Below are 115,343 nucleotides of genomic sequence, written 5' to 3'. Positions count from 1 at the left end.
TGCGCGCCTTGCAGATGACCATTATCCCGCTGGTTGCTGCGCTGCTTGTGCTCGGGATCACGCAGCTGGCCAGCGCGGCACGGGCCGGGGCAACTGCGCGGCGCATGCTCGCCTTCGTGGCACTGGCCCTGGTGTTCAGCGGGCTGGCGACGATCATCGCCATGCCCCTGCTGCTCCAGGCCGTCCCGCCGCCAGCCGGCGCGCAGAGCCTGCTTGCAGCGGACGTAGAGGCGCAACAGGTCCCGGGCCTGTCCGACTTTTTCCTCTCGCTCATCGCGCCCAACATCATCGCGGCGGCGGCCGAAACCGCGATGCTGCCGCTGACGATATTCTTTGCCCTGTTCGCCGTCGCCATCACGCGCCTGTCGCCCGAGCAGTCCGCGATCCTGCGCAGCTTCTTCGAAGCGGTCGCCAATGCCATGCTGCTGGTGATCGGCTGGGTCCTGTGGCTGGCCCCAGTCGGTGTGTTCGCGCTGGCCCTGGGCGTGGCGGTGCGCGCAGGCGGCGATGCGGCGTTCCTGACCCTGCTGCACTATATCCTGACCGTGTCGGCGATGGGTGGGATCGTGCTGGTCGCCGCCTATTTCGTCGGGATGCTGCGCCATGGCCCGTCGAGTTTTGCGCGCGCGATGCTTCCGGCACAGGCAGTTGCGATTTCCACCCAGAGCTCGCTCGCCAGCCTGCCTGCTATGCTGGCGACTGCACGACGTCTGGGCATCGGGGAGAACGTGGCGGACTTTGTGCTTCCGCTGTCGGTGGCGATCTTCCGTGCGACGAGCCCGGCGATGAATCTCGCCGTAGCGATCTATGTCGCGCACCTGTTCGGGATCGAACTGAGCGTGCCCGCCATGCTTGCCGGGCTGGCGGTGGCCTTCGTGATCTCCATCGGATCGGTCAGCCTGCCCGGTACGATCAGCTTCGTGGTGTCCATCGGGCCGATCGCGCTGGCGATGGGCGTACCGGTGGAACCGCTCGCGCTGCTGGTTGCGGTCGAAATGCTGCCCGACATCATGCGCACGCTCGCCAATGTCACCGCCGATGTCGCGCTAGCAGGCGCAACCGACCGCGCCGCCCCCGAAAATGGGGCAGAAAATCTTGCAACGGATAGCGCGCCCGCGCGTTCGGAAATGTGAAAGCTAACCCAAACCCAAATAACGGGAGACACCAAAAATGGCCTTCGAAGTAACCCCGCTACCCTACCCCGATACCGTTCTTGCCCCTGCGGTTTCCGCCGAGACGCTTAGCTACCATCATGGCAAGCACCACAAGGCGTATATCGACAAGACCAACGCAGCGATCGAAGGCACCGACCATGCCGACAAGTCTCTGGAAGAGGTCATCGCGGCGGCCCGCGGCAGCGACCAGGGCCTGTTCAACAATTCCGCGCAAAGCTGGAACCACGGCTTCTACTGGCATTCGATGGCAGGCGAGGAATCCGCGCCGTCGGACGAGCTCAAAAGCATGATCGACAGCGCCTTCGGCTCGCTCGATGGCCTGAAGGAGAAGCTGCAGGAACGCGGTGCCGGACACTTCGCCAGCGGCTGGGTGTGGCTGGCCGAAAAGGGCGGATCGCTGACCATCGAAGAAACGCACGATGGCGATACGCTGGCCGATCAGGACGGGGTCAACCCGCTCCTCGTGATCGACCTTTGGGAACACGCCTATTATCTCGACCACCAGAATGCGCGTCCTTCCTACCTGAAGGCGGTGACCGGGGATAAGTTGAACTGGTCCTTTGCGAGCGAGAACCTCGCCCGCGGATCGACCTGGAAATACCCGAACTAAGGCGCGAACAACCGCCACATGAAAGGGGCTCGACCGGAAGCGGTCGGGCCCTTTTGCTATCCGGGTGTGTGCTAGGCTGGCCGGGTGTCTTCGGCGGACGTTACCTCGCCTTCTTCGATCAGCGGCGTCTGGAACAGCGGCTCGCCAAAGATGAAGCCGAGCAGGTTGGGCCGCCCGACATGGTCGAAGAAGGCGGTCAGCATCAGCAGGATCGGAACCGAAAGCAGCGCACCGATCGCGCCCCAGATCCATGTGAAATAGGAAAAGGCGAGCAGGATCATCACCGGGTTCATGGTGAAGCGGCGGCCCAGGATCGCGGGCGTGATCGCGTTCGCCTCGAACACATGGAGGATCACATAGGCGACGGGCGGCACCAGCCCGAGAAATACGGTGTCCGCCGTGCCGAGCCCAAAGAGAGTGAGCAGCGCTGTCATCGCCACCGGCCCGATATAGGGGACGAAATTGAGCAGGGCGGCGAGCCCACCCCACATGATCGGCGCGGGCAGGCCCATTGCCCACGCACCCAGAGCGACGACAATGCCGACGCCCAGATTGATCCAGGCAACCGTCAGGATGTAGACCGCCACCCGATCCTGCACTTCGCGCAGGACACGCGCTGCCTTGACGCTGGTGCCGAAACTGGTGCGACCGAACAGGATATTGCGGCGCACCCGCCCACGCGCTTCGATCATGAAGAAGGCCATCAGGAAGGTCAGCATCACTTCCAGCAGCAAGACAGGCGCGCTGATCGCGACCTGCTGGAACACCGAGGGGCCGGCCAGAGTGACCTCGTTGCCGCCCGCTCCGCCGAACAATTCGGCAATACGCTGGTTGGCGTTAGCCAGCCACGCGAACTCCGCCTGCAATTCCTGGAACCGCATGCCGATCTGCTCGATCAGTTCGGGCAGGCGATCGAACAGCGAAAAGGCCGGTTGCAGGATGGCGCCGAATGCCAGCACCACGATGCCGAGAAAGATGAGCAGCGACAGCACAGAGGCCAGCATGTTCGGCACGCCCCACGAGGACAGGCGATCTGCCAACGGGGCGAGCAATACCGACAGGATTACCGCCGTCGTCACCGGCAGGAACACTACCGATCCGATCGAAAGCACGAAGGGCAGGGCGAGGAACAGACCGATGCCTAGCAGCAGGACCAGCGTGCTCAGCAGCCGCAGCTCCTGTTCGGCAAGCAGGGTACGTTTCTTGGAGGCGACGCTTTTGGGTCGACGCTGCGGCGTCGCTGCCCCCCCGGGATCGTTCACGGGGCGGCACTCCGGTTCGGGCGCGGGTCAGTTGCGCCCATTGGTCGGTTCGGCAAGGCCGTTGCCCGCGGCCACATCGTCCAGCTCTTCCAGGATGGCGCGATGCGCAGTCTCGTCTTCGATCGAGCGCTGGGGGATGTCCCCTTCGGACAGCATGGCATTGAGCGCAGCGCGAGCCCGGCCCACGCGGCTCTTGATCGTGCCGACCGCACAGCCGCAGATATTGGCCGCCTCTTCATAGGAAAAGCCGCCCGCGCCAACCAGCAGCAGCGCTTCGCGCCGTTCGGGTGGCAAGGTCAGCAAGGCGCGGTGCATGTCCGACAGGTGGATCGGCTCCTCCTGACCGGCTGGTGCCGTCAGGATGCGTTCCGCGACATTCTCGTCATATTCGCCGCGAAAGCGATTGCGGCGCATGTCGGTCAGATAGGCATTGCGTAGGATCACGAAGGTCCATGCCCGCATGCTGGTGCCAGGCTCGAACCGCTCCTGCGCGGCCCATGCCTTCATGAGTGTTTCCTGCACGAGATCGTCCGCCATGTCGGGGCGTCCGCACAGGCCGCGCGCGAACGCGCGCAGATGAGGCACGACTTCGGTCAGCTCGCGCTTGAACTCGACCGGGTCCGCTGCCGGCGCAGGGAGTGAACTCATGCTGCGCCCCCGCCAGCCGCATCGTCGTTTTTCGGCTCGTCCAGCTGCGCGAGCAAGTCCTTGAAACTGTCGGGAATTGGTTCGTCCACGACCGAGTCGTACAGATTGCGCAAGCTGTCCGCCCATTGAGGTTTGCTCATCGGGTCGTCCTTGCCGCCCACTGCCCGACCGGAGTGGGCTTTGCTATGTGAATTGTTTTTGTCGTCCATGCCTGTTGGCTACATGGGCCTTCGGTTGCCGAAACCCAAGCCTACCCTTCCCAAAATCGATCCAAGATAACAGGAACGTTGCGCGATGCTCGTGGTTCCCTAGGAAACCGAACAGATCATTCGCCGCATCGCGTGCGGGGATAGCGACAGTAGTGGGGCAGTCTTGGCGTCCGAGAACGCATTCCAGACACGGCGATTCAGGCGATGGCTGATCCACTATCCGCGCGCGGTCCCGGTGGTGATCTTCCTGCTCATCACCGCGATCACGACGCTGAGCGTGTTTGCAATCGAACGGGGCGAGCGCGAACGGGAGCGGGCGGTACTGGACGAAACCGCCCAGGTCATCGCATCCTCGCTCGACCGGCGCGTCAATACCAGCGGGTCCTACCTCATCGCCGGGGCATCGTTGATAAGCACGCTGGAACGTGTGCCTGCCGACCTGTTCCGTCGCTTCGCGACCGAATTGCGACTCGATGCGGATTATCGGGGCGCGGAAGGAATCGGCTGGGCACCGATCGTGCCGCGCAACCAGATCCCTGCGTTCGAGCGTCTGGTTTCCACCGAGATGGGCGTCGATTACACGATCGCACCACCGCCCTCGGGAGACAGCAAATTCGCGGTCCCGGTAACCTTCTTCGAGCCGATGACGCAGCTCGATCCCCGCGCGTATGGGTTCAATATGTACTCGCAGGGAGCCCGCCGCGAAGCGATGCAGGAGGCGATCCGCACCAACCGGCCCACGGCGACAGGCCCCGTCGTGCTCGTCCGCGACCGCAAATCGGGGCGCAAGGGCTTTATCGTCTACATGCCGGTCTTCGAACCCGAGACCAGTGACGAGCGTATTCGCGGCTTTGTCTACAGTCCGTTCAATGCGCAGGATTTCCTCGATTCGGTGCTGACCCGCGAGGTTGTGGGGCGACGCGGTGTGCGTCTCTTCGACGGTGACCCGGTGCCCGCGAACCTCATCGCCACCCACGCGCCGGAGAAGCCGACCGGAAATGTGACGCAGCTCGAGGTCCGCCTCGCCGACCGTCCCATGGTGGTGGAGGTGGAATCCGCGCGCGGCGATGCCTTGTCGCTGCTGTCCATGATCACTCTGCTGTTCGGGATCGCGGTCGCCAGCTTGTCAATGCTGGTGGCGCGATTGCTGACCCAGCAGGCCCATGAAGACCAGGCGGCTCTGAACTTCTATGCCGAGCAGAATTCGATCCGCAACTCGCTGACGCGCGAATTGAATCACCGCGTCAAGAACACGCTCGCCAATGTTCTCTCGATCGTCGCCCTGACCCGTCGCCGTGCCAATTCGCTGGAAGATTTCGCCACCGGACTCGATGGCCGTATCCGCGCACTGTCGGCGACGCACGATCTTTTGACCCAGTCGGAATGGGGCACCACGCCGTTGGAGGCGGTGCTGGAGGCGGAGCTGGCGCCCTATGTGGGCTCCGGGAATGCCTTGCTGGACTTCAGCGGCCCGGCAGTCGAACTCGCGCCCAATGACGCGCTGTCTTTCGGCCTTGCGATCCACGAGCTCGCAACAAATGCTTCGAAATACGGGTCCCTTTCGGTGGAAGACGGCAAGCTGTCTGTCAGCTGGACTCGGCTGCGCGACGATCTGGTCGAAGTGGTGTGGCAAGAGGCCGACGGCCCGCCGGTTGCGCAGGATCGTAGTCGCGGCTTCGGGACCGAACTGATCGAGAAAATTGTCGCGCACGAGCTGAAGCACCCGGTCGATCTCGAATTCGCATCCGCAGGTGTGCGATGCACATTGCGGGTGCCCATTCGCAAGCCGGCCGATTTCAGACTGCGCGCGCGCCGCAGCCAGTTGCGCGAAGCGCCGCCGACCCCCTGACCTTTGCCCGAGCGACAAAGAGAAAGGGCGCCGCAAACGCGACGCCCTTCGTACCTCTGCCTTGCGATTCGAGCCTATGCGGCTGCACTTTCGCTATGATTGTTGAAGAACAGCGCCTGGCTGATCGCCGCGCGTACCGTTGCTTCCTGGAAAGGCTTGGTGACCAGGTAGGTCGGCTCGGGCCGATCGCCGGTGAGCAGCCGTTCCGGATAGGCCGTGATGAAGATCACCGGCACACTGCCAATGCTGAGGATATCGTCCACCGCATCGAGGCCGGACGAACCGTCGGCCAGCTGGATATCCGCGAGCACCAGCCCCGGGGTGTTATTCGCGACAACCTCCTGCGCTTGCGTACGGGTGGCTGCCGTACCGCAGATATCGTGGCCCAACCCGCGGACGAGATCTTCAAGCTGCATCGAGATCAGCGGCTCGTCTTCGATGATGAGCACGCTGGTGGCGGACTCACGGTCGATCTCGGCGATAGCATCCTGCACCATCTTCTCCACTTCCTCTGGCGAGATTTCCATGATCTCGGCCGATTGCTCGATGGTGAAGTCTTCCAGAGTGGTCAGCAGCAATGCCTGCCGGTTGAGCGGGGTGACCGTTTGCAACCGGTCGGCCTCGACCTCGCCCGGGAGGGTGGCGTCGGCGCCGTTGTCGGACACCTCGAGATAGGCGCTCGACCAGACCTTGTTGAACGCGCGGTAGAGCGGCACTCGTCCGCCTTCCAGAGAAGCCTTCAGATCGTCATCGGCCAGTGCGGCCTCAAGCGTCGCCCGAACGAAGGCGTCGCCGGTTTGCTGCGATCCGGTCAGCGCGCGCGCGTAGCGACGCAGGTAAGGGAGATTCGCAGCGACATTTTCACCAATGGACATATATTCTTTCCCGTCTGAACCTTCCCCGCCAACGTGTGGCCTCTCGGGCGGTTCCGACACAATCGCAAGTTCTTCCGCCGACACGATGATGACGTCCGGATGAAAGCCGCGAAAATTTTTTCGATGTGCTCGGAACCCCCGCTCGGTTCGGGGCATTACCCCTATGTCACCGCCGAGACCCCCCTCCCGTCCAAGCGGCTGGTGATACGATCCCGAAGGCCTTCGTTCCGCGAGAAGCGGATCGAAGGCCTTTTTTTATGCGGTGGTCCACAATGCCGATGATCGATGCATTGCGGACGTGCGCTGCCGGCGATGCGGGATCTAGTTTCGTCTGAGCTTCTGCAGCAGCGAGCTTCGCCCACGCGTACCGACGTGCGCCAGCAGTTCCTCGAAATCATAGGGCTTGCTCAGGACCGGGCCCAGGTCGGCGATATGCTTGGGGATTTCCCCGGGCGATCCTGTGGCGAAAATGACCTTTGGCGCATCTGTGCCCAGCGCGCGAACCAGTTCGGCAATGGCCCAGCCATCGCCGCGATCTGCAAGGTGCACATCGAGGATGACGGTTTCGATCCGTCCGTCGCGCAGAGTTTCGGTCGCCTGAGCTGTGGTGGCCGCAATGGTCACGTCGCGCGCGCCCGCCGCCAGCAGGGCATCCTCCACCGCCAGCGCCAGAACGGCGTCGTCCTCTACCACCAGAACGGGGCCAATCTTGCGGGGCTTTGTGTCGGTTGCGCCATCGGGTGGCATTCAGGGTCGTCCTTCGCGAAAGCCATGCCGTGGCGGCAGGGTCAGCCTATCGAACGACGCTGGATGGCTTCGTGTTCCGCTATAAACTTTTCCGATAGATCACGTATTCGCGATTAATCCGGCTATCGATCGTGTCCGCGATGGCAACCATCCCCTGGTTGTCTTCGAGGATCCAGCCGATCTCGGCGCGTTTGGAGCCGAATTTGCCTACAGCATAACTGCGAATATCGCTGATCATCATGAAAGCGAGCTGGCTGGCGAGGCGGGAATTATGCAGCCGCTTGCGCACCCCCATCAGAGGCACACGCATGCCTGAACCTGTGGGTTTCTTCAGCCACAGGAGCGATTTTAGCCAGCCGAACGGGAACAGCTTGCCGCCGGTCTTCGCGAACAGGTCGTTCACGTCGGGCAATGTCAGCATGAAGGCGACAGGTTCGCCATCCAGTTCGGCAATCCGGTTCAGCTCCGGGTGGACCAGCGGCCTCAGGGCCTTGCCCGTATGGGCGACTTCTTCCTCGGTCAGGGGGACAAAGCCCCAGTTGTCCGACCAGGCATCGTTCAGGATTTCGAGAATGATCTCGATCTCGCTCTGATAATTGTCGAGGTCGACCTGCCGCATGCGGATGCGCGGATTGCGCTCGCCCGATTTGACGATCCGCTGTACGAGCGGCGGGAATTCCTGCGTGATGTCGAGATCGTAGGTATAAAGGCTCTTTGCCGGATCGTATCCGTGTCCGGCGATGTAGCCTTCGTATTCCGCCGGGTGATGGCCCATCAGGATCATGGGCGCATGATCCTGCCCGCGCACCAGCAGTCCGGGCTCTTCCCAGATCGACATCGAAATCGGGCCAAGCACTTGCGACATGCCTTTGGCCTTCAACCAGGCTTCGGCAGTGTCCAGCAGCGCCTTGGCCACGTCGCTGTCCTCTGCATCGAAATAGCCGAACATGCCGGTGCCCGGGCCCATACCCTGTTCGGGCGCGATGGTAAGGGCTAGCCGGTCGATATGCGCGCTGATCCTGCCGACCGGCTTTCCCGCGCGATAGGCGATGAACAGCTGGACGTCGGCATGGCTGAAGAACGGGTTCTTGTCCGGATGGACGAGTTCGATCTGCTCGGAACGCATCTGCGGCACGGAGTGCGGCACCTGCGCGGCGAAGCGGCGGCCCAAATCGACGAAAGCCGCACGATCGTGCGGTTTCGCCGCATCGAGCGACGAGACGGTAATGTCAGTCATTATATCCTTGCGATCAGGCCCCGGCTTATGCGGTGGCCTGGTCGTTTTCCTTTGTTAGGGCGCGGCGACGCGGATGGCCTGTGGCGATGCCGCCCGACAGCTCCTTCACCCACGGATAGTCTTTCGCGACCGTCTCGTCGTAACCGAGATTGAAGACGGTCTTCGAACGCTTGGCCCGATCTTTCTTCTGGTAATAGGTCCCCAGCAGGTGATCCCACCAGTAGTTGGTGATCCCGAAATTGCCGGTTTCGTCGAAATAGTGATGCTCGTTATGACGCTGCTTCATGTGCTGCACCCACTTCCACTTCGGCTTGAAGCTGAGGTGCTGGATGCAGTGCATGAATTCGTAATAGCAGGTCGTCAGCAGGCCTGCTGCAAACGCCATCGCCGCGCCACCGATGCCGCCGATCAGGAAACCGATCGGGAGGGTCGCGATCGCGATCGTAGGCAGGGTGGTGTGGAGGGCACCGAACAGCACCGAAAGGTCGTTCGGGTCCTGGTGGTGATCGTAATGGATACGCTTCCACGTCGGCGACAGCCACTTGTGCTTGTACATCCAGGTGCCGTGCAGCACGTACTGGTGCAGCAGGTGCCAGACCAGCGGATACACCATGACGCCTGCGGCAAATGCCGCGATGCTGGCGACCAGCCCCGCAGGCTGCCATGCGTAGACGCCGAAAGCAGCCAGCGCGAGCGCGAGGTAGGCCATGATCGTGTAGTGCTGGAAATAGGCCACCACCAACTCGCGCAGGGTCATGCGGTCGAGGTAATGGCGCCGTTTCCAGAACGGCAAATCGGCATCTGGTTTCGCAGTGTTCGTTTCCGACACGAGCAAAATTCCTGTTTTGCGTACTTAGAGAGCGATCCTACGCTTCTGGACGGATGATGCAATGCCGGACAACCGGCTGCTCCAACCCGAAGCAACAAGCGCGCTGCACTGCAGCATGTCGCCTGAACCGCGCGTGTACTTAGGGTTGGTTGCAAGAAAGTCAATCAAAGCGGGCGGATCATCCCGACCCGCGAACCGGCAGGCATGCCGTGCCGATATTCTTTATCGAGTTCGCTTTGGAGCCTCGGGTGGCTCGCCGGGTGGATGTCGGAAAATCCCATCCGTCGGTAAAAAGGCGCATTCCAAGGTATTTCGACAAAGGTAGTAAGCGTGATTGCGGTAAAGCCGGTGTTGTGCGCATCGATGAAGCAGGCCCGCAGCAAGGCCGAACCGACCCCTTGACCCTGCCAGTCGGGATGCACGCTGAATTCGTATACATGGAGTTCGCGCCCGAAGGGTTCGGTCACCAGAAATCCGATCAACGCGTCATTCGCTGCGGCCACCAGACAATGCCCGCGCCCGATATAACGGGTTAGGCGCTCGACCGGCACGGTGCCTTGGCCGGCAATGTCTTCAAACCCTTCAATTCGCTGGAACAAAGTACCTGCCGCATGCTCGATAGCGGGCATTGCAGGTGCGTCTTCGGGCCGGGCGAGGCGGATATGCCACGTGTCTTGCGTGGAACCACTCACTCTTCGGTGCGCACCAGCACGGTCTCGCCGATCAGCAGGAACAGGAAGAAGGGTGCCCACGCGGCGAGGAAAGGCGGATAGCCACCGAAATTGCCCATGGCGAGCGCGGCATTGTCGATCACGAAATAGGCGAAGCCAAGTGCCATCCCGATCAGGGCGCGCACGAAAAGCTGGCCCGAACGCGCAAGTCCGAAGCCTGCCACGGCGCCGAGGATCGGCATCAGCACTGCCGACAGCGGGCCGGATATCTTGTGCCAGTAATTCGCTTCCAGCTCGTCCGCATCGCGCCCGGCAGCCTTATAGGCGGCAATCGAATCGTCGAGCTGCCACAGGGGCTGCGCCGTCGGGTCGACCGATGCCAGTTCGACTTGCTGCGGCGTCACATCTGGCGCAACGACCAGCTCAAGCGGTTGCGCAACGCTTGCGGTGCCCACGGTAAAGATGCGCGGGTTCTGCATCGCCCAACCATTTGCCCCGCGAATAGCCAGGTCGGCATCGGATTGCTGCGTGATCTCGCCGCTGGGGCTGAAGCGGTAATAGGTGACATCGCGCAGGGTCGGCGCAGGCCCGCTGCTGTCGTAGCTGCGGGCAGTCAGGATATTGGGGCCATCGTCGAGGTAGATCACCCCGCTGGTTTCCGGCGTTTGCGGCAGCGCGCCGAACTCGGACTTCTCCCACACGTTGAGCTGTGCTGCGGACCGCGTCACGATGCGTTCGTTGAACGCAAAGCTGCCGAGCGCCACGACCAGAGCGGTCATGATCAGCGGCGCCAGCACCTGGTGTGCGGAGAGCCCTGCCGCCTTCATCGCAATCACCTCGCTGTTCTGGTTGAGCGTGACGAGCGTGATGATGGTCGCAAGCAGCACCGAGTAGGGCAGGAAACGCTGGATCAGGAGTGGCACCCGCAAGCTGGCATAGAGCCAAAGTTCGGCTTCGCTGTTGCCGGGGACGGCCAGGATCTCTCCGCTGGTGGAAAGCAGGTCCAGCATCATCAGCACCAGCACCAGCATCACCAGCACGGCGAGGATGCGCAGCGAAAACATCTTCGCGAGGTAGAGCGTCAGCGTGCGCGAGGGGAAAAAGTCGAGTGTCATCTAGCGGCCCGTCAACTTGCCTGCTCGGCGCGATAGGCATCGGCGCGGCGGCGGGGGCGGAGGATGCGGCCGATGCGCTTGAGGATCTTCGCAAAGGCATTTTCGAGCGCGCCGATCGGCTGCCCGCCGGGCATGTAGGCGATTTGCCAGAACCACCACAGGATCAGGCCGACAAGGACCGCGAACGGCCCCCATAGGCCCAGCACCGGGTCGATCCGGCCCAGCGCGGCGAAATCCTGCATGTACTGGTTGACCTTGTGATAGGCGACCACCAGCACCACCGCCACGAACACGCCCAGCGCGCTGGTCGATCGCTTGGGCGGGATCGCCAGTGCCACCGCGAGCAGCGGCATGAACAGCATCATCGCCAGCTCGACCATGCGATAGTTGAAGCTCGCCTGGCTGGCATTGCGCTGTGTCTCGCTCGAACTGTCACTCCACCCAATCCGCAGCAGTTCGGGCAGGATATATTCTGCCTCGCCTTCGCCACGCTGGCGGAAGCTCTGGATCGTGGGCAGGTCGATCGGCAGATCGTGCATGGAGAAACTGAGAACGCGCGGGCTCTGGCCAGCAGGGTCTTGCACGATAGTGCCATCGCTCAGGCGCAGGATGATCGTATCGGGATCGTCGTTGGTCGAAAGGAAGCGCCCCTCGCGTGCGCTGATCGAGAGGACCTGACCGTCCTCGGTCACGATCCGGGCAAAAATCCCCTCCAGCTGGCGGCCCGAATCCTCGCTCGATTCGATCCGCAGCGCCATCCGGTCGGCCAGGGTCGTGAACTCGCCGACCTTGATCGATGCGCCGAGCGCGCCCGATCGCAGATCGAACTGCAATTCCTCGTAGTAATATTTGGAGACCGGCTGGATGTAAAACACCAGCGCGGCATTGATCGCCATCAGCACGATAGTGATTGCGTAGGGCACGCGCAGCAGGCGGGTATAGCTGAGTCCGACGGCCCGCATCACGTCCAGTTCGCTGGACAAGGCGAGTTGGCGGAAAGCGAAGAGCGTACCCAGCAGCAGGCCCAGCGGGATCGCGAGGCTGGCATAGTCGGGCAGCAGCGCGCCCAGCATCTGGAACACCACGCCCACCGGGCCACCTTCGGTCGTCACGAAACGGAACAGGCGCAGCATCTGGTCGAGCACCAGCAGCGACGCAGCGAGCACGAACACGCCGAGCAGCGGAACAATGGTCAGGCGAAAAATGTATCGGTCGAGGCGCGAGTTGAAGGGCAAGAATGGTCCCGCGAGTGATTGGATGCTGTCCGGCGTCACGCCCTAGCGCCAAAGCAGGCCCGCGTCATCTGCACGTTTGTCGCTGCCCCGAACTTACGCCTTTTCGAGTGTGCACTGGAGAGGGTGCTGGTTCTGGCGCGCGAAGTCCATCACCTGGTTCACCTTGGTTTCCGCGACCTCGTAAGGGAATATCCCGCACACGCCCACGCCGCGCTGGTGCACGTGGAGCATCACCTGCGTCGCTTCGTCCAGGTCCATCCGGAAAAAGCGTTTGAGCACCATCACGACGAATTCCATCGGCGTGTAATCGTCGTTCAGCATCAGCACCTTGTACTGGCTAGGCTTCTTCGGCTTGGCGCGGGTCTTGGTTGCGATCCCGACCTCGGGCCCGTCCTCGGGAGGGCCGGAGCCGGTGCCGCCATCTTCGTCATTGCCCGCCATCGCCACGGCGCAGGCGCCGATTGCGGGCGTCTCCAAGACTGGTCGGGAAGGGGTGGCTGGTTGGCGCATCAGAAATCAATATCGCAATGCTTGGTCGATCCGCAAGGGATCGCGGTGGAGGGGCGGGCGAAAGCCGGTCTTGTACGAAACGGAAAAGAGGGCCGGACGATCCTGTCGCCCGACCCTCCTTTTTTCGTTGAACCCGACGTACGCTCTCGCTTGTCGGGAAAGCTGTCCGCAATCAGGCGGCGAGCTTGTTCATCTTGTCGACCGTTTCGCTCACGCGGCTGGTCAGCGGTGCGAAAGCTTCGTTGGTCAGCTTGATCCAGGCTTCGGTGTTCTTCGAGCCGGTCGCGATGGCGCTGTCGAACGAACGACGCACGATGTCGCCCTGCAGCTTGACGAGTTCGGTCGGCGATTTCGCGGCAGCCATCAGGCGCGCATCTTCGCTGAACTGGTCGGCAGCCTTGCGGCCTTCTTCAACGGCGTCGCGGGTCAGGTCCTGCATACCGGTGAAGAGGATCTTGCCGGCTTCGGCCATCGCTTCGGCGTTGGCGCGCTGAAAGGTGACCATTTCGCCGGTCATCTCGGTGCCCTTTTCGTACATGCCGGCGAGACGCGTCTGCATTTCGTGGGCCATGTCGGTGGCGATGTTCTTGGTGTCGGTCTTGGTAGCCATGGTGGTGTCCTTCGATACGGGGGGGGCAACGCGCTTGGCGCCGCCCGATTTGGTTGGGGTTTTCTTGAGGGTGGTCTTCTTGGTCGTCGTTTTGGCAGTGGCAGTCTTGGCCGGAGCCTTCTTCGCCAAAACCTTCTTGGCCGGTTTCGTCGCAGGCGCCTTGGTGGCGGGCTTGCCGGCGGTCGGCTTCTTGGCCGCAGCAGTGGTCGGCTTTTTCGCGACCTTCGCCTTGGCGGACTGCTTTACGGGAGGCTTCCTGGCAGGAGCTTCGGGTGCAGGAGCCGCAGCCTTCGCGGCATCCGTCCCGGCCGGAGCTGCCTTCGGCTGACTGTCGGACTTCGCGGCAACGGCGGTTTCATACGCCTTCTGCGCCGCGGCATCGCCCGTGTCGGATACTGTATCGGCCATGTGAACCTCGTGGTCTTTGCTGCAATGCACAAATACGCATAGCGACTGCGAGATTCAAGTCCTTTTTGTGCGTCGCACAAAACTGCCTTACGTTAGGGAAATCTGACCTTTAGCGCGACTTTACATAACGTCCGGGGGCAGGCTCGATAATCTTGTCCGCCTTGGTTTTACCTGGATGCCGTTTGCCGGTCGCGGTTGTTTCCTCGTCGTCGTGTGCACGGATCCAGTCGATCCAGTCGGGCCACCAGCTGCCCGGATGCTCGGTCGCGCCTGCGCGGAATTCTTCCAGCGTCTCGACGTCGTCGGCCTCGTTGATCCAGTACTGGTACTTGTTCGCACCCGGTGGATTGACCACGCCCGCGATGTGGCCCGATCCGGCGAGCACAAAGCGCATTGGCCCGCTGAAATGCTCGGTGATCTTCCAGACGCTGGTGGCCGGGGCGATATGGTCTTCCTTGCCCGCCTGCACATAGGTCGGCACCTTGACCTTGGTCAGGTCGATCGGGTGTCCCAGTGCCTTCAGCTTGCCCGGTTGCACCAGCAGGTTGTCTCGATACAGGTCCTGCAGGTAAGCGCGATGCCACTTCGCGGGCAGGTTGGTAACATCGCCGTTCCAGTGCAGCAGGTCGAAGGCGGTGTAGTCTTCCCCCAGCAGGTAGTTGCGGACAACATAATTCCAGATCAGGTCCTTGCCGCGCAGCAGGTTGAATGTGGCAGCCATGTAGCGCCCGTCGAGGAACCCGTCGCGCTCCAGACTCTGGATCGCGGCCATCTGCTGGTTGCCGATAAAGTGCAGCAGCTCGCCCGCGTCGGAGAAGTCGATCTGTGCGGTGAAGAAGGTCGCGCTCTTGACCTTGTCGATATCCTTCCTGTCGGCCAGCACCGCAAGCGTTGCGGCCAGCGTGGTCCCGGCTACGCAATAGCCGATAGTATGCACGTTTTCGACCTTGAGGCGCTTTCTCACATGGTCGATCGCCTCGATCTGGGCGGCGATGTAATCGTCCCATACCACGTCCTTCAGGGAGGCATCGGCGGACTTCCAGCTGACCATGAAGACGCTCAGCCCCTGGTCGACCGCCCATTTGACGAAGCTCTTCTTCTCGTTGAGGTCGAGGATATAGAACCGGTTGATCCACGGCGGGAAGATCACCAGCGGCACGCTCAACACTTTGTCGGTGGTGGGCGTGTACTGGATCAGCTGGAACAGGTCCGTTTCGTACACCACTTGGCCGGGCGTGGTGGCAATATTCTTGCCCACCTCGAACGCCTCCGGGTCCGAATGCGTGAGCTGCCCCTTCTGCAAATCGCGCAGCAGGTTCTCCATGCCCTTCACCAGACTCTCGCCACGCGTTTCCATGATGCGGTCGAGCACGATCGGGTTGGTTGCCGCGAAGTTGGCGGGGCTTAGCGCTTCGGCCATTGCCTGAGTGGCGAATTTCAACTGTTCGCGCTTACCCGGATCGACATGGTCCATCTTTTCGACCATCGCCATCACGCGTTCGGATAGGAGCAGGTAGGTCTGGTGAATCAGCGCGAAGACCGGCTGCTCGCGCCAGCGCGGGTCGGCAAAGCGCCGGTCTTCGCGGGGCAGTGCCGGTTCGTCTTTTTCGCCGGCCTCGTTTGCGCCCGGCAGCACCAGCGCCTGCCATAGCTGCGCACTTTCCGCCCACCAGCGCTGCTGTTCGGCAGGATCGGCGAAAGGGAGCTGCGCGGCCCAGTTCTCGAACATGGCGAACCATTTGGCAGGATCGCCCGCCATCATCTCGCCCGTCGCCTCGAGTGCATGGTTTTGGCAGAACTCGACCCACATGGTCTGCATACGGGTCGTGTTCTCGGCCCATTTCTGCAGGTCTGCCATAGGCGCCGTGGAAGACTTTTTACCGTCGCCCGATGCGTCGGCCAGCGGGGCGAACATCATCTCGGTCCAGCGCGCCTGCGCTTCCAGCATCGCGCTGAAGGGATCGTCCCCCGAAGAGCTGCCCGACGAACTGGACGAAGACTGCGTCACCGTAAGGGTCCTTTCCAAAAGCATGCCGTCCGGGTCGCGACCCCTCGAAGGCCCAGCGGGAAAATACTTCGCATCCTCTCAACAGGACCAATTGCACAGATGCGCCTACCGTTCCAGAAAGGAGCACTACGCCATCCCAGCGGGAGCCAAGATTGAGCGACGAGCAATTCTACCGGATGCGGCGCCTGCCGCCCTACGTGATCGCCGAAGTCAACGCGATGCGGCACGCCGCGCGTGCAGCGGGGCGCGACATCATCGATCTGGGGATGGGCAACCCGGACCGGCCGCCGCCCCAGCATGTGATCGACAAGCTGTGCGAGGTTGCAGGTAAGCCCAGCGCGCACGGCTATAGCCAGTCGCGCGGCATTCCGGGCCTGCGCAAGGCCCAGGCGAATTACTATGGCCGCCGCTTCGGGGTGGAGCTCGACCCCGAGCGTGAGGTGGTGGTGACGATGGGTTCGAAAGAGGGCCTGTCGTCGATGGCGACGGCAATCGTTGCACCGGGCGACGTGGTGCTCGCACCGAGCCCGTCCTACCCGATCCACACCTATGGCTTCATTATCGCCGGAGCCACCATCCGCTCCGTGCCGACCACGCCTGACGAGGCCTATTTCGAAGCGCTCGAGCAGGCGATGGCCTACACTTCTCCGCGGCCCAGCGTGCTTGTGGTCAACTATCCCTCCAACCCCACCGCAGAAACCGTCGACCTCGCCTTCTACGAACGGCTGGTCGCCTGGGCGCGCGAGAACCGGGTGTGGGTGCTGTCCGACCTCGCCTATTCCGAGCTCTATTACGACGGCAAGCCGACCCGATCGATCCTGGAAGTGCCCGGCGCAAAGGACATTGCGGTCGAGTTCACCTCCATGTCCAAGACCTATTCGATGGCCGGGTGGCGGATGGGATTCGCGGTCGGCAACCCGACGCTGATCGCGGCGCTGACCCGGGTCAAATCCTACCTCGATTACGGCGCGTTTACGCCGATCCAGGCGGCGGCCTGCGCGGCGCTCAACGGTCCGCAGGACATCGTCGAGGAAAACCGGCTGCGCTATCAGAACCGGCGCGACGTGATGGTCGAGAGTTTCGGCCGCGCCGGGTGGGACATTCCCGTGCCGCCAGCCAGCATGTTCGCGTGGGCTCCGCTGCCCCCGGGGTTCGAGGGTATGGGCAGCCTCGATTTCTCCAAACAGCTGTTGGAGCAGGCGGGCGTCGCGGTGGCGGCCGGGATCGGGTATGGCGAAGAGGGCGAAGGCTTCGTGCGGATCGCGATGGTCGAGAACGAGCAGCGCATTCGCCAGGCCGCGCGCAACATCAAGCGGTTCCTCCAACGTGCCAACGACTAGACAAGGCGCTCAGTAGCAAACTTTTATCATCCATTCCGGATTATTCTTTTTTTCCAATAACGTAGGCTTCGTGGCACTATGCTCGTCCGGGTGAAGACAGCGGGCGGCGGGGGCGCGTGCACGCAGCGCAGCAACTTATTGCGAGATGGATGGATGCGGGCCCGCTGCGGCTCGACCTGTTCCATCGCGACGCTGCCTATGAAGGGCGGTGGCTGGCGCTACATCCTCGCGAGTTCTCCTTGCTGTGGCGGCTGGCCGAAACACCGGAGCACACCGTCAGCCAGCGCGCCCTGCTGGCCGATGTGTGGCGCCTGCCTTTCGAGCCTGGCACCAACCGCGTAGCGGTCCACATCGCACGGCTGCGCCGCAAGCTGGAAGCGCACGGTCTTGACGCGATGATCGATACCGACGGACCCGGCTATCGCCTGATCCCCTGTCGAGCATCGCAAAGCGGGCTGGACAGCACGCCGGCCATGCGCAACCACGGGTGTCACCTGATCGAGGAGGATTGCGGCATGGCAACACAAGCGGATGAGAAGCGCGTCGAGAGCACGATGGGCGAGGATGGCGTGATGCATGTCCGCCTCAACCGGCCGGACAAGATGAACGCGCTCGACCCGGAAATGTTCGCCGCGATCATAGCTGCGGGCGAGGCCCTGATGGACCGCAAGGACGTGCGCGTGGTGGTGCTCTCGGGCGAGGGGCGCAGCTTTTGCGCCGGCCTCGACACCTCCAGCTTCGCGCGCACGCCCGATCCGGACGAGCCCAAGCTGACCGATCGCACGCATGGCGATTCCAACACCTACCAGCAGGTCGCCACGATTTGGCGCAAGCTGCCCATGCCGGTGATCGCTGCGCTGCACGGGGTGTGCTTCGGCGGCGGGATGCAGATTGCCAGTGGGGCGGATGTTCGCGTTGCGGCGCCCGATACACGCATGGCGATCATGGAAATGAAATGGGGCCTGGTGCCCGACATGGGCGGCTATCAGCTGTGGCGCGGGCTGGTGCGCGACGACGTGCTGCGTGAGCTGGTCTATACCAACCGTGAATTTTCGGGCGAGGAAGCAGTTCAGCTGGGCCTCGCGACCTTCGTGGCCGACGATCCGCTGGCCAAGGCGATGGAGATCGCGGCCACGATCGCTCAGCGCAACCCGGATGCGGTGCGCGCGGCCAAGCGGCTCCACAACCGGATGCATGACGAGAGCGGACCGGACCTGCTGATGGCCGAAAGTGTCGAGCAGGCGGGCGTGATCCGTCAGCCCAACCAGATCGAAGCGGTGATGGCGGGCATGGCCAAGCGCCGGCCGGAGTTCGGGGACGCGTCTTGATTTAGAAAGTTAACCCGCCGCCACGCCTCCTCATCCGGCCGCCATAGCCTGCTGGTATCTTTGGTGGCCGGGTGGGGAGGCGGGGCGGCAGGTCTGAACCGCTGTGAGGCGGAAAAGAGCCCTAACCAAAAATCGCCACGGCCTGCTGACCTGTCAGAACGAGCCGCCCATCCGCATTCCACAGGCGCAGACGCTCGCTCGAATAGCCGTGATCGGCATGATCGCTGGCGGTTTCCACGAGCCACCAGCCATCGCGTGTTTCCGCCTCCGGATCGAGGATGTTGATCGCCCAGTTCATAGAGCTCATTGGTCCGGGCCGCTCCATCACGCGCATGGCGCTGGGCGGATTGACGTCGCCCAGCAGAATCGAGCGGGCGACCGGATCGAGCCCGTCGTCATTCTTCAGGCGAACCCAGCGCCGCACGCTGGGCGCATCGCCGTGCCCCCCCGCGGGTGCGGCGCGGCGAATCTCAAGCTGGTGCTGGACAAAGGCGGGGCCCACGCCCTCCATCATCGGTTCGGCCTTTTCGACGGGGATCGGTGCCGGGCTTGCAGCCTGTGCGTGGTAGACGCCGTTGGCTTCGCGTGCGGTACCGAACAGCCAGAACGACGTCAGCGCTGGATTGCCATCGACCAACAGGTCGACGCGCACCTGAGTTACGTTGCGACCCTGCCGCATGATTTCGGTGCGAGGGGTCACTTCCGCACCCACGGGGGCCACAAAGGCGACTTGCGCAGATCGTAAGGGCGGCAATTCCGGGAAAGCTCGTATTGCAGCGGTGTAAGCCACCAGCGCGCTCGCCCCGCCATAAAGCGTTCGGCCCTGCATCCATTCCTCGGCGGGGAGAGTCACGGTCTCGCCATTCCCGGCGATCGGTTCGAGCATTGCGGTAATCGACATGCGTACGGCCTTAGACGAACCTTCCGTTAAGGGAAGCCTGCCGAGCTATAAGATGGGCCGAATGAAAAATGGAACCGAAAGACGATTGAACTGCCCCGGCCAAGCCGCTAGACGCCCCGCTTCGCGCCAAGCCCGCGCAAGTGGGGCCCGATGGCGGAGTGGTTACGCAGAGGACTGCAAATCCTTGCACGCCGGTTCGATTCCGGCTCGGGCCTCCATTTTCCCTTATACTCAGGCTGCCAGCGCCGCCGCGTCCCTGGCGCGCTCGCGGATCGCGTCGAAATCGCGCTCCCCACTGCGAACCAGCCAGCTGCCGCCGACACACAGGACCTGCGGGATCGCGAGCCAGTCTGCCGCGGTGTCCTGCTTTATCCCGCCGGTGGGGCAGAACTTCACATCGCCGAATGGCCCCGTGAGTGCCTTCAGCGCGGCGATCCCGCCATTGGCCTCTGCCGGGAAGAACTTGAAATGCGCCAGCCCCATGTCGAGCCCACGCATGATGTCGCCCGCATTGGCGATGCCCGGGAGGAAGGGAATGTCGGCCCGGATGGCTGCGCGGCCCAATTCGTCTGTCAGGCCGGGGGACACTATAAATTCGCTGCCCGCGTCGATCGCCGCGCGCAGCTGTGCCTGGTTGGTCACCGTACCGGCGCCAATGATCGCGCCTTCGACCGATTTCATGGCCCGGATCGCATCGAGCGCGGCCGGTGTTCGCAGGGTAACCTCCAGAACGCGGAGCCCGCCATCCACCAGCGCCTGCGCCAGGGGCACGGCGTCTGCCACATCCTCAACCACCAGCACCGGGATGACCGGCGCGGCGCGCATCACCTGTTCGATAGGGTTCATGCGTTATGTTCCTGCGCAAAGGCTGCCGCGGCCCCGAAGAGCCCCGGTTGCGGATGGATAAGGAGTTTGACGGGAATCGACTCCATCAGTTTCTGGAACCGCCCCTTGGCAACGAACCGCTCGGCAAAGCCGCTGGTGGTCGATAGCTGGTCGCGGATACGGTAGCCGAGCCCCCCGGCAATCACCACGGCGTTGGCCCCCTGCGCCAGCGCGAAATCGCCCGCAGCCGCACCGAGTGCGAGGCTGAACCGGTCGAATGCCGCGGCGGCGAGACTGTCGCTCCCTTCGAGGGCGCGGGTCCACAATTCACGGTCCTCGACGCTTTCCACCGCCCTGTGCTCGAGCGCGGCGAGCGCTTCGTAGATCGCGACGAGGCCGGGACCAGAGACAACCCGCTCTACCGAGACGCGGGTGAACTGCTTGCGCAGCCGCTGGAGTATAGCGTCCTCGGTGCTGTCGAGCGGCGAATACTCCATGTGTCCGCCCTCGGTTTCCACCACATGATAGCTGCCATCTGCGCGCAGCACATAGGCGACGCCGAGGCCGGTGCCGGGGCCGATGATGCTGATCACGCCCTTGTCGGGTAGCGGTTGTTGCGGGCCGCACAAATGTTCGAGCATCTCTTCGCCGCATTGCTGGACCGCGTGGCCGACCGCGCCGAAATCATTGACCAGCGTGTAGCGATCGACCCCCAGCTTCGCTTCGACCTGCGATGGCCGGATGATCCAGGGGTTATTGGTCATCTTGAGCACTTCGCCGCGGATCGGGGTCGCCAGCGCCAGCGATGCGGCCTTTGGCATTGCGCGAATCAGCTGCACGCCCGCCGCCTCCCACGCGGTCTGCAGGCTCGCATATTCGGCGCATTTGAGTGTCACCGGCTCGCCCAGCGATTTCACCTGCCGCCCTTCGATCTCGGCAATGGCGAAGCGGGCATGCGTGCCGCCGATATCGGCAACCGCGATCTCTTGGGGCGTGCTCAAAGTCCTGCCTCCGCAAGCATTGCGCTGCCGCCCTTTTCCGCCGGGTCGCTATGGTGACGCAGCATGGCGAAGAGTTCGCGCCCCGTACCCCATTCCTGCGGCGGCGGCGGTGCCTGTTCGCGCGCAGCCCATTCCGCCGCATCGACCAGCGCTTCCAGCGTGCCGGTGGTGGCGCACACGCGGACTATGTCGCCGTCGTGCAACTTGCCCAGCGGTCCGCCGTGGAAAGCCTCGGGCGAGACGTGGATCGCGGATGGCACCTTGCCACTAGCGCCGGACATGCGCCCATCGGTGACGAGCGCGACCTTGTAACCGCGATCCTGGATGACGCCCAGCGGGGAGGTCAACTTGTGCAATTCGGGCATGCCGTTGGCGGCGGGACCCTGGAAGCGCAGGACGACCACCACATCGCGGTCTAGCTCGCCCGCCTTGAAGGCTTCGGCGACGCTGTGCTGGTCGGTGAACACGCGCGCAGGCGCCTCGATCGTATGGCGTTCGGGATCGACCGCGCTCACCTTCATCGTTGCGCGCCCCAGATTGCCTTGCAGCAGCGCCAGCCCGCCATCCTTGCGGAAGGGATCGGATGCGGGCTTGAGTAGCGTGTCGTCGCGGCTCTCCTTTGCGGCCGGGTGCCAGACGAGTTCCTCGCCATCCATCACCGGCTCCTGCGCGCCTTCGGCGAGCGAGGCACCATAGACCGTGCGGATATCCCCGTGCGCGAGACCTGCATCGAGCAATTCGCGGATCACGTAAGGCATGCCGCCAGCGGCGTGGAAGTAGTTTATGTCGCCCGCGCCGTTGGGATAGACGCTGGCGATCAGCGGGACGATGTCGCTGAGTTCGTCCATGTCATCCCAGTCGAGGATGATGCCCGCCGCGCGGGCGATGGCGGGGAGGTGGATCACGTGGTTGGTCGATCCGCCCGTCGCGAGCAGGCCGACCACCGCATTCACGATGGCCTTTTCATCGATGCAATGGCCGAGCGGGCGATAGTCCGAGTTCGGTTGGCCGTCTTTGGCCCAGCCGATCTCGGTCATCCGGTGGACCGCGGCGCGGGTGAGTTCCTGCCGCAGCTTGTTGCCAGGATTGACGAAGCTGGAGCCGGGCATGTGCAGCCCCATCATCTCCATCATCATCTGGTTCGAGTTGGCGGTGCCGTAGAAAGTGCAGGTGCCCGCGCCGTGGTAGGATGCGCTTTCGGCGTCCATCAGTTCCTTTTCGCCCACCTTGCCCTCGGCATAGAGCTGGCGGACGCGGATCTTCTCCTTGTTCGCAAGGCCCGAAGGCATCGGGCCGGCGGGGACGAGGATCGTCGGCAGGTGGCCGAAGCGCAGCGTGCCGATCAGCAGGCCCGGCCCGATCGTGTCGCAATTTCCCAGCAGCAGCGCACCTTCGAACATTCCGTGTGACAGGCCGACCGCGGTACTCATCGCGATCACGTCGCGGCTGAACAGCGACAGCTCCATGCTGTCCTGCCCCTGCGTCACGCCATCGCACATAGCGGGCACTCCGCCCGCAACCTGCGCAGTCGCGCCGCGTTCGCGTGCGAAGATCTTTATCTGCTCGGGATAGCGGCCATAGGGCTGATGCGCGCTGAGCATGTCATTATAGGCGGTGACGATGCCGATGTTCATCGCCTTGCCGCTGCGAATCATGGCCTTGTCATCACCGCTCGCCGCGAAGCCGTGCGCGAGGTTGCCGCAGGAAAGGGTGGGGCGGTGAACCCCCTCGTCGCGCTGCCGGTCGATCAGGTCGAGGTAGCGCTGGCGGCTATCCTTCGAGCGCGCGACGATCCGGTCGGTGACCGTGGCGAGCGTGGGGTGCAGGCTCATGCGGGGCTCCAGTAAAATTCGGCGGGTGCCGATCCGATCACTACGCCCACCGGGAAGCGGCTCCTGTTCCCGTCGGACAGGGCTTCGAGCAGCACGTCGCGTTTGTCAGCGCCGCGTAGCGAAAGCATCCGGTGGCGGGCTGAGCGGATGGCCGCGGGGCTGAGAGTGATGCGAGGCACGGGCGCTTCGGGCGGCAGCGGATCGGGCGTAACCTTGAGCGCGCGTTCGTCGGTGGTCAGCGCTTCACGGTAATCCGGTCCGGGGAAAATCGACGCCGTATGCCCGTCTCCGCCGACACCGAGCCATACGAGGTCGAGCGGCCAGGGCAGGTCGGCAAGACGCCGGTTGGCATTTTCGGCCCTTGTCTCGTCCCCGTCGACCATCGGCACGAGCTTCGCCCCGGTGGCTCCGAAATAGCGAGAAAGCATCCCGAAGTTCGACAGTGGGTCGTCGCGATCGACCATGCGGTCGTCACCCGGCAGGATCGTCACCTTCGTCCAGGCGAGCGGACGCTTCGCGAGCAGTTCGAACGCCGGTGCCGGTGTCGAACCACCTGGGAAGGCAAGCACGGCGGTGCCTCGTTCCGCAATCGCGCCCTCGACGATTTCCGCGACCCGATCTGCGCATGCGGCAGCCATCGCCTCCCCATTATCGAAGGCGAGCCATCCCTCGGGGCGCCACTGACCGGAAGGATCATTCATGCCAGGTCACCCCGTCACGCTCGGTCAGGGCGACTGCCGCGCTCGGCCCCCAGCTGCCCGATCCGTAGGACTTGGGCTGCATGTCATTATCTCTCCAGACCTTGCGGATTGCGTCGATCCAGGTCCACTGCGCCTCTACCTCGTCGCGGCGCACGAACAGCGTCGGGTCACCGTCGATCAGGTCGAGCAGCAGTCGCTCGTAAGCGATCCGTCGCCGCGCCTTGGAGAATGCCTGCGTGAGCGAGAGGTCGAGCGGCACTTCGCGCAGGGAAACCCCGTCACGGTCCATCCCCGGCTCCTTCGCCATCACCATCAGTCGCACGTATTCTTCGGGCTGCAATCGGATGACGAGCCGGTTGGCGTGCAGCTTTCCGCCGCGCTGGGCGAAGATGTTGTGCGGCACCGGCTTGAACTGGATCACGATCTCGCTGCGACGCTCGGCCATGCGCTTGCCCGTGCGCAGGTAGAAGGGCACGCCCTGCCAGCGCCAGTTGTCGACATGCGCCTTCAGCGCGACGAATGTCTCGGCATCGGACGGTTCGCCCAGATCGTCGGCATAGGCCTGCACGGCCTCGCCCTTCACCGCGCCGCTACCATACTGGCCGCGCACCATCTCGTCCGCCCCGACCGGCCTCAGGCAGCGCAGTACCTTTACCTTCTCGTCGCGAACGCTGGTCGAATCGAAATCCGCTGGAGGCTCCATTGCGGTCAGCGCGAGCAGTTGGAGCATGTGGTTCTGCACCATGTCGCGCAACGCGCCGGTCTCGTCGTAGAAGCCGTGGCGGCCTTCGAGACCTACGGTTTCGCTGACGGTGATCTGCACATGGTCGATCCCGTTCGCGTTCCACAGCGGCTCGAACATTGCATTGGCGAAGCGCAAGGCCATCAGGTTCTGGACGGTTTCCTTGCCCAGATAGTGGTCGATGCGGAAAATCCGGCCCTCGTTGAAGGCGCTGGCAACCGCATCGTTGATGACGCGCGAACTGGCGAGATCATTGCCGAGCGGTTTTTCAAGGCCGATCCGAACGTTCTCGCCTGCCAGCCCCGCCGACTGCAGCCCGCGAATCGTGGGTTCGAACAGGAAGGGCGCGGTCGACAGGAAGATCGAGAGCCCACCCGAAATATCGCCCAGCTGCGCGGCGAGATCGTCGAAGCCCTCGATGGTGGACGCGTCGAGGGGCTGGTAATGCAGGCGCTGCAGGAAAGACGCGATCTTGCCATCATCTTTCCGGTCTTCGGGCAGGTATTCGCACAGCGCCTCGTTCGCGATGCCGCGATAATCCTCGTCGGTCAGTTCGCTGCGTGCGGTGCCGAAAATGCGCAGATCCTCCGCAATCAGCCCGTCCTCGTGCAGGGCATAGAGCGAGGGCAGGAGCATGCGCTTGGCCAGATCGCCGGTCGCCCCGAACAGCAGGAGGGTGGAAGAGGATGCCGCCATTTAGTCCGTTTCTCCTTCGAACGCACGTTCTGCGAGTATCAGCGCGCCGCAAATGCCCGAGTCCTGCCCCAATCCCGGAGCGACGACTTCTTGTCTCGAACGACCGGGAAGATATTCGGCTCCGATCGCGAAGGTTCGCTCTCGCACCCTCTCGATCAAGCCGGGAGTCTGCATCACGCCGCCGCCGAGAACGATCGTATCGACTGCCACGGTCGCGAAGGTCGTATGGCAAAGCTGCGCGAGATAGCCAGCGACATATGTATGCGCGGGATGATCGGCGGGCAGTTCCGACAGGGTCTTGCCCCAGCGCGCCTTGATCGCAGGGCCGCTGGCGAGGCCTTCCACGCAATCGCCGTGAAACGGGCAAATGCCCGGGAAATCGAAATCCTCGCCGTCGCGCCGCACGAACATGTGGCCAAGTTCGGGATGGCCCGCGCCGTGCACCGGTCTGCCATCGAGCACCAGCCCGCCGCCGATCCCGGTGCCCACTGTGATATAGGCAAGCGAGCCGTCGCCTGCCCCGGCACCAAAGGCATTTTCGGCCAATGCTGCGCCGTTCACATCGGTATCGAAGCCGACTGGGCAGGCGAGCGCGCGGCCAAGCGGGCCCACCACGTCTGTCTGCGCCCAGCCGGGCTTGGGCGTATCGGTGATATGGCCCCACCTGGGTGAGGCGCGATCGAGTTCGACCGGCCCGAAGCTGGCAATGCCGAGCGCCACGAGTGGGCCATGCTGGGAGAACCACTTCGCCGTGGTGGCCATTGTCACGTCAGGGGTCGTGGTGGGGATCGTTTCGCGCGCGACGATCTCTTGCGGCGAATGGCCGACTGCGAGGACGAACTTTGTCCCGCCAGCTTCTATCCCGCCCAGCAGCGGTCGTGCATTCCGGCTCGCCATTCGGACAACCTCCCTCGCGTGGTGCGCTATGCCACGACCGGGCGTGGCGGTGACAAGCGGCATTCGTATTCATGTTGAGGCAGATCGTCCAACCGGCACGGCGGAACGTGAAACGGCCCGCCGCGAAGTTCGCAGCGGGCCGTCCGTGATGATGGGCCTGAAAGCCCGTGCGACTAGAAGCTGGCCGAGAGTGTAAACACCGCCGCGCCGTCTTGCCCTGCTACACTGGGCAGGTCCGTATCGACATAGGCGATGCCGAAGGTCAGGATGTCGTACGAAACGCTCGCCCCCAGCGACCAGTCCATATAGCCGCCCGATCCATAATCGAGGCTGCCTTCGGAATAGCCGAGCTGGGCCGAAAGGCTGATCGGCGTGTCGGGAATCCCGGCGCCCAATCCACCGTAGACGTAGATATTGTCGCTCGCCAACGCCGTGCCCTGTTCGGGGGCATAGGCTGCACCGACGGTCGCTTCGACCGGGCCTAGCGCCGCCGTGACGGAGGCATAGGGCTCCACATAATCGCTATCGCCGACGGTATCGTCGCCATTGGGATAGATGTAGTAGAGCACACCCGCGTCGATCGAGATGTTCGGCGCGACATCGCCGGACCACCCGGCATAGATGTCTACCTCGGAGTTGCCGTAAAGCGCGCTGTCTTCGAGCGAGGACGCCCAGGTTCCGATGTAAAAGCCGCTTTCGTGACTGAGATCGAAGCCGCCCTGGATTGCGATGTCCTCGTCCGAGAACGACACCCCGCGAAAGCGATAATCGGTCGTCATGGCCACATTGGCGCTGACTTCGATCGGGCCGGCATCTTCTTCTTCCTGCGCGAGCACCGGGCTCGACACAAACATGGTGGCCAGCATGGCCAGTGGGGCAATCTTCGAAAAACGCATTGTAGTTCTCCTAAAAACTCGCCCTCTCCCCCTCGTTAGAGACCCGGGGCCGCGTCCTGATCTTGTTGGCAGGATCGTGGCTCCGGGCCGTTGTTCGCATCAATAGTTGTAGGCGCGCTCCCCATGTTCGCTGAGGTCGAGGCCGTCGCGCTCCTTCTCTTCGGAGACACGCCCGCCGGTGATCAGCTTCGCAACAAGAAAGGCGATCGAGGCACCAACGGCTGCCCATGCGATCGCCACGCCGACGCCCATCGCCTGAATGATGAACTGAGCGCCTGCGTCGTACTCCGCATCGCCCGGTCCGCCGAGGCCCGGCATCATGGTGAAGGCAGTGCCGAGCGAGCCGACGATGCCGCCGATCCCGTGGATGCCGAACACGTCCGCGGTGTCGTCCAGCCCCAGCCGCGGTTTAAGCATGGTGACGAACCAGAAACACACCAGTGCGGCGATTGCACCGATCAGGATTGCGCCGAAGGGCCCGCTATTGCCCGCCGCAGGAGTGACCGCGACGAGGCCGGCAATGGCGCCCGAGCAGCCGCCCAGCAGCGAACCCTTGCGGCCGCTGATGGTCTCGCCCAGCATCCAGAACAGCACGCCCGCTGCCGTGGCAACGAAGGTGTTGAGCACTGCGAGCGAGGCAACGCCGTCCGCTTCCAGTTCGGAGCCGCCGTTGAAGCCGAACCAGCCAACCCACAGCAGGCCGGTGCCGATCAGCGTCATCGTCAGCGAGTGCGGCGGCATAGGTTCTTTCGGATAGCCGACCCGCTTGCCCAGGATCAGGCAGCCCATCAGCGCAGAGACGCCCGCGTTGATGTGGACCACCGTGCCGCCAGCGAAGTCGAGCGCCCCCCATTCAAAGATCAGCCCGCCGGTTGCCCAAACCATGTGCGCAATCGGGAAGTAGACGATCGTCAACCAGATGGCGGCAAACACCATCATGGTAGAGAACTTGGCCCGTTCCATCGTGCCGCCCACGACCAGCGCCGCGGTGATCGCGGCGAAGGTCAGCTGGAAGGCGATGAAGATATATTCGGGAATCTCGACACCGTCGCTGAAGGTCGCCGCGCCGGAATCGGCCGTGACACCTTTCAGGAAGACCTTGCCGAAATCGGCGATGAAGGCGTTGCCGGTATCGCCGAACGCCATCGAATACCCGTACATGACCCAGATGATCATCGCGAGGCAGGCGACGCCGAGTACCTGCGTGAGCACCGAAGCCATGTTCTTGGTCCGCGCAAGCCCGCCGTAGAACAGTGCGAGGCCGGGCACGATCATCGCCATAACCAGCACGGTGGCGACGATCATCCACGCGGTATCGCCCTTGGCGATCGTGGCGGCGGCTTCGGCCGCCTCGGGCGCCGCAGCGGGCGCGGCAAAGGCGGGTGCTGCGGCAAGCATGCCGAGCCCCGCTGCGGTCAATGATTTCAAGCTAAGCTTCATGTTTCGCCCCCTCAAAGCGCGGTGTCGTCGGTTTCGCCGGTGCGGATGCGCAGCGCCGAGGAAACATCGATGGTGAAGATCTTGCCGTCGCCGATGGCGTCGGTCTTGGCAGCCGCGGCAATCGCCTCGACAGCTTTTGCTGCGACTGCGTCGTCGACCACGGTTTCGATCCGAACCTTGGGCACGAAGCTCGTGTCGTATTCGGCGCCGCGATAGACCTCCGTATGGCCTTTTTGGCGGCCGAAACCCTTGGCTTCGGACACGGTCAAGCCGGTCACGCCGACGCCGGTGAGTGCTTCCACCACCTCGTCGAGCTTGAACGGTTTTATGATGGCAATGATAAGTTTCATGCTTCCCCCTGGCAGCGAAATTACAGCGACAAGAACCATGCCGTTCAATTCTTGCTTGAACGGTCACGGATTTGTCATTTATGATGCATCGCACAAATTTCGGGGAATCGTCAATCTGGCAGGATTAGACTGGAATTAAGAACTTAAAGCTTTGATTTAGAGGGGGTTCGAAGATGAGAAACGCCGCAAATGCCACCGTGAAAAATTCACCCCGGCGCTGTGGGAGCGATTCTGTTGCCGCATCTGCGAACGCGAATGCCGAGAGCGTGCCCGATCCACTGCTGGCGTCCATGCAACCGACAGAACTGCGCGCCGCGATGGATTTACTGGGCCATTCCACCCAGGGGTCGCTAGCTCGTGAAATCGGGGTCGACCGCTCGACGGTCAGCCTTTGGCTGGAAGGGCGAGTCGGTGTCCCGCGCCCCATTGCGAAACTCGTGCGCATATTGCTGATGCACGACGTGCACGCCGCGCCCTGACAATGCGCAAACTCACGCCTGCCGGATATCTTGCGAAGGCGAGAATGATCGTAATCAAGGTCGGCTCGTCGCTGATGATCGAGCCGGAAGCGCGGGCCGTGCGGTCGGGATGGCTGGCCGGTCTTGCGCAGGATATTCATGCGCTGCGGGGGAATGGCGCGCAGGTCATCGTCGTCAGTTCGGGTGCGGTCGCGCTCGGCTGGCAACGGCTGGGGATCGCGCGCTCGACGCAGCTGGACCACCGGCAGGCGTCCGCGGCGGTCGGCCAGGGCCTGTTGATGAATGCGTGGGCGGCTGCCTTCGCGGAACAAGACATCACGGTCGGCCAGCTCCTGCTCACTTACGATGATAGCGAATCGCCTGAGCGCTCGGCAAATGCGCGCGCCACACTGGCGGTATTGCTAAGGGCGGGCGTAGTGCCCGTGGTCAACGAGAACGACAGCGTCGCAACCGAGGAGCTCAAGCTGGGCGACAACGACAGGCTGTCGGCCCGGGTAGCCGAACTGGCGGGGGCCGACCTTTTGCTCCTCCTTTCCGATGTCGACGGACTATACGACGGCGACCCAGCAGCGGCGGGGGCGCGGCATATCGATCATGTCAGCGAGGTCACGCCCGAAATCGAGGCATTGGCGCATAACGCTGCGTCGGATGGAGTGGGAACGGGCGGAATGGCGACCAAGCTGGCGGCGGCTCGCCATGCAACCGGGCTCGGTTGCCCAACGATTATCGCCAATGGTCGGAAAGACTATCCGATTGGCCGCTTGCTCGACGGAGAGCGGGCGACTCTGTTTGCACCTGCACAGGACTGAAATTGCAGAACAAATCAGTTCTCCGAGCGCTTGCAAGACCGATAAATTCTGTTTTCGGTCAATTTCAGCAATATTTTTGCTTGATCTTAATTCCCTGTGATATAAACGTCTCGCCATCGCAGCAATCGTGCTGCGCATGCGAGGAATGACGAATGCGGGCCAAGGCCGCCATCCGGACTGCCGACGAGACTGTGCTGAAAGCGCAGGGTCTTGTGCTGCTCCTTGCTGTCGTACTTGTACTTCTTATTCAGCGGGGGGGAGTGCCCATCGGCTAGCACCTAGCCAGACGGACCTCTCGAAGCCCCGCTCTCCACCAAGGACAGCGGGGTTTTTTATTGGGTCCGTCGATCGGGACGCGACACGAATGAACACGTCACCTTCCAAACGATCCGACGCGATCACCAAGGGCCCGGCCAAGGCCCCGGCGCGCGCGATGCTGCGCGGTGCGGGCTTTACCGACGCGCAGATGGCGCAGCCCATGGTCGCGGTGGTCAATACATGGTCCACCGTCACGCCATGCAACATGCATCTTGGCGATCTGGCCGAGCCGATCCGCGAAGGCTTGCGCGGTGGCGGCGCGACGCCGGTCGACTTCAACACCATCGTCGTATCCGACGGGATCACCATGGGCGGCGAAGGCATGCGCGCCTCGCTGATCAGCCGCGAGATCATCGCCGACTCGATCGAACTGGCGGTGCGCGGGCACTCGCTCGACGCGGCAATCATCCTGGTTGGCTGTGACAAGACCATCCCCGCCGCCGCGATGGCGCTGGCGCGGCTCGATATTCCCGGCCTCGTCTTCTACGGGGGGACCATCATGCCGGGCCGTCTGGGCGAGCGCGACCTGTCGATCCAGGACGTGTTCGAAGCGGTGGGCGCGCACGCCAAAGGCGACATGAGCGATGCCGAACTGGACCGGGTGGAACGCGCTGCGTGCCCCGGCGCGGGCGCGTGCGGCGGTCAGTTCACCGCCAACACGATGGCGATGGCACTGGCGATGATGGGCATCAGCCCGATGGGGTCGGGCGATCCGCCTGCTACCCATGCCGCTAAAGCTGTGGAGGCCGCGCGCTGCGGACGGCTGGCGGCCAAGCTGGCGCATGAGGGTACATCGGCGCGCAGCTTCATCACGCCCACTTCGGTCCGCAATGCGGCAACCGCGGTGGTCGCCAGCGGTGGTTCAACCAATGCTGTGCTCCACCTGCCTGCCATTGCGGCGGAGGCGGGCTTCGCCTTCCCGATCGAAACCTTCGACGAATTGTCGCGATCCGTTCCGGTCATTACGGACCTGAAGCCGGGCGGGCGCTTCCTTGCGCGCGACCTCTATCAGGCAGGCGGTGTCCCGCTGTTCGGCCAGCGGCTGGCCGATGCCGGAATGCTGGAAGACACGCCCACAGTGACCGGCAGGACGCTGTTCGCCGAGCTGGCGCAGGCCGAAGAAACGCCGGGGCAGCAGGTCGTCAAATCGCCTGCCGATCCGGTGAAGGCTACCGGCGGGCTGAGCATCCTGTACGGCGATCTCGCCCCCGAAGGCGCAGTGCTCAAGACCGCAGGCTACGGTTCGTCCTCTTTCGAAGGTCCCGCACGCGTCTTCGAAGGGGAGGAGGCGTGCTTTGCCGCGGTTTCGGAAAACCGGATCAAGGCGGGCGACGTGGTCATCATCCGTTACGAAGGACCGGCGGGTGGCCCGGGAATGCGCGAGATGCTGGCGGTGACTGCCGCGCTGGCGGGGCAGGGGCTCGCCGGCGAAGTCGCTCTGATTACCGACGGGCGCTTTTCCGGCGCGAGCCACGGCTTCGTGATCGGCCATTGTTCGCCCGAGGCGGCCAGAGGCGGCCCCATCGCGCTGATCGAAGAAGGCGACATTATCCGCATCGACGCGGAAACCCGCCGGATCGACGCCGATATCGACTGGGCCGCGCGCCGCGCCGTGCATGTGCCACGCCACGCAAATTCAATGGGGGGTGTGTTCGACAAGTTCGCCCGTCTCGTTTCGTCGGCCGCCTACGGCACCACCACCATTCCACCTGTTACCGAGTGAAGGACTGATACCATGCCCAAGACGATCAAGGTCTACACCGATGAAGATGCCAAGCCCGATCTGGTGCGGGGCAAGCCGGTCGCCATCATCGGCTATGGCAGCCAGGGCCGTGCCCACGCGATGAACCTGAAGGATAGCGGGTGCGAAGTGATCGTCGGCCTGCGCGATGGCTCGCCCACCGCCGCCAAGGCGCGCACCGACGGGTTGACCGTGATGCCGGTGGCCGAAGCTGCCAAGGCGGCGTCGCTGATCGCGCTGCTGACGCCTGACATGAGCCACGAGGCGATCTTCGCTTCCGAAATTGCGCCCAACCTGGAGCAGGGCGATGCCGTGCTCGTCGCCCATGGGTTCACCGTGTTGTACGAGCGGATCCAGCCTGCAGCCGGGATCGACGTCATTCTCGTGGCGCCCAAGGGGCCGGGCGATCTCGTCCGACGCGAATACGAGCGCGGCGCGGGCGTGCCGTGCCTGTTCGCGGTGCGGCAGGATGCGACCGGCGAAGCGCGCGAGCGGGCCCTGGCCTATGCCAGCCTCATCGGCGGGACCACCGCCGGTGCCATCGAAACGAGCTTCCGCGAGGAAACCGAGACCGACCTGTTCGGCGAACAGGCAGTGCTGTGCGGCGGTGCGACCGAGCTGGTCGCCGCCGGCTTCGAGACGCTGGTCGACGCGGGCTACCAGCCCGAGATCGCCTATTACGAATGCCTGCACGAACTGAAGCTGATCGTAGACCTACTCTACGAAGGCGGGTTCGAGAAGATGCACGAATTCGTTTCCGAAACCGCGATCTATGGCGATCTGGTTTCCGGCCCGCGGGTCATCAACGACGAGACGCGTGCGCGGATGAAGGATGTGTTGAACGACATCCAGGACGGGACTTTTGCGCGCAACTGGATCGCGGAGAACGAGGCCGGGAAGGCCAAGTACGACGCAATGCAGGCAGCCGATCTGTCTCACCCCATCGAAGCCACCGGCAAGGAACTGCGCGGCCTGATGGCGTGGTTGCAGACCGCCGAGAAGAAGAAGGAGCAGAAGGCCGCGTAAGCTGCACGCCTTCACCCGAGTGAGAGCCATGAACGCCATGACCCAGCCATTGCCAAGCCAGGAGAGCCAGCCCGCCACCCGCACGGGTGCGCAGCTGGTAGTCGACACGCTGGCCGCGCTCTGCGTCGAATGTGTGTTCGGCTACCCCGGCGGCGCGATCATGCCTGTGTACGACGCGCTGCCGCAGGGGAGCACGCGGCATATCCTGGTGCGGCACGAGCAGGCGGCTGCCTTCGCGGCCGATGCCTATGGCCGGATCACGGGCCGCGCGGGAGTGTGCCTGGCAACCTCGGGCCCCGGCGCGACCAACCTGATCACCGGGATCGCCAATGCCTATCTGGATTCTGTCCCGATGGTGGCGATCACCGGGCAGGTGCCGCAGCCGCTGATGGGCACCGACGCGTTCCAAGAAACGGATATTTTCGGCATGACCATGCCGATCGTGAAGCATTCGATGATCGTGCGCCGCCCAGAGGATATTCCCGCCGCGCTCGCCGAAGCTTTCGCGATTGCCGAGGGTGGGCGACCCGGCCCGGTGCTAGTCGACCTGCCCAAGGACGTGCAGCAAGTTTCGTGCGAGCCTGCGCCGATGCGGCCCATCTCCGCCGAAATGCTGCCCTCGCCCTCGCACGACGCCATTGCCGAGGCTGAAAAGCTGATTGCGGCTGCCAAGCGCCCGCTGTTCTACCTCGGCGGCGGGATCGCCCGCGCCAATGCCAGCGCAATGGTGCGCGGGATCGTGGAAGAGAGTGGCATTCCGGCCGTCGCGACGCTGCAAGGGCTTGGCGTGTTGCCGCCTGAGCATCCGGCGATGCTGGGAATGATCGGTATGCACGGTCACCGGCCTGCCAACATGGCGGTGCAGGAATGTGACCTGCTGATCGTGCTGGGCGCGCGGTTCGATGACCGCGCGACAGGCAAGCTGGCCGAATTCGCGCCGCATGCTTCGGTCGTTCATATCGACATCGACGCTGCCGAACTGGGCAAGTTGCGCTTCGCCCACGCGGCGGTGTGCGGCAATATCAAGGCGAGCCTCGCGACGATCGATTTCTCTGCCGGCGAGATCGAGCCATGGACCGCCGAGACCGCTGCGATCCGGGCCGAGCATGCGCCGCGATACGATGCGCCGGGCAACGGCATCTATGCGCCGGCTATGCTGAAAGCGCTGTCGGAGCGGGTGGGCGAGGAGTTCGTCGCCGCCTGCGATGTAGGCCAGCACCAGATGTGGGTGGCGCAGCATTGCCGCTTCGCGCGCCCGCAGGCGCACCTGACCAGCGGGGGACTGGGCGCGATGGGCTATGGCCTGCCCGCAGCCATTGGCGCCAAGCTGGCCGAGCCCGACAGCCACGTGTTCGCGGTCTGCGGCGATGGCGGGTTTCAGATGAATATCCAGGAACTGGCGACGCTGCGCCGCTACCAGATCCCGGTCAAAATCCTGCTGCTCGACAATGCGATGCTGGGCCTGGTGCGCCAGTGGCAGGAGCTGTTCTTCGACGGCAATTATTCGGAAGTCGACCTGTCGGACAATCCGGACTTCGTCGAAGTCGCGAACGCCTTTGGGATCGAAGCCTTCTCGATCGAGCGCCGCGAAGAGGTGGACGGAGCCATCGACCGCCTGATCGAGGCACGCGGACCGATCCTCGCACATGTCCGCATCGACCCCGAAGAGAACGTGTGGCCGCTGGTGCCACCGGGCAAGAACAACGCCGAAATGATGGAGAAACGCCATGACTCTTGAGCATATCCGCATCGAATTCGCATGCGCGGAAGGCGCACTTCGCCGGACGCTCGGCGTGATCGAAGCGCGCGGTTTTTCCGTCCGCTCGATGCAGATGGGCAGCGATGGCGATGCCGCAGTGACGACACTGGCACTCGCCCCGCTCGATCCATTCCGCAAGGTCGAGACGCTGCTGCGTCAGCTGGAGCGGCTGCACGAGGTCGAGAGCACACTGCACCTGACCAATGCTCCACCGATTGCGGAGGTACCTCATGCTGCACGAGCCTGACGTGTCGGAGGGCGACGTATCCACGCGCCCGATCGCGATTTTCGATACCAGCCTGCGCGATGGCGAGCAGGCCCCCGGCTTCTCGATGAACACCGCACAGAAGCTGAAGCTGGCGCATGCGCTGAGCAAGCTGAAGGTCGATGTGATGGAAGTCGGCTTCGCTGCCGCATCGCCCGGCGACGCCGAAGCGATCCACGCCATCGCCAGCGAGATCGGCTACCTGCCCCATGCGCCGCTGCTGTGTTCGCTCTCGCGTTGTACCGAGGGCGATATCTCCGCTGCCGAGCGCGCGCTGGGGCCTGCACGCCACAGTCGCCTTCACCTGTTCTTCGGCACGAGCGATCTCCAGCTCGCCGCGAAGCACAAGATGGAAAAGCCCGAAGCGCTCGCCACGATCGAACGCGCGGTGAAAACGGCCAGGGGCCGCTTCACCGAGATCGAGTTCTCTGCCGAGGATGCGCTGCGCACCGAACCGGCCTTCCTGAAAGAAGCGCTCGAATGCGCGGCGGGAGCGGGGGCGGATGTGCTCAACGTGCCCGACACGGTGGGCTATACCTCGCCAGAGGAAATCTACGCGCTGTTCGCGGACCTGACCGCCAATGTTGCGCGGCCCGACCACGTGATCTTCTCGACCCACAACCACAATGACCTCGGCATGGCGGTCGCCAACAGCCTTGCGGCAGTACGCGGCGGGGCCGGACAGGTCGAATGCACGATCAACGGTATTGGCGAGCGTGCGGGCAATTGTGCGCTGGAAGAAGTGGTGATGGCGCTGAAGACGCGGCCCGATCATTACCAGGCGACCAGCGGCGTCGAAACGCGCGAAATCTTCGCGGTCAGCCGCTTGCTCGGCGAAGTCACTGGCAATGCGCCGCCGCGCAACAAGGCAATCGTTGGTCGCAATGCTTTTGCGCACGAGGCGGGCATTCACCAGCACGGCGTGCTGGCCGACCGCCGCACTTATGAGATCATGAGCCCCGAAGACATCGGCCTGCCGTCCAATGCGCTGGTGCTGGGCAAGCACTCTGGCAAGCACGCATTGCGGGCAAGGCTGGAAGCGTTGGGCCACGGCGATGTGGGCGGCAACCGGTTCGAGAAGCTCTATGGCGATTTCAAGCGGCTGGCCGATACCAGGCGCGAAGTGACCGACAATGACCTGTGCGACCTGCTGGCCGAAGACGGGCGCGGGCACGCCTGGGAATTGGTCCGCGTCGAAATGCGCACCGGCACCAAAGCCAACGACCGGCCCACCGCCAAGGTTACGCTCGACCACGCGACGCGCGGGCGCTTGACCACGATCGGCCACGGCACCGGCCCGTTCGAGGCGCTGACCGATGCGTTCTGTGTTGCGGCAGAAGTGAAACAGGGCATGCTGGAAAGCGTGGATGCGCACCAGCTCAGCCGGGAAATGGAAATCGAGGTTGGCCTTTCGGTGGATGGAGTCACGATCACCGGTCGCAGCCAGCACACCGATGTGGTGATCGCTGCTGCCGAGGCGCTGCTGGCGGCGTTCAACAATTATGCGCGCATGGCGGACGCTTCGCGCCTCGCCAGTGCGGCATAGGGAGCGCGCCGTGTCCCAGCCACGATCCCTGCCGAAATCCCTGTTCGACAAGCTGTGGGATGCACATGTCGTCGTCCCCGAAAGCGAAGACGCGCCTGCGATCCTCTTCATTGATCTGCACCTGGTGCACGAGGTCACCTCGCCGCAGGCCTTTGCGGTGCTGGAGGGACGCGGTCTCAAGGTCCGCCGTCCCGACCTGACGCAGGCGACGCTCGACCATTCGACGCCTACATTGCCGCCGGGCGTGGATGGTCGTCTGCCCTATGCGACCGAAGCTGCAGAGAAGCAGGTTCACCAGCTCGAAGCGAATTGCGTCAGGCACGGCATCGACCTGCTCGGCCTCGACGATCCCCGGCGCGGGATCGTGCACGTGATAGGCCCGGAGATGGGTCTGACCCAGCCGGGCAAGACCGTCGTGTGCGGCGACAGCCACACCTCCCCGCACGGTGCGTTCGGCGCGCTGGCCTTCGGGATCGGAACGACCGAAGTCGGCCATGTTCTTGCCACCCAATGCGTGCTCCAGCGCAAGCCGAAATCGATGCGGATCACTTTCGAAGGCGCGCTCGCGCCCGGCGTCGGCGCGAAGGACATGGCGCTGGCAATGATCGCGCAGATCGGTGCCGACGGTGGGCAGGGCTACGCGGTCGAATTCACTGGCGAAGCGGTCGAGGCGCTGTCGATGGAAGGTCGCATGACCTTGTGCAACATGGCGATCGAAGCCGGCGCGCGCGTGGGCATGATCGCGCCTGACGAGACGACTTTCGCTTACCTCGAAGGTCGCGAGCGCGCTCCGCAGGGCGAGGATTGGGACGAGGCCCTCGCCCGCTGGCGTATGCTTCCGTCTGACCCGGATGCCACTTTCGATAAAGAAGTTACCGTCGATGCCGCTGCCATCCGTCCGATGATTACCTACGGCGTATCGCCCGATGCCGCAGCGCCGGTCACCGGCAATGCGCCTACCCCGGCGAACGACTCCGAGCGCGAAGCAGCGGAATACATGCGCTTCGCCGCCGACCGGCCCTTTGCCGAGGCGAAGGTGGATCGCGTCTTCATCGGCAGTTGCACCAATTCGCGACTGTCCGACTTGCGCGAAGCCGCCGAAGTCATGCGGGGGCGGCGTGTGGCAGAACGAGTGACCGCGCTGATCGTGCCAGGCTCCGAAGCAATCCGCCAGCAGGCCGAGGCGGAGGGGCTCGACGCCGTATTCACCGAGGCCGGGGCGCAATGGCGCCTGCCGGGATGCTCCATGTGCATCGCGATGAACGGCGATCAGGGCGCACCGGGCGAACTCGTAGTGTCCACATCCAACCGCAATTTCGTGGGGCGGCAGGGCAAGGGCGTGCGTACCGTGCTCGCCGGGCCCGCCACCGCCGCCGCCTGCGCCATCGCGGGCCATATCGCTGATCCTTCGGACTATTTGGACACGGAGGCGCGCGATGCAGCCTGATCCGTTTACCCGTCTGGAGGCGCGCACGTTGGTGGTGCGCCAGAGCAATATCGACACCGACCAGATCATTCCCGCGCGCTTCCTCACCACCACCACGCGCGAGGGGCTGGGCAAGAGCGCCTTCTACGACTGGCGCTACACCGCCGACGACCAGCCCAAGAATGCCTCGCCTTTCCCGGTTGCCGGAGCCGGCGACCGGCAGGTGCTGGTCGCGGGGCCGAATTTCGGCTGCGGCTCCTCGCGCGAACATGCACCTTGGGCGCTGCTCGACTACGGCTTTCGCGCGGTGGTCAGTTCGGATATTGCCGACATCTTCAAAAGCAATTCGCTCAAGAACGGCCTGCTTCCGGTGGAGGTCGATGCCGAAACCCATGCTGCATTGCTTGAGCAACCCGGCATGGCCATCGCCATCGACCTGGAGGAATGCACGCTGACGACCGAAAGCGGGATCGAAGCGGCGTTCAGCATCGAACCCTTCGCACGCCGCTGCCTGCTCGACGGAGTCGACCCGCTAGGGCACATTCTCGCACATAACGACCAGATCCTCGCTTACGAGGACGCTGCGTGACGCATAGGATCGTACTCCTCCCCGGCGACGGGATCGGCCCCGAAGTCACCGATGCCGCTCGCGCCGTGCTCGAAGCCGTCGCACATGCATATGGCCTGTCGCTCGCTTTCGAGAGCCATGATATCGGCGGCTGCGCGATAGACACGGATGGCGATCCGTTTCCCGCAGCGACGGCGCAGGCGTGCGCTGATGCGGATGCCGTGTTCCTCGGCGCGGTCGGCGGGCCCAAGTGGGACGGTGGAGGCCCGCGACCCGAAGCCGGATTGCTGGCCCTTCGCAAGACCCTCGGCGCCTTCGCCAACCTACGCCCGATCACACTGTTTCCGGGCCTCGAACATCTTTCTCCGCTGAAGGAAGATCGCGTTGCGGGCACTGATATGCTGATCGTGCGCGAGTTGACCGGCGGCATCTATTTTGGCGACAAGGTAGAGGGGGACGAAACCGCCTCCGACCTGTGCTCCTACTCGCGCCGAGAAGTAGAACGGATTTCCCGCATCGCGTTCGAGGCCGCGCGCCGGCGTTCCGGCCGCGTCACATCGGTCGACAAGGCCAATGTACTCGCGACGAGCCGCTTGTGGCGCAACACGGTGGTCGCCCTGCGCGATGCCGAGTACCCTGATGTCGAGCTCGACCACGTGCTGGTCGATGCGATGGCGATGAAGCTGATCGAGCGTCCGTCCGCCTTCGACGTCATCCTGACCGAGAACATGTTCGGCGACATCCTGAGCGACGAAGCCTCGGTGATCGCGGGTTCGATCGGGCTCGCGCCTTCGGCCTCGCTGTCGGAAAGCCACGGTGGTCTGTACGAGCCGATCCACGGCTCCGCGCCCGATATTGCCGGGCAGGGCAAGGCCAACCCGGTGGGTGCGATCCTGAGCGCGGCGATGCTGCTACGTCATGCCCTCAAGGCTAACGATGCTGCCACAGCGATTGAGCAGGCCGTCGCGGACTGCCTGAGTGAAGGGATCAGCACCGCGGATGCTGGTGGTACGGCGAGCACGGATGAAGTGAAAAGCGCCGTGTGCGACAATATCGCGAAGACGCACTGAGCATCCCCCTTGCAGACGCCGCATCGCGAGGATAAGGGGCGTGCCTCCAAGCGATAAGCCGCTTTAGCTCAGTTGGTAGAGCACATCATTCGTAATGATGGGGCCACTGGTTCGAGTCCAGTAAGCGGCACCACCCTCCTCAGCTTTTCCGCGCGCCGTTTCCGAGGTGAAAGCCTGCTGCGTTCTCAGTTAGTGTAGAGCGCCGCCATCAGGCGCCGTGCGGCGTTCCAGATCGGTCGGCGCGTTGCCTCGGGAGCCATGTCCCGAAGGAAGTCATCGAAGGACGCGCGGTCGTTCTTGGCTGCGGCAGTCGCGCAATCGACCAGCAACATCTCGTCATAACTCATGCGTGGCTGGCACGGAGGGTTGAGCGAGATCGGTTCGGGCCAAGCCCGCCCGACCTCGTCCAGAAAAACCATGAAGGGGTGGACGGCTTCGTCAGTTCCTAGTTTATCGCCCAGTTCCCGGCAGCAGAACTTGCGCCTTTGACGGGCGATATGGGTGTAACGGAGCGCACAGACCAGCCGGGCGTGGACTGGAGCGACCGTTCGGATGTCCGGCGTGCTGGTCAGCAATTCCAGATCAAAAGGCAACGCGCTGTTCTCCTGCTTGCTGGGCGAGCGGGCTGTACCGCTGCGCACCGTCATTCACTGTCGATCCTATTCCCAGCCGCTCGCAAACCTCCATGGCGGCCCAGTGCAGCCGGGCCGGAAGACCGCGCTGCGCGTCTCGTGCCGTCCGGGCCGGGCCGAGCCTGTCGGCAGCATCCAGCACGCCCAGTAGTGCCCGTTCGTCATTCGACAATCGCTGCGAGCAGAGGCATCCAGCTTCAAGCGATCGACCAAGTTCGGTTTCGGTGAGCGAAAACAGGGAGACGCATGCGGCGATGCCCTGAGGGGTTACGCCCAGCTTGATGGTTTCCATGAGCAGGCGATCGTCGGTCTCCGGGATGGCTTCGCGGCCTACCGCCCACAGCCGAAAAGCGCGCACGATGATCGCCCTGGAATAGGCTCTGCGCGCTTCGCCCATCGATTTGATCCTTCCATGCTCACAAAGCTTGCAATTGCAACGTACTCGCAATAGCAGCCGCTCCGAGTCAACACCGAATCACCAGGGATCATCCATGCGTACCAGTTTCATCGTTCTTCCGGCTCTGCTCGCCGCCACTTCGACCAGCGCCCTCGCTGCGTCCGAAACCGCTCCGAGCGAAGCCGATGCGGGCGAGGCTTATGACGAGCAACGCAACCCGACCCTCATCGTGACAGGCAAACGCAGCGAGGGCAGCGAAGAATATAGCGTCGATGAACAGAGCACCGCGACCCGCCTGCCGCTCAGCCAGCGCGAGACGCCGCAGTCGGTCAGCGTTGTGACGCGTGCCCAGATCGAGGATTTCCAGCTCAACGATGTGAACGCGCTGCTTACCACCGTTCCGGGTGTGAGCGTGCTCGCCGCCGAAACCGACCGCGTCTACTATTCCGCGCGCGGGTTCGACATCCAGACCTTCCAGGTTGACGGTATCGGCTTGCCCTTCGCTTTCGGTATCCAGACCGGGTCGCTCGACACCGCAATCTACGACCGGATTGAGGTGGTGCGGGGCGCGCCCGGCCTGCTCTCTTCCACCGGCAACCCTAGCGCGGTGATCAACTTCATCCGCAAGCGCCCCTATACGGATGTGCGCGCGGCAGGCAGCGTGCAATACGGGTCGTTCGATAACCTGCGGCTCGATGGCGATGTCAGCGTACCGCTGACCTCAAGTGGCAGCGTTCGTGCACGCGCTGTCGGCGCATACCTCGATACGGACAGCCACCTGGACCGCTACAACCTGAAGCGCTGGACGGGCTACGGGATTGTCGAGGCCGATCTGGGCCCAAACACCGTGGTGAGTGCAGGCTACGGCCACCAGGACCACCAGAGTACCGGTGCGCAGTGGGGTGCACTTCCGCTCTACTACACCGACGGCACGCGCATCGATTACGATCGCAGCGCCAGCAGCGGCACCGACTGGGCCGGCTGGAACGTGACCGATCGCCAGATCTTCGGCGATATCGCCCACGATTTTGGAGACGGATGGACTGCGCGCCTCACCGTGCTGCGCCGTGCGATCAGCGAGGATGACGAGCTGTTCTATGTCTACGGCAATCCGGACCGTGCTACGGGCGACGGCATCTTCACCTATCCGGGCAAGGTTGCGGGTGAGACCAGGAACCTGACGATCGAAGCCTATGTAGCGGGCAAGGTCGGCATCGGAGGGCGCGATCACGATATCATGATCGGCGCCAACAGGGGGGCGCAAAGCTACCTCCAGTATTCGGCTTACGACTACTCGCAGGTGGGTGTGGCACTGCCGATCGAAACGATGCTCGCGGGCACCTTCCCCCGGCCCGATTTCCCCGCATTCGATCTGAGCCTCGATCAGCATACGCGGCGTGAAACGATCTACGGGCTGTTCCGCGCCAACCCGACCGATAGCCTTAAGATCATGTTGGGGGGGAACTACACCCATGCCAGCAGCGAAGGCGTCTCCTATGGGACGCCGCAGGATTTCGATGCGAGCAAGTTCCTGCCCTTCATCGGTGCCACGCTGGACCTGTCGCAGAACATCAGCGCCTATGCGAGCTTCGCGACGATCTTCCGCCCCCAGGTAGAGCTCGATGCCGCAAACGAAGTTCTCCCACCGATCGAAGGCGACAACCTGGAAGCGGGACTGAAGGGCGAATGGAACGATGGCAAGCTTTATGCGAGCGCAGCCGTTTTCCGGGCACGCCAGAACAACACCGCATTCGGGATGTTCGACCCGGGGCTGGGTCGCACCGTTTACACGCCGGTAGACGCAACATCGACCGGGATCGAGGTCGAGATGGGCGGCATGATCGCACCCGGCCTGCAGGCCACTGGTGGCTTCACCGTCATGCGCATTCGTGATGAAAACGACCAGCCCGAACGCACCTTCGTGCCCCGCAACATCGGTCGTCTCAACCTCGTCTATTCGCCACCAGCGCTGGAAAAGCTGAAACTGGGCGTGTCCGCACAATACCAGAGCGATTTCTATTTCGAACCGGGCGGCGTCTCGGTAACGACCGGCGATCCGATCCGTATAGAACAGGGCGACTATGCCCTGGTCGACCTGCTTGCGAGCTATGATGTGACACAGAACCTTGGCCTCAGCGTCAACCTCCGCAACGTAACGAATGCCAAGTATCTCTCTTCGCTGACGTTCGACCAGAGCTTCTACGGCGCACCGCGTTCGGTGTTGGCGACGGTCCGCTTCAGCTACTGATGGCTTTGACGCTTTCCATCATCGCGCTGGCCGGGGCGGTCCTGCTAATCCGCCTCGGCTGGGGCGGACGTAGATACCTGGCTATTGCTGGCTGGGCCGTGGCCGCCTTGGCCGTGGGCTGGCTGACCTGGGCAGACGGCGCTTGGGGTATGGCGACCGGGCTGACAGCAGGCGCGATCTTCGCGCTAGTGGCCGTTGCTTATGCCGGAGCCGTTTCGCCGCAACGCCCCGTCAGGCGAGCGGTCGCGAACCCGGCGGTTCGCTTGCCCGGCAGACACCAGGGCATCTTGCGGCGCCTGCTGGTATTCCTGGCCGTCGTGCCAGTATCGTTCCTTGCAGCGCAATGGCTGGCTTTCGCGATCAACGCAGCGATGAAGGGTGATGCGGCGCTCAATGCCAATTCGGTGTCGACAATGCTGATGGTGCAGCCGGTCGCATGGGCGCTCCTGATGGTTTGGCAAATGGTATTGGACGGCCCCCGCAAGATGCTGGTGCCGCCGGTGGTGGTCGCCGGTGTGGCAAGCCTGATATGGGTCTTGGCATGACGACCGTGAAACCCGAAAAATCCTTCGTGAAGCGCGCGCTTTCCGGCCATGCCTCGATCGGGCTTTTGGCTGGCGCTTTGATTTATCTCATTGCCATCACTGGCGCGATGATCGTGGTGCATGATCGCTGGCAGCGCTGGGAGCAGCCGAATATGGTCGAAACCGGCGAGTACCTCTCGCCGCAGGCCGCACAGGCATCGCTCGATCAGGTCTTTGCGCGCGAGAGCGACCTGCCAGCAACCGCGCACTTGTATATCCGCATGCCGACCGAGGATCTGCCGCGCGCCGTCGTCACCACCGACAACAAGGCGTGGTATATCGACGATGAGGGACAGGTTGTGGAGCGCGAAGCACACACCTGGACCGAGTTTGTGATGGCGCTGCACATCAACCTGACGCTGCCGATCGTATGGGGCATGATCTTGGTCGGTGCGCTAGGTGTAGTGCTGGCCGCATTGCTTGTCACGGGTGTGCTCGCGCACCCCCGGATCATTCGCGATGCCTTTCGCCTGCGCACGCGGCACGATCCGCAACTTGCACGCGCCGACTGGCACAACCGGCTGGGGGTGTGGACGCTTGCTCCGATGCTCGCAATTACGCTCTCGGGCGCGTTCATCGGTCTGAGCTATGCCGGGGCAGGTGTCCTCGCGCAGGCTTACGAAGGGGGCGACATAGAGCCGGTCTATGCGACGATCTTCGGCGACGAACCCGAGCACGATCCTGCTCCCGCACCGGCGCCCAATATCGCCCGCGCGCTGGAAAAGATGCAGCAGGATTTCCCGGACACGTTCCCGACCTATGTCGTGGTCCACGATCCGAGAACGCAGGGTCAGTTCGTGCAGATCATTGCGGAACATCCGCGGCGGCTCATCTATGGCGATGCCTACAGCTTCGATTCCTCGGGTGAGTATCTCGGGCGCGTGGGCATTTCGGACGGAGAGATCGGGCGGCAGGCTGCGGCCTCCACTTACAAGCTCCACTTCGGCGATTTTGCCGGTCTGCCGGTCGAACTCGCCTATATCGGGTTCGGGCTAGCGCTGGCGGTGATCACGGCCACCGGCACGACGCTGTGGCTCAGGAAGCGTCAGCGCAAGGGTTTCGAGACAAGGCGGCTGCAAGCGATGTGGGTGGTTGTGGTGTGGGGGATCCCGCTCGCCCTCGTGTTGACCGCATGGCTGCGGTTCGTCGGTGGGGCGGACGTGCCTCTGGTCTCCAGCTTCTGGATTGGCCTCGGTTTAGCGCTGATCGGGGCTGCGGTACGTCCGGAATGGGCCCCTGCCAGAGGCGCGCGCAATGTGTTGGCGATTGCCATTGCGGCGACCGGGATACTGCATCTGATCGTGCTGCGCCCGAGCGATCCCGGTGTCTGGCTGATCGACCTCGCGCTGCTAGCAACCGCTGGCCTGGTCTGGCAGCGGCGAGCAGTTTCCGAGGAAGCGAGGCCCACCTCTCAGGCGCAGCCCGCCAGCGCCTGAAACTGGCGCGAGCCCGCCGGCATCTCGTGAAGGCTCGATTGCACATTGTTGCATCGCCGGAAATTCCACATAATCTTGCGCCGGGGGCAAAGGTACGGGGCGCGGGGCGATGGATTGGAGCACAGCTGGCAGCTCGCACGCTGCGCTGTTCTGGAACCCTGCGGCGATCAGCTATCTGAGCGAATTGCTGCTCGCGGTGGTTCTGGCCGCCTACCTGCTATACCGGGCATTTCAGGAATCGACCAAGGGGCGCTTTCATGCGCCAACCTGGATGCTGGCCATCCTCATGCTCGCCACCATCCCTGGCTTCCTGTCTTCGATGTTTCGCGTGCTGATCGCCGGGGGGTGGTTGAGCTACACCATGCCCTGGGCGCCGCTCGATGCGTTGACCACGCTGGCCATGCCATGGGCGCGCCCCTTCGGTGCGATCATGGCCACTGCGCTGATCCTTCTCGCCTATCTCTTCCCACGGCCTCTGCCCCGGGCTTGGCGCGAAATGCGGATCGTCGCAGTGGTGCTGGGCGCACTGATCCTGATCGAAGCTGCAATCGCCGTTAAAGCCGATCTTGCGATCCTTGCGCGCGAGGCGTGGTGGCGCCCGCAATGGCTGGCGGGCTGGATGAATATTGCGACGCTTTGGACCGCAATAGTGTTCTGGCGCCAACTCGTAGCCGCACACGGGCAGCCTCTGGTACAGCCGCACGGGTCGAGCCGGTTCACTGCGGGCCTTGCGCCGATCTGGAGCCCCGCACCCAACAGAGAAGCCCGGGTCGCGCGGGCGTTTCTGTTCTTCACCATTCTGCCCATCATACATACCATCGCGCTCCTGCTGCCCGATGAAAGCCAGCTTGCGCGCTTCCCGCTGGATATCCTGATCTGCTGGCTGGTGCTTCTGCAACTGGTCGGCCTGACACTCGTGCTGGTAGGCTACCTGCCCGAGCGGACCACGTTCCTGTTCAAGCTGACAGTGATCGGCCTCGCGATCCTGCTCGCAGCGATCAATGGTGCGGCATGGGTCGTTTCATCGCCCTACCAAGCTCAGTTCAGGGCGTCCGGCATTCCGGCGTCCGGCGATGCGCTGCTGTTTGCTCCGCGCGGCGGCGACCTGGGTTACGCTGTGCAGCCTGCTGCATTCCTTCCCGAACGGATCAGGGGCCCGGTGATGCCAGCCGGTGGTGCATGGGTCGATTTGCCTTTCGACTTCCCGTTCTACGGTCGCTCGTACGACCGCGTCTATATCGACGGGTTGGGAACCATCGCGTTCGATCGCATGCCCCGGCCGGTGGATGCCGCCTTCGAGCAAGGCGTTCAGCCGGCGATCTACCCCATGCTGGTCGATCGACCGGAGAACGGCACGCGGATCACGGCCTTCACGGATAGCGAACGGCTTATCGTGACGCGGCGCGATACCTGCGATGCCACCCAGCCCGATCGTTGCTACCGGATCCAGACGATCCTGCATGCCGATGGCCGCATCGATATCGCCTTTCTCGAAGTGCCGCCCGCGCCGCCATTTCTCATGCTCAGTCCGTTGAACGCACCGTGGCTGGTGGGGATCACACCCGGCCACGATACGAGTGCCGGGGAGGCGGTCCTGCAAGACCATTATCGCGCATTCATGCTGCACCTCGATCGCCTGTTTTCGCCTTTCGTGCTCTTCATCCTTGTGGTCACGATGGCGACATTGATTGGCCTGCCGCTGATGTTCCGCACGCTCCTGCTCGGCCCGCTGGAACGGTTGTTGAGCGGCATGCGCAGGTATCGGGACGGCGAGGTGGATACCCAGGTGCAGACCGCCTTCAGCGACGAAATCGGCTATCTGATCGAATCCTTCAACGCGCTGGCACGCGAGCAGACGGCGATGGTGCGCGAGCTCGAAAAGCGGGTCGCCGACCGTGTTTCAGAAATCGCGGACATGACAATCCGCAGTACCAAGCTGGAAGAGCGCGCCCGCCTCTCCGCCGACCTGCACGATGCCGTGGCGCAGACGCTGGCATCGGCATCGCTTCATGCAAGCGCGCTACCGGCCCGATTGGGCAACATGGCGCCGCCGCAGGTCAAGGCGGCAGAGCAGGTCGCGCGGCTGAACCGACATGCCCTGAACGAGATGCGCCTGCTGCTGATCGAACTGCGCGACGATGGCGAACACCGTTCCTTGAACGAACGCCTTGGCGAGTTGGTGCAGAGCTTTTCCGAGTTGCATTCGCTGGCCATCGATTTCCAGCCGACGGACCCCTTCCCGTTGCCGGCGGAGGTTTCTGCGATGTTCTACCGTGTGGCGCAGGAATCGCTGAACAATGTGGTCAAGCACAGCGGCACGCGCGAAGTCGAGATGACTTTCGATGCCGCGGAGGACCGCGCGATGCTGACGGTCAGCGACCATGGGCGCGGGTTCGATCAGGCGCAGGTGGACCGACACGAGAGCCTGGGCCTGTCGATCATGCGAGACCGCGCGCAGATGATCGACGCAACGCTCGAGATAGACTCCGCGCCTGAACAGGGGTGCCGGGTGACGATGATATGGATACGATAGCGCCATGAAATCAAAAATCCGCGTGCTGGTCGTCGACGATCACCTGATGGTGAGGCAGGGGATCGCCCAGCTTCTGGCCAGTGCGCCCGATGTCGAAATCGTCGGCGAAGCGGAATGCGGGGAAAGCGCACTTGCGCTATGCGATACGCTGCAGCCCGATATCGTCCTGATGGACCTGCGGATGCCGGGGATGGGCGGAATGGCCGCAACCGGGGCGCTCCGGCGCTCGCATGCCGACCTTCGGATCATAGGGCTCAGCACCTTTGCCGAAGATCACATGGTCGCCAGCATGATCGGCAGCGGCGCATCGGCACATCTGCCCAAGTCTGTCAGCTTCGAACAACTCACGGATGCGATCCGCAGGGTGGCGGCGGGTGAGATCCTTACCGGGTCAACCGGTTCGACGGCCGCGGCCCCCGCGAGCAACCTGTCCGGCGCCATCACCGGCCAGCAGCGGCGCGTGCTGGCCCTTCTGGCGAAGGGCTTCACCAATCCCGAGATTGCCAGGTATCTTGGCTTTTCGGTGTCGACCGCAAACTACCACGTTGGTGCGATCCTTGCCAAACTGGGCGTTTCGAACCGTGCGGAAGCGGCGGCCATCGCTGTGCGCGAACAGCTGATCGACGAATTCGACCTGTGACAATTCTCGCGGTCGACGCAGACTAGCAGACCTACCAGTTCCTCTGGAGGCGCGTTCGCCTACCCTCGGTACAGTTCCTTCGACTGGGGGTCTGCGGTGAAACCTTCGCTGGCGATTATCGGATTTGCCATGCTGCTGTTGTCGGCATGCAGCAACCAGCCGGACGCGCAGGCTTCGGACCGGGCGGATGGCGATGACACCCAGCGCGCGGAAACCACCTGTCCGGATGACGGGGATCGGCTCCCCATTACCGGCATATGTGCTGGTCGGGCGGTCGTTTACCTGAATGCTGCGGGAGGCGATTTACCCGAGGCGCCTGAAGGCTGCGAATGGGTGGTGCAGGAAACGCGCTTCAACGAGGATGTACTCCTTTATCGGGCGACGCAGTGCGGCGAGAAGACGACGCGGCTCACCTTTGCGGACGGGGCCGGGATAGCCGACCTGTCGTACGACACTGCTGCTTATGGCGATGCCGAGAACGCCCTCAAGGGTGAGGTCCTGGTCCGTGTGACCGGGGCCGACGAGAGCAACAAGACGGCCAATCTCCTGCGGGTGGCGCGCGGATCGATCAACGGGGCGGCAGAAAGGTCGGCCTGCAAGGTTCGCAATGCCCGGATCGATTTCTGGCCCGACGATGCGCTGGTGATCGACTCGCTGTCGCCCCGGGAAGCCGCCGAGCCGTCGGACGGTCCCCGGACGGCCTGCGGGCCTTTTGGCCTGGACGAAAACTCATCCACCTTCTGGCGCGTGTTCCAAGGGCACAGCTGGTTCTTCAGGCTCGGCCAGGATGTCTGGCAGGTCGATCCCGGCTCCTTCACGCTCATGCGCAAGGGGGAGGACGGGAAATGGATGCAGGCAGAATAGTGCAGCGCGTTGGCGTGGTGTTGGCCGACGCGCTGCATGTCGCGAGAAAATCCACGCTTGGGGCAAGACTTTCAGCGATCGCACCAAGCCATTCGGGAGTACGGGATATGAGGACCACAAGTCGTGCATTGCTTGCCATACTCGCTACCTTCGGTGCCGTCTCCTGCAGCGCGCAATCGATGCCGGGTGTACAGCCGGAACTGACCGACGGCTCGGTTCCCTTCGCCAGATACGGGCAATGGACGATCTACCAGAGCAGTTCGGAGATGTTCGACAATGCACTTTCCTGCGCAGCAGTCGCGACCCTGCCCGGCTCGTACGATGCCATCCGGGTGGAGCGCGTTGCGGATGGCTATATTTATGGCATAAACGGGTTCGATCGTGAGAGCTTCGGCCAGAACGGCGAGTATCCCATTGCGGTCTGGTTCGATGACGACACATCGCAGCGCGCTCAGATGACCGGGCGGTTCGTAAAGGACCCTGCCTTTCCCGACGACGACTGGCTGAGCGTCTATCGCGAGGCCGAGGACTACGAATCGCCGCTCGATGGCATCATTATTGCCAATACGGTCACCTTCGAGGTGGAAAATGCAGGCAACCGCACAGGCAACGACGCGGTCGAGACGAGCTTTCCCATCGGCACTTTCGAAGTCGTCCAGCGGTCGCTCGACCGTTGCTACGAGATGGGCCTGGCGTTTGCGCAGAGCAGCGAGGGTCCGATCCCTGCCTGCCGGGACGAAGCAACGCGCCTGCCGCTGAGCGGACTGTGCCAAAGCTCGGCCGCCGCATATATCAATATCGTCGACGGTCCCGAGCCTGAATTGGCCGACGATTCCTGTACCTGGGTGCTCAATGACGGCTGGCTGGCCGGATCTATCGTGCTTTATCGCGCGGTCGAATGCGATGGTCGCACTTCGCGCCTCGCCGGGTCTGTAGGCGCGCACATGGCCCAGCTCGAACTGATCGAGACCGCCTATGGCAACGCGGGCGAACCTTATGGCAAGCTGGCCGAGCCGATTATCTACGCCGACGTCTACACCCGCTACAAGGATAGCGCGGCCGCCGATGTGCAGGCGCGCGCGCTCTACGGGCGTCAGCGCGAAGTTCCGAAGAGCTGCGCCGCTCGCAAAATGACGGACGTGGCCGACGGCTATTTTGTCGATGTCTCTCCCGCAGAACGCAAGAAACAGCCTGCGGATGAGCCCCCGGCCCATCTCTGTGGCGATTACGGGTATGGCGACGATGCCGATCTGTGGCGTGTTTTCCAGGGAATGACTTGGTTCTTCCACCTCGGGCAGGACGTCCAGGAGATCGATTATCGCAGCCTTACCCTGATCGAGCCGGATGGCGAGGGCGGATGGAACCTCGTCGAGGGCTGACGGACGCAAGGATCATCCGGTCGGCAAGCACGAGGGTCGTTCCGAGCGGACGTGCACATTGGCGGCGGGAAAATCGTCGCCGGGATCGAAGCGAAATCTTGAGGAGGAAGATCAATGGCAATTCGTTTTCCAGCACTGGGCTCATCCGTCGTTCTGGCTGCGGGACTTCTCACGCTCGCGGCGTGTAACGGGGCCGAGACGGAGGCCGACGAAAACCACACCGCCGAAGTCGACGCTGGCGAGGGAGAAGCCGATTCCGACACTTCGGACGAAGCGTCATCCGTCGCATCAGACAGCAAGCCGGAGGCTACCTCCGCTGACAAAAGCAAGGCTGCAACTCCTGCCAAGACAGCTTCGAGCGAAAGTGGCGCTGGCGATTTCAAGGAAACCGTCAAGACCGCTCGCTGCAAGATTTACGATCCGGGCGGCGACTATAACGGACCGTGCCAGTTCAAGCAGTGGGGCGGCGCCAGTTTCTCGGTCGATCGCCGCGGCAACGCAGAGTTCTTCGCAGGCATCACCGAAGTGGTCGTGGAAGTCGACCGGCCGGGTATTGCTGGCGGTTCGATACGTCAGGATGGCGAACTGAATTTCCTCGGGACGATGGAGCGTCACAGCGATGATCGCGCCTGCTGGAGCAGTGAAGACTTTACCGTCTGCGCCTATTGAGGAAGAGATTTGGGCGGGGTGGCCTCCATGGCCGCTCCGCCTCCTGAGGGCGCCCTCGCATCAGGCATGCCTCATGCACTCCCTTGCACCCGCACTCCATGCAATTTACGCATCGAGGCTGGACACTTGGGGGGTGGCGTGAGGCTTTTCGCAATCTTGGCTGTCGCAGCCGTGTGGGCAGCTCCCGTAGCTGCGCAAGACCCATCGCGCGATGCAGATGCGGCAAGCGGCAGTTCGATGGATCTGCGGACCATCGCAGAGGCGATCGATCCCCTGGCGCAAGCATCTGATTCCGAAGCTGCGTGGCAGGCCGTCCTGGATGCACTGCGTGCCGAGGGTGGACCCGTCGCCGAACAGGCGGTTGCTCTCAACCGTATCGGCGATGCGCGCTATTATCAGCAGAATTTTGCCGGTGCACTGGAGACCGCGAAAGCGGCGCTCGCCCTGCTGGAGGAAACGGGTGAGACCGAGGGCGAGGCCATGGCGGAATCGCTTGCCAATGCGGCGGTCTTCTACAGCGTCAATGGTCAGTCCGAATATGAGCTGCCATACCAGGAACGCTCGCTGGCGATCCGCAAGCGGCTCTATGGCGAAGACCCGAGCGTGCTCGATCCGCCCGCGGCGAAAGCCCTCGGCCTCGGTTACGTAAACTATGCGAGCGCCCTGTACGAAAATGGTCGCTTTGCCGAAGCCGCCGACCTCGTCGAACCTTCGATCCAGGGCATGGTCCGCGGGGAAGTGACGGATGCGACGCTGTTCGTCGCGATGTCCAGCGGTGCGAACATGCTGGCGGACGCGGGCAGAGCGGCGGAATCGCTCGACCTTGCGCAGCGGGGCGTGGTCGTGGCGACCGAGCTGTTGCCACCCGACCACCCCTTCATCGGTTTTGCACAAGCGACTCTGGCCAAGATCTTGCTGCAAGCGGATCGCTACGAGGAAGCGGAAGAGCCGGCCCGCCGTGCGCTCGATATCATGACCGAGAAACTGGGCCCGGATCATCGCAACACCCTGACTGCGATGCATAACCTGGGTGTGATCGCGGCTGCTCTGGGGCGACATGAAGATGCACTGGCACTGACGCTTGGGCGTTACGAGACTATGGCCGAGGCCGATCCGGGCGAAGGCGTGATCTCGCTGGTCACGGCCTCCAATGTGGCGACCGAGATGGGCAATTCCGAACAGAGCCTTTCCTTGGCGCGCCAAGCCGCGGCACTGGCGGAGACCTTGCCGGAGGACAATGCCAAGGCTGCTCGCGGACTTGAAACCCTGGCTATGCGTCTCGACGAGATGGGCGATTATTCAGGTGCACTTGAGCTGATCGACGATGTCATCGCGAGGCGACAGAAGGCCAGCGGCGATGCGATCGATCCCGCGTCCCAACTGCACAAGGGACTGCTGTTGCTTCGGCTGGAGGACCGCGAGGCAGGGTGGCCGCTCGTCCAGCAAGGCCTTGATGTCCTCGAAGCAGACCTCGTCGAACTGGCGAGCCAAGCCGAAATCGGGGGCGAGCTGAGCAGCTATTACGAAGTCCTCACACAGGTCGCCGAAGCGGCTATCATTGCCGGCGAGCCCGATACGGCCTTGCGCGCCTTCGAACTGGCGAGCTGGGGGGTCAACGCCCGCGCAAGGCAGTTCGTCACGCTGCGGGCGCAAAGTGCCGCCGACCCCGCGCTGGCCGCGTTGGTCGACACATTCCAGAATGGGCGATCCCGCTTGCGCCTGCTCAACCGGGAGCGTGCAGCGCTGCTCGCCCGTGACGATATCGAGGCCGCTGCAGAGCGTGAGCGCGAGATCGCCACCGAGACCGAACGGGTCGCCAGTGCACGCACCCAACTGGCAGCGAATATTGACGATTTCGATCGCTGGCTGCGACCCGAGATGCCCAGCGTGGCCGACTTGCAGGCACGGATGGGATCGCAGGATGCCTTGCTCGTCGCGATGCCCGCACGTCATCGCACTTTCGTCCTCGCTATCACGCAGGACGGGGTGGCGATGCACGAGGCGACGCTTGCCCGCAGCGAGGTGAGGAGGCTCGTCGACACGTTGCGTGCCTCGCTCGAAGTGCCCAACGCACAAAGCGCCTTCCCGGTGGAAGCGGCGGTTGCGCTGCATGACGCGATCCTGCCGCCGGACATTGCCGCTCTGCTTGCCGACAAGTCGCATGTGGCCTTGGTGACGAGCGATGCCTTGTCACGGCTCCCGTTCGGAATCCTTCTGCCCGCGGCCGACCAGAAAGATTTGCGCGAGATGGATTGGCTTGCCAGGCATCACGCCTTCTCGATCGCGCTTACTCCCTCGGATGCGTTTCGCAAGGAACGGGAAATCAGCCGGATCAGGAGTTTTCTTGGCGTGGGCGCACCGATCCTTACAGTCGAAGCCGATGCGGCGATCAAAGGTGCAACGCTGTATCGCAATGGCAAGGTGGACCCTGCTGATCTGCGAACGCTCCCCGCCTTGCCGGAGACTGCGAACGAAGTTGCTCAGGTCGCCGCCAGTTTCGCGGGCACGGATGCTTCGCTCATCTTGCTGGGCGAGGATGCGACCGAGCCGAGAGTGCGGACTGCGAGCGCCACGCAGCCCGATATCATCCTGTTCGCCACGCACGGCCTGCTGGGTGGTGAGATGGGCGGGCTGCGCGAGCCAGCGCTTGTCCTGACCCCGCCAGATCTGGTCGACGATCCCACCAATGACGGACTTCTGCTGGCGAGTGAGATTGCGCAGTTGGGCTTCGCCGCACGCTTTGTGGTCCTTTCTGCCTGCAACAGTGCGGCAGGCCGTGCGGAAACATCTCCGCCTTATACGGGCTTGGCGAATGCATTCCTCGGGTCGGGCAGTGAAACGCTGATGCTCTCGCACTGGCGGGTGCGCGACGATGCGGCCGCGCGCCTTACCATCGAGACGACCCGCCGCGTCAGCGCCGGGATTGCCCCGTCGGTCGCGTTGCAGCAGGCCCAGTTGTCGCTGATGGCAGATGAGAGCATGCCGGGCAGCGCGCATCCCGCGACCTGGGCACCCTTCGTCATTATCGGTGAGTGACGGTTTCGAAGCCTAACTAAAGCTGATGAAGTAGCGCACGCGCCCACCGCGCGGATTCTTGATCCGTATCTGGTGGCGCTGGGTGTAGGGCGGCGTCCAGCGACAGCGGACGGCGCCGCCCGACGATGCGCAGACCGTGCGTTCGTCTCCGTCGACGACCTTGACGGCGATATGCCCACCACCACTGGTTTTGAGCGCGATGATCGCGCTTTGGCCCGCAAGGAAGGTCTGCTGCAGGCTGATTGTGCCGCCGGCCGGCAACTCGCCCGAGCGGTAGGCAGGCCCCAGCGTACGTCCGCGCAGAGGCGGAAGATCGCCCGAAACAGACGAGCGCCAGCCGACGACCATCAATTCGCTTTGCGGATCGTCCGGGCGTGCACCCAGCTCCGACAAGGCGAGTAGTGCGCTACGAAGTTGCCCCTCGTCACCACGTGCCAGAGCGTCAGACGCGCTTGCGAGCGTGTTAACCGTTCGCGTGGCGTCGTCCGCATAGGCTGGCGGCGGTGGCGAGGAGTCCTGCATGGCGACATCGCCCGGCGCCTGACAGGCGGTGAGGAGAAGCGAGCCGGTTATCAGTCTGCTCCAAGCCATTACATGTCCTCCCGCGATATCCTGAATGTTGCCCCTTTATCGGCAGGGACCAGCGCAATGGTCAATCCATGGCGTTCCGCAATGGCCTTCGCGAGTGCAAGACCGAGCCCGAGCCCGGTCGATCCGCCATCATTCGCGCTGCCACGGTAAAAGCGGTCAAAGATCTTTTCCGCCTGGCCCGGGGGAACGCCCGGCCCGTCATCGCTCACGGTCAGGACGGGGCCCGGCTCGATCTGGAGCGTGATGCGGCCACCTTCCGGCACGTATTTGAATGCATTGTCGAGCAGGTTCGTAACGAGTCGCGAAAGTTGCGATTCTTCGCCTTCGATCCAGACATCGGGCGCAATATGCCATTCGAAGGCGTGGCCCGATTCCTCGGCACTGTCTGCATAAAGGTTGCAGATGCGCGTCGCCAGATCGCTCAGGTTGACCGGCGCCAATCCGTGGCGGTCGCCGCGGCGCGCCTTGCTCGACGCAATATCGAGCAGCGATTCCAGCATCCCGACGATGCGGCGGATTTCTGCCCGTGCGTCGACCAGCTTCTGCGACACGCTGTCGGGCAGGGGCTCGGCGAGAGCTTTGACCAGCCGCTGGTCGAGATGCATCAGTGGCGTTCGCATTTCGTGCGCGACCTGATCGGATGTCTCTCGATAGGCCTCCAGCAGGCGCCGCACACGCTCCAGCGAGCGGGCGCTGTGATCTGCCAGCTCGTCGATCTCGTCGTTGCGGCGTGCGCTGCCGGGGGTGGCGATCATCGCCACGGTTTCGGGTGAGCGGAACGCGGCGTTTATCTGTTCGATACGCGATTGCAGGCCCATCGCGGCGTGGCGGCCAAACAGGCCCACGAGCAGCACGAAGATTGCCCCGCCAGCAAGAAATACGAGAGCCACACGCCGCAACAGCGGATCGGCGTGTTCGCTTTCATAGGCGACCACCAGCCGCAAGTCGGGGCCGAGCTGGGTCGCACGCGCGAGCACCGGCACATCGTCGAGCACGTTCACGGCACCCAGTTCGGATACCTTGGGGTCGAGACCGGGCCACTGCTGAAGGTCGCCGGTGATCTTCTGCCCGTCACCATCGGTCAGCAGGTAATGTGGCTGGCTTCGTCCGGCAGGCGTGATCGCGAGCCTGTCGGTAATTCGCTGGACCAGTTCGGCCTGACCACCGCTGGCATAGATATCGACCAGGCCTGCCAGGTCGACATCCACGGCCTCTTCCACCGACGCGCGGCTGGCGGACCTGATCGACTGATCGGTCATTGCCCACAGCCCGATTACGAGCAGGATCGAGAATCCGATCGCGAGCCATACCAGGCGCGAGAATATCGAGGTGCGAGAAACGAGCCTTACCTTCCGTCGAGCAAGCGGTAGCCGGAGCCCCAGATCGTTTCCAGTGCAGGGGTTTCGAAGCCGTCTTCCAGCTTGCGGCGCAGGCGCCCGATATTGACATCGACCACGTTGGTTTGTGGATCGAAGGAAATACCCCACACGTCGCGCAAGAGCATTTCGCGGGTCACCGTTTCGCCTGCATTTTCCATGAAGTATCGGAACAGCTCGAACTCGCGCGGGCTCAGGGCAAGATGGCGGTTCTGGCGGAACGCCGTGCGCGCCTTCACGTGGCATTCGAATGCACCAAACAGGATGACGGCGCTGTGTTCCTGCCCCTTCGAGCGGCGGTGGAGCGCCTTCACACGCGCAAACAGCTCGTCCGCTTCGAACGGCTTTGCAAGGTAATCGTCCGCCCCGGCTTCCAGCCCTTCGGCGCGGTCTGCGGTCCGGCCCAATGCCGAGAGCATCAGGATCGGCGTGCCGACGCCGCTTTCGCGCAGGCGCTGGATAACGGTAAGCCCGTCGAGATCGCCGAGCATCCGGTCCAGTATGATGACATCGAAACGTTCCATCCCGGCGCGCAGCAAACCGCTGGATCCGTTCGCCTCGCATACGATCCGGGCGCCACGGGCAATTGCCAGATCCTGCACTTCGACGGTCGCGCGTGCATCGTCCTCAACATAGAGGATCCGCATATTTTCCAAGCTAGCGCCCATGCTCCCCTCCAAGCCTCCGAGCGGCGACACCGACGGTGCCACCGCTCGGGCGGTTGGACAAGCGGCTCTTTCCTCAGCCAAGATCTTCGACCGAGACCCAGCCCTTGGTGCCGTAATTGTCTTCGACTTCGATGAAGAGGCCATTGCGCTCGCCCGTCGGGGTCAGCTCGGTGCCGGCGCGCAGCGAACGCACTTCGGCAGACGAGGCGTCGGGGCCGGAGCGCAAGATGGTATCGATCGCGGTGGTTGCGGCAGGCTCTGCCGGAGCAGCGGCAACCGCAGGCTGCATCTTGGGGACGGACTTGATCGTTTCCGCCTGCGCGGCCACTTCATTGAAGGCCATCACGAAGGCTTCGACCAGCATTTTGCCTTTCTTGCTATTTCCATAACCCGAGGCGGTCGCACCCGCATTCCAGGCGGTGGAGCCCCCGAAGCTGAGCGAGGATTTCTTCACCTCGCCGCTGCCCGTCACGATCGTGAGGCCGGAAGCGGGGCTGAGCACCTTGATGCCTGCAGCAACACGCTTCTTCTTGCCGCCGAGGCCGCCGAACATCCCGATCAGCGCGCCGCCGACAGGAATCTTGGACAGCACGGTCGACGCCGCGCCAGAGCGCCACAGGCCTTCCATCGCGGCGGACTTGGCGAGCTCGATCGACTTGTCGACTTCTTCGCTGTCACCTGCGACGACATTCATCAGGAAGTCGGCAGGTGCGCCGCCTGCTGCGTTATACGGCGTGAAGCAGCCGGATTCGATGGCGAGTGAATTGATCAGTTCGCGCGGACTGCCCAGCCCGTATTCCGACCAGCCTTGCGTATCGCCGTCGACTACCGCGATGGTCCCGAGGCTTTCCTCACACTTGGCGAGTTCGATATCGTCTTTGGCCATGGCGGGCGCGGGTGCGGCCATCGCGATGGCAAGGACGCCAGTGGTAAGTACAGAAGCGGTTTTCATCGTTCATTCCCCCTGTTGCAAGATGGTGCGAAGCATGCGCGACGCCGCTGCTCCCGCCCATTGACCATGCCTGTCAGAGATATGACAAAGCCGGTTAGGCGCGTCCGCGATCAGCGGGTTGCAGGTCCGTCGAAGGTGATCATCCCACCAAGCAGGGCCTCTGCATCGCCCACCAGCTTGCCGATCGGTACGCGGCTGCCGGGTGCCATCGGGTTCGCGTCGATGGCGATAGAAGGCGCAGCCTGCGCCGCAGCAGCGGTCCAGCGGCTCCAGTCGGGCGTGGCGACTGGCGAGGGCATAGTCATCCCTGCATTTGCGAAATCGCCCGGCATGAGTCCGAAGCTGTCGGCGGACACCGCGATGTCGGGGAGTTGCGCCGGAACGTAGGAGGTCGTGTCACGCGTGAACGATGCCGGCATTTCGACCGGGATTGCCTGTGCGCCGACCTGTGTCGTTGCGTCGATCTGGTCAAGCTCGGTCCCCACCTGTCCGAATATTGCAGATCCGGTGATGAAATAATCGTCGGAAACCGGGCCATCCAGATAATAGGTGAACCCTGCAAAAGTACCTCCCTCCCCGAACAGGGCACCGGCGATACGACCGCTGCACCCACAGCTCGATCCGTTATTGCTGATGCTCAGCCCCGGATTGTTGAAAATACCGTCGTTCTGGATCGTAAAACCACTGCCAGGGGTCGAGAAGACGATATTGCGTCCACCGAGTTCGACACGGCCCAGAAGGTCCACGACCGGGCGGGAGCTGAACCGAACGAGCAGCGAGCCTGTGAAGACACCCGTTTCGCCGGCCGTACCCCTCAGATCGGTCGGGGCTGTACCGCCGACAAGCTTGTATTCGACCGTCCCGGACTGGGCCGTCGGAACATAGGGCAAGCCAGCGATCGTGTGGATGTTGAAGTTGGAGAAGCCGCTGTCTTCGGCGCGATAGCGGCTCCAGGCTACGACATTGCCGTACCGCCCATGCTCCGAAGCAGTCAGACCCTCGGCGTCGAAATCGGACGCTGTAAAGCGGCCATTGAGGTATTCAATTCGCCCGTCGATGTCGATAACACCGCCCGTGCTGTTCGCCGATGTAGCGCCGCCACGCTGCACCACCGATCTCAGATCATAGAACTCGGTCACGGTCGGTTCGCCTGTTTCGGCAGGCGATGCCGGAATGATCGAATCCCGCTGAGGCGCTGTGGTCGACAAGATTGCAGCCCCGGAAATAGTGTCGTTCCGGCTTCCCACTCCCGGACGCGGGGCCAGCTGGTAAGTCAGCCCGACCTGATCCGGGCTCGACCCTGCGAATTGTCCCGTAAAACCGATATTGCAACCGCTGTCGCAGAATTCGGCAGTGGTCGATGTGGCAGCAGCGGTGAAATCGAAGCTGCCGGTCGATGAGATGGTCAGGCGCTCGCTTGGATTGTCGGTCCCTCCATCGGTGGCGAAGAGGAACAGATCGCTGGAGAGGCGCTGCCCGGCCATCAGAATGGCACCTTCTATGCCGATCATTTGCGTGGCGAGATCGATGGCCATCTCGGCATCAAATTCGCCGGGTGCCACACGACCGTCGGCATATGTCGGGGAGGTTGCCTGCAAGATCCGGTAGGTCAACCGGCCGCTTGCCGGCAGGGCAAAGTCCGAACGCAATGGGCGCGCGAAAATATAGTGGATCCCCTCGTTCGCGTCATATGCGGTATCATCGACCGGCGTCCCATCGGCCCAGCGACCCATCAGGAAGTTATCGTCGCCGTAGAAATCGAAAGTGGTAGCCGTTCCCTGTCCGAAATCCCGGTTGGAGTTGTTCCGGGTCGGCATTGCTGTCGCAAGAAAACCGTCTGCGTTCAGCGTGTAGGCCAGCGCATCGACTCCGCCGCGATCCACGTTGCCGGAGTTGGAGTTCGTGTTGCTGATGACCCCACGCGCATATATCAGATTACCCACGGCAGGATCGAATGCGGTGATCGGTGCAAGTACAGGGTTATCCGTACGCCCGAAGATGGCGGCGCCGCGAATACGCGATGCTGCATCCGCTGCAAGCGGAGTAACCGTGTAATTCAGACCGACGGTATCGGCATCGTCGCCTACTGTCATGTTGAAGTAGATTGGGCAGGTGCTTTGCGTGCAGCTTCCTGCACTGTCGTTGCCCTGGACGGTGAAGTTGTAGACATTCGTAGTGAACGGACTGCTCGACGCAGTATTGGCTGTGACGAAGGTCGAACGATCGGTCAGATCGCCTGTGCCGAACGTGTAGCTTAGTGGATCGCCATCCTGCGGCATCGTGATGGTGCCGTTGATCCCGACAAACAATCGGCTGGAAGCGTAGCCAACGGCAAGATCGGCATCGAAGGTGCCGGGCGCGCTCTGCCCCCCGCCAAAGGTGGGAGCAGTGGCGAAAAGAAGATCATAGTAGATCGTGGCGAACACCGGCAGTTCCGGGTTGCGCGCTGTGTTGTAGACAAAGTGCCAGCCCTGATTGGCGTTCAGGTCAAAATCGGTACCGTTGGACACACCGACAGAGCCGTTGTTCCATCGTCCTATCGCGATCGATCCAGAGTTAGCCAGCTCTCCTACATCGCCTTCGAATGAGTAATCCGTTCGCATATCGAGCGTGGTGGGCAGGCCATCGGCGCGAACATCGTCGGCACTTGCCGCACCTACGATCAGCGCTTGGCTTTGGGAGTCTCCTGCAACGGTCAGGTTCACGAAGGAACCTGCCTCGAAGTCGGGGAGATTTGAGCCCGGCGTGGGGGTAGGTGTCGGCGCCGGCGTTGGAGCAGGAGTGGGCGCGGGAGTTGGGGCTGGCGCTGGCGTGGGAGTAGGTGCTGGCGTCGGCGTCGGTGTCGGAGTGGGCGCTGGCGTCGGGGTTGGGGTAGGCGCATTGCCGGTCCCACCTTCTGCGCGGAAGCCTGCCACGCCGAACACGGATCGTTGCAGACCACCATCGTCGCGGATCATGTAGGAGAGCGCTGCGTGGGTCGCTCCCGCACCTGAGAGGAAGCCTTCGTATTCGAACCGGCAATTGCCGCTGTCGCATGCCGGACCTGCATTGTCCGGCAAGTCGATCGGGCGATTGGCGGAGCCTGACGCGAACAGATTGGTGCCGGAGAACAGGCCGCGCGGCGCGATGTTGATGCTGGGCGCAGCAAGGCCGCCGGTCGAGACGACATCATAGGTGTAGCCACCGATCGTGATGTCGAAATCCATCCCAAGCTTGGGCGAGGATCCAAACTGCACGGCCATGCTGCCTGTGAAGGTGCCGGGATCGAGGCTGCCATCCGCGATGGTCGGCTGGGTCGCGAATGCGAGCACGTAGTTCACAAGGCCCGTCTGCGGAATATCCGACGCGGGAAGCCCCCAGATGAAGTGCCGCCCGCTGCGTTCGTTCGCGGTGGTCAGCACTTGGCCCGTCCCGCCTGCTACGCGTGCTGCAGAGATGATCGCCTGATCGGCGTAGGCCTCTACCTGGAAGACGCGGTTGCCGAACGTGTCTTCGGCGTCGTCATTCGCGATGCGGGATTCGAAGCCGGTCGAACGGACATATCCGACGAAGGTGCCATCATCGGCACGCAGGATGGAGGTATCTTCGGCATAATCCGTGTCGTTACCGACTCCCGAGAGCGCGAGGCTGAGTTCATCGCTCGACTCGTCGACCGCGAACCCGTCCGAATTGGCAGTGGCGACAGGCGTCATCACTGAGCCGGGTGTGGGCGTTGGCGTCGGAGCAGGAGTAGGCGCCGGAGTGGGTGCGGGCGTCGGAGTCGGAGTAGGTGCGGGGGTCGGCGCCGGTGTTGGGGCAGGTGTGGGGGAAGGCGTCGGTGCAGGTGTTGGCGCTGGAGTAGGTGCGGGTGTTGGAGCCGGTGTGGGCGCCGGAGTTGGGGCAGGTGTGGGCGCCGGGGTTGGTGCCGGAGTAGGAGCGGGGGTCGGCGCCGGCGTTGGCGAAGGAGTGGGGCTGGCGGAGAAATCGCCCGGTTGCCCACCCTGCGCGAGAAATTCGAGGAAGGCCTGCGCAGTCGCAGCATCGCCGAACAATTGGCCGCCGGTCAGGCTCGCAATCCGGTCAAGATAGGCGAGCAGCGCGGTCAGGTCACCGGTTGGCAGGGTTCCGACAGAAGGATTGGCGAGGACCGCATCGACCCGGCCTGCCGCGGCCAGGATGTCTCCCGATGCCCCGATCGCGGCGAGCGCTTCGCCCAGTATGACTGGCACGCCATTTTGCGCCGCAGCCGAAGGGCCGCCCGTGCGCTGGCTGGCAACCGACTTCCGTGGCGTAGCCTGCGGGCCGGTTGCGATGCGCTGTTGGATCTGGCCGCTGGCGACGGTCCACTTGTCGCCCGCGCCGAAATTGCGTCCGTTATTGCCAAGCCCGATACGCACACCGCCGGTCAGCGACTGGCCATCGACCGTGCCATTCTGCGCCGAAAATCCGGCCGAAGAACCCGAGCCGAGCGATGCGATTGCGCCGCCGGGCAGGCGCACCGATGTGGCGGCCCCGGGCGGGCTCACCACCGTGATATTGCCGGAAAGTAGTTCGAACAGCCCCCCGGCACCGATGCGATAGCTTGCCGCGCCGACCACGGAGACGAGCGACCCGTCATCGAGCCGCACCTGGGTGACGCCCGAGCTCTGGGTCACCGTTTCGCCGGGTGCGGGCAGTTGCTGCGTGCTGCTGCTGGAGAAGACCACCGTCGGGTCGGCCGCGGCGTTGGCGGAAAGGCCGATGATCGAAGCCGAGACGAGAAGGGCGCGGCAGCCATTGCGAAGCGTTGAGTTGCGAACCAGCATGTCAGGGTCTCCCCTCAGAATTCGAAGCGCAACGTGGCCGAGGTGGACCAGCGTTCGTAATCGTAGAGTGCGATGTTGCTCCAGTTGCGCGCAAACGTGGCTTGCGGCTGGAGAACCAGATTGTCGGTCAGGGCGACTTTCACGCCCACGGTAGCGTCGAGCCGTTCGTCCTCGCGCTCGACCATGAAAAGGATGTCCGGCGCGTCGTATCGACGCAGGTCGAACCCGGCGCCCGCGACCAGCGCGACACGCTCTGCCACCGGGATCTCGGCTCCGGCCCCGATCTGCACAAAGGTGTTGGACTGCGCATCGCCCAGCGGGTCGCGCGTCTCTTCATGGCCGACCGACCCGTTGATCGAAGCACGCGGGGTGACATATCCCAGGCCCACGGCGTAGCGATCGGCATCGCGCAGCGGATCGGTATCATATTCCAACCGGGTCCATTGTGCGGAGGCGGCAATCGCATTCCCACCCCCGAGCAGGTGTGTGTATTGCCCGATTGCGCCATAGGCGCTGCGATAACCATCGCGCCCGAGCCACAGCTTCTGGACCTGCCCCGATATCGAGATCACGTCCGAATTGCCGAAACTGTGCGAGTATCCGAGAGTGCCCGTCGCGTTGGCGAGATCGAACGGGCGGGAATCGAAATTATCGCGCCAGTTGACGAGGGCGGATGCGAATAACCGATCCTGCCGGCCCACTGCCGACACCACGCTCACACCGCCGTTGATTTCGTAAAACCCGTCGTCCTGCGCTCGCGCCCCGGCGCCAAGATTGCCCGGGCCGAGGAAGGCGAACAGGGGGATCGTGATCTGCGTGAGGTCGGTGGCTGCGTTAATATTGGAATCATAGCCTCCACCCGCTTCGACAAAGCCCGAAACATCGGTGCCGCCCCCGTCGATCTGGCGGTCGAGCTGCCGGATCAGGCCCGTGAAGCGCTGACGGACCGGATCCGGCAGTGTCGGGTCGTCGACGACGGTCCCGAATTCCTGGCGCGCGGTATCGACATCGCCTGACAGCGCATAAGCGCGGGCCAGTTCTGCACGCGCGGGAGCATTGTTTGGCTGGACTGCGAGCACACGCTGCAGCGCCACGATGGCTTCGCCGTATTTGCCAGCGTCGATTGCGGCGACCGCGAGATCGTAATCGTACGCAGGGTCGCCAGCGCGCTCGCCTTGCTGCTGCGCAAGGGTGTCGAACCGGTTCTGATCCGATGCGTCTGCAGACTGGGCGAGAGCCGGTGCCGCCATCGCGATGGACAACAGGCAGAGCGAAGACGCCCCAATCTTCTTGAAACCAGATCGCATGTGCGCATCCCCCGAAGTTCTTGAAGAAACTCGGGTTCAGCTATCGAATAAGCTAGCGGCCATGTCCGCTGACAAGTCTGGTCATCCAGATGACAACCACGGTTAGCGGCGTGCCATCGCGCGCTATTGCTGCGGGGTTTGGAATTGTTGGCGCCTACTGGCAGGGGAGGCACAGGCTACCGCATCCTAGAACGAGCATTCCGCTCCCTCTGGCATATCCTGCCGCGCAATCCGTGCGATCTGGATCGTCAGCGGTGCGTCGGAGGTGAAGGCGATCCGATTGCCGAGGCCGGGTGCGCATTGCTCCGTGATGATCATCTCGCGCCACCCCTTGCCCGCGCTGAGGGCGAAATTGCGGGTGATGTCGATCTCGCGCTCGCCTACCGTCAGCGTGACCGGACCTGCAGGCTGGCTCGCGAGATTGTAGAGGATCCGGTAGTCGCCCGATGTATCGCCGCGCTGAGACAGCGAGAGTGTGCTGCCGGGCCCGAAGACGATCTCGCGCGCATCTTCCTGACGGTCCTTGTCGAACCCGCGCGCAACCACACCCCCGCCTTCGCCGATCAGGTTGGGAAGGCGCGTATCGCCGCCCATTGCACTGATTCCGCTATCGAGCCGCCCAAGATCGAACCATGCTGTCGATACGCCTTCGGTCAGGTAACCGCAATCTTCCGGCAAGGCGGCCATGGTGCTGCGGTCCGCCAGACTGCGACCATAGCCGAGGTTGAACAGGGCGCCCTGCGTGCCGTTCACGGGCGCGCCGCCGCAGTCCGCGGGCCAGCTGAATGAGAGACGACCTGTCGCGTCCTGCTTGCCGAACAAGATGTCCGATACGCCCGCTCCTTCGCTTCCGGGAAGCCACGACGCAAGAAATGCATCGGAGGCGTTGAGCTCGCGGTTCATCCACATCGGTCGGCCCGACAGGAACACGGCTACGGTCGGCAGTCCTGCCGCCTTGAACTTACGCAGCAGGTCGAGCCCTTCGGTATCCTCGAAGACCACCGTTTTCCGGTCGCCGACGAACTCGGCATAGGCTTCCTCTCCGAAGACCACCACGGCAACGTCGTGCGCACCTGCATCCGCAGTTCCATCAGGTGAGAGAGTCGCCGAGCCGCCCTGTGCGGAGGCTTCGCTCTCGATCGCGCGGTAGATCGAAGTGGCGTTGGGGAAGTAGCTGTTGTCCAGCTCTCCGCCACCCTGCCACGTCAGGGTCCAGCCGCCAGCGGCTTTCGCAATATCGTCTGCCGCATTGCCCGCCACGAGCACGCGGGCGCCGGCCTTGAGGGGCAGCACGCCATCATTCTTGAGGATGACCTGCGATTTCGCGACCGCTTCCCGCGCCAGGGCGCGATGATCGGCACTGGCGAGCAGCGCGTAGTCGCCCGCATTGGGGCGCGCGGAAGGTTTCGCCGCATTCGGATCGAGCAGTCCAAGCCGGAGCTTGAGCCGCAGCACCCTGCCAACCGCCTCATCCAGCTTTGCCATCGGGATCGTGCCATCCTCGACCTGTGCGACAAGGTTTTCGAGCAGCGCCTTCCAGTCGTCCGGGACCATGTAGATATCGAGCCCGGCCAGCAGTGCCTGCGGGCAATCGTCGACCGTGCATCCCGCGATCTGGCCATGCGCATTCCAGTCGCCGACCACGACGCCTTCGAAGCCCATCTCATCCCGCAGGACCCCGGTCAGGAGGTCGCGGTTGCCGTGCATCTTGACCCCGTTGATCGAGTTGAAGCTGGCCATGACCACCTCCACCCCGGCATCAATGGCTGCAGGGTAGGGCACGGCGTGGATTGCCTTCAGGCTTTCGATATCGCCATTGACGTCGCCCTGGTCGACACCCTGATCGGTGCCCCCATCGGCGAAGAAATGCTTGGCGGTTGCGGCCACGCGACCTTCGCGCAGGTAGTCTGCATCGCCGGGGGTGCCCTGCAATCCTTCGACCAGCGCAGCGCCCAGTTCAGCGACGATCCGAGGGTCTTCGGAATAGCTTTCATAGGTGCGGCCCCAGCGATCGTCACGCGCGACCGCCACCGTGGGGGAGAAATTCCAGTCGATCCCCGTCACCTCGATCTCTTTCGCGGTGGCATGGCCGATACGGCGCAGCAGGTCGGCATCGCGGGTCGCGCCAAGGCCGATATTATGCGGGAAGATCGTGGCGCCGACGATATTGGTATGACCGTGCACCGCGTCGGTGCCCCAGATGGTGGGGATCACCGGTTCATCGCCGGGGAGCGGCCCGATCGATGCGTCCCACATCCGGTCGGCATAGGCGAGCCATTTGCCCGCAGGGGCAAATTCATCGCCATCCGGGCCACCATTGCCGCCGTTGAGATAGCTGCCAAAGCGGTACCGCGCCATGTCCTCGGCAGTGAAGGAATTGATCTGCGGCTGGATGAGTTGAGCGACTTTGCGCTCAGTGCTCATCCGCGCGAGGAGGTCTGCAATCCGGGCTTGCTCGCTGTTGGGTGTGCTCGACGAGAGCGCCACGGCATCGCCTGCTTCATTGGGAGCGTGGCTGCATCCTGCTACGCCCAGCACACAGGCGACCGCCAACAAGCTCAACCGCATCCCGAACTCCCGCATGTATAATTCTTGTGAACGTTCTCAAATTTCTCGCACGGGTGTGCGGAGATTGCAAGCGGCTAGCTTTGACGGGTGAGCGTGACGAGGAGGATCGCGGCGATCGCGGCACACCCTGCGAGCGCAAAAAATAGCCCTGCGAAGCCGAATGTTGGGACCAGTCCCAGAGTTAGCCATGGCATCACCAGCGAGGGGCTGGTGTTGGTAAGGTTGAAAAAGCCAAGGTCGCGGCCGCGGTTCTTGGGCCGGGGGAGCACGCGCAGTGTCTGGCCTGTGTGTAGCGAGAGGAAGATCGAGGCGGACACCCCGAACACGACATAACCGGCAATTGCGCTTGCCAGCGATCCCGAAAGGGCCATCAGCACCAGACCGAAGGCAGCGATGATGGCCATCCCGACCAGCGGCAGGAAGGGTCTGCGGTATCGGTCGGCAAGGTGCCCGATGACGAGCGCGAGCGGAACCGAGACCAGCAGAATGATACTGAATATCTGGGCGACGCGTGCGTCCGTCATGGATGGGTCGACCGACCGGAACCAGAAATAGAGAAACGCGAACAGTGCGGCTTCGGATATCTGGATGAGGAGCCGGGCGAGCCACATGCGCACTATCTTCAGGCGCGGCGTAAGGTGCGGAGTTTCGCGAGCGCCCGGCTCGGGCGGATTTTCTTGCATCAACTCGGGGAAGGGCCTTGGCCGACCGACCACCAGCGCTGGCAGCACGCATGCCACAACAATGGCGGCGACCAGCCATAGACGTCCCTCGGGTCCGGCCAGTCCGGGAATCGTCACGAGCGTTGCGCTGACTGCACCGGCAGCGGGCGCAAAGGCGAGCATGCCGCCGAGCAAACCCTTCTGTGCGTCGGGAACATTGTCTCCGGCCCATGCCGACAGCGGGGACAGCATCATGTTGAGGCCGATCTGCCACAGGAAAAGCAGGCCAATCAGCCAACCGATGGAGTCCACTTTCCCGAATAAGATGAGCATCGCGCTGGACAGGATCAGTCCCGCGACAATCCATGGCCTGCGCATACCGGTACGGTCGCTCAGCCAACCGAACCCGATATTGGCAAGACTCGCCGCGATCGCCCCGATAAAGGTCGCGTAGGAAAGCCATGTCACATCGCGGTCGCCAACCATTGCGGTGACCATGACGGGCAGCAGGATCGTCAGGAACGGGACATATGCGATTGCGCCGCCGGCAACGGCCAGCGCGTAGAGCAGCAGATAGCGTATCGCCTGCCGATCTGGCGCCGGTTCAGCCGCCATCGGGTGCAAGCGCGGTCGATCCCCGCTCAATCAGCTTGGCGGGAATGACTTCGGTCTCCGTCGGAAGCTCTTCGCCACGGTTGGCCGCGATCAGCAATTCGACTGCGCGCGAAACGGTGGCGGCAATCGGTTGGTCGACGGCGGTCATAGGTGGCTGGCTGAAAATCGTCATGGGCGTGTTGTCGAAGCTGACGACCGAAAGGTCGAAAGGAACAGCGAGGCCACGTTCCGCAGCCACGTCCATTGCCGCCATGGCCATCTGGTCGTTGCTGGCAAGTATTGCTGTCGGCCGGGGGTCGCGCACCAACAATTTCTCGGCGGCGGCGAAGCCGGAATCATAGCTGAAATCACCGCCCGCGCTCAGTCCGTCACTCGGAATGCCGGCCTGTGCCAGCGCCTCCCGCCAGCCCTTCTCGCGCCATGAGCTGAGCTGGTACTCGCCGGACCCGGCGATAAATCCGATACGACGATGGCCCAGGTCGATCAGGTGCTGGGTGGCGAGCCGTGCTGCGCCTTCGTCATCCATGACCAGCGACAGGTTGCCTTCGTCATCGCGTACGCCGATGCGCGCAAAAGGAACGCCGCGTTCTTCAAGCAAGCCGGTAATCTGCGGATTTTCGGAATGTGGGGGAGTCAGGATAATGCCATCGGGCTGCAGCGCCAGCAGCGCGGTATTGAGTTCTCGTTCGACATGATCGGAATGGGTATCGACCAGCTCGATGATCATGCGATAGCCGAATTCGGCACATTTCAGCATTCCGCCCAGCAGCATCTGGTCGACCCAGTCCGTCCCCTGGCGGGCCTGCCAGTCCGCGATGGTGCGTTCGCGGTCGTTCAGCGCAAGGATCAGGTAGGATCGCGACCCGCTCATGCGCCGCGCCGCGATCGAAGGCACATAGCCGAGCTTGTCGATCGACGCCTCGACCCGCTCCTTCATGGCCGGGCGGACATTGGGCTCTTCGTTGATGACGCGGCTGACCGTCTGCAGGCTCACGCCCGCATCGGCTGCAACATGCTTGATCGTGACTGCCTGGCGCCGTCTCGCCATTATTCGCCCTGTCTCCGCCCGCTGGTTGATTTGCTAGCCGCGCCAACGGCTCAAGGCCAGCCTGACGCCCTGCCATCCGATATTCTTATCGGGGAAAGTGCAGGGCGCGGTCATTGGCTGCGCCCTGCCTTCCCGAGGGGCGCCAAGCAGCGCGCCCTTCGTACGAGACGGGCCCAAACCTGCTGGCAAGGGCCCGTCCGTAGAATGGTCTTCAAGCGCGTTCGATCAGAACTTGAAGCGCGCCAGGAAGGTAAAGCGACGATCGTTGCGGAAGGCGGATCGGGTCATCCGCGTTCCGTCGTAATCGACCACCTGCGAGGTTTCCGTGATCTCGTCGAGCAGGTTCACGCCCTGCACCCCGATCTTCATGAACTCGGTCACATCGTAGAAAATCGACGCGTCCAGCTGACCGCCCGCTTCCTGCCAGATCGGCGAGAACGGGTAGATGTCGTCACGCGGGGTGATCAGGAACTCCGACCGCCAGTTATACGCGGCACGCATGGCGAGCGGGCCCTTTTCGTAAAACAGCGTCGCGTTGACAGTATGCTCAGAAATGCCCGCCAACGGCTGATCGAAGGTGAAGGGGCCTCCGTTCAGAGGCGCGCCACCGCTTGCGTCCGATGGCGATCCGATGGCCGAGAGGTTCGGATTCCGGAAATCACCGCCATCGACGTAGGTGTAGGTCAGCTGGCTACCCAGACCCGCCAGGAAGCCGGGCAGGAAGTCATAGGTTTGCTGATAGGCGATTTCGAAGCCCTTGAGCGTGCCGCTCAGGTCGTTGGCAGGTCCGGTCACGACCACGTCCTGCGATACGCCACTGGGACTGGTGTAGTTCACCACGCCCGTGCCCGTTGTGACGATGCCGTCGATATCCTTGGCAAAGATCGCACCGGTGAGCGAGCCGACCCGGTCGAAATACCATTCGAGCGAAAGGTCGTAGTTCCAGGATTCGGTCGGCAGCAGGTTCCGGTTGCCGGTGGAAATGCCCAGCAGCGGCCCGTCATCGACGCGCCCGCTGAAGCCAAGCACGCCGCCAGCGCTGAACAGCTGCAGGTCGGGGCGGGAAATACCCTTCGATACGGCACCGCGAATGACCACGCCCGTGCCGCTGTCGAGCCGGAGGTTGAGGGCGGGCAGCCAGTGATCGAACACGATTTCGCGGTTGTCCGGGATCACTTCGCCGGTGAACAGCGATGCGAACTCCGCTTGGCGCGCCCCGGTCAGCAAGCAATACTGCCGCTCCTGCCCCGGAGGTGCCGGAGTGGCGCAGACGGTGTCGATCTCGGACGGCTGGACGATACCGTCGCCATTGCCGCCGACCGTGGGATCGTCGAACTCGCCCGGCTGCGGCAAGCCGACCAACGCGGATGTCTTGAGACGGGTTTCGACGTAACGCAGGCCGAGGTTGCCCGCGAAGGACCAGCCATTGTCGAAATCGCGACCGAAATCGAGCCGCGCATAGGCAGCGGCGGTCACTTCCGAAACGTCAGAGATTTCCGACGGACAGTACGGATCGCAGTTCACGGTCTGCCCGGTCACGGGATCGGTATAGGTGCGACCGTTGACGCCCAGCGTGAAGCGGTTGGGCGACTGGCTGAAAGTGCCGATTTCCTCCCACTGCTGGTCGGTGACACCGTTCAGGTATTCCTGGAGGAAATCGTCTCCGCCATAGAAATAGGCCCCTCCACCGGGGATCGGTGTGCCTGCCTCGCCACGTTGGAAATTATCCGCAAAGGGCGTGACGTATTGCGAATAGTTCGGGAACTCGTCGGTAAAGGCGCCCCCTGCGATCGCAAATTCCTGACCCGGAAGGCCGGTGTAGAGGCGGCCCGGCACGAAGGGACATCCCGGCCCCTCGTTCCACGGTGCACAGCCTGCACGCCCGGCCCAGGGTGCCGAAAGGTTGCCCCAGGTGCTGAAGTTCGTGTTGCGGGTCGTCCTGTCGCGAGCGGCCCAGCGTGCGCCGAAGCGGGCCTTCCGGAAAAAGCCTTCGTCGCTGATGTCGTATTCCAGATCGCCCTTGATGCTGAACAGGTCGCCATCATTGCGCTCACGGCTGTCGAGACCGAACCAGTAATAGGTGTAGTAGCCCGAGGTGAAATAGTCCGCCGGAGCGCCCACGGGTGCGAGGAACTGCACGTTCGGGGTTTCGCCGCTCAGGTCGACGTCGATATCGGCCCAGGTGCTCATCGCACCGAAAACCGAGTCACGTTCCAGATCCGAGGTAATGTACTGCGCTTCGACATTGCCGCGCAGGCGATCGGTAAACTGCATTTCGATGTCGTACGACATGTCCTGCGTAACGCTGCGCGTATCGCGCAGGAAGCGCAGCGAATCCATCGGTATACCGCCCCAGCCGAAGGGGGTGGCGTATTCGTCGCCGACATTGTCGGTCAGGATGCCGCTGACGAACTGCCCGTTCTGGTCGTACTGCCAGCTTTCGCCGGGGCGCGGCTCGGGCGAGGATACACCATCGTCGATCCGGCCCAGAAGCGCGTATTCCTGGGTGAAGAAGCTCGTCTTGGACCGCAGGTACTCGAAAGTCATCCGCAGGTCGCCATCGAGCGTTTCGAACTGGCCGACTGCGGAAATCGCCTCGCGATCGCGATCGAGATCGGTCGTGCGGACACCGGCATACTGCGGCACCAGCACGGAATTGGCGGGCGGGAAATTATCCGGCGTATAGTTGGGCGTATCGCCGAAGCCGCCCGAATTGACGTCGAACACCCGCAGGCAGCCGCCCGTCAAGCTGACATCGCGGTAGCACGGGTCTGCGACCTGTGAGGCATCGGTGCGGCTCTTCAGCTCCGAATAGGAATAGGCGAGTTGCAGGCCGAACGTGCCATGTGGCGTATCGAATGTATCCGAAGCCAGCACGTTGAAGGTCGGCGACCATTCGCCGCGCAAGTCACCGTAGTTGGCTTCTGCGGAACCGGCGATGTTCAGGCCCGGATTGTCGAGCGGCTTGCGCGTGACGAGGTTGACGATACCTGCGATCGCGCCTTCGGTCATGTCGGCGGTGACGTTCTTGAACACCTCGACGTGGCCAAGCAGCTCGGGCGAAATGTCGTTGAACGACAGCACCGTGCCGCCCGTGGCAGAGAAGATGTCTCGGCCGTTCAGTTCGGAACGGACGTAAGGCAGGCCGCGAATGATGACCCCGGTGCCCTCGACCGAGAAGCGGTCGGGATCGGAGGCTTTTTCGAAACGGCCGATGTTGACGCCCGGGACGCGCTGAAGCGATTCGGCAACCGAGCGATCCGGCAGGACGCCGATATCCTCGGCGGTGATCGCATCGACCACGGTATCGGCATTGCGCTTGATATTCTGGGCGCTTTCCAGCGAGGCGCGGTAACCGCTGACCACCAGCACATTACCATTATCGGTCGCGAGCTCTTCTTCGCTCTGCTCGTCTTCGTCCTCATCGGCATCCTGCGCGTAGGCAGGTTGCGCGACCAGTGCGAGCGCGAGGCTCGATGCGGTGCCAAGGGCGAGAGTGCGCCACGCACGGTGCGGCGCAAATGATTGCGATTGCTTCAAGATTTCCTCCCCAAAAGTCGCGTGCCCGGAATCAAGTCCAGATCATCGAAGCTTCGTATATCCGCCATTGTGATCGTTCACAAGAAGAAATGAACGTTCACAATTGACGCTCGATCGATAACACCTCATTCCCTGCGGCATATATAAGTGAGAGGGTTGGCCGGATGGCTATCGAGAGGATCGTGATCGTAGGCGGCGGGACTGCCGGGTGGATGGCGGCGGCGGCGCTGTCGCGCCTGTCCGACAGCAGGAAGGTCGCCATTACGCTGATCGAATCGGAACAGATCGGCACGGTGGGGGTGGGGGAGGCGACGATCCCGCCGATGGTCGAATTCAACCAGCTGCTAGGGATCGACGAGCGAGAGATGATGGCCGCCACGCAGGCGACCTTCAAGCTGGGAATCCAGTTCGCCAACTGGGGGAATCTGGGCGAAAGCTACCTTCACCCCTTCGGGACCTACGGCTACCACATTGGTGGCATAGCCTTTCACCAGGTGTGGCACCGTGCGCGGGCCGAAGGTGATCGGCGACCGTTGCAGGTCTTCAACCTGGAAACGGTGGCAGCGCACTTCGGCCGGTTCTCGCGCACGCAGGACTATCAGCGCGACGACCTGCCGCCGATGAACTATGCCTATCATATCGACGCGACACGCTACGCCGCCTTCCTGCGCGGATATTCCGAAAAGCGGGGCGTCGTGAGGCGCGAAGGCAAGGTGGTCGATACGACCCTTGATGGCGAGACGGGCTACGTTTCTTCCGTCACAATGGATGACGGCGCGACGGTGGAGGGCGATCTCTTCATCGATTGTTCGGGTTTCCGGGGCTTGCTGATCGAGCAGGCGTTGGAGACCGGTTACGAGGACTGGCGCCAATATCTGCCGTGCGATCGTGCGGTCGCACTACCTTGCCGTCGGGAAGATGGCAGCCCGCCGCCGCCGTTCACGAAGGCGATCGCCCACACTGCCGGATGGCAGTGGCAAGTGCCGCTGCAGCACCGAAACGGCAACGGCCACGTCTATTGCAGTGAGTACATGTCCGACGAGGAGGCGCACGATATCCTCGTAGCCAACATGATGGGCAAGCCCGAAGCTGAGCCGAACTTCCTGCGCTTCGTCACCGGTCGCCGCAAGAAATCCTGGAACCGGAATGTCGTTGCCCTCGGCTTGTCGTCCGGCTTCATGGAGCCACTGGAATCGACTTCGATCCATCTTATCAATTCGGGCATCAACCGCCTGATCGCCATCCTCTCTCTCGATGGCGTTACCCAGACACAGCAGGATACCTTCAACCGGCTGACCGACAAGGAATACCGGCGCATCCGCGATTTCCTCGTCCTGCATTACAACGCCACAACCCGCGACGATTCCCCGTTCTGGGACTATGTCCGCACGATGGACGTGCCCGACACGCTGACCGAGAAGATCGAACTCTTCAAGGCGAATGGCCAGATCTTCCGCGAGGAGGACGAGCTGTTCAACGAAACCAGCTGGGCTGCGGTAATGATGGGGCAGGGCATCGCCATGGGCGGGCATGGACCGATCGCCGCATCGATGGACCTGCCCGACTTCAGGGGCGAGCTGGACGAGATGGAAAGATCGATCCGCTACCTCGTCAACCACATGCCGACGCACGGCGATTATCTGGCTAAGTATTGCCCGGCGAAGGCCGCCTGACTTACCGGAAAGGCGGTTCGTTGAACGCACGCAATTTACGGCTGTGGAGCCCGGGGCCTTCTTCGCGCAGGTGGCGACAGGCGCCGATGCCGATCTGCAGGTGCGCGGCAATCGCCTCTTCGTAAAAGGTGTTGGCCTGCTTGGGCAGCTTGATCTCGCCATGAAGCGGCTTGTCCGACACGCACAGCAGCGTGCCGTAGGGCACACGGAACCGGAAGCCCTGCGCGGCAATCGTGGCGCTTTCCATGTCGATCGCGACCGCGCGGCTTAGCGAAAAACGCTTGGCAGATAGCGCGTATCGCAGTTCCCAGTTGCGGTCGTCCGTCGTCACCACCGTGCCGGTGCGCAGTCGCTGCTTGAGGTCGCTGCCATGCCGACCGGAAACGTCCTCTGCGGCCGTGGCAAGCGCCTGCTGCACCTCGGCAATCGCGGGCAGAGGGATCTCGGGCGGCAGAACCGGGTCGAGCACGTGGTCATCGCGCAGGTAGGCATGGGCGAGCACGTAGTCGCCGATCTTCTGGCTCGGGCGAAGTCCGCCGCAGTGGCCGATCATCAGCCATGCCTCGGGCCTCAGGACGGCTAGGTGATCGCAGATTGTCTTCGCATTACTGGGTCCGACGCCGATATTGACCAGCGTGATCCCGCCGCCGTCCTTGCCGATCAGGTGGTAGGCCGGCATCTGGTGCCTCCGCCATGCCGCATCGGATAGCTGGGCCTTGGCGTTCTCGGTCGGCTCGGTCAGGTACAGCCCGCCTGGCCCGGAAAGGGCCGCGCACTCATCGTCGCCCAGCCGGGCGCCCGCCCAGTCGACGAACTCGTCGACATAGCGGTGATAATTGGTGAACAGCACGAAGCGCTGGAAATGCTCCGGGTCGGTCCCGGTATAATGGGCGAGGCGTGCAAGGCTGAAATCGGTCCGCAACCCGTCGAACAGCGAGAGCGGGATCTGCTGGTCGGGATCGTCCAGTTCGATACCGTCCGCCAGTTCGTCCCCGATGTCGGCGAGGTCGGTATGCGGGAAATAACGGGCGATTTCCTGCGGGGTAATGCTGGAAAGTTGGGCGGTCGCTTCCCCGTCGAGGACATAGGGAAACGGAATCTCCTGATCGGACGGCTGCACGTCGAGGCGCACTGAATAATCGCTCGCGATCAGCTCCAGCTGTGTTTTCAGGTAGGCGCGGAACAGCCGTGGGCGCGTCACCGTGGTGGCGTAGGTGCCTGCCGTGTTCAGCCTGCCGAAGGCGCGGCTTTGGGGGCTTTCGGGCTCGCTACCGTCATAGTGCAGCAACAGGCGCGGATAGGTGTATCGGCCTGCACGCGCGCTGGCCGCGGGGAGCGCACCATCGCGTGCAAAGGTTACGATGTCGGCCCGCAGCCGCTCCACCGCGGCGTTGTAGTGCGATTCGAGTGCGTCGAGCGCTTCGTCGATTGTCATCATGCGGGGGCCTCGTCGGGCGAGGGCACGCGGATGTCAAAGACAAAAATTCTCCAGGCATCGAAACCTTCATCCCTACGCAGCGAGCCGGGGGTCCACCAAGGTCGGCTTATGCGCATTGTAACGTGCCATCGGGGCAAAAGAGGTGAGCGGGGCGATCGCGGGGCGCCAGTCGTTGAACTCGCGCACGGTCTCCGCCAGAGTGAAGGGCGGGATCCGCCGGTCTCTGGATATCACATCCTCCAGCCCGGGGCCTTCGATGCCGATCCGCTTGCGCGCCCGCAGGATCCGCCGGGGACGGATCAGCCCGCGCTCGATCAGCAGATCCTCCAGGCGCCGGTATGGCGCGCGCAGCTGGCGGCGAATATCGCTGGCCGAGCCTTCGGGGATCGGTCCATCCATCAGGCTGACTGCGATGGCCTGTTCTACCGCCATTTCCTGCGCGGTGCCGGCAAAGCGGATCGCATAGGCAATTTCGCTGAGCGGGGCGGTGCGGAAATTGGGCCGCTGCACACCCGCGCGGCGCAATGCCGTTCTGAGTGCACGCCATTCGCGTGGCGTATAATCCTCTCCGATATAGACATCGACACCGCCATCTTCCGCCCGCTGGGCAAAGGCGCAGAAGCGCTCCGCCTCATGGGTGGACAGGAAGACAGAGGCATAGGTGTCCAACGGCCCGTCGATGTGCCCGAACTCCAGCCCCAGCTTTTCGCCCAGAGCCTTCGCGATGGCCGCACCGTCGGCGAGCCGCAGGTCCTGCAGGGCAAGCAGGATCTGCCTGCGGGTGCGGCGACTATAGGCCTTGGCGAGCTTCGCCGCGTCTTTCGAGATGGCGCCCGAATGCACGAGGATATCGGTTATCTTTGGCTTGCCGGCCAGTCGGCTGGAACCCGTGGGCGAGCGCTGTTGCGCGGGCAGCTGATCTGCGTCGTTCGCGCACTGGCGGCTGGATGCGCACAGGACCGCGCGCGTCCAGATCGGGGCTGAGGTCAAAAGGTTGAGCGGCAAGAGCAGGGCCGCCAACGGACCTCGCGTTCGTGCGGTGAGCGCAATCCGCTCGACCAGTGCTGCACAGGCGAGAACGCCGTTGAATACGAGCACTGCGAGAACCCACGGCGCGTCGACTAGCGGTGGCATGCTCTCGAAGCCGGGCGTGATCCGGCCGGCCAGCAACAATGCAGCGGCCGCAATTGCCGTCAGGCCAGCGCAGGCGAGTGTCGCCGCCACCAGCACGATCCTCCGGTCGCGATAATTGAAATAACGTTCCCAAAGGCTGCTCTGCGTGCCGCCGAGCGGTTGCCGGTTGCCGAATGTGGTCAGCGACAACCGCCGCGCCTTTGCTTTTATCGCGTCGCGGAACCTGCGTGCGCTGAGTTCCTGCACACCGATGACCTGCCGATGCTCGTCGCGCTGCCATACGAAGGTGGAGAGGTGACCCCGTTCACCGATGCGCCGAACAGCGTCGAAGATCGGGGAAGGGCTGGCCTTGTCGAACACGTCCCCGTGGAGCTTGAGGGCCCAGATCGCATCGCGCCGGAAGGCCAGGCCGGTATCGAGGACGGGCACATTCTTGACGGTCTGTGCACGCAACAGCAGTTCGCGGGCACGATGTTCGCCCAGATCGTCGAGTCCGGCGCCACCTGAGAGCGGGAGCGCTCCGCGCGGCATGGTCAACACCGGCAGCTGGACGATGCTTGCAAATTCGCAGTGCCAGTTGGCCAGCCTGAGCGCCAGCGGATGTGCGATCGTCTCCGGCCCCTGCACGAAGTAAGTCTGGAAATCGACATCGTTCTGGTGCTCGAACCCGCGCACGGCGTCGAGCAGTGCGTTGAGTGCACGCGCTTGCGATGCGGCATCGCGCAGATCGTAGAGGCACAGTTGCACCCGGCTGTCGGCCCGTGCTTCACGCCGGATCGCCTCTACGGTCGGCCCGTCGATCGAACGTACACCGACAAAGATCATGTAGTTTTCATACTCGATGCTACGCTTGAGGCGCGCCAGCATCGCTCCGGCGAGCGGGGCGGAAGCCGTGATCGGAACGAGGATTGCGGTGCACCCTTCCTGCTTTCGCCGCAGCATCTCGACTGTCGGCTCTTCCCGCCGACGGCGCCAGCTCTGGATATCCGCCACGAGCTTGACGATGAGATTCTCGAGTCCGAGCACGGCAGTCACAACGGCGAGCAGCGCAACCACTCGCCCCAGGATGCCCCATCCGTCCCATAGAAACAGAACTGCGTTTTCCATGTGTCTTGCACCTTTTGCCAATCTTCCCGGACTGGTGGTGCACGGCGGTTTCTGTCTCGCGCATTAAGGCTTAAATGTGGCAATCTGCGACGAACCGTTATCCACTATCGATGAATCGACGTGAATCGGGCGAGTCGCGGTCAACAATAAGGCAAGAATAGGGCAGTTGAAAAAATCAGGATTCTTCGTCGCCCGCTTTTTGAATGGGACGAGAGATAGTCCGAATCACATCGCCAAAGACCCGAATCGGGAGAGCGATTCGGTTCGGACGTCTGCGACAAGCCAATGAAGTCGCAAGATAACCAAGCCGTTGGTTAAGCTCTGTTTTACTTTTTCGGCCTAGCGATGCCGGAAGGGAGTTTGCCTATGGTGTCGAAATCCATCCTAGAAGGTCGTGAAGGCCTCAAGCTTGTGTCGCTGTTGATCAAGGCGATGCAGGCCTTCATTTGCCTAGGCCTTGCTGCGGTTATTTCGCTGACCGTCGTCGAGGGAGGATGGCGAATCGGCATTGCGGTTGCGGCAGGTGTGGCTCTGGCCATCGTCCTTGCCGCGAGCCTCGTGAGCGAACGACTGAAGAACATCCAGGTCCGGTCCTACAAGAATCACGTCGACAGCATCAACCGCACGCAGGAGCAGATCGAAGAACTCTTCGCGATGACCGATACGCTGCAGGCGGCGGACAGCAATGCCGATGCCGCTCAGGTGCTGCGCGCGACGAGCCGCAAACTCCTCCCCGGCTGCGGGGTTGCGCTGTACGTGTTCAACAATTCGCGCGACCGGCTGGATCTGATCGACAGCTGGGACATGCCGGAAAGCTATCAGGCGACCGAAAGCCTGATCCCGGCCAATTGCTGGGCGTTGAAGCGGGGCAAGGATCACCTCAACAATCCGCACGAGCGTTCGCTGTGCTGTTCGCACTATATTGGCGATGTCGCCAGCATAGAGGTGCCGATGATGGCGCGCGGGCAGGTCTTCGGCCTGCTGGTGCTCGGCGATCGGGGTGGCAAATGCTCCAACGTCGATAATGCACGCAGGATTGCCCGGGCACTGGCGGATTCGACCTCGCTTGCGCTGTCGAACATCTCGCTGCGCGAACAACTGCGCACGCAGTCGCTCCGCGATCCGATGACCGGCCTCTACAACCGCCGCTATATGGAAGACACGCTGGAGCGGTTCATTTCGCTCGCTCAGCGGCAGAACCAGTCGACCTCGGTGCTGATGATCGACCTCGACAACTTCAAGCGGCTCAACGACGAGCACGGGCATGCGAAGGGCGATGCGGTGCTGAAGGACGTTGCCGCCCAGGTGGTCGGCGCCCTGCGCCCGTCCGATGTCGTGTGTCGCTATGGTGGCGAAGAACTGCTGGTGATCCTGCCGGATTGTGGCCTCGAAGATGCGATGATGCGGGCCGAGCAGGTTCGCGCGCGGATCGAACTCCTGTCGGAACAGCATGGCGCCAGCGTCGCCGCTTCGATCGGTGTGGCGACCATGCCCGAGACCGCGAAATCCGCTGCCGATCTTCTGTCTGCATCGGACGCCGCGCTGTACGAAGCGAAGGCTGCCGGCAAGAACCAGGTCCATGCCTCGCCGCCGATGGCCCACAAGAAGCAGGGTACCGAACCGATCAGCCCGCGCCTGGTCGCCAACGCAGGTTTCAAGGACTTAAGCTAAGAGGCGCTCTGCGTGCCAAGCGACGTGATCGGCCATAAAGCTCGATATGAAATAATAGCTGTGGTCGTATCCTTCGCGCAAATTGAGCGTCAGCGGGATGCCTGCATTCCCACACGCTTCGGATAGAAGTTCGGGCTTCAGCTGTTCCTCCAGAAACTGGTCCCCTGTGCCCTGGTCCACCAGCAGCGCGTCGGCGCGAGCGCCATCCTCGATCAGCGCGCACGCATCATAGGCACGCCATTTGGCGCGATCATTCCCAAGATAGCCGGATAGCGCTTTCTCGCCCCACGGGCAGTTCACTGGGCTGACGATCGGCGCAAACGCGCTGATCGAACGGAATATATCGGGGTTGCGCAGCCCGATGGTGAGCGCGCCATGTCCGCCCATCGAGTGTCCGGTGATCCCCTGCCGGGCCATATCGGCGGGGAAGTTCTCCGCGATAAGCGCAGGCAGTTCGTCCTCGATATAGCTGCGCATCTTGAAATGCGGCGCCCAGGGTTCCTGCGTGGCATCGACGTAGAAACCGGCGCCTTGGCCCATGTCGTAGGCCTCGTCGTCGGCCACACCTTCGCCCCGTGGCGAGGTATCGGGAGCGACGAATATGATCCCATGCTGCGCGCAGGCCGTGCGATACTCGCCCTTCTCGGTAACATTGGCATGTGTGCAGGTCAGGCCCGAAAGATACCAGAGCACGGGGCAGGGGGCCGCTTCTGCCTGCGGTGGCACGAAGACCGAGAAGGTCATCGCGGTCCCGGTCGCCTCGCTCGGATGCGAATAGACCCCCTGGATGCCGCCGAACGCCTTGTTCTCGCTGACAGTCTCCATCAATCGTACACCACCACGGACCGGATGCTCTCGCCCGCATGCATCAGGTCGAAGCCCCTGTTGATCTCTTCCAGCTTCAGCACGTGGGTGATCATCGGATCGATCTGGATCTTGCCGTCCATGTACCAGTCGACGATCTTGGGCACATCGGTGCGGCCCTTGGCGCCGCCGAAGGCAGTGCCGCGCCAGTTGCGCCCGGTGACCAGCTGGAAGGGGCGTGTCTCGATCGTCTTGCCGGCTTCGGCCACGCCGATGATGATCGAAGTACCCCAGCCCTTGTGGCAGCATTCGAGCGCCTGCCGCATCACGTCGGTATTGCCGGTGCAATCGAAGCTGTAGTCCGCTCCGCCGTCCAGCATTTCGACCAGCGTGGCGACGACATCGTCGACCTCCTTGGGATTGACGAAATCGGTCATCCCGAAATGTTCCGCGTAGGACTTCTTCTCGGGATTGATGTCGACGCCGACGATCCGGTCCGCACCCGCCATGCGGGCGCCCTGGATCACGTTGAGGCCAATGCCGCCAAGGCCGAACACGACGACATTGTCGCCCGGGCGCACATCGGCGGTGTTCACCACCGCGCCTACCCCGGTCGTCACGCCGCAACCGATGTAGCAGCTGGTGTGGAAGGGCGCGTCCTCACGGATCTTGGCGACCGCGATTTCGGGCAACACGGTGAAGTTCGAGAAGGTGGAGCAGCCCATGTAGTGGTAAATCGGCTTGCCATTGTAGCTGAAGCGCGTGGTTCCGTCGGGCATCAGGCCCTTGCCCTGCGTCTCGCGGATCGCGCTGCACAGGTTGGTCTTGCCGCTGAGGCACATCTTACACTGGCGGCATTCGGGCGTGTAGAGCGGGATAACGTGATCGCCTTCCTTCACCGATGTCACGCCCGCGCCCACTTCGCGCACGATGCCCGCACCTTCATGGCCTAGCACGCTGGGAAACAGTCCTTCGCTGTCCAACCCGTCGAGCGTGTAGGCGTCGGTATGACAGATGCCGGTCGCCTTGATTTCGATCAGCACCTCGCCCGCCTTGGGCCCTTCGAGGTCCAGTTCGACGATCTCCAGCGGCTGCTTGGCTTCGAATGCGACGGCGGCGCGGGTCTTCATAGGGAACTCTCCTCAAAGCGGGGTCTGCATTGCTGGCAACATCCCGGATCGGGCAAACGTGCCTTGCTCTTGTTCGGCTGCCTGCCTAGTCGCTTGACCCGTGATCGATCAATCCGCCTTCCGCGACGCGCTCGGCACTTTTGTGACCGGGGTTACGATCGTCACCGCCTATGATGCGCAGGGAAACCCCTCGGGGCTGACAGCAAACAGCTTCAACTCGGTGTCGCTCGACCCGCCCATGGTGTTGTGGAGCCTGTCGCTCGGCAGCCGCAACCTGCCCGTGTTTAGGGAAGCGAAGGCATGGGCCGTGCACATCCTCGCGGCCGATCAGCAGGACCTCTCCAACCGGTTCGCGCGCCAGGGCGTGGACAAGTTTGGTGGGCTCGATTGCGGAGACGGGCCCGAAGGCGCGCCGCGGATCGAGAATTGCGCTGCGCGCTTCGGCTGTACCGCCAAGTTCGAATACGAGGGCGGGGATCATGCCATCTTCCTGGGCGAGGTCGTCGATTTCGAGCGTACGACCGCCGAACCGCTGATCTATCACGGTGGCCGATATGGCCGGGTCATGCGTGGCGGCGACATCGCCGACAACGCCGATACCGCGCGGCTGCTGGCCGAGGGCCTGATCGAACGGACAGGGGAGGAAGAGCAGGCCAGCTATGTCCTGACAAAGGCAGGAGCAACGCAGCTGGATATCCTGCGCAGGTTCCAAAGCAGCTAGTCGGAACGACGCAACAAATGCGACACTTGTACATATAAGAATATCTTTATATGTCCGTCTCCATGCGGACCGAAGCAATCCTGCGCGCGCTTGGCGACCCTACCCGGCTGCGGATCATGCGCTTGCTCGGCACGATGGAGCTCGCGGTGGGCGAACTGTCCCAAGTCCTCCAGCAGAGCCAGCCGCGCGTCTCGCGCCACGCGTCGATCCTGTGCGATGCCGGGCTGGCCGTCCGGCGGCGCGAGGGTAGCTGGATATATCTGCGCGCCGCATCCGATAATGCGGGGGGATCGCCCCTGACCGCAGCCGTGATGCGCCTGCTTTCGACTGCCGAGCGGGAAGACGATGCATTCGCAGCGCAGTGCGAAGAGGATCGCCGCCAGCTTGCAGCAATCCGGGATGCCCGCGACGACAAGGCCGCGGAATGGTTCGAGGCGCATGCGGATGACTGGGACGACCTTCGCCGCCGCCACAGCCCCGATGCGCAGGTCGAGGCGGCCCTGCGCGATGCACTGGATGGCGATCCGATGGGCGAGCTGCTCGACATCGGTACCGGCACCGGGCGCATGGCAGAGATTTTTGCGGACGAGGCATCGCGCGTCGTCGCGCTCGACAAGAGCCTCGAAATGCTGCGCGTGGCGCGCGCCAAGCTGCAGAACCTCCCCGCCGACCGCGTCGAGCTGGTGCAGGGCGATTTCCTGTCCTTGCCTTTCGAGGGCGGCAGTTTCGACACCGTGCTGCTCCACCAGGTGCTGCATTGTGCGCCCGATCCGCTGGTGCCCCTGCGCGAGGCAGCGCGTGTGCTGCGCCCCAATGGACGTATCGCCATCGTGGATTTCGCCGCCCACCAGCATGAGGAGCTGCGCGAACGATTCCAGCATGCCCGCCTCGGGTTCGAGGATGCGCAGATTGCCGGGGCGTTCGAACAGGCGGGCTTTGCACCGGCGGAGCCGGTTTCACTCGAAGGAGAAGCTCTCGTCGTGAAAATCTGGGTCGCGCGGCGATCGAACCCCTTGGGCCGAACTCACGCACAGAAAAGGGCGATTTCATGAACGCGACCTCGGGCGCCCCACTCGATCCCGCACGCGAGGAATCGCGGGCGAAGAGCGATCCGCTTTTCAGCGGTTTGCCCGGCGATATCGACGTCAGCTTCGAATTCTTCCCCCCGAAGTCGGAGAAGATGGAGGCGCAGCTATGGGACGCAGTGACTGAGTTGAAGCCGCTCGATCCGGCCTTCGTATCGGTAACCTACGGTGCGGGCGGATCAACCCGCGAGCGGACTCACAAGACGGTGGCACGGATCATCGCTGAAGCGGGAATACCGGCTGCCGCGCACCTCACCTGCGTCGATGCTTCGCGCAAGGAAACGCAGCGGATTGCCGAGCAGTATTGGGAGGCAGGCGTACGCCATATCGTCGCGCTACGCGGCGATGCGGGCGAACCCGGGGCGCCGTTCAAGCCGCATCCCGAAGGCTACAATGATGCAGAAGAGCTGGTTCGCGGCCTGAAGGAGGTCGCGGATTTCGAGATTTCGGTCGCCGCCTATCCCGAATGCCACCCCGATGCGCGGAGCCCGCAGGCCGAAATCGACTACCTCAAGCGCAAGATCGATGCCGGTGCGAACCGCGCCATCACGCAGTTCTTCTTCGCGCCCGAGACCTTTTTCGCGTTTCTCGACAAGACAAAGCAGGCGGGGATCGACGTGCCGGTCGTTCCTGGCATCCTGCCGATCACCAATGTCGCCAAGGCGCGCCAGTTTGCCGGGCAGTGCGGGGCGGAAATTCCCGGCTGGATGGATTCGCTGTTCGAAGGGCTCGATGCGCGCCCGGCTGCGCGCCAGCTGATCTCGGCCACCATCGCCGCCGAGATGTGCCGCCGCCTCTACGCGGGCGGCATCCGTCATTATCACTTCTACACCTTGAACCGCGCGGACCTGGCTTATGCGATCTGCCACCTGCTCGGCATGCGACCGAAGGAGACTGCCGAATGAGCCAGCAGCAATCCGCTGCGCAGGCCCTGCGCGAAGCCGCACGCGAGCGTGTTCTGGTGTTCGATGGCGGCTACGGCACGGGCATCCAGAACCGCAAGCTGGACGAGGCCGACTACCGCGGCGACCTGCAGCTCGATGCCGACCAGAAGGGCAATAACGACCTGCTCAACCTGACCCGGCCCGACGTGATCCGTGATATCCACGCGGCCTATCTCGACGCGGGTGCCGACATGATCGAGACCAACACCTTCAGTTCCACCAGCATCGCGCTGGCCGATTACAAGGCCGAGCATCTGGTGCGCGAGGTCAACCTTGCAGGCGCCAAGGTCGCGCGCGAAGCGGCGAATGCGGCGCAGGAAAAGGATGGTCACCGGCGGTTTGTGGCAGGTGCCATCGGGCCGACCAACAAGACGCTCTCGCTCAGCCCCGATGTCGAGGACCCGGGTTTTCGCGAGGTCGATTTCGACCAGATGCTGGGCGTCTATCGCGAGCAGTGCGATGCGCTGATAGAGGGCGGGGTGGATTTCATCCTGATCGAGACGATCTTCGATACGCTCAACGCCAAGGTCGCAGCGATGGCGGCGCAACAGGCGGCGCAGGCAGCGGGTCGCGAAGTGCCGATCATGCTCAGCTTCACGATCACCGACAATTCAGGTCGCAATCTCTCGGGCCATACGGTCGAGGCGTTCTGGCACGCGGTGCGCCATGTCGATCCCATCGCGGTGGGCGTCAACTGCTCCTTCGGCGCGGACAAGCTGCGCCCGCATCTCGCTGCGCTTTCGCGGCAGGCGGACACGCTGATCCTCGCCTATCCCAACGCGGGCCTGCCCAACGATCTGGGCGAATATGACCAGGAGGCAGGCGAGACCGCCGATCTGGTCGGCGTGTGGTTCAAGGAGAACCTCGTCAACATCGTGGGCGGCTGCTGCGGCACGACGCCCGCGCATATTGCGGCCATAGCGAAGGCGGCGAAGGACGCGGCGCCGCGCCCGATCCCCGAGGTTGAGCGCAAGACGCGCCTCGCCGGGCTCGAACCTTTTACGATGGCAGCCTGATCGACATTCAATGACGACCAACGCATCATCCAGCTTCGTCAATATCGGCGAGCGCACCAACGTCACCGGGTCGGCGCGCTTCAAGAAGCTGATCATGAACGAAGATTACGAGACCGCGATCGAGGTCGCGCGCGACCAGGTCGAGAACGGCGCGCAGGTGATCGACGTTAATATGGACGAAGGCCTGCTCGATTCCGAAGCGGCGATGATCAAGTTCCTCAAGCTGATCGCCGCCGAGCCGGACATCGCGCGCGTGCCGGTGATGATCGACAGCTCGAAGTGGCCCGTGATCGAGGCCGGACTCAAATGCGTTTCGGGCAAGCCGATCGTCAATTCGATTTCGATGAAGGAGGGCGTCGAGGAGTTCCTCACGAACGCGCGCAAGTGCCGGGCCTATGGCGCGGCGGTCGTCGTGATGGCCTTCGACGAGGAAGGCCAGGCCGACACCAAGGAGCGCAAGGTCGAGATCTGCGAGCGCGCCTACAAGCTGCTCACCGAGGACGGCTTCCCGCCCGAGGACATCATCTTCGATCCCAACATTTTCGCGGTCGCAACGGGGATCGAGGAGCACGCCACCTATGGCGTGGATTTCATCGAGGCAGTGCGGCACCTCTCGCAATCCTGCCCGCACGCCCATTTTTCCGGCGGCCTCTCGAACCTCTCGTTCAGCTTCCGCGGCAATGAGCCCGTGCGCCGCGCGATGCACTCGGTTTTCCTCTACCACGCGATCCCCGCCGGGCTCGACATGGCGATCGTCAATGCCGGTCAGCTCGACATCTACGACGATATCGACCCCGAATTGCGCGAGGCATGCGAGGACGTGATCCTCAACCGCAAACCCGCAAATGGCGGCGACGCGACCGAGAACCTCATCACGCTCGCTGAAAGCTACAAGGGCAAGGACGCCAAGGCCGAGAAGGAAGCGGCCGAATGGCGCGAATACCCGGTCGAGCGCCGGGTCGAGCACGCGCTGGTCAAGGGTATCGATGCGCATATCGTCGAGGATACCGAGGAAATGCGCCTCGCAGTGAAGGAACGCGGTGGCAAGCCGATCGAAGTTATCGAGGGCCCGCTGATGGACGGCATGAATGTCGTCGGCGACCTGTTCGGTTCGGGCAAGATGTTCCTGCCGCAGGTGGTCAAATCCGCCCGCGTGATGAAGAAGGCCGTCGCCCACCTGTTCCCCTTCATCGAGGAAGAGAAGGACGAGAACGCCAAGGGCAAGGGCAAGATCGTGATGGCGACCGTGAAGGGCGACGTCCACGATATCGGCAAGAACATCGTCGGCGTCGTGCTCCAATGCAACGGCTACGAAGTGATCGACCTCGGGGTAATGGTCCCGTGGAGCGACATCCTCGAAGCCGCGAACGAGAACGATGCCGATATCATCGGCCTCTCCGGGCTGATCACACCCTCGCTCGACGAGATGGTCACCGTGGCGGAGGAGATGCAGGGGGCCGGGATGGCAATCCCGCTGCTGATCGGCGGCGCGACCACCAGCAAGGTGCACACTGCGCTCCGCATCGACCCGGCCTACGAGGGCCCTGTAATCCATGTGCTCGACGCGAGCCGCGCGGTCGGGGTGACTTCGCGCCTGCTGTCCGACACCCAGCGCGACGGCTTCGTGTTCGACACCGCAGGCGAATACGAAAAGGTACGCGAGGCGCGCGAGGGCAAGTCCAAGAGCGTGCTCCTGTCGCTCGAAGAGGCGCGCGCCAATTTCTTCGACATCTACTATCGCGACAAGCCGGGGCGGCCGGAAAAGCCGGGGCTGCACGTGTTCGAAGACTGGTCGCTGGCGGACCTGCGCGAATATATCGACTGGACGCCGTTCTTCCGCTCATGGGAATTGCACGGCACCTACCCCAAGATCCTAGACGACGAGGTGGTGGGCGAGACCGCGCGTTCGCTGTTCGACGATGCCAATGCGATGCTCGACCGGCTGATCGAGGAAAAGTGGCTGCGCGCGCGGGGCGTGTGCGGGTTGTGGCCCTGCGCGCGCGATGGCGATGACGTGACGGTCCATCTCGATGAGCGCGACGAGCATGTCGTGCTTCCCATGCTGCGCCAGCAGATCAAGAAGAGCCGCGAGCGCGCGAACATGTGCCTCGCCGATTTCATCGATCCCTCGGGCGACTGGATCGGCGGTTTCGCGGTCGGCATCCACGGGATCGACGAGCCCTCGCGCAAATTCCGCGAGGCGAAGGACGACTACTCCGATATCCTCCTCAAATCGCTGGCGGATCGCTTTGCCGAAGCCTTTGCCGAACGGCTGCACAAGCATGTCCGCACCGATCTATGGGGCTACGCGCCCGACGAGCAGCTGACCAACGAGGCGCTGATCAAGGAAGAATATCGCGGTATCCGTCCAGCTCCGGGCTATCCTGCATGCCCCGACCATAGCCTCAAGCCGATCCTGTTCGACCTGCTCGATGCAGAGGAAAATGCCGGGCTGACGCTGACCGAAAGCTTCGCCATGTGGCCCACGGCTGCGGTCAGTGGGATGTATTTCGGGCATCCGGAAGCGGAATATTTCGGTGTCGCGCGGATCGGGCGCGACCAGCTGGAAGATTACGCGCAGCGGCGCGGTGTCGATCTCGCAACGGCCGAACGATGGCTGCGGCCCAATCTCGACTGAACGCCCCGCCGCACAGGATCGTGTGGGTGGGCGCAGCCGTGCTGGCGCTTCTCTATGCGGCGATCTGGTCGTTTGCGCCAGTCGACACGGTCCTGGTGTCGAAGCTGCTGTTCCTGCCTTCGATAGGCGTGCTCGGCGCGATCATCGCCAACACCTCGGGCACCGGGGGCGGGGTGGTGTTCGTGCCCGTGTTCAACGCCCTACGCGAACTCGGGATCATGGATCTCAGCCCATTGCACGTGGTCGGGGCATCGATGGGCATCCAGAGCTTCGGCATGACGATGGGCTCGCTGCGCTGGACCGACCGGCTGCTGCACCAGCCCGCATCGCCGGAAGGATCGCAGACCGCGCCTGTGCGGGCGCGCGACTTCGTGCTGGTAATTTGCGCAGTACTCGCACTCTCGCTGCCCTCGATGCTTGCGACACAGCGGCTTGCGATGTTCGATGCGGATGCCGTGCTGACGGGCTACAAGAGCTTTTCGATCCTGCTCGGCCTCGCGCTGATCGCGACCACCTGGACGGTCAACCGCGAGCGGCCCGAACGCACAAGCCTGTCGCGGATCGACCTCATCGTGGTCATGCTGCTCGCGATCCCGGGCGGGTTCATCACCGCGCTGTTCTCTGTCGGAGTGGGCGAATTGGTCGCGCTCTACCTGTTCATCCGTCACTACCCCGTGCTGCTATGCACCGGCGCGGCTTGCGCGATTTCGGCGGTCAGCGTCATCTCGGGCAGTATCTGGCATATCGATGCGGGCACGATGCCGTGGGAAGTGGTGGTGCTGGCGGGGCCGGGTGCGGCGCTTGGCGGCTTCTTCGCCCGCCCGATTGCGCTGTGGCTCGGTGCGCGGCGGCTGAAGACTCTGGACGGGAGCTGGATCGTCCTGTCGGCAATCTACCTTTTGTGGTTGATGCGCAATTGACGCAATGCAGCGAATCGCGCAGGACTGCGGTGTTCTCTGCAGGAGCGATTCTGCGGCGGAGCGCGCGGGAGAGATCGCCAGCTTCACGGCTGGCGGCGCCGAAGGAGCAACCGCCCCGGAAACTCTCAGGCACTTGGGACCGCGCGTTTCGATAGGACACTCTGGAAAGCGCTGCGCCGGAAACGGCAAGGCCACCGAAGGGGTAAGCTCTCAGGTATTCCGACAGAGGGGGCAGGCGGCAAGGATGCGCATTCACGCGCGTCTTCCCGCGTCTGTCGGATATGTTTGAATGAGCGAAGAAACCGAAACACCGCCGGAGAAGCTGCCGCTCGATGCATGGCACCGGGCGCAGGGCGCGCGGATGGTGCCTTTCGCGGGCTACGAGATGCCCATCCAGTATGAAGGTATCGTGGCCGAGCACGAGTGGACCCGCACCAGCGCGGGCCTGTTCGATGTGTCGCACATGGGCCAGCTGCTGCTCTCGGGCCCCGATCTCGACGCCGCGGTCGAGGCGGTGCTCCCGATCGACCTGTCGACCTTGAAGCTGGGCCAGCAGCGCTATTCGCTGCTGCTCGACGAGGATGGCGGCGTGCTCGACGACCTGATGGTCTCGCGCTGGCCCAACCACCTCTACCTGGTGGTCAACGGTGCGACCAAGTGGGACGATATCGGCCACCTGCGCGAGCACCTGCCTGACGATATCACCCTCAACCACCTGGAAGATCGCGCGCTGCTGGCGCTGCAGGGCCCGAAGGCGGCAGATGCGCTGGCACGGCATGCCGAGGGGCAATACCCGCTGGCCGCGCTCACCTTCATGAAGTTCGGGCAGTTCACCCTTGCGGGCCACGACGTGACCATCGCACGCGCCGGATACACGGGCGAGGACGGGTTCGAGATTTCGATTGCCGCCGATGCGGTGGAGGAAGTCGCGACGCTGCTTTGCGGCGAGCCCGAGGTGAAGCCCATCGGGCTCGGCGCGCGCGATTCGCTGCGGCTTGAAGCGGGCCTGCCGCTCTACGGGCATGACCTCTCCCCCGAAACCTCGCCCATCGAGGCGGGGCTGGTGTTCGGCATCAACAAGCGCCGCAGGACGGAAGGCGGCTACCCTGGTGCGGACCGGATCAATCGCGAGATCGTGGAAGGCACGGCGCGCAAATGGGTTGGCCTGACGCTGGAAGATCGCTTGCCCGCGCGCGAAGGTGCCGAAGTGTTTGCTGGCGATGAGCAGGTCGGTACCGTGACCAGCGGCGGGTTCTCGCCCACGTTGGGCCATCCGATCGCGGTGGCCTATGTCGATGCGGCGCATGCCGGGATCGATACTGAACTGGAATTGCAGGTTCGCAACAAGCGCCTGCCCGCGCGCGTCGCGAAAATGCCCTTTGTCCAACACCGTTATTACCGGGGGAGCTGAGTTCATGGCCCGATACTACACCGAAGACCACGAGTGGATCGAAGTCGAAGGCGAAGCCGCCACGGTCGGCATCACCGACTATGCGCAGGAGCAGCTGGGCGACATCGTGTTCGTCGAACTGCCCGACGAAGGCGCGGAGCTGGAAAAGAGCAAGGACGCGGCGGTGGTCGAATCCGTCAAGGCCGCGAGCGACGTCTACGCGCCGATCAGCGGCACCGTGATCGAGAGCAATTCCGCGCTCGAAGACGACCCCGCGCTGGTGAACTCCTCGCCCGAGGAAGACGGCTGGTTCTTCAAGCTGACCGTCGCCGACGAGAGCGAGCTGGAAGGCCTGATGGACGAAGCCGCCTACAAGACCTTCGTCGACGGGCTTTGATGCCGTGAGCCCCCTCCCCTTCAGGGGAGGGGGTTGGGGGTGGGGGCTTCCTCGTAACTGACACCACCCCGCTGCAACTAGGCAGCAAGCTGCCAAGTTTCGCTGCCCCTCCTCTGAAGAGGAGGGGGTTAGGAGATTGAATGCGCTACCTCCCCCTGACCGATGCCGACCGTGGCGAGATGCTCGCCAGAATCGGTGTGTCCAGCATCGACGACCTGTTCGTCGACGTGCCCGAAGAAGCACGGCTGCAAGGCCCGATCCACGGCCTGCCTACGCATGCGAGCGAGATGGCGGTGGAGCGGCACATGCGTACGCTCTCCAAGAAAAACCTAGCGGCAGCCGACGCGCCCTTCTTCCTCGGCGCAGGGGCATACCGACACCATATCCCGGCAAGCGTCGATCACATCATCCAGCGCGGCGAGTTCCTGACCGCCTACACGCCCTACCAGCCGGAAATCGCGCAGGGCACGCTGCAGATGCTGTTCGAGTTCCAGAGCCAGGTCGCGCGCCTCTATGGCTGCGCGGTGGCCAATGCCTCTATGTACGATGGCTCGACCGCGTGTTGGGAAGCGAGCGCGATGGCCAGCCGCATCGCGCGCGGCAAGCGCAAGAAGGTGGTGCTCTCGGGCGCGCTGCACCCGCACTATGCCGAGGTCGTGCGGACCATGGCGAAGTTTACCGAGGACGAGATCGCCGACGCGCTGCCGACGCTCGAGGGCTCGCCCGATCTCGACGGGCTGATCGACCGGATCGACGAGGATACGTCGTGCGTCGTCGTGCAGTACCCCGACATCCTCGGGCGCCTGTGCGACCTCGAAAAGATCAGTGAAGCCGCACACGCAAAGGGCGCGCTGGTGATCGCGGTCAACCTTGAGCCGGTGGCGCTGGGCGCGGTGAAATCGCCCGGCGAGATGGGCTCGGATATCGTAGTGGGTGAAGGGCAGGCGCTGGGCGTGGGCCTGCAGTTCGGCGGACCTTACCTCGGCCTGTTCGCGGTGCGCGACCAGAAGCACGTGCGCATGATGCCCGGGCGGCTATGTGGCGAGACGACCGATGCCGAGGGCAAGCGCGGCTACGTGCTGACGCTCTCCACGCGCGAGCAGCATATCAGGCGCGAGAAGGCGACCAGCAATATCTGCACCAATAGCGGGCTGTGCGCGCTTGCCTTCAATGTCCACATGAGCCTCTTGGGCGAGAAGGGGCTGCGGCAACTGGCGGCGGAGAACCACCGCCTTGCCTGCATCGCGGCGGACCGGCTGGCGGCGGTGCCGGGCGTGACCGTGCTGAACGACAGCTTCTTCAACGAGTTCACGATCAGGCTGGGGCAGGACGCGCGCGAAGTGGTGCGCACGCTGGCAGATCGCGGCATCCTTGCAGGCGTATCGCTCGGGCGGCTGTTCCCCAAGGTGGAGGCGCTGGCCGATGGCCTGCTCGTCACCGTCACCGAGACCACCAGTGAGGAGGATATCGCGATCCTTGCCGATTCCCTGAAGGAGGTGCTGGCATGAACAAGCCCAACACATCCGGCTGGAAGCCAACTGCACCAGTGGCGGGCGAAACCGACAGCCCGACCTTCACCGGCAACCGCGCACTGATGCTGGAAGAACCGCTAATCTTCGAGATCGGCCATATCGAGACCACCGGTGTCGATTTCAACTTCGCGAGCAAGTTGGACCTTGCTGGCGTCGAGCAGCCGACCCCGCCGAGCGATGCCCCGCCTTCGCGGCTGGCGGGCTTGGAGCGGAGCGATCCCATCGGGCTTCCCGGCCTGTCCGAACCCGAATGCGTACGCCACTACACGCGTCTCAGCCGCCAGAACTACGCGATCGATCTCGGGCTCTTCCCGCTCGGCAGTTGTACGATGAAGCACAACCCGCGCCTGAACGAGAAGGTGGCGCGGATGCCCGGCTTTGCCGATGTCCACCCGCTACAGCCTGTCGACACGGTGCGCGGCGCGCTGGAAGTCATCAACGAACTCGCTTTCTGGCTGCTTGGCCTGACCGGCATGCACTCGATCGCGATGAGCCCCAAGGCGGGCGCGCATGGCGAGCTGTGCGGCATCCTGTGCATTCGCGCAGCGCTGGAAGCGCGCGGCGACGCCCGCAAGGTGGTGCTGGTGCCCGAGAGTGCGCATGGCACCAACCCCGCCACTGCCGCCTTCGCCGGCTACGAGGTGGAGGATATCCCCGCGACCGCCGACGGGCGCGTAGATCTCGCCAAGCTCAAGGAACGTCTCGGCCCCGATGTCGCGGCGGTGATGATCACCAACCCCAACACCTGCGGGCTGTTCGAGCGTGACATGAAGGCGATTTCGGACGCGGTGCATGCGGCAGGCGGCTTCGTCTATTGCGATGGAGCGAACTTCAACGCCATCGTCGGCAAGGTACGCCCCGGCGACCTCGGCGTCGATGCGATGCACATCAACCTGCACAAGACCTTTTCCACCCCGCATGGCGGCGGTGGCCCGGGCTCGGGTCCGGTGGTCCTGTCCGAAGCGCTCTCACCCTTCGCGCCGCTGCCTTACACTGCGCGTACCGCCGACGGCGTGGTGCACCTCGTGGAGGAAGAGCAGGCCGACGAATTCGCGACCGAGCATTTCGGCGGCCCGCTGCAGCACTTCGGGCGGATGACCGCGTTCCACGGGCAGATGGGCATGTTCACGCGCGCGCTGACCTATATCCTCAGCCACGGAGTAGACGGGCTGGCGCAGGTGGCGGAGGACGCCGTGCTCAACGCCAACTATGTCCTGCGCAGTCTCGAAGACCTGCTCCACGCACCCTACGGAGACAGTGGCCCGTGCATGCATGAGGCGCTGTTCGGAGACAAAGGCTTTGCCGATGGGCTGACCACGCTCGATCTGGCCAAGGCGCTGATCGACGAAGGCTATCACCCGATGACGATGTACTTCCCGCTGGTGGTGCACGGCGCGATGCTGGTCGAACCGACCGAAACCGAGAGCAAGGCCGGGCTCGACCAGTTCATCGGTGCGCTGCGCAGCGTGGCGGAGCGCGCGCGCGCCGGCGACGAGAGCCTGAAGGCAGCGCCCTACTTCGCACCGCGCAGGCGGCTCGACGAAACACAGGCTGCACGCAAACCAATGCTGGCATGGGATGGCGAGCTTGCGCCTGCAGGCGCGCCAGTGCCGAGCGAGGTCGGCGGGCAGTAACCGGCGCGCGGTATGAAGATCGTCTTCAGCCGCAAGGGATTCGATACCCAGAACGGGCGCGGGCCCTCGCCGATCGTGGGCGGGAGGCCTGTTTCCCTGCCCATCCCGGACACCAAGGGTATTTCGCGCACGACTTACGGCGATCTCGGGCTCGGCGAACTGGCGCATGCAGCCAGCCGCGGTGCCTATGGTGCGGAGAGCCTGTGCCACAACGATCCGATGTTTCTGGACGACGGCCAGTGCGTGCTGGGCCAGTGCCAGAGCGCGCAGGGTCATCTCGCCAACCAGGGTGTGGGCGTGGGCGACGCGCTGCTGTTCTTCGGCCTGTTTCGCGAGCCCGGTGGAAAGCCGCATCACCGCATTTTCGGCTATCTCAAGATCGCCGAGGTTATCCCGCTGGCGGGTGCGGACGAGGCCACGCGCGATCGGTTCCGCGCGATGGATCATCCGCATGCGCTTGGCATGCATGGCACCAACGATACGCTCTATGTGGGCGAGGGCAGGACTGCCCGCACTGCGCCCGAAGCACTCAGGCTGACCGTGCCCGAAGGACCGCTGACCTTATGGACTCGCCCACCATGGCTGCGGCGCGGCGAGCTCACCTATTTCGGGACGAGCGACCGCAACTGGCCCGCGGGGCGCTTGTGGCGCACGGGCCCCGCGCAGGAATTCGTCGCCGATATCGGAGAGCGGGAGGAGCCGCGTGAATGGCTCGCGCAGATAATCGAGGCGATCTGTCGCTGACCTATTTATAGGTCTTGATAATCGCCGAGAAGTCGAGCCCGTCGTTGCCTGCGCCCGCAAAATCTTCGTAGAGGCTCGCCGCCCGCGCACCCAGCGGCACCGCAGCGTCGGCTTCTTCAGCTGCCGCCATGGCGAGCCGCAGGTCCTTCAGCATCAGCGCGGTTGCGAAGCCGCCCTGATAGTCCTTGTCGGCAGGGCTCTCGACACCCACGCCCGGAAGCGGAGTATAGGCATTGAGCGACCAGCAATAGCCCGAGGACTGCGACGAAATCTCGTAGAACTTCTGCGGGTCGAGGCCGAGCTTTTGCGCCATCTGCATCGCTTCCGAGACACCGATCATGCTGATCGCGAGCAGCATGTTGTTGCAGATCTTGGCGGTCTGGCCCGCGCCCGCAGCGCCCGCATGGATCACTGCCTTGCCCATGGCTTCGAGGATCGGTCTGGCTGCCGCGAACGCCTCTTCGCTGCCGCCCACCATGAAGGTCAGCGTGCCGCCATCCGCTGCGGCGATCCCGCCGGAGACGGGCGCATCGACCATCCCGTAACCCTTGGCGGTGGCCATTTCGGTCACTTCCTTGGCGGTTGCGACGTCGATGGTCGAGCAATCGAGCAGCGCCGCACCTTCGGGCGCGTGCCCGATCACGCTGTCCGAATAGACCGACTTCACGATGCCTCCGTTGGGGAGCATCGACACGACCGCATCGACGCCCTGTACCGCTTCCTTGGCATCGGTGAAGTTCTCGCAGCCGTTGCTCTTGGCCTTGGCGAGCGCGTCTTCGGACAGGTCGAACGCGCGCACTTCGTGGCCGTTCTTGACCAGGTTCGCGGCCATCCCGCCGCCCATGTTGCCCAGGCCGATAAAGGCGATTTTCATGTCACTCTCCAATTGCCCTCTCCCCGTCCGGGGAGAGGATACGCAGGCTTGCGAGCCTGCTCGCTAGCCGAAGTTGGAGAGGGGCGTTTTTGGGCCGATGGCTTGCAGGCCCCTCTCCCAACCCTCTCCCCTCAAGGGGAGAGGGCTATGGGATCACCGCCCCTTCCACTGTCCGTCGCGCTTCTCGATGAAGGCCTTCATGCCCTCGGCCTTGTCCTCGGTCGCGGTGAGGATCTGGAACAGGCGGCGTTCGTGGACGAGGCCCTGTCCAAGGAAGGTCTCGTAAGCGGCGTTGACCATTTCCTTGTTCACCATCGCGGCCATCGGCGGCATCCCGGCAATGGTGGCGGCGGTGGTTCGCGCTTCCTCCATCAGGCTCTCATGCGGCACGACGCGCGCAACGAGGCCGCTGCGTTAGGCTTCCTCGGCGTCCATCATCCTGCCGGTCAGGCACATTTCCATCGCCTTGGCCTTGCCGACCGCGCGGGTCAGCCGCTGCGATCCGCCCATGCCCGGCGCAACGCCCAGCTTGATCTCGGGCTGGCCGAACTTGGCCTTGTCGCTCGCGATGATAAAGTCCGCCATCATCGCCAGCTCGCATCCGCCGCCCAGCGCGAAGCCGTTGACCGCTGCGATCCACGGCTTGCGCACAGCCTCGACGATGTGGCTGGCCCACTTGGCGAAGAAATCTTCGTTGTAGAAATCCGCGGCAGGCTTGTCCGACATCTCCTTGATGTCCGCGCCAGCGGCGAACGCTTTGTCGCCGCTGCCCGTCAGGATCGCGCAGAGCTGGCTGTCATCGGCCTGGTAGGCGGCGAACGCCTCGATCAGCTCGTCGAGTACCACGGACGACAGCGCATTCAGTGCCTGCGGGCGGTTGAGCGTGATGATGGTGACCGCGCCGTTGGTTTCGGTGGTGATCGTTTCGTAGGGCATCCTATTCTCCATTCGTCATTCCCGCGAAGGCGGGAATCCAGCTCCCGATTGTTCCATCAGTGGCGTGTGCCGGAGATGGGTCCCTGCCTGCGCAGGGATGACGGGAGGGTTATAGCGGCGTCCACTCCTCGCCATCGGGCAGGGGGGCGAAGATCGCGTCGATCGTATCCTCGGTTATGCCCTCGGGCGTGGCGGGGTTCCATTGCGGGTCGCCGGTCTTGTCGACGATCAGCGCGCGGACCCCTTCGGCAAAATCGTGGCTCAGGAGCACGCGGCCCCCAATGCGGTATTCCATCCGCATTTCTTCCGCGAAGGTGCCCAGCGCCAGGCTCTCGGCCAGCTGGCGCAGCGCGACCTTGCAGCTGTGCGGGCTCTTGGTGCGCAGGGTCTTCAATTCCTTCGCCGCCCACTCGCTGCCGTCCGCTTCCAGCGCAGCGAGAATTTCTTCCAGCGTATCGCTCGCAAACAGCCGGTCGATATTCTCACGATTGGCGAGGATGCGTGCCTCGGGCGGGGCCTCCGAGGCGTCGTCGAGGATCGCCTGGATATTGCCCGGATCGGCGATGATTGCCGCCTTCACGCCCGCCAACTTCTCGCTCGAAATGTAATGCGTGGCGAGGCCGACCGCGTGGCATTCCGCCCCGTCCAGCCGCGCGCCGGTGAGTGCGAGGAAGGCTCCGATGCGACCCGGAAGGCGCGAAAGATACCAGCCTCAGCCGACATCGGGGAACAGGCCGATCCCCGTCTCGGGCATGGCGAACTTGGTGTTCTCGGTCGCGACGCGATAGGTCGCAGGCTGGCTGATGCCGACCCCGCCGCCCATCGTGATACCGTCCATGAAGGCGACCACCGGCTTGGTGTAGGTGAACAGCTGGTGGTTGAGGCGGTATTCCTCGTGGAAGAACGCGCGGCCTGTCTCGCCGCCATCGTTCAACGCCGAGTTGCGCAGCATGGCGATATCGCCGCCTGCGCAAAAGCCCCTGCCTTCGGCATGGTCGATCATCACCGCGGCGATGCCCTCATCGCCAGCCCATCCGGTCAGCGCGCCGATCATCGCGGTGCACATTTCGGTGGTCAGCGCATGCAGCGCCTTGGGCCGGTTGAGCGAGAGATGCCCGACCGCGCCGTGGGTGTGGATGTTGATCTGTTCGGTCATGGTCACCCGCCCTGCCGGAGCAGATCCCGACCCACGATCATCCGCATGACCTGGTTGGTGCCTTCGAGGATCGAGTGGACGCGCAGGTCGCGCCAATAGCGTTCGATCGGGTAATCCTTCAGGTACCCGTAACCGCCGAACAGCTGCAGCGCGTCGTTGACCACCTTTGAGCCGTTGTCGGTCGCCAGTCGTTTGGCCATCGCGGAAAAGCGCGATTTGTCGGGCGCGTCGTCGGTGACTTTCGCGGCCGCGAGATAGAGCAGCGCGCGTGCCGCCTCCAGGTCGGTCGCCATGTCGGCAAGCATGAACTGCGTGTTCTGGAAGTCGGCAATCGGCGTGTCGAACTGCTGGCGTTCCTTGGTGTACTTCACCGCCTCGTCGAGGCAGCGCTGTGCCCCGCCGAGCGAGCAGGCGCCGATGTTCAGCCGCCCGCCATCGAGCCCCATCATCGCGAAACGAAAGCCTTCACCTTCGTCGCCCACGCGGTTCTCGACCGGCACCTTGGCATCTTCGAAGATGACCTGCGCGGTCGGGCTGGCATTCCAGCCGAGCTTCTTTTCCGGGGCGCCGAAGCTGACGCCGGGCGTGTCCTTGTCGATCACGAGGCAGGTGATGCCCTTGGTCTTGTGCTCGCCAGTGCGGACCATCGTGACGTAGACATCGTTTACCCCGCCGCCCGAGATGAACTGCTTGGTGCCGTTGAGCACGTAGTGATCGTCATCCAGTACGGCCTGCGTCTTCAGGCCCGCCGCGTCGGACCCGCTGCCGGGTTCCGTGAGGCAGTAGGAGGCGATCTTTTCCATCGTTACGAGGCTGGGCAGGTATTTCTCCTTCACACCCGCTCCGCCGAACCGGTCGATCATCCAGCTCGCCATGTTGTGGATCGAGATATAGGCGCTGGTCGCAGGGCAGCCGTAGGCCATCGCTTCCATAATCAGTGCGGCTTCGAGGCGGCCCAGGCCGATCCCGCCACCCTCTTCGGATACGTAGATCGCTCCGAAGCCGAGTTCGGCGCTTTTCTTGATCGTGTCGACGGGGAAGATCTTTTCCTCGTCCCACTTGCCGGCATGCGGCGTGATGTTGTCGGCGGTGAACCGCTGCGCCATGTCCTGGATCGCGAGCTGGTCTTCGGTGAGCTGGAATTGTCCGGTCATGCTGCGCGGCCTAGCCCCGCGAGCCGATCAAGAAAAGGGGTTGCGACCGCCGACGTTACGTCACGCCGGGCAGCGGCGGCGAATGGTACCGGTCCCGGAGTCCGAAATCACACGCGTGGCTAACTGCTCGCCGCCCTTGACCAGGCTCATGGCGTATTCGCTGGTCCAGGTTTCGCCTTCGCCCGCCATCGCGAGGGTAAGGACGATGCCCGGTTTGCCGCGCCTTACGGTGGTGACCTCGCCTTGCGATTCATAGAAGGTGACCGTCCCGGGGCGGATCGTCAGATACATCTCCGATCCCTCTTCGCACGGGCCGTCGATGGCATCCCACTGGCCAAGGAAGCGTGCAGGGATTGCGGTCAGCGTGGCATCCGCGTCGGGATTGGCCAGCACGGGCGCCTCGGGCATCGCTGCCGCTTCGGGCGCATCGCCGTCGTCGCTTTCGATCTGCACGGGCGCCTCGCTCGGCGCGTCTTGCGTCGGCGTGGTCACGGTGACCTCTTCGCCGTCCACCGCAATAGTGGTTTCGTCGGGCGAGGAAGGGCGCGAACCGGTATCGCATCCGGCCAGCAGGGCCAGGCTCGCCAGCATCATCGCAGCATGGGCTGCTCTCATTCCCCGTCTCCCGTATCCGTTGTCGCCTCGCAGCGGTCTCCTGCCGAAATCCCGGCCACCTCGCGATAGGCCGCATCGCTGGGTGCAAGCCGCCGGATCAGGATGATGCCCTTTTCGCTCGGGCTGACAAGATCGTTGGGCTGGGCGCTGGCGCCGGGAGGCAGCAGTACCGCGTCAATGCCTTCACCACTATCTCTCAGAGTGGCGAAGTTGTTCGTCTGCGCATCGAAGAACGAGACCGAGGAATAGTCGCTCCATGGCTCGGCGTGAACGATCAGGGGCTGACGATCGCTGGCACTGAAATCGAACAGGCACAGTGAATAGGCGAGGTCGGGGGAGGGGCGAACGACCCGCTGGGTTTCTGGCGTCATCCGTTCCGCAAGGGCGAAGGCATTGGTGGGCACGTCGCGTTCTTCCATGGCGGCCATGGCCTTGCCCATGATGAAGCTGGGGGCGCCGAACAGTACGACGGCATGCCCGGCGGCAATCGAGGCGAGCAGAACCAGAATGATCACGAAGGCCCGCATCATGCGTCTCCTTCACAGCCGAGGCGCGAAATGCGCGGCGCGTTGACCGATCGAGCCGGATTTTCGAGCAGTGCCGGCGAAGGCACATAGAGCCGCAGGGTCAGGTCGAACGTCCCTGCGTTGTTGCTGGAGATCCAGTGCTCGGCTTCCTCGGGGCGCTGCGGGGCGATCATGACCGACCATGCGCCCTCACCGAGGGCGCTTGCGTCGACCGACAGCGCGTCGTCGTCGTTCATGGGCAGGCGGCTATCTGCATCGTAGAGCGTGATCGACCACCAGCGCGCGTCCTGCCCCTTGCCCGAGAGACGATAGGTGCATGTTTCGCGCAGGGGCTGGCCCTTATCGTCGGCAGAACGGACAAAATAGATCGCTTCGCTTTGTGCGAGGCCCAGCAAGCCGTGGCGTGCGACACGCGCGCGGGTGTAGGGATTGGCGGTTTCCGAACCGACGGACAGATCGGCGCGCCATCCGTCGACCGTAACCGCGGAGATTCCACCGATCCCGCCCTTGGCCGGCCACAGACCGGCAGCGATCAGCGCCGATGCACCGCCGATAGCCAGCCCGACCAGCACGGCGGCGAGAAGTCCGAGGATGAACCGCATTGTCGCCACGGTTAGCAGATTGCGCGCAAAACGTCAGTCGTTCTTTGCCGGTTCCTGTCCCAGAACGCGCCTGTCGAACCATTCCTGCGCCAGCTTGGTGTCGTTTCCACGGTACCAGCGCGGTGCGGGGGCACCTGCCTCCCACGCTACCATTTCGGTCAGCGTGCCTTGCGCTGATGGCGTGTCGAAGCTCTTCGCATAGGCACCGAATGGATCGGTAAAAGCTTCGTCCGCGCTGATAATCGTCCATCCTCTCGCCCGCAGCGCGTCTATCAGGTCGCCGATCCACAGCGCGGCAATATCGGTTTCGTGCAGCAGCATGACGTGTGCGGGGGAACGACCGATCACCTGCCGCGCAAGCTGGTCGTAGAACTCGGCTGCCTCGACATGGGCCTCGACGTAAAGATCGCGGAAAGCGTCGAGGTCGATCGCCTTGCCCTCGGCCTTCGCCGTTGTCGCCGCGCCTTCGTAAAACCAGTCGCTCGCATCGATTGTGACATAGCCGTTGACCAGATCACGCTCTGCCAGCGCATCGCGTATCGCATCGCGCTTCGCCTTGTCCGCGCGGCCTTCGTCCAGGTAGGGATACCGGAACCAGGGGCGGTTGCCGTCTTGGGCATTCAGCCACTCGGCGGCGGCGTCGATATCCGCAACATATGCCTCAACATCGGTTTGCGAGAGACGCGGGTGTGTGGCCGTGTGGTTGGCCAGCACGTGGCCAGCGTCGACATATGCCGAGATGCGGCGTTCATCGTCTGCGGATTTGATGTGCCCCGGGTTGACGAAGAAAGCCGCTTGATCGACCCCGGCCTCGCTCAGGTTGGCGATCAGCATGCTCGTGCGTTCGTCCTCGCTCAGGAATGCGCCCGGGCCGCGAGGGGCATCGTCGAAGGTCAGTGCAATGCGCTTGCCGGTGGCCGGTTGCGGAGCGACGTCACCGGCGTGGGTGCAAGCCGCCAGCACCACCAGCATGGCACAGACCATTAGCTTTCGAGCGTTCCGGATCATTCTACCCCCACATGCACCATGCAGATCCGGCCGAATGAAGTGCCTACTATGATGCGCGAGGCAACCTGTTGCGCGTTGTAGTGTGGCTTTTCCGCGTCTTCGTGCGCGCTCCTAACCGGGAGGGCAGCGGCGATAGAGCGTTCTCCCCTGCTCACCCGCATCGAAGTTCTGGACGGTGAGCGTCTTGGCCACCGGGTCGACACGGAATGCCAGTTCGGCGCGGCTAGGGGTGTCGGCATAAGTCGTGTCGAAAACCCCACGGATATGGCCCTCGCTGCGATCCGAGACTGTCATGAACCGGCCGCCCGTCTCGAAATAGGAATAGCTGTCGGCCCGGATGTGCAGCACCTTGCCCATGTTTTCGGACTTGTAATTGTCGCACTGCTCGGCGGTCACCGGGGCGCCGCCGGTCTCTCTCCACTTGCCGCGGATCGCTGTGGGGAAGGTCCGCGCGAAAGCGCTCGGTTCCTCGATGTCGTCCGCGTGTTCGGGCATGCTCGGCGCATCGGGCGGGCCCGCGCCGTCGCCGATCCCGCCATCAGGCTCGACCGGCATGGGTTTTTCGGTCCCTGTCCCATCGGGGGTGGCTTCGGGTTCGGGCGCTTCGGCACAGGCAGTCATGGCGAGCGCGGCGGTGGCGGCGAAGGCGGCGATGCGCATGGATTGTGTCCTCGCGATGCTAGTTGGGAGCGGGCGGAAACTGTGGCGGGCCCAAGCCCTCACACGCCCGCAGGGTTACGCATCAAACGAGGATCACCTTGGCGCGTTCCATCCCGTCTCGCCGCTGCGCCAGGCCGTTGGTCCCGCCGTTGATCCGCCGGGTCAGCGCCACCAGATCGTCCTGATCGGCTAGCGCATTGCACTCCCGGCTGTCCCAGAAATGGCATGCCGCGCGCACGCCCTGCAGTGGGTCTTCGAGCAATTCGGGATGCTCCACGATGGGCAGGTTCAGCTCCGCCGCATGGGTCGTGTAGTTGTAGCGACCGGTCAGCTGCTTCACACCGCGCCCGCGATAGCGCCAGCCATCGCCTTCCTGTGTGTTGCCCAGATTGCTGCGTCCGAAGCTGCCGCCATAGACGATATTGGCGATCTGGCGCTGGCGATCGACCGGGAGCGGGCCTTCGCCCGCCTTGCGACCCAGCCGCTGGACATCGGCATCGTTGATCCGGCTACGGCTGAAGGTCGCGCGCAGGCCCGCCACGCTGTAGTTCAGGCTTTCAACCAGGCTGCTGAACCCGCCGGTTTCCGCAGTTTGCTGGCCCAGCGCATGGGCAAGCCGCAAGGGACGATCGATCCCGACCTTCGGAAATTCGAGAGCCATTGCGCCGCCAAGGGCGAAGCGCAGCCGCGAAATCGACCTCTTGCGACCGACATAGCTGATGAGGGCGGCGTGGCTGACCGGCCCGAAATCGCCATCGACGGCAATATCGTAACCCCGGTCCCGCAGCCTTTGCTGTGCTCGCGATGCGTTTTCCATAGTCTCTCCCGCAACAATGCTCGTCCGGCAGTTGGGAATCGGCCGGACGAGGTCTGTTTCAGGGAGACTTTTGTTTCCTACATTTCAAGGCCGGTCATGCGCGGGTGCATGGTCACCCCATCGTGGGGATGACGAAGGCGTTGGAGCCATCGCCGCCACCATCGGGCCAGCGCTGGGTGACCTTCTTGCTCTTGGTCCAGAAGCGCAGACCCTCTTGGCCGTACTGGTCTATGTCGCCGAAGCCCGAGCGTTTCCAGCCGCCGAAGCTGTGGTAGCTGACCGGCACGGGGATCGGCACGTTGATGCCGACCATGCCCACGTTCACCCGGTGCGCGAACTCGCGCGCGGCGTGGCCGTTGCGGGTGAAGATGGCGACGCCGTTGCCATACTGGTGCTCGCTCGGCAGGCGCACCGCGTCCTCGAAGTCTTTCGCGCGCACGATCTGGAGCACGGGGCCGAAGATTTCTTCCTTGTAGCTTTCCATGTCGGTGGTGACATTGTCGAGCAGCGTCGGGCCGACGAAGAAGCCCTTCTCGTGCCCCTGCAGCGTGAACCCGCGCCCGTCGATCACGACTTCTGCGCCTTCCTTCTCCGCAGTGTCGATCCATTCTTCGATCCGTGCCTTGTGTTCGGGCGTGACGACCGGGCCGTAATGCGCATCGGGATCGTTGGACACGCCCACGCGCAGCGCGTTGATCGCCGGGATCAGCTTCGCGCGCAGTTTGTTCGCCGTATCCTCGCCCACGGGAACCACCACGGGCAGCGCCATGCAACGCTCGCCAGCCGAGCCGAAGGCCGCGCCCGCGAGGTCGTTCACCACCTGGTCCAGATCGGCGTCGGGCATCACGATGCCGTGGTTCTTCGCGCCGCCGAAGGCCTGCACGCGCTTGCCGTTCGCGGTGCCGCGCGAATAGATATATTGCGCGATGTCGGACGAGCCGACGAAGCTGATCGCGGCGATATCGGCATGGTCGATAATCGCGTCGACCATTTCCTTGTCGCCGTTGACGACCTGGAGCAGCCCCTCGGGCGCGCCTGCTTCCACGAACAGTTCGGCAAGGCGCACGGGCACGCTCGGGTCGCGCTCCGAAGGCTTGAGGATGAAGGCATTGCCCGCCGCGATCGCCATGCCGAACATCCACATCGGGATCATCGCGGGGAAGTTAAACGGGGTGATGCCCGCCCCGATGCCGAGCGGCTGGCGCATCGAATAGACGTCGATCCCCGGGCCCGCGCCTTGCGTATACTCGCCCTTCAGCGCCTGCGGGATGCTGCAGGCATATTCGATCACTTCAAGGCCGCGCTGCACATCGCCATGCGCATCGTCGACGACCTTGCCGTGCTCGCTCGAGAGAAGCTCTGCCAGCTCCTGCTTGTTCGCTTCGACCAGCCGCTTGAACTCGAACATCACGCGCGCCCGGCGCTGGGGGTTGGTCGCCGCCCATTCGGGTTGGACTTCCTTCGCCTTGGCGACCGCCCGTTCGAGCAGCGCGGCATCGCCCAGCGCGACCTCGGCCTGCACTTCCCCTGTCGAGGGGTTCCATACCTTGTGGGTACGAGTGGCTTCGCCGGCGGCGACGCCGGTGGCGAGGTGATGGTCGATCTGGCGCATGTGGGGGACTCTCTCCGCTTGATTTTTCTGCCTGCGCGCTAGCGCTTGAGGGCTTGCCAAATCAAGGGACGGATCGCGCTAGCGTTCCCGAAATCGCCGGATCCTACCCGCCGCTGACCGCACGCATCATTTCCGCACACAGGATCGCGCCGTAAGTGCCCAGCGCATAGCCGAGCACCGCCAGCAACACGCCCACGGGCGCGAGGGCGGGGTGAAACGCGCCTGCCACCACCGGGGCGCTCGCCGCGCCGCCGACATTGGCTTTGCTGCCCACCGCGACGAAGAAGAACGGTGCGCGCACGATCCGGGCCACGATCAGCAGCAAGGCCGAATGGAAAATCATCCAGATCAGCCCGACCGCCATGAACAGTGGCGCATCGCCCAGCTGGAAGATATCCATCTTGGTCCCGATCACTGCGACCAGCAGGAAGATGAACACCGTGCCGATCTTGGAGGCGCCCACCCCTTCGAGGCTGCGGGCAGGCGTGAAGGAACTGGCTAGGCCGATGGTGGTCGCCATCACCACCACCCAGAAGAAGCGGTCAGCCAGCACCGCCTCCGCGCCCAGCATGTTCGTGAACCACAGCGATAGCCAGCCTGCACTCCAGTGCGAGAATGCGACGGCCGCGAAAGTGAAGCCGGCCAGCACGATCATCTCATTCGCGCTCGCCACCTTGGCGACTTTCTCCGAATAGGCGGCCATCGAATCGCGCAGCCGCTCGACCGAGGAATTGTCCGCCCTTAGCCAGCGGTCGACCCGCTCGTGCATGCCCGCACCATACAGCAGGAACGCCATCCAGATATTCGCGACCACGATGTCCACCGCGACCATCGCGCCGTATTGTTCCATATTGTAGCCGTAGACTTCCAGCATCGCGGTCTGGTTTGCGCCGCCGCCGATCCAACTGCCCGCCAGCGTCGCAAAACCACGCCACGCGGCGTCCGCGCCTTCGCCAGCGAGAATCTCCGGCGCGAACTGCGCGACCGTCCACAGCGCGATCGGGCCGCCGATCACGATGCCGATGGTGGCGGTGAAGAACATGATCAGCGCCTTGGGGCCCAGCCCGATGATCCCCTTGATATCGATGCTGAGCGTCAGCAGGATCAGCGCGGCGGTGAGGAAGTAGTCCTTGGCGATGGTCCACAGGTTGGATTCGCTCGCGTCGATCACCCCGAAACTGACCAGCAGCGAGGGGATCAGGTAGGCGAGCAGGATGATGGGGACGAAAGTGAACACCCTGTCCCACACTCCGCCCCTCTCGCGCAGGAAGAACAGCACCCCGAGGATGCCGGCGAGGATGCCGAAGATGATGGTATCGCTGCTGATCATAAGTACTGGTCTTCCCCCGGGCGCATTAGGCAGTGCGGATCATCGGACATTGATCGCGTAAACCAATCTTGACCGTGAACGCGCTAGGGTGCAATCGCCGCCGACCCTTCTGCGGGACATTCGCGGGTGTAGCTCAATGGTAGAGCAGCAGCTTCCCAAGCTGACGACGAGGGTTCGATTCCCTTCACCCGCTCCACGCACACATCTTCGCGCTGCACCGTGGTTAGGGTGATGCCTGGTTGCCAGCTTCGCGACCGGGTCTTGCGAGTTCCACGATGGCATCCATCACTGCGTCCGAGTGCGTGAAATGCAGGTAATGGTCGCCGCCGGGCACAATCCGCAGCGTGCACTGTGGGTGGCGCCGCGCAATCGCAATCAGCCCCGGATCGATCTTCGGTAACGCCGCTTCACCCGCCAGCACGATGATCGGCATTTTAAGCTCTTCGAACACGCGCGCCATATTTGGCAGCACCTGCCGGTAATCGCTGTAGAAACCCAAATGCCCCTGCGCGCCGCAGATCTCGGCCCCGCGTGACATGGCGGCGAACGTCTCATCATCGTCGAGCGCCGCGATGTCTGTTGCACGTCCTTCGGCAAAAGTGCGGAAGAACCGCCGGGTGCCGACACGGTTGTGATAAGCCATTCCGGCCCGGGTCACGAAGTTCAGCAGGCCGGAGCTGCGATGGATAATCCCGCTCAAAACCTTGTGGAAGCGGTTCAGCTTGCGTTCGTCTTCGTCGCCGCCGAGCGGGAGGATCGGGGCCTGGATCAGAAGGCCAGCAACGCGATCGGGCGCGGCATCGGCCAAGGCGAAGGCAAAGTTCGCCCCCGCCATGAAGCAGCGCAGTACCACCTTGTCGATACCCAGCCGATCGAGCAGGAACAGCGCATCGGCAGTGGCCTGTTCGTAGGTCGTACTGCCTTGCGGGTAGGGCGATGACCGTCCGTTGCCGGGCCGTGCCGGAGCGAGCACCCGAACGCTCTCGCTCTCAGCCCTTTCGGCCATTGGCGCGGTCCAGCCATCGCCGAAGAACTCGTCGTGCATGAACAGCAATACCGGGCCCTCGTCGGCCCCGAACAGCGCATAGTCCAGCGTCCTGCCATCGGGCAGGGTCAGCATGTGGCGGTGTTCGGCGCGCGGGTAGGGCGGTTTGATGAGCGCGGAGGGGCTGGCGAATACGCCCGCAGCAGCGTCCGCCTCGACCAGCCCGAGCGACATCAGGCCAAGCGCCATGCGCATGAACTCGTTGAGGCTGTGCGTCGCGGTTTTCTCGTAGATCGAGCGGATCTGCGCGCGCACGGTGAGGACCGAGGCTTTGCGCATCCGGGCGATAGCAGGCGCGCCATTCCCTTCCGCCAGCAATTTCATCACGGCCATCTCGGCATCGGTGAGGGCGAAAGCCCGCTGCACGGGTTCACTCAACCGGTCGGGCCAGTTGAAATCTACGCTCTTTGCAATGAGCAGCCTGCGACCGCTCGCCGTGGTCCAGCTGTTGAGCGACAGGATGACTGCACTGTCGGTATTGCTGCGATAGGCACGGACAATGGCCGGCCCTACCGGGTGGCCTTCCGGAGATCCGAGCATGGCGGCATAGTTTGCCAGTTCGGCAATGGCCTCTTCGTCGAAAGGCAATGTCGATAGCGGCTGCTTTTCGCGTATCGCGTAAAGGCTGGACGCGCTGTCATTGGCGCCGCGAACGATCCCGTCGCGATCGACAGCGAAGGCGGCATGCACTTCCGCATGCAGGCGCTGGCCGATCGATTTCGGCAGGTTGGCTTCCTGGCTGATCGTCAGGTCGATCAGCGCCTCGGCCCGGCGAACATGTTCGGACAGGTTATAGGCCCTTTCGCCCGCGTCTCCGTCGTCCGCCACGATGGCATCGGCGAGCCGCTCGCTCCAGCATTCGACCAGTTCGTCGAAACGTTCCGGCTCCAGCGCCACGCCGTATAGCGTGTCGAGGAACTCGGCCCGGTGATCGGGCGTGTTGTCGGGCGCGTCGGGCATGCCTCGGGTCGATCCTGGTCTTTCTCTTCGCCAGCGGGACAGGCGGGCGTCAAAGTAATATGTCCTCCATCCCGCGCCGAGCTGCATAGTCAAATCTGACTATGACGCTGGATTTCTTGACAGACATAACCTGCCCTTGTCGCCGGGTCAGCGAAATTCCCTCGCCCTTTCCGGCATCTTACAGGGAGATTTCGACATGAAGATGAAAGCTATTCTGCTGACCTGCGCAGGCGCCATGGCGGTGGGTGCACTATACCCGTCACCGGCACGTGCGGACGACTGCCTGCTCGACCGCGACGACGATGGCGTGGTCGACGATGGCAGCGATGACGATGCGGGGGCGGAATCGAAGGACGACGATACCTCGGTGGCGTGCGGAAGCGGAGCTGTCGCCAGCACCTTCGGCTCGACAGCAGTCGGGGCCAGTTCCAATGCGAGCGGGGCGAGCGGCGCGACCGCATTCGGCTATCAGGCCAACGCCTCCGGCAATGAGGCAACGGCGATCGGACAGAACGCGATGTCCGATGGACTGCGCAGCGTTGCGCTAGGCGAGGACTCGAGCGCGTCCATGACCGGTGGGACCGCGCTCGGCAACGCGAGTACGGCAACCGGCGTTGGTGCAACCGCAGCGGGCTTTGGATCGGCGGCGTCGGGCGAGGGCTCGATTGCGGTTGGGGTGGACGGATCGGACGGTGATTCTATCGGCGCACAAGCGACCCAGTTCGGTGCGGTGGCGATCGGGATGGATGCGTCTTCGATCGGCATCCAAGCCATCGCCATTGGCAATACTGCGGTTGCAAACGATCAGGGCGCGATTGCCATGGGGGCAAACTCGCAGGCGACAGCCAATGCGGTTGCCATGGGCACGGGCGCACAGGCGACGGGGCTCATTTCGGCCGCGTTGGGCCAGTCTGCGGTTGCAAGTGCAACCGGTGCACTCGCGCTGGGCGCGGGGAGCGAGGCCAGCGATACCGATGCTATCGCGCTCGGCACGAAGTCCTATGCGGACGACGCGAGTGCAATCGCTATCGGCGGAGATGGCGTGGATTTGGACAGCGACGGAGCAAGGGCTACTGGAGAGCGATCGGTCGCAATCGGTGCCGATACCTACAGCTCGGGCAACAGCTCCGTCGCATTGGGCGATCTCAGTCGGTCGATCGCCTCCCAATCTACAGCATTAGGCTACGGTTCTTATGCCAGCTCCGATGGCTACCGGAGTGTGGCGGTCGGTCACGCTGCCAATGTCCTGAACGAATATGCAGTCGCAATCGGTTCGGGCAGCAGGGTCGAAGGGGAACAGGGGATCGCAATCGGTCGCAGTTCGGAGGTCCAGTCATTGCGAGGGATCGCCATTGGTGGCGATAGCGGCGACGATGGCACGGATGGCGCTCTCGCTCTCGGTACGGATGCCGTCGCCCTTGGCACCGATACGCTTGCCGAAGGATCGAGATCGATTGCCGTCGGCGCGAGTGCAGAGGCCACGGCAGCGGTCTCTACGGCGGTGGGGTACGCTGCTTCCGCGACCAGAAACAACTCTACTGCGGTCGGGTCCAACAGCGCTGCCGATGGCGACAATGCCGCCGCCTTCGGCAATCTTTCGGCAGCTACAGGCGAGGCATCCGTCGCGATCGGGGGGGACAGTTCGGACGACGATTACGCGGGCGCGCAAGCAAGCGGCGACGAATCGCTAGCCGTGGGGGCGGACACGGTTTCATCGGGCCTGCGGACCACTGCCTTCGGATATGGCGCCAAGGCGAGCGGGCTGCAAACGACGGCTGCGGGTACCGGGTCCACAGCCGGCGGCATCGGCGCCCTGGCCTTTGGTTCCTTCGCGACCGCGACTGCCAATTATTCGACCGCGCTCGGTTATTCGAGTTACGCGCCGGCCGTACAGGCGACCGCGATAGGCAACGGCGCGCAGGCGACCGGCCAGAACGCAACGGCCGTGGGGCGGGCGGCGCTCGCTCGCGCGAACAATGCGACGGCGCTGGGCACGGGAGCGACCGTGGATCACAGCGGTTCGACCGCGATCGGAGCAGGCGCAACGACCACGGCGGCAAACCAGGTCGCCATCGGGACCGCGTCGGATACGGTCGAGGTTGCGAGCCTTGCAAACTCGAGCGCGCAGCAAACCGGGACAATCTACCTCGTCACCGCCGATGAAAGCGGCACATTGGGGCGAACCGCGTTCAATGCCAGTACGATGGGCGGCAACGGCTTCCAGGGCGCGATGAGCCTGCCGATCTCGGCGGTTACCGACGCGCAGTTCGATGCGCTGAGCAATCGTGTCGCGGGGCTGGAAGGCCAGTTCTCGGACCTGTCGTTCCAGCTGGAGGATCTCGATCGCTCGCTTTCCGGCGGGGTCGCAGCAGCAATGGCGATGGGAAATGCGCCCATCATTCCGGGCAAGTCCGTGTCGGTGTGGGTCAATGCGGCGACCTATAATGGCGAACAGGCGCTGGCTGGCAGCTTCGCCGGGCAGGTCAGCGAGTCGGTCTATCTCTCGGGCGGGTTCAGTACCAATACCGGCGATGATGAATGGGGTGCCCGGGTGGGCGTCGGGTTCGGGTTCTGACCAGGTGGGCGGGGCGGTCCGGCCGCGATCGTTCCGCCTGCAGACTCACACGCCACACATATCCCCCCTTTTCCTGACGTTAGCGGTTGGCCGTTGCCGGCCATTGGGTAAAAAATTCACCTGCGGGTTGTATGGCGGCATTTGATGCGGGCCCGCACACGCGCGGTCCGCCCATGGCAGGCGAATGGTTGGCGTATGAGCAAGGACAATATCGGGCGCGACGTGCTGGCCTTTCTGGCCGGAAACCTGTTGGACGCGACGCCTCTGAACTACCGCTTCGGCTATCTATACCTTACCCGCTCGAGCAAGGTGATCTGCGAGGAGACCGACACCTACATCGACAATGGCATGCGCATGAAGCAGGAAACGATCGTGGAGATCATGGGCAAGCACGCCTCTGCCTCCGACGATCCCGAAGAACGGATCGCCGCGCGCGACGAAGCGGTCGAGATGTTCCTCAATGCGGCTGGCGATCTGGCGCGCGAGACAAAGCGCCAAGCCGATGGTGTGGGCCGGGACATTGCCGAAGAGAGCCAGGCCATCCAGCAAGGTGCGCAGGGCGAAGACCTGAAGGGCGCGATCCGTCGCATCGTAGACCGCGCGGCGCAGGCAGAGCGCGAGCTGACCACCGCCTCCAGCCGGATCGACCGCCTGCAGCGCGATCTCGACGAGGCACGCAACAAGGCGCTGGTGGATGAACTGACCGGCATTCCCAACCGGCGGGCCACGCGCGCGACGATCCAGGATCTGGAGATCCGCAAGGTCCGCTATTGCGCCGCGATCATCGACATCGATCATTTCAAGGCGATCAACGACAATTACGGGCACGCCGTGGGCGACCGGGCTCTCAAACTCGTGGCGGAAGCGCTTACCGAAGCGCTCGCACCGTGGCCGGTCGCACGGTGGGGCGGCGAAGAGTTCCTTGTCATTGCGGAAACGCCCGATGCAGAGCGCGTGCGCGAGAAGGTGACGATCGCCAAGGATGCGCTGGCCGACCGCAACCTGAAGCTGCGCGAAACCGACGAGCCGATGGGTGCGATCACTTTCTCTGCCGGGGTCGCGGTGAATGTTGGCGACAGCGAGGAGACGCTCCGCCGGGCCGACAATGCGCTCTACGAGGCCAAGAAGACCGGACGCAACAAGGTGCTCATCGCACCCGAGACCGGTCGCACGGCGGACGCTGCCTGATCTAGGCTACCCGAAACGCATGTCCTCCTTCCTGTTCGGATTTGCCGCCGCGCTGTTGCTGACCATCGGTGCGCGCGATCAGCTGCTCGTAGCGCGGCTCGTCAATACGATGGGTGGGTTCGCGCTGCTGGCGGCTTTGGTCGCAGCAACACTCACCGCCGGGCTGATGGCACTGGCAGGCGATGTCATTGCGCAGATGCTGCCAGTGGCGGCGCAGCGCATGCTGGTTGCCATCGCGATGATCGTGGCGGCGGGAGAGCTGTTGTGGCCGGCCCGCGAGAAGCGCCCGAAAGAGCCGACCCGTTCGCCTTTCGCTGCCTTCATCGTGCTGCTTGCGCGGCAATGGGGCGATGCTGCGCGCTTCCTGCTGTTCGCTTTGGCTGCGGCGACGGCCCTGCCGGCGCATGTTGCGCTGGGTGGAGCGGCGGGCGCATGGGTCGCTCTGGCTGGAGGCTGGGCGCTGGGCGAAGACCTGGAGGCCTTGCCCTTGCGCGCATTCCGGATCGCGATGGGAATGATCGTGCTGATCGCGGGTATTCTAATGGGGCTGGGCGCGCGCGGGATCATCTGACACGCGCGGCGTCTGCGCTGCCAATCACTGTTATCGAAGCTTTGCCGGGAAACCCGAGCCACGCCCGGCGTTGGTTGGGTGAAACATCACGATCATTTCAGCAAACAGGACAGGAGACCAAACATGGCCCAGGCTGGCGATAATTCGAAAACCGCTCTCGTGCAGGAACTTAACGGCCTGCTCGCGGATCATCTTGCGCTCTATTTCAAGACGAAGAACTTCCACTGGCATGTGACCGGGCCGCGCTTTCGCGACCTGCACCTGCTGTTCGACGAACAGGCGGTCGAAATTCGCGACCAGATCGATGCCATTGGCGAACGCGTGCGCAAGCTGGGCGAGGTCACGCTGACCTCCATCGGCTCGGTTGCACGCGCGACGCAGGTGAAGGACCAGGACGCGACCGATCTCGATGGCGAGGCGATGGTCAAGGAGTTGCACGCCGATAACGTGGCAATGATCAAGCGCCTGAAAGACATGAAGGACCTTGCCGACAAGGCAGGCGACAACGCGACCGATGGCCTGATCGACGACTGGACGGACATGGCAGAGGAACGCGCATGGTTCCTCAAGTCGACGCTCGGCTGACGCAGCCAAGATAAAGCAGGCACGGGCCGATCCGCATTGTGCCGGGTCGGCCCTTTGCTTTATCTGCGACGCGCATGAGGCACCTGCTCCCCAAGCCTGTCGAGCGTATCGCATTGCGCATTGCGCATCGGTTGCGCCATCACTGGCGCCGCCTCGCCAAGCCGCAATTGCACGCCATCACCGTGATCTTGCGCGATGGCGAGGGCAGGGTGCTTTTCATCCGTCATTCCTACGGCCCGCGCGGCTGGACGCTTCCGGGTGGCGGGGTGATCGGCAGTGAGGACCCTGTAGATGCCGCGCGTCGCGAAATGCACGAGGAACTGGGCGTGCGGCTCGGCAATCTTGCCCTGCTGGGGACGCTGACCGAAACCGTATCGGGCGCCCCGCAGACCGCGCATGTCTTCGGCGCTGTGGTGGACGAAGAGCCCAAGCCGGACGGTCGCGAAGTGATCGAGGCCCGCTTCTTCAAGGTGGATGAGGTTCCGGGCCCTCTCAGCGAATTGACCCGGCGCCGGATCGCCGTGCTGCGCGACGCGGAGCCTTAGAAAAGTGCCAGCTGGCCGCTCTTGCCGTCGCGGCGACGTACCTCTTCCTCGCCTTGCTCCCAATCGCGGTCGAGGTTGGAAAGTGTCAGCCCCATCAGCCGGATCGGGCGCGGCAGCGGTAGCAGCTCCTCCAGTATCTCGCTCGAAATGCGCGCAAACTCTTCCTTTCCCTCAAGGTTGCGGGGCAGAGACCGCGCGCGGGTCATCAGCTGGAAATCGTTATATTTCAGCTTCAGTGTCACCGTACGACCGCGCGCCTGCGCCCGCTCGATCCGTTCCCACACGATGTCCACGATATCTGCCAGCGTGGCGCGCAACTCCTCCGGTTCATGGCGGTCGACCGAGAAGGTGCGCTCCCCACCAACAGATTTGCGGATACGGTTGGCGCGCACGGGCCTGTCGTCGATTCCCCGTGCGGCACGGTAGAGATATTCGCCGAAGCTGCCGAAATTCTGCGCAAGCCATGCAGGGTCCTTGGCGGCCAGGTCCGCCCCCGTTGCGATGCCCAGCCGCGCCATCTTTTCCTCGCCGCGCGGGCCCACCCCGTGAAAGCGCCGGATGGGGAGCGTCTGGACGAATGCCGCGCCCTCGCCGGGGCGGATTACGCATAGCCCGTCTGGCTTATTCTGGTCGCTAGCCAGCTTGGCGAGGAACTTGTTGTAGGAAACCCCTGCACTCGCGGTCAGCCGCGTCTTCGCTCGGATTTCCTGCCGGATCATCTGTGCAACCTGCGTGGCGGACGCGATGCCCAGCTTGTTGGCAGTCACATCGAGATAGGCCTCGTCCAAGCTGAGCGGTTCGACCAGATCCGTATGGTGGCGAAAGATCGCGCGGATCTGGTCCGACGCTTCGCGATAGGCATCGAAGCGGCTCTTCACGAAGATCAGATCGGGGCACAGCCGCTTGGCCGTGACCGATGGCATGGCCGATCTGACGCCGAACTTGCGCGCCTCGTAACTGGCGGCGGCAACCACGCCGCGCCCGCTCGACCCGCCGACGGCGACCGGCTTGCCCTGCAGGTCCGGATTGTCGCGCTGTTCCACGCTGGCGAAGAAGGCATCCATATCGACATGGATGATCTTGCGCTGCGGTTGCCCGGCTGCGCCGTCCTCTTCCACTGGATCGCTATCCTGCATGGCCATGCGGCAGATAGCACATTGGTTGCCAATCGGAACCGATCATGCCTAAGCGAATTTTGTGCACATGCGAAATCAAGAATACGCGCCCGGTGAGGCGCAACCCGCAGCGGGTGCCGGGTCGGCTGCCCCGGCGGGTACACGTGCGCCTGCCGCGCTGCCGCCTTCGGGCAAGACAATCGGCGAAACCCAGCTGATCTGGATGATGGCGCTGCTGATGGCGCTCAATGCACTGGGGATCGACGCGGTGCTGCCCGCACTCGATGAGCTGGCGCGCGATCTTTCGGTAGAGGGCAACAGCCGCCAGTTCGTGGTCGGTGCCTATCTGCTCGCCGCCGGGTTGGGCGCACTGGTGCCGGGCGCCATTGCCGATCGCTATGGCCGCCGCCCCGTGCTATTCGCCAGCCTCGCTTCCTACATCATCCTGTCGATCGCATGCTCTCTGGCGTGGAGTTTTGAGTCGCTACTGGCGCTGCGCTTCCTTCAGGGCTTCGGCGCTGCCGGGATTGTTGCGCTTCCGCCAGCAATCATCCGCGATCGGGTCGGCGGCGACAAGATGGCCCGGATGATGAGCCTGATCTTCGTCATCTTCCTGATGGTTCCCGCCATTGCACCCAGCCTTGGGCAGGGCGTGCTGATGGTGATGGGCGACTGGCGCTGGATCTTCGTGTTCACTGCACTTGCCGGTGTGGCGATGGGCGCGTGGGCATGGCGCAACCTGCCCGAAACGCTGCACCCGGAAGACAAGCAGCCGATCCGCCCGCGTATCATCGCGCGCAACATGCGGGCCACGCTGACCATGCGGCAGGCGCTGGGCTACACAATCGGCAGCGCGGTGATCTTCGGGGCGCTGTTCGGCTTCATCAATTCGGCCCAGCAGCTTGTGGGCGAGGCGTTCGGCGCAGGCCCTTGGTTCCCGGCGATCTTCGCCTGCTGCGCGGGCGCAATGGCCATTGCCAGCTGGACCAATTCGCGTATCGTCGAGC

The 115,343-nt window shown here is 63.6% G+C and carries 94 protein-coding genes, 3 tRNA genes, 2 pseudogenes and 1 riboswitch (1 of these 100 running past the window's edge); of the genes and pseudogenes, 46 read left to right on the top strand and 53 right to left on the bottom strand.

Annotation, left to right across the window (positions count from 1 at the left end; translation table 11 throughout):
- A protein-coding gene (locus ACEQXE_RS04060) for a dicarboxylate/amino acid:cation symporter (RefSeq protein WP_370177661.1) crosses the window boundary here: on the top strand, positions 1–1,133 show its 3' portion. 169 nt of this gene lie to the left of the window's left edge; only the last 1,133 of its 1,302 coding nucleotides appear in the window; its start codon lies off the left edge, out of view; it ends in the stop codon at positions 1,131–1,133.
- A 37-nt stretch (positions 1,134–1,170) separates the two neighbouring features.
- Positions 1,171–1,785: a superoxide dismutase gene (locus ACEQXE_RS04055; protein WP_370177660.1), complete on the top strand. Its 615-nt coding sequence runs from the start codon at positions 1,171–1,173 to the stop codon at positions 1,783–1,785.
- A 71-nt stretch (positions 1,786–1,856) separates the two neighbouring features.
- Here ACEQXE_RS04055 and ACEQXE_RS04050 read toward each other — a convergent pair whose 3' ends face one another.
- From ACEQXE_RS04050 to ACEQXE_RS04040, 3 genes are read right to left on the bottom strand one after another with little or no spacing between them, the layout of a single operon-like run.
- The gene (locus ACEQXE_RS04050; RefSeq protein ID WP_370177659.1) at positions 1,857–3,047 is read right to left on the bottom strand and encodes an AI-2E family transporter; all 1,191 of its coding nucleotides are present in this window, start codon (positions 3,045–3,047) and stop codon (positions 1,857–1,859) included.
- A gap of 27 nt (positions 3,048–3,074) precedes the next feature.
- Entirely contained in the window at positions 3,075–3,695 is a 621-nt protein-coding gene (locus ACEQXE_RS04045) for a sigma-70 family RNA polymerase sigma factor (protein ID WP_370177658.1), read from the bottom strand.
- Entirely contained in the window at positions 3,692–3,835 is a 144-nt protein-coding gene (locus ACEQXE_RS04040; protein WP_370177657.1) for a NepR family anti-sigma factor, read from the bottom strand. Before ACEQXE_RS04040 ends, ACEQXE_RS04045 begins: the two co-directional genes overlap by 4 nt.
- A 232-nt stretch (positions 3,836–4,067) precedes the next feature.
- Here ACEQXE_RS04040 and ACEQXE_RS04035 point away from each other — a divergent pair, with 232 nt between their 5' ends.
- Positions 4,068–5,753 carry a CHASE domain-containing protein gene (locus ACEQXE_RS04035; protein WP_370177656.1) on the top strand — a complete coding sequence of 562 codons (1,686 nt, stop codon included), beginning with the start codon at positions 4,068–4,070 and terminating at the stop codon, positions 5,751–5,753.
- A 74-nt stretch (positions 5,754–5,827) separates the two neighbouring features.
- On the opposite strand, the gene ACEQXE_RS04030 is transcribed toward ACEQXE_RS04035, so the two are convergent.
- From ACEQXE_RS04030 to ACEQXE_RS03985, 10 genes are all read right to left on the bottom strand, one after another.
- Positions 5,828–6,628, bottom strand: coding sequence for a response regulator (locus ACEQXE_RS04030; RefSeq protein WP_370177655.1), 801 nt, complete (start codon positions 6,626–6,628; stop codon positions 5,828–5,830).
- Positions 6,629–6,949: 321 nt separating this feature from the next.
- Positions 6,950–7,375: a response regulator gene (locus tag ACEQXE_RS04025; protein ID WP_370177654.1), complete on the bottom strand. Its 426-nt coding sequence runs from the start codon at positions 7,373–7,375 to the stop codon at positions 6,950–6,952.
- Positions 7,376–7,454: 79 nt separating this feature from the next.
- A complete protein-coding gene (locus ACEQXE_RS04020; protein ID WP_370177653.1) occupies positions 7,455–8,612 on the bottom strand; it encodes an N-acetyltransferase in 1,158 nt (385 codons plus the stop codon).
- A gap of 25 nt (positions 8,613–8,637) precedes the next feature.
- Positions 8,638–9,369, bottom strand: coding sequence for a sterol desaturase family protein (locus ACEQXE_RS04015; protein ID WP_370177709.1), 732 nt, complete (start codon positions 9,367–9,369; stop codon positions 8,638–8,640).
- 236 nt (positions 9,370–9,605) lie between these two features.
- The gene (locus tag ACEQXE_RS04010; RefSeq protein ID WP_370177652.1) at positions 9,606–10,070 is read right to left on the bottom strand and encodes a GNAT family N-acetyltransferase; all 465 of its coding nucleotides are present in this window, start codon (positions 10,068–10,070) and stop codon (positions 9,606–9,608) included.
- Between the two features lie 59 nt (positions 10,071–10,129).
- Complete coding sequence (gene lptG, locus ACEQXE_RS04005) at positions 10,130–11,227, bottom strand: LPS export ABC transporter permease LptG (RefSeq protein ID WP_370177651.1); 1,098 nt, start codon at positions 11,225–11,227, stop codon at positions 10,130–10,132.
- 11 nt (positions 11,228–11,238) lie between these two features.
- The gene (locus ACEQXE_RS04000) at positions 11,239–12,462 is read right to left on the bottom strand and encodes an LptF/LptG family permease (protein ID WP_370177650.1); all 1,224 of its coding nucleotides are present in this window, start codon (positions 12,460–12,462) and stop codon (positions 11,239–11,241) included.
- Positions 12,463–12,555: 93 nt separating this feature from the next.
- Entirely contained in the window at positions 12,556–12,903 is a 348-nt protein-coding gene (clpS, locus tag ACEQXE_RS03995; protein ID WP_370177708.1) for an ATP-dependent Clp protease adapter ClpS, read from the bottom strand.
- A gap of 241 nt (positions 12,904–13,144) precedes the next feature.
- The gene (locus tag ACEQXE_RS03990; protein WP_370177649.1) at positions 13,145–13,990 is read right to left on the bottom strand and encodes a phasin family protein; all 846 of its coding nucleotides are present in this window, start codon (positions 13,988–13,990) and stop codon (positions 13,145–13,147) included.
- A 109-nt stretch (positions 13,991–14,099) separates the two neighbouring features.
- Entirely contained in the window at positions 14,100–15,938 is a 1,839-nt protein-coding gene (locus ACEQXE_RS03985) for a PHA/PHB synthase family protein (RefSeq protein ID WP_370177707.1), read from the bottom strand.
- A 212-nt stretch (positions 15,939–16,150) separates the two neighbouring features.
- Between ACEQXE_RS03985 and ACEQXE_RS03980 the strand changes: the two genes are divergently transcribed.
- A complete protein-coding gene (locus ACEQXE_RS03980; protein WP_370177648.1) occupies positions 16,151–17,338 on the top strand; it encodes an LL-diaminopimelate aminotransferase in 1,188 nt (395 codons plus the stop codon).
- A 149-nt stretch (positions 17,339–17,487) separates the two neighbouring features.
- On the top strand, positions 17,488–18,666 hold the full coding sequence (locus ACEQXE_RS03975) for a crotonase/enoyl-CoA hydratase family protein (protein WP_370177647.1): 1,179 nt from the start codon (positions 17,488–17,490) through the stop codon (positions 18,664–18,666).
- A gap of 121 nt (positions 18,667–18,787) precedes the next feature.
- On the opposite strand, the gene ACEQXE_RS03970 is transcribed toward ACEQXE_RS03975, so the two are convergent.
- Positions 18,788–19,567 carry an acyl-CoA thioesterase gene (locus tag ACEQXE_RS03970; RefSeq protein ID WP_370177646.1) on the bottom strand — a complete coding sequence of 260 codons (780 nt, stop codon included), beginning with the start codon at positions 19,565–19,567 and terminating at the stop codon, positions 18,788–18,790.
- A gap of 144 nt (positions 19,568–19,711) precedes the next feature.
- On the opposite strand from ACEQXE_RS03970, the gene ACEQXE_RS03965 reads away from it, so the two are divergent.
- Positions 19,712–19,785: transfer RNA gene (locus tag ACEQXE_RS03965), tRNA-Cys, on the top strand.
- Between the two features lie 13 nt (positions 19,786–19,798).
- Here the strand turns inward: ACEQXE_RS03965 and eda are convergent.
- The 9 genes from eda to ACEQXE_RS03920 form a co-directional block, all read right to left on the bottom strand.
- Entirely contained in the window at positions 19,799–20,413 is a 615-nt protein-coding gene (gene eda, locus ACEQXE_RS03960; protein WP_370177645.1) for a bifunctional 4-hydroxy-2-oxoglutarate aldolase/2-dehydro-3-deoxy-phosphogluconate aldolase, read from the bottom strand.
- Complete coding sequence (gene glk / locus ACEQXE_RS03955) at positions 20,410–21,393, bottom strand: glucokinase (RefSeq protein WP_370177644.1); 984 nt, start codon at positions 21,391–21,393, stop codon at positions 20,410–20,412. The genes eda and glk overlap by 4 nt, the downstream gene beginning before the upstream one ends.
- Positions 21,390–23,225, bottom strand: coding sequence for a phosphogluconate dehydratase (edd, locus tag ACEQXE_RS03950; protein ID WP_370177643.1), 1,836 nt, complete (start codon positions 23,223–23,225; stop codon positions 21,390–21,392). The genes glk and edd overlap by 4 nt, the downstream gene beginning before the upstream one ends.
- Positions 23,222–23,926 carry a 6-phosphogluconolactonase gene (pgl, locus tag ACEQXE_RS03945; RefSeq protein ID WP_370177642.1) on the bottom strand — a complete coding sequence of 235 codons (705 nt, stop codon included), beginning with the start codon at positions 23,924–23,926 and terminating at the stop codon, positions 23,222–23,224. The genes edd and pgl overlap by 4 nt, the downstream gene beginning before the upstream one ends.
- A complete protein-coding gene (gene zwf / locus ACEQXE_RS03940) occupies positions 23,919–25,364 on the bottom strand; it encodes a glucose-6-phosphate dehydrogenase (protein WP_370177641.1) in 1,446 nt (481 codons plus the stop codon). Before zwf ends, pgl begins: the two co-directional genes overlap by 8 nt.
- Positions 25,365–26,261 (bottom strand): ROK family protein, encoded by an 897-nt coding sequence (locus ACEQXE_RS03935; RefSeq protein WP_370177640.1) that lies wholly within the window; start codon positions 26,259–26,261, stop codon positions 25,365–25,367.
- A gap of 173 nt (positions 26,262–26,434) precedes the next feature.
- On the bottom strand, positions 26,435–27,157 hold the full coding sequence (locus ACEQXE_RS03930; RefSeq protein ID WP_370177639.1) for a TorF family putative porin: 723 nt from the start codon (positions 27,155–27,157) through the stop codon (positions 26,435–26,437).
- 99 nt (positions 27,158–27,256) lie between these two features.
- Positions 27,257–28,597 (bottom strand): ammonium transporter, encoded by a 1,341-nt coding sequence (locus ACEQXE_RS03925; protein ID WP_370177638.1) that lies wholly within the window; start codon positions 28,595–28,597, stop codon positions 27,257–27,259.
- 11 nt (positions 28,598–28,608) lie between these two features.
- The gene (locus tag ACEQXE_RS03920; RefSeq protein ID WP_370177637.1) at positions 28,609–28,947 is read right to left on the bottom strand and encodes a P-II family nitrogen regulator; all 339 of its coding nucleotides are present in this window, start codon (positions 28,945–28,947) and stop codon (positions 28,609–28,611) included.
- 290 nt (positions 28,948–29,237) lie between these two features.
- Between ACEQXE_RS03920 and ACEQXE_RS03915 the strand changes: the two genes are divergently transcribed.
- The 11 genes from ACEQXE_RS03915 to ACEQXE_RS03865 all read left to right on the top strand — a co-directional run bounded on the left by ACEQXE_RS03915 (position 29,238) and on the right by ACEQXE_RS03865 (position 40,087).
- Positions 29,238–29,426, top strand: coding sequence for a transcriptional regulator (locus ACEQXE_RS03915; protein WP_370184139.1), 189 nt, complete (start codon positions 29,238–29,240; stop codon positions 29,424–29,426).
- Positions 29,427–29,428: 2 nt separating this feature from the next.
- Positions 29,429–30,235 (top strand): glutamate 5-kinase, encoded by an 807-nt coding sequence (gene proB / locus ACEQXE_RS03910; protein WP_370184136.1) that lies wholly within the window; start codon positions 29,429–29,431, stop codon positions 30,233–30,235.
- Between the two features lie 364 nt (positions 30,236–30,599).
- Positions 30,600–32,276 carry a dihydroxy-acid dehydratase gene (locus tag ACEQXE_RS03905; protein ID WP_370177634.1) on the top strand — a complete coding sequence of 559 codons (1,677 nt, stop codon included), beginning with the start codon at positions 30,600–30,602 and terminating at the stop codon, positions 32,274–32,276.
- 12 nt (positions 32,277–32,288) lie between these two features.
- Positions 32,289–33,320, top strand: a complete 1,032-nt coding sequence (gene ilvC, locus ACEQXE_RS03900; protein ID WP_370177633.1) for a ketol-acid reductoisomerase — start codon at positions 32,289–32,291, stop codon at positions 33,318–33,320.
- A 28-nt stretch (positions 33,321–33,348) separates the two neighbouring features.
- Positions 33,349–35,058 (top strand): acetolactate synthase 2 catalytic subunit, encoded by a 1,710-nt coding sequence (ilvG, locus tag ACEQXE_RS03895; RefSeq protein WP_370177632.1) that lies wholly within the window; start codon positions 33,349–33,351, stop codon positions 35,056–35,058.
- Entirely contained in the window at positions 35,048–35,326 is a 279-nt protein-coding gene (locus ACEQXE_RS03890) for an ACT domain-containing protein (RefSeq protein WP_370177631.1), read from the top strand. Before ilvG ends, ACEQXE_RS03890 begins: the two co-directional genes overlap by 11 nt.
- The gene (locus ACEQXE_RS03885; protein ID WP_370177630.1) at positions 35,310–36,890 is read left to right on the top strand and encodes a 2-isopropylmalate synthase; all 1,581 of its coding nucleotides are present in this window, start codon (positions 35,310–35,312) and stop codon (positions 36,888–36,890) included. The genes ACEQXE_RS03890 and ACEQXE_RS03885 overlap by 17 nt, the downstream gene beginning before the upstream one ends.
- Positions 36,891–36,900: 10 nt before the next feature.
- Positions 36,901–38,337 (top strand): 3-isopropylmalate dehydratase large subunit, encoded by a 1,437-nt coding sequence (leuC, locus tag ACEQXE_RS03880; protein ID WP_370177629.1) that lies wholly within the window; start codon positions 36,901–36,903, stop codon positions 38,335–38,337.
- Entirely contained in the window at positions 38,327–38,905 is a 579-nt protein-coding gene (gene leuD, locus ACEQXE_RS03875; protein ID WP_370177628.1) for a 3-isopropylmalate dehydratase small subunit, read from the top strand. Before leuC ends, leuD begins: the two co-directional genes overlap by 11 nt.
- Positions 38,902–39,954, top strand: a complete 1,053-nt coding sequence (gene leuB, locus ACEQXE_RS03870; protein ID WP_370177627.1) for a 3-isopropylmalate dehydrogenase — start codon at positions 38,902–38,904, stop codon at positions 39,952–39,954. Before leuD ends, leuB begins: the two co-directional genes overlap by 4 nt.
- A 57-nt stretch (positions 39,955–40,011) precedes the next feature.
- Positions 40,012–40,087, top strand: a tRNA-Thr gene (locus ACEQXE_RS03865).
- A gap of 52 nt (positions 40,088–40,139) precedes the next feature.
- Here ACEQXE_RS03865 and ACEQXE_RS03860 read toward each other — a convergent pair.
- Positions 40,140–40,601 (bottom strand): hypothetical protein, encoded by a 462-nt coding sequence (locus ACEQXE_RS03860; RefSeq protein WP_370177626.1) that lies wholly within the window; start codon positions 40,599–40,601, stop codon positions 40,140–40,142.
- Positions 40,537–40,983, bottom strand: coding sequence for a hypothetical protein (locus tag ACEQXE_RS03855; RefSeq protein ID WP_370177625.1), 447 nt, complete (start codon positions 40,981–40,983; stop codon positions 40,537–40,539). The genes ACEQXE_RS03860 and ACEQXE_RS03855 overlap by 65 nt, the downstream gene beginning before the upstream one ends.
- A gap of 94 nt (positions 40,984–41,077) precedes the next feature.
- On the opposite strand from ACEQXE_RS03855, the gene ACEQXE_RS03850 reads away from it, so the two are divergent.
- From ACEQXE_RS03850 to ACEQXE_RS03810, 9 genes are all read left to right on the top strand, one after another.
- Positions 41,078–43,231 carry a TonB-dependent siderophore receptor gene (locus ACEQXE_RS03850; protein WP_370177624.1) on the top strand — a complete coding sequence of 718 codons (2,154 nt, stop codon included), beginning with the start codon at positions 41,078–41,080 and terminating at the stop codon, positions 43,229–43,231.
- Positions 43,231–43,776, top strand: a complete 546-nt coding sequence (locus ACEQXE_RS03845; protein ID WP_370177623.1) for a hypothetical protein — start codon at positions 43,231–43,233, stop codon at positions 43,774–43,776. Before ACEQXE_RS03850 ends, ACEQXE_RS03845 begins: the two co-directional genes overlap by 1 nt.
- On the top strand, positions 43,773–45,251 hold the full coding sequence (locus tag ACEQXE_RS03840; protein ID WP_370177622.1) for a PepSY-associated TM helix domain-containing protein: 1,479 nt from the start codon (positions 43,773–43,775) through the stop codon (positions 45,249–45,251). The genes ACEQXE_RS03845 and ACEQXE_RS03840 overlap by 4 nt, the downstream gene beginning before the upstream one ends.
- A 109-nt stretch (positions 45,252–45,360) precedes the next feature.
- Positions 45,361–47,784, top strand: a complete 2,424-nt coding sequence (locus tag ACEQXE_RS03835) for a sensor histidine kinase (protein WP_370177621.1) — start codon at positions 45,361–45,363, stop codon at positions 47,782–47,784.
- Positions 47,785–47,788: 4 nt separating this feature from the next.
- The gene (locus ACEQXE_RS03830) at positions 47,789–48,424 is read left to right on the top strand and encodes a response regulator (RefSeq protein WP_370177620.1); all 636 of its coding nucleotides are present in this window, start codon (positions 47,789–47,791) and stop codon (positions 48,422–48,424) included.
- A gap of 96 nt (positions 48,425–48,520) precedes the next feature.
- Entirely contained in the window at positions 48,521–49,288 is a 768-nt protein-coding gene (locus ACEQXE_RS03825; protein WP_370177619.1) for a hypothetical protein, read from the top strand.
- A gap of 107 nt (positions 49,289–49,395) precedes the next feature.
- Positions 49,396–50,667, top strand: coding sequence for a hypothetical protein (locus ACEQXE_RS03820; protein ID WP_370184114.1), 1,272 nt, complete (start codon positions 49,396–49,398; stop codon positions 50,665–50,667).
- Positions 50,668–50,781: 114 nt separating this feature from the next.
- Positions 50,782–51,336, top strand: a complete 555-nt coding sequence (locus ACEQXE_RS03815; RefSeq protein ID WP_370177617.1) for a hypothetical protein — start codon at positions 50,782–50,784, stop codon at positions 51,334–51,336.
- 156 nt (positions 51,337–51,492) lie between these two features.
- The gene (locus ACEQXE_RS03810; RefSeq protein ID WP_370184110.1) at positions 51,493–54,372 is read left to right on the top strand and encodes a CHAT domain-containing protein; all 2,880 of its coding nucleotides are present in this window, start codon (positions 51,493–51,495) and stop codon (positions 54,370–54,372) included.
- A gap of 12 nt (positions 54,373–54,384) precedes the next feature.
- Here the strand turns inward: ACEQXE_RS03810 and ACEQXE_RS03805 are convergent, their stop codons facing one another.
- From ACEQXE_RS03805 to ACEQXE_RS03760, 10 genes are all read right to left on the bottom strand, one after another.
- The gene (locus tag ACEQXE_RS03805; protein ID WP_370177615.1) at positions 54,385–54,963 is read right to left on the bottom strand and encodes a hypothetical protein; all 579 of its coding nucleotides are present in this window, start codon (positions 54,961–54,963) and stop codon (positions 54,385–54,387) included.
- The gene (locus ACEQXE_RS03800) at positions 54,963–56,222 is read right to left on the bottom strand and encodes a sensor histidine kinase (RefSeq protein ID WP_370177614.1); all 1,260 of its coding nucleotides are present in this window, start codon (positions 56,220–56,222) and stop codon (positions 54,963–54,965) included. Before ACEQXE_RS03800 ends, ACEQXE_RS03805 begins: the two co-directional genes overlap by 1 nt.
- 86 nt (positions 56,223–56,308) lie before the next feature.
- Positions 56,309–57,007 carry a response regulator transcription factor gene (locus ACEQXE_RS03795; protein ID WP_370177613.1) on the bottom strand — a complete coding sequence of 233 codons (699 nt, stop codon included), beginning with the start codon at positions 57,005–57,007 and terminating at the stop codon, positions 56,309–56,311.
- Positions 57,008–57,080: 73 nt separating this feature from the next.
- Entirely contained in the window at positions 57,081–57,959 is an 879-nt protein-coding gene (locus tag ACEQXE_RS03790) for an SH3 domain-containing protein (RefSeq protein ID WP_370177612.1), read from the bottom strand.
- 110 nt (positions 57,960–58,069) lie between these two features.
- On the bottom strand, positions 58,070–62,743 hold the full coding sequence (locus ACEQXE_RS03785; protein ID WP_370177611.1) for a hypothetical protein: 4,674 nt from the start codon (positions 62,741–62,743) through the stop codon (positions 58,070–58,072).
- A gap of 14 nt (positions 62,744–62,757) precedes the next feature.
- Complete coding sequence (locus ACEQXE_RS03780; RefSeq protein WP_370184103.1) at positions 62,758–63,993, bottom strand: tetratricopeptide repeat protein; 1,236 nt, start codon at positions 63,991–63,993, stop codon at positions 62,758–62,760.
- 243 nt (positions 63,994–64,236) lie between these two features.
- On the bottom strand, positions 64,237–66,474 hold the full coding sequence (locus ACEQXE_RS03775; protein ID WP_370184101.1) for a glycoside hydrolase family 3 N-terminal domain-containing protein: 2,238 nt from the start codon (positions 66,472–66,474) through the stop codon (positions 64,237–64,239).
- Between the two features lie 218 nt (positions 66,475–66,692).
- A complete protein-coding gene (locus ACEQXE_RS03770; RefSeq protein ID WP_370177608.1) occupies positions 66,693–67,895 on the bottom strand; it encodes an MFS transporter in 1,203 nt (400 codons plus the stop codon).
- Positions 67,885–68,943 (bottom strand): LacI family DNA-binding transcriptional regulator, encoded by a 1,059-nt coding sequence (locus ACEQXE_RS03765; RefSeq protein WP_370177607.1) that lies wholly within the window; start codon positions 68,941–68,943, stop codon positions 67,885–67,887. Before ACEQXE_RS03765 ends, ACEQXE_RS03770 begins: the two co-directional genes overlap by 11 nt.
- Positions 68,944–69,168: 225 nt before the next feature.
- On the bottom strand, positions 69,169–72,483 hold the full coding sequence (locus ACEQXE_RS03760; protein WP_370177606.1) for a TonB-dependent receptor: 3,315 nt from the start codon (positions 72,481–72,483) through the stop codon (positions 69,169–69,171).
- A 164-nt stretch (positions 72,484–72,647) separates the two neighbouring features.
- Here ACEQXE_RS03760 and ACEQXE_RS03755 point away from each other — a divergent pair, with 164 nt between their 5' ends.
- Positions 72,648–74,156: a tryptophan halogenase family protein gene (locus ACEQXE_RS03755; RefSeq protein ID WP_370177605.1), complete on the top strand. Its 1,509-nt coding sequence runs from the start codon at positions 72,648–72,650 to the stop codon at positions 74,154–74,156.
- Position 74,157: 1 nt separating this feature from the next.
- Here ACEQXE_RS03755 and ACEQXE_RS03750 read toward each other — a convergent pair whose 3' ends face one another.
- Positions 74,158–75,594: an AMP nucleosidase gene (locus ACEQXE_RS03750; protein WP_370177604.1), complete on the bottom strand. Its 1,437-nt coding sequence runs from the start codon at positions 75,592–75,594 to the stop codon at positions 74,158–74,160.
- Between the two features lie 72 nt (positions 75,595–75,666).
- The gene (locus tag ACEQXE_RS03745; protein ID WP_370177603.1) at positions 75,667–77,835 is read right to left on the bottom strand and encodes a hypothetical protein; all 2,169 of its coding nucleotides are present in this window, start codon (positions 77,833–77,835) and stop codon (positions 75,667–75,669) included.
- A gap of 366 nt (positions 77,836–78,201) precedes the next feature.
- On the opposite strand from ACEQXE_RS03745, the gene ACEQXE_RS03740 reads away from it, so the two are divergent.
- On the top strand, positions 78,202–79,506 hold the full coding sequence (locus tag ACEQXE_RS03740) for a diguanylate cyclase (protein WP_370177602.1): 1,305 nt from the start codon (positions 78,202–78,204) through the stop codon (positions 79,504–79,506).
- Here ACEQXE_RS03740 and fghA read toward each other — a convergent pair.
- Both fghA and ACEQXE_RS03730 read right to left on the bottom strand, forming a co-directional pair.
- Positions 79,498–80,331, bottom strand: coding sequence for an S-formylglutathione hydrolase (gene fghA / locus ACEQXE_RS03735; RefSeq protein WP_370177601.1), 834 nt, complete (start codon positions 80,329–80,331; stop codon positions 79,498–79,500). The two genes, ACEQXE_RS03740 and fghA, sit on opposite strands and share 9 nt — an antisense overlap.
- Positions 80,331–81,440, bottom strand: coding sequence for an S-(hydroxymethyl)glutathione dehydrogenase/class III alcohol dehydrogenase (locus ACEQXE_RS03730; protein ID WP_370177600.1), 1,110 nt, complete (start codon positions 81,438–81,440; stop codon positions 80,331–80,333). Before ACEQXE_RS03730 ends, fghA begins: the two co-directional genes overlap by 1 nt.
- Before the next feature lie 100 nt (positions 81,441–81,540).
- On the opposite strand from ACEQXE_RS03730, the gene ACEQXE_RS03725 reads away from it, so the two are divergent.
- The 11 genes from ACEQXE_RS03725 to ACEQXE_RS03675 all read left to right on the top strand — a co-directional run bounded on the left by ACEQXE_RS03725 (position 81,541) and on the right by ACEQXE_RS03675 (position 94,461).
- Positions 81,541–82,161 carry a flavin reductase family protein gene (locus tag ACEQXE_RS03725; RefSeq protein ID WP_370177599.1) on the top strand — a complete coding sequence of 207 codons (621 nt, stop codon included), beginning with the start codon at positions 81,541–81,543 and terminating at the stop codon, positions 82,159–82,161.
- 62 nt (positions 82,162–82,223) lie between these two features.
- Positions 82,224–83,213: an ArsR/SmtB family transcription factor gene (locus tag ACEQXE_RS03720; protein WP_370177705.1), complete on the top strand. Its 990-nt coding sequence runs from the start codon at positions 82,224–82,226 to the stop codon at positions 83,211–83,213.
- Positions 83,210–84,151 (top strand): methylenetetrahydrofolate reductase [NAD(P)H], encoded by a 942-nt coding sequence (gene metF / locus ACEQXE_RS03715; protein ID WP_370177598.1) that lies wholly within the window; start codon positions 83,210–83,212, stop codon positions 84,149–84,151. The genes ACEQXE_RS03720 and metF overlap by 4 nt, the downstream gene beginning before the upstream one ends.
- Complete coding sequence (locus ACEQXE_RS03710; protein WP_370177597.1) at positions 84,148–85,206, top strand: homocysteine S-methyltransferase family protein; 1,059 nt, start codon at positions 84,148–84,150, stop codon at positions 85,204–85,206. Before metF ends, ACEQXE_RS03710 begins: the two co-directional genes overlap by 4 nt.
- Positions 85,207–85,216: 10 nt before the next feature.
- Complete coding sequence (metH, locus tag ACEQXE_RS03705) at positions 85,217–87,844, top strand: methionine synthase (RefSeq protein WP_370177596.1); 2,628 nt, start codon at positions 85,217–85,219, stop codon at positions 87,842–87,844.
- Entirely contained in the window at positions 87,820–88,764 is a 945-nt protein-coding gene (locus ACEQXE_RS03700; protein ID WP_370177595.1) for a sulfite exporter TauE/SafE family protein, read from the top strand. Before metH ends, ACEQXE_RS03700 begins: the two co-directional genes overlap by 25 nt.
- Before the next feature lie 55 nt (positions 88,765–88,819).
- Positions 88,820–88,916, top strand: a riboswitch (glycine riboswitch).
- A gap of 137 nt (positions 88,917–89,053) precedes the next feature.
- The gene (gene gcvT / locus ACEQXE_RS03695) at positions 89,054–90,175 is read left to right on the top strand and encodes a glycine cleavage system aminomethyltransferase GcvT (RefSeq protein WP_370177594.1); all 1,122 of its coding nucleotides are present in this window, start codon (positions 89,054–89,056) and stop codon (positions 90,173–90,175) included.
- 4 nt (positions 90,176–90,179) lie between these two features.
- A complete protein-coding gene (gcvH, locus tag ACEQXE_RS03690; protein ID WP_370177593.1) occupies positions 90,180–90,551 on the top strand; it encodes a glycine cleavage system protein GcvH in 372 nt (123 codons plus the stop codon).
- 140 nt (positions 90,552–90,691) lie between these two features.
- Entirely contained in the window at positions 90,692–92,059 is a 1,368-nt protein-coding gene (gcvPA, locus tag ACEQXE_RS03685) for an aminomethyl-transferring glycine dehydrogenase subunit GcvPA (RefSeq protein ID WP_370177592.1), read from the top strand.
- Positions 92,056–93,717: an aminomethyl-transferring glycine dehydrogenase subunit GcvPB gene (gene gcvPB / locus ACEQXE_RS03680; RefSeq protein WP_370177591.1), complete on the top strand. Its 1,662-nt coding sequence runs from the start codon at positions 92,056–92,058 to the stop codon at positions 93,715–93,717. The genes gcvPA and gcvPB overlap by 4 nt, the downstream gene beginning before the upstream one ends.
- Positions 93,718–93,729: 12 nt before the next feature.
- Positions 93,730–94,461, top strand: coding sequence for a hypothetical protein (locus tag ACEQXE_RS03675; protein ID WP_370177590.1), 732 nt, complete (start codon positions 93,730–93,732; stop codon positions 94,459–94,461).
- Between the two features lies 1 nt (position 94,462).
- On the opposite strand, the gene mmsB is transcribed toward ACEQXE_RS03675, so the two are convergent.
- From mmsB to ACEQXE_RS03615, 12 genes and pseudogenes are all read right to left on the bottom strand, one after another.
- Positions 94,463–95,335, bottom strand: coding sequence for a 3-hydroxyisobutyrate dehydrogenase (mmsB, locus tag ACEQXE_RS03670; protein WP_370177589.1), 873 nt, complete (start codon positions 95,333–95,335; stop codon positions 94,463–94,465).
- Positions 95,336–95,488: 153 nt separating this feature from the next.
- Positions 95,489–96,271: pseudogene (locus ACEQXE_RS03665) on the bottom strand (enoyl-CoA hydratase-related protein).
- A gap of 109 nt (positions 96,272–96,380) precedes the next feature.
- Positions 96,381–97,427, bottom strand: a pseudogene (locus tag ACEQXE_RS03660) (enoyl-CoA hydratase/isomerase family protein).
- Positions 97,428–97,429: 2 nt separating this feature from the next.
- Complete coding sequence (locus tag ACEQXE_RS03655) at positions 97,430–98,581, bottom strand: acyl-CoA dehydrogenase family protein (RefSeq protein ID WP_370177588.1); 1,152 nt, start codon at positions 98,579–98,581, stop codon at positions 97,430–97,432.
- Between the two features lie 60 nt (positions 98,582–98,641).
- A complete protein-coding gene (locus ACEQXE_RS03650) occupies positions 98,642–99,196 on the bottom strand; it encodes a hypothetical protein (protein ID WP_370177587.1) in 555 nt (184 codons plus the stop codon).
- On the bottom strand, positions 99,193–99,726 hold the full coding sequence (locus tag ACEQXE_RS03645) for a DUF1254 domain-containing protein (protein WP_370177586.1): 534 nt from the start codon (positions 99,724–99,726) through the stop codon (positions 99,193–99,195). The genes ACEQXE_RS03650 and ACEQXE_RS03645 overlap by 4 nt, the downstream gene beginning before the upstream one ends.
- Entirely contained in the window at positions 99,723–100,325 is a 603-nt protein-coding gene (locus ACEQXE_RS03640; protein WP_370177585.1) for a DUF1214 domain-containing protein, read from the bottom strand. Before ACEQXE_RS03640 ends, ACEQXE_RS03645 begins: the two co-directional genes overlap by 4 nt.
- Positions 100,326–100,358: 33 nt before the next feature.
- On the bottom strand, positions 100,359–101,333 hold the full coding sequence (locus ACEQXE_RS03635; protein WP_370177584.1) for a polysaccharide deacetylase family protein: 975 nt from the start codon (positions 101,331–101,333) through the stop codon (positions 100,359–100,361).
- 111 nt (positions 101,334–101,444) lie between these two features.
- On the bottom strand, positions 101,445–101,993 hold the full coding sequence (locus ACEQXE_RS03630) for a hypothetical protein (protein WP_370177583.1): 549 nt from the start codon (positions 101,991–101,993) through the stop codon (positions 101,445–101,447).
- Between the two features lie 82 nt (positions 101,994–102,075).
- Positions 102,076–102,810 (bottom strand): hypothetical protein, encoded by a 735-nt coding sequence (locus tag ACEQXE_RS03625; RefSeq protein ID WP_370177582.1) that lies wholly within the window; start codon positions 102,808–102,810, stop codon positions 102,076–102,078.
- Between the two features lie 112 nt (positions 102,811–102,922).
- On the bottom strand, positions 102,923–104,422 hold the full coding sequence (locus ACEQXE_RS03620; RefSeq protein WP_370177581.1) for a CoA-acylating methylmalonate-semialdehyde dehydrogenase: 1,500 nt from the start codon (positions 104,420–104,422) through the stop codon (positions 102,923–102,925).
- Positions 104,423–104,525: 103 nt separating this feature from the next.
- A complete protein-coding gene (locus tag ACEQXE_RS03615; protein WP_370177580.1) occupies positions 104,526–105,752 on the bottom strand; it encodes a DUF819 domain-containing protein in 1,227 nt (408 codons plus the stop codon).
- A 122-nt stretch (positions 105,753–105,874) separates the two neighbouring features.
- On the opposite strand from ACEQXE_RS03615, the gene ACEQXE_RS03610 reads away from it, so the two are divergent.
- Positions 105,875–105,948 (top strand) — tRNA-Gly (locus ACEQXE_RS03610).
- 27 nt (positions 105,949–105,975) lie between these two features.
- On the opposite strand, the gene ACEQXE_RS03605 is transcribed toward ACEQXE_RS03610, so the two are convergent.
- The gene (locus ACEQXE_RS03605; protein ID WP_370177579.1) at positions 105,976–107,757 is read right to left on the bottom strand and encodes an alpha/beta fold hydrolase; all 1,782 of its coding nucleotides are present in this window, start codon (positions 107,755–107,757) and stop codon (positions 105,976–105,978) included.
- A gap of 196 nt (positions 107,758–107,953) precedes the next feature.
- Here ACEQXE_RS03605 and ACEQXE_RS03600 point away from each other — a divergent pair, with 196 nt between their 5' ends.
- The 5 genes from ACEQXE_RS03600 (at position 107,954) to ACEQXE_RS03580 (ending at position 113,221) form a co-directional block, all read left to right on the top strand.
- Complete coding sequence (locus ACEQXE_RS03600) at positions 107,954–110,332, top strand: hypothetical protein (protein WP_370177578.1); 2,379 nt, start codon at positions 107,954–107,956, stop codon at positions 110,330–110,332.
- Between the two features lie 195 nt (positions 110,333–110,527).
- The gene (locus tag ACEQXE_RS03595) at positions 110,528–111,520 is read left to right on the top strand and encodes a GGDEF domain-containing protein (protein ID WP_370177577.1); all 993 of its coding nucleotides are present in this window, start codon (positions 110,528–110,530) and stop codon (positions 111,518–111,520) included.
- Positions 111,521–111,539: 19 nt separating this feature from the next.
- Positions 111,540–112,091, top strand: a complete 552-nt coding sequence (locus tag ACEQXE_RS03590) for a hypothetical protein (protein ID WP_370177576.1) — start codon at positions 111,540–111,542, stop codon at positions 112,089–112,091.
- 123 nt (positions 112,092–112,214) lie between these two features.
- Entirely contained in the window at positions 112,215–112,676 is a 462-nt protein-coding gene (locus ACEQXE_RS03585) for a Dps family protein (RefSeq protein WP_370177575.1), read from the top strand.
- 74 nt (positions 112,677–112,750) lie between these two features.
- Positions 112,751–113,221: an NUDIX hydrolase gene (locus tag ACEQXE_RS03580; RefSeq protein WP_370177574.1), complete on the top strand. Its 471-nt coding sequence runs from the start codon at positions 112,751–112,753 to the stop codon at positions 113,219–113,221.
- Here ACEQXE_RS03580 and dinB read toward each other — a convergent pair.
- Positions 113,218–114,363, bottom strand: a complete 1,146-nt coding sequence (gene dinB / locus ACEQXE_RS03575) for a DNA polymerase IV (RefSeq protein WP_370177573.1) — start codon at positions 114,361–114,363, stop codon at positions 113,218–113,220. The genes ACEQXE_RS03580 and dinB overlap by 4 nt on opposite strands.
- 61 nt (positions 114,364–114,424) lie before the next feature.
- Here dinB and ACEQXE_RS03570 point away from each other — a divergent pair.
- Positions 114,425–115,343, top strand: a 919-nt coding sequence (locus tag ACEQXE_RS03570) for an MFS transporter (protein ID WP_370177572.1), incomplete at its 3' end; no start/stop codon positions are given.

This window comes from Alteriqipengyuania sp. (genome assembly GCF_964222115.1).
Classification (GTDB): domain Bacteria; phylum Pseudomonadota; class Alphaproteobacteria; order Sphingomonadales; family Sphingomonadaceae; genus Alteriqipengyuania.
Note: the sequence above shows the minus strand (reverse complement) of the source record. Positions and strands in the feature narration are given on the sequence as shown.

Bases quoted from the DNA above. Each gene is read 5' to 3' on its own strand.
- ACEQXE_RS03765 (WP_370177607.1), bottom strand. From the start codon at position 68,943: ATGGCGAGACGGCGCCAGGCAGTCACGATCAAGCATGTTGCAGCCGAT.
- ACEQXE_RS03720 (WP_370177705.1), top strand. From the start codon at position 82,224: ATGCGGACCGAAGCAATCCTGCGCGCGCTTGGCGACCCTACCCGGCTG.
- ACEQXE_RS03650 (WP_370177587.1), bottom strand. From the start codon at position 99,196: ATGAGAGCAGCCCATGCTGCGATGATGCTGGCGAGCCTGGCCCTGCTG.
- ACEQXE_RS03615 (WP_370177580.1), bottom strand. From the start codon at position 105,752: ATGATCAGCAGCGATACCATCATCTTCGGCATCCTCGCCGGCATCCTC.
- ACEQXE_RS03785 (WP_370177611.1), bottom strand. From the start codon at position 62,743: ATGCTGGTTCGCAACTCAACGCTTCGCAATGGCTGCCGCGCCCTTCTC.
- ACEQXE_RS03990 (WP_370177649.1), bottom strand. From the start codon at position 13,990: ATGGCCGATACAGTATCCGACACGGGCGATGCCGCGGCGCAGAAGGCG.
- edd (WP_370177643.1), bottom strand. From the start codon at position 23,225: ATGAGCCTGCACCCCACGCTCGCCACGGTCACCGACCGGATCGTCGCG.
- mmsB (WP_370177589.1), bottom strand. From the start codon at position 95,335: ATGAAAATCGCCTTTATCGGCCTGGGCAACATGGGCGGCGGGATGGCC.
- ACEQXE_RS03790 (WP_370177612.1), bottom strand. From the start codon at position 57,959: ATGAAAACCGCTTCTGTACTTACCACTGGCGTCCTTGCCATCGCGATG.
- ilvG (WP_370177632.1), top strand. From the start codon at position 33,349: ATGAACGCCATGACCCAGCCATTGCCAAGCCAGGAGAGCCAGCCCGCC.
- ACEQXE_RS03635 (WP_370177584.1), bottom strand. From the start codon at position 101,333: ATGATCCGGAACGCTCGAAAGCTAATGGTCTGTGCCATGCTGGTGGTG.
- leuD (WP_370177628.1), top strand. From the start codon at position 38,327: ATGCAGCCTGATCCGTTTACCCGTCTGGAGGCGCGCACGTTGGTGGTG.
- metH (WP_370177596.1), top strand. From the start codon at position 85,217: ATGACGACCAACGCATCATCCAGCTTCGTCAATATCGGCGAGCGCACC.
- ACEQXE_RS03975 (WP_370177647.1), top strand. From the start codon at position 17,488: ATGGATGCGGGCCCGCTGCGGCTCGACCTGTTCCATCGCGACGCTGCC.
- ACEQXE_RS03630 (WP_370177583.1), bottom strand. From the start codon at position 101,993: ATGCGCATCGCCGCCTTCGCCGCCACCGCCGCGCTCGCCATGACTGCC.
- ACEQXE_RS03595 (WP_370177577.1), top strand. From the start codon at position 110,528: ATGAGCAAGGACAATATCGGGCGCGACGTGCTGGCCTTTCTGGCCGGA.
- ACEQXE_RS03860 (WP_370177626.1), bottom strand. From the start codon at position 40,601: ATGACGGTGCGCAGCGGTACAGCCCGCTCGCCCAGCAAGCAGGAGAAC.
- ACEQXE_RS04045 (WP_370177658.1), bottom strand. From the start codon at position 3,695: ATGAGTTCACTCCCTGCGCCGGCAGCGGACCCGGTCGAGTTCAAGCGC.
- ACEQXE_RS03775 (WP_370184101.1), bottom strand. From the start codon at position 66,474: ATGAGCACTGAGCGCAAAGTCGCTCAACTCATCCAGCCGCAGATCAAT.
- ACEQXE_RS04055 (WP_370177660.1), top strand. From the start codon at position 1,171: ATGGCCTTCGAAGTAACCCCGCTACCCTACCCCGATACCGTTCTTGCC.
- ACEQXE_RS03890 (WP_370177631.1), top strand. From the start codon at position 35,048: ATGACTCTTGAGCATATCCGCATCGAATTCGCATGCGCGGAAGGCGCA.
- ilvC (WP_370177633.1), top strand. From the start codon at position 32,289: ATGCCCAAGACGATCAAGGTCTACACCGATGAAGATGCCAAGCCCGAT.
- clpS (WP_370177708.1), bottom strand. From the start codon at position 12,903: ATGGCGGGCAATGACGAAGATGGCGGCACCGGCTCCGGCCCTCCCGAG.
- ACEQXE_RS03915 (WP_370184139.1), top strand. From the start codon at position 29,238: ATGCAACCGACAGAACTGCGCGCCGCGATGGATTTACTGGGCCATTCC.
- ACEQXE_RS04030 (WP_370177655.1), bottom strand. From the start codon at position 6,628: ATGTCCATTGGTGAAAATGTCGCTGCGAATCTCCCTTACCTGCGTCGC.
- ACEQXE_RS03745 (WP_370177603.1), bottom strand. From the start codon at position 77,835: ATGGAAAACGCAGTTCTGTTTCTATGGGACGGATGGGGCATCCTGGGG.
- ACEQXE_RS03600 (WP_370177578.1), top strand. From the start codon at position 107,954: ATGAAGATGAAAGCTATTCTGCTGACCTGCGCAGGCGCCATGGCGGTG.
- gcvH (WP_370177593.1), top strand. From the start codon at position 90,180: ATGGCCCGATACTACACCGAAGACCACGAGTGGATCGAAGTCGAAGGC.
- ACEQXE_RS03605 (WP_370177579.1), bottom strand. From the start codon at position 107,757: ATGCCCGACGCGCCCGACAACACGCCCGATCACCGGGCCGAGTTCCTC.
- ACEQXE_RS03985 (WP_370177707.1), bottom strand. From the start codon at position 15,938: ATGCTGGAAGCGCAGGCGCGCTGGACCGAGATGATGTTCGCCCCGCTG.
- ACEQXE_RS03835 (WP_370177621.1), top strand. From the start codon at position 45,361: ATGGATTGGAGCACAGCTGGCAGCTCGCACGCTGCGCTGTTCTGGAAC.
- lptG (WP_370177651.1), bottom strand. From the start codon at position 11,227: ATGACACTCGACTTTTTCCCCTCGCGCACGCTGACGCTCTACCTCGCG.
- ACEQXE_RS03710 (WP_370177597.1), top strand. From the start codon at position 84,148: ATGAGCCAGCAGCAATCCGCTGCGCAGGCCCTGCGCGAAGCCGCACGC.
- ACEQXE_RS03740 (WP_370177602.1), top strand. From the start codon at position 78,202: ATGGTGTCGAAATCCATCCTAGAAGGTCGTGAAGGCCTCAAGCTTGTG.
- ACEQXE_RS03905 (WP_370177634.1), top strand. From the start codon at position 30,600: ATGAACACGTCACCTTCCAAACGATCCGACGCGATCACCAAGGGCCCG.
- ACEQXE_RS03730 (WP_370177600.1), bottom strand. From the start codon at position 81,440: ATGAAGACCCGCGCCGCCGTCGCATTCGAAGCCAAGCAGCCGCTGGAG.
- ACEQXE_RS03645 (WP_370177586.1), bottom strand. From the start codon at position 99,726: ATGATGCGGGCCTTCGTGATCATTCTGGTTCTGCTCGCCTCGATTGCC.
- ACEQXE_RS03755 (WP_370177605.1), top strand. From the start codon at position 72,648: ATGGCTATCGAGAGGATCGTGATCGTAGGCGGCGGGACTGCCGGGTGG.
- ACEQXE_RS03640 (WP_370177585.1), bottom strand. From the start codon at position 100,325: ATGCGGTTCATCCTCGGACTTCTCGCCGCCGTGCTGGTCGGGCTGGCT.
- ACEQXE_RS03580 (WP_370177574.1), top strand. From the start codon at position 112,751: ATGAGGCACCTGCTCCCCAAGCCTGTCGAGCGTATCGCATTGCGCATT.
- ACEQXE_RS04040 (WP_370177657.1), bottom strand. From the start codon at position 3,835: ATGAGCAAACCTCAATGGGCGGACAGCTTGCGCAATCTGTACGACTCG.
- ACEQXE_RS03805 (WP_370177615.1), bottom strand. From the start codon at position 54,963: ATGGCTTGGAGCAGACTGATAACCGGCTCGCTTCTCCTCACCGCCTGT.
- dinB (WP_370177573.1), bottom strand. From the start codon at position 114,363: ATGGCCATGCAGGATAGCGATCCAGTGGAAGAGGACGGCGCAGCCGGG.
- ACEQXE_RS03585 (WP_370177575.1), top strand. From the start codon at position 112,215: ATGGCCCAGGCTGGCGATAATTCGAAAACCGCTCTCGTGCAGGAACTT.
- zwf (WP_370177641.1), bottom strand. From the start codon at position 25,364: ATGGCGGCATCCTCTTCCACCCTCCTGCTGTTCGGGGCGACCGGCGAT.
- ACEQXE_RS03840 (WP_370177622.1), top strand. From the start codon at position 43,773: ATGACGACCGTGAAACCCGAAAAATCCTTCGTGAAGCGCGCGCTTTCC.
- ACEQXE_RS03750 (WP_370177604.1), bottom strand. From the start codon at position 75,594: ATGATGACAATCGACGAAGCGCTCGACGCACTCGAATCGCACTACAAC.
- ACEQXE_RS03620 (WP_370177581.1), bottom strand. From the start codon at position 104,422: ATGCGCCAGATCGACCATCACCTCGCCACCGGCGTCGCCGCCGGCGAA.
- proB (WP_370184136.1), top strand. From the start codon at position 29,429: ATGCGCAAACTCACGCCTGCCGGATATCTTGCGAAGGCGAGAATGATC.
- ACEQXE_RS03820 (WP_370184114.1), top strand. From the start codon at position 49,396: ATGAGGACCACAAGTCGTGCATTGCTTGCCATACTCGCTACCTTCGGT.
- ACEQXE_RS03970 (WP_370177646.1), bottom strand. From the start codon at position 19,567: ATGTCGATTACCGCAATGCTCGAACCGATCGCCGGGAATGGCGAGACC.
- ACEQXE_RS04015 (WP_370177709.1), bottom strand. From the start codon at position 9,369: ATGACCCTGCGCGAGTTGGTGGTGGCCTATTTCCAGCACTACACGATC.
- eda (WP_370177645.1), bottom strand. From the start codon at position 20,413: ATGAACCCTATCGAACAGGTGATGCGCGCCGCGCCGGTCATCCCGGTG.
- gcvPA (WP_370177592.1), top strand. From the start codon at position 90,692: ATGCGCTACCTCCCCCTGACCGATGCCGACCGTGGCGAGATGCTCGCC.
- ACEQXE_RS03675 (WP_370177590.1), top strand. From the start codon at position 93,730: ATGAAGATCGTCTTCAGCCGCAAGGGATTCGATACCCAGAACGGGCGC.
- ACEQXE_RS03930 (WP_370177639.1), bottom strand. From the start codon at position 27,157: ATGCGTTTTTCGAAGATTGCCCCACTGGCCATGCTGGCCACCATGTTT.
- ACEQXE_RS03590 (WP_370177576.1), top strand. From the start codon at position 111,540: ATGTCCTCCTTCCTGTTCGGATTTGCCGCCGCGCTGTTGCTGACCATC.
- ACEQXE_RS04025 (WP_370177654.1), bottom strand. From the start codon at position 7,375: ATGCCACCCGATGGCGCAACCGACACAAAGCCCCGCAAGATTGGCCCC.
- ACEQXE_RS03770 (WP_370177608.1), bottom strand. From the start codon at position 67,895: ATGGCGGCTGAACCGGCGCCAGATCGGCAGGCGATACGCTATCTGCTG.
- ACEQXE_RS03795 (WP_370177613.1), bottom strand. From the start codon at position 57,007: ATGGGCGCTAGCTTGGAAAATATGCGGATCCTCTATGTTGAGGACGAT.
- ACEQXE_RS03625 (WP_370177582.1), bottom strand. From the start codon at position 102,810: ATGGAAAACGCATCGCGAGCACAGCAAAGGCTGCGGGACCGGGGTTAC.
- ACEQXE_RS04020 (WP_370177653.1), bottom strand. From the start codon at position 8,612: ATGACTGACATTACCGTCTCGTCGCTCGATGCGGCGAAACCGCACGAT.
- ACEQXE_RS03830 (WP_370177620.1), top strand. From the start codon at position 47,789: ATGAAATCAAAAATCCGCGTGCTGGTCGTCGACGATCACCTGATGGTG.
- ACEQXE_RS03700 (WP_370177595.1), top strand. From the start codon at position 87,820: ATGGCTGCGGCCCAATCTCGACTGAACGCCCCGCCGCACAGGATCGTG.
- ACEQXE_RS03920 (WP_370177637.1), bottom strand. From the start codon at position 28,947: ATGAAACTTATCATTGCCATCATAAAACCGTTCAAGCTCGACGAGGTG.
- ACEQXE_RS03850 (WP_370177624.1), top strand. From the start codon at position 41,078: ATGCGTACCAGTTTCATCGTTCTTCCGGCTCTGCTCGCCGCCACTTCG.
- gcvT (WP_370177594.1), top strand. From the start codon at position 89,054: ATGAGCGAAGAAACCGAAACACCGCCGGAGAAGCTGCCGCTCGATGCA.
- ACEQXE_RS03855 (WP_370177625.1), bottom strand. From the start codon at position 40,983: ATGGGCGAAGCGCGCAGAGCCTATTCCAGGGCGATCATCGTGCGCGCT.
- ACEQXE_RS03815 (WP_370177617.1), top strand. From the start codon at position 50,782: ATGGCAATTCGTTTTCCAGCACTGGGCTCATCCGTCGTTCTGGCTGCG.
- ACEQXE_RS03780 (WP_370184103.1), bottom strand. From the start codon at position 63,993: ATGGCGGCACCGGCTCTCGCCCAGTCTGCAGACGCATCGGATCAGAAC.
- ACEQXE_RS03925 (WP_370177638.1), bottom strand. From the start codon at position 28,597: ATGAAGCTTAGCTTGAAATCATTGACCGCAGCGGGGCTCGGCATGCTT.
- ACEQXE_RS03845 (WP_370177623.1), top strand. From the start codon at position 43,231: ATGGCTTTGACGCTTTCCATCATCGCGCTGGCCGGGGCGGTCCTGCTA.
- fghA (WP_370177601.1), bottom strand. From the start codon at position 80,331: ATGGAGACTGTCAGCGAGAACAAGGCGTTCGGCGGCATCCAGGGGGTC.
- pgl (WP_370177642.1), bottom strand. From the start codon at position 23,926: ATGAATGATCCTTCCGGTCAGTGGCGCCCCGAGGGATGGCTCGCCTTC.
- ACEQXE_RS04010 (WP_370177652.1), bottom strand. From the start codon at position 10,070: ATGCCCGCTATCGAGCATGCGGCAGGTACTTTGTTCCAGCGAATTGAA.
- gcvPB (WP_370177591.1), top strand. From the start codon at position 92,056: ATGAACAAGCCCAACACATCCGGCTGGAAGCCAACTGCACCAGTGGCG.
- ACEQXE_RS03655 (WP_370177588.1), bottom strand. From the start codon at position 98,581: ATGACCGGACAATTCCAGCTCACCGAAGACCAGCTCGCGATCCAGGAC.
- metF (WP_370177598.1), top strand. From the start codon at position 83,210: ATGAACGCGACCTCGGGCGCCCCACTCGATCCCGCACGCGAGGAATCG.
- ACEQXE_RS03935 (WP_370177640.1), bottom strand. From the start codon at position 26,261: ATGGCGAGCCGGAATGCACGACCGCTGCTGGGCGGGATAGAAGCTGGC.
- ACEQXE_RS03885 (WP_370177630.1), top strand. From the start codon at position 35,310: ATGCTGCACGAGCCTGACGTGTCGGAGGGCGACGTATCCACGCGCCCG.
- ACEQXE_RS03800 (WP_370177614.1), bottom strand. From the start codon at position 56,222: ATGACCGATCAGTCGATCAGGTCCGCCAGCCGCGCGTCGGTGGAAGAG.